The sequence below is a fragment of the Candidatus Brocadiaceae bacterium genome, assembly GCA_012728835.1.
GTDB lineage: Bacteria > Planctomycetota > Brocadiia > SM23-32 > SM23-32 > JAAYEJ01.
Genome location: JAAYEJ010000043.1, coordinates 1 through 115,343, shown reverse-complemented (window position 1 = coordinate 115,343; position 115,343 = coordinate 1). Strand labels below are relative to the sequence as shown.

The following is a 115,343-nucleotide window of genomic DNA, read 5'->3' as shown; positions in this document are numbered from 1 at the left end:
CCCGGCGGGGCTGGGCGCGCGCGATTCGACACGCATCGAGGCCGGCTTCCCCCTGTTCGGGCACGAACTGGAGGGCGACCTGGGCCTTTCGATGACCGAGGCCGGCTACGGCTTCGTGCCGCGCTTCCACGTGCCGTTCTTCATCGGCCGGGCGGCCTACATGCGCCGCACCGACGGCCCGCTGCGCGGCATCCTGCGCCTGAGCGGCCAGGGGCGCAAGACGCTCCGGGCCGGGCACGTGATCCTGGACGAGGGCGGCCGGGCGGTCGGGCAGGTCACGAGCTTTGCCTACGTGCACGAGGACCTGACGTTCATCGCGCTGGCGTGCGTGGAGGAGGAGTTCCGGCCGTCGCCGGGCGACACGGTGCGCGGCGCACGCGTGCCTGCAGACGCCTGCACCGGCGCGCCTGAGCCGCGGGCAATCGTCGATTTGACCGCCCTGCGGCGGTTCCCGTCCATCGAGGAGAAGGAGGGCTGGTCGACGCGCTATGCGGAGGCCGCCGCCGTCACTACACCTTAGGGGTTAGGGGTTTGCAGATGACCGCTCTGCCGGATGTCGTGATCGAAGCCTGGGAGAATCGCGAGGGTCCGGCCATCTTCGCCACGGTGGACGAAGACGGCACACCGAACGTGATCTACGTCGGCAGCCTGGGGCGGCACGGCGAGGACACGCTGGTCGTGGCCGACAACTACTTCGACAAGACCCGCAGGAACCTGAAGGCCGGCAGCCGCGGAGCGTTCCTCTTCATGGGCGCCGACGGCAAGGCGTATCAGGTCAAGGGCCGGGTCGAATACCATACCGAGGGCGAGGTGTTCGACGGGATGAAGCGGTGGAACCCCGAAAAGCACCCCGGCCACGCCGCCGCCGCGCTCAAGGTGGAGGCCGTCTACTCGGGCGCCACGAAGCTCGCCTGAGACCGCCGCGGCACGGCCGGGCGGACCTCCGCTCAGCCGTCCGCCAGCGTGGGGCGGTCGTGCAGGCGGGCCGCCATCAGCAGGGCCAGCGCGGCCGCCGTCAGGGCAGTCGGCAGGACGGCCAGGGCCAGGCGCAGCCCGACCCGGTCGGCCAGGAACCCCACCAGCCACGGTATGCTCCCGTAGCCGGCGATGCCGCCCACCGAGAGCATGGCCAGCAGCGTGGCCGATCCGGCGGCGATCCGCCGCGTGGCCATCGACAGGATGCCGGGCCAGAAGCAGGCGACGAGCAGTCCGCTGAGTGCGAACGCGGCGAAGTTGGCTCCCAGGTGGTGGACGGCCACCAGGCTGCCCGTCACCAGGGCGCCGGCCAGCGCGAGCCCGGCCATCAGCCTGTGGAGCCGCACACGATGGGCCGCCAGGCCGGTGGCCAGCCGGCCGACCGCCATCGCGGCGCTGAAGCCCGTCAGGCCCGAGGCGGCCATGAACGCCGACCCGCCGTACTCGTGCTGGACGAAGCTCGGCGTCCAGAGCACCAGGGTGCCCTCGACGCCGGCGGTCAGCATCATCGAGACGGCCAGCAGCCAGAACGTGGGGTTGTGCAGCACGGTGGAGACGTGCAGGGGCGCCGGGCGGGGGCCCGCATCTTCCCGCTTGCCGTATCGGCCGAACAGGAACATGGCCGCCACCATGGCCATCGGGATGCTCGTGAACCCGAACAGCGAGCGCCACGGCACACCCCGGTCGAGCGCGAGGCCCACCGCCAGCGACGATACGACGATGCCGAACGGGTAGAAGGCGTGCAGCAGCGGCATGTGCAGTTCGACGTCGTCCGGGTGCAGCTCCGCCACGAGCGGGCTGACAAGCGCCTCCAGGCCACCCAGCCCGACCCCGAGCGCCAGCGTCGCGGCCAGCATGCCGGCGTAGGTCTGGACGGTGCCCAGGCACAGAAGGACGAAGGAGGCGAAGAAGACGGCGCCACCCAGAAGCCGGCGCTTGCCGACGCGGTCGGCGATGTAGCCGACCGTGAAGGCCGCCAGGGCGAGCATGATCGACCGTGCCGGTGCCAGCGCGCCCCGGCGTGCCAGGCTCAGGCCCAGATCCGAGCCGATCCGCGTGAGCGACGTGGACACGATCGTGGACGTGGCGGCGTACACGATCAGCGACGTCCATGCCGTCAGGGTGAGCCACCGCACACTCGGTGCGCGTCGGTCTCCGGTCATCCTGGTCCTCAGCCTTTCACCCAGATGGGCGAGGACCAGGCCCGCTGGCCGTTCCTCTGGATCAGGCGCACGTAGTAGAAGTCCGTTCCCCCAGCGGGCGAGTCGTCCGCAGGGTCTTCCAGCGACAGGTCGACGCTTAACCTCTCGATCGGGTGGCCGCGATGCACCTTCAGCTTGAGATACGTCTCCATGCTGCGCCAGTGGGAGCCGTCGTTCGTGGGCGGCACGTCCTCCATGTAAGCGAGGTGTGACCGCGCCAGGACGTCGCGTGCCGACAGGCTCAGCCGGCGGCGGTAGCGGCCGGTGGCCATGGTCAGGTCGAATCGGGCGTCGGGCCGGCAGTCGGCCTCGACGGCCAGCACGTCGGCCGACCGGCGCGAGAATCCCCACGCCTCCGGCTTCTCCGTCCGCGACGTCCACGTGCAGAGGCCGCCTTCCAGATGATCCACACCGGTGCCCAGGCGCGAGGCCATGCTGCCGCGATAGCAGGGGATGGCCTGCCGCAGCCGGCCGCCCTGCAACTCCATCCGACCGGTCCAGTCGTGCGGGCCTTTCTGGTCCCAGCCCCATTCCAGCAGGAAGCGGACCCGTCCCGCCGTCCATGGCGTCGCGGGGCACGGCTCGGAGGAACTGCGCCAGATGCGGTTGTTCTTGAGGACGTCCAGCCGCTCGATCTCGTCCCAGGCGACGGCCGAGACCTGCAGGCTGCGCGCGCCCTCTGCCCGCACGATCGCGCCCATGGGCCGGCCGTTCAGCCGAAAGTCCAGGGCGATCCGGTCGCCGGTGATGCCGTAGATGTGCCGGTTGGCCATGGCCTCCCACAGGGCGGTCCGGGTGAGTTCAGGGGCATGGACGGCGATCAGGCCGTTGTCGTAGGCGCCGGGATGGTCGCCGTGGGAATCGCTGGAGGCCATGATGCCGAGCCGGTAGCCGCGCGCGAGTCCCTCCTGCACGCTTCCGCCCGCCGCGCCGGGTCCCATCCAGCTTCCCCGCGTGAGCAGTGGCCGAATGCCGTCGGGCTCCTCGGACGAGCCGTGGAGCGAGTAGAGTTCCACGAACGGCGAGAGGGCATCGTCATGGTAGTCCCAGTTCTTTCCGCAGCTTCCGACCGCGTAGCCGGTGTGATGCGGAATGACGAAGGCTTCCACCCCGCGAAGGGCATCGTAGAGTTCCGGCAGCGTGGCCGGCATGCGGATCGGCTGGTCGTAGTCGCGGTAGTAGACGTTGTGATGGCCGTACTGGTAGTTGGTCCACTCGTAGGCCAGGAGGGGCACGAAGCTTCCGGGCTGCTCGTTCTGGCGGCAGAGTTCCTGCACGTCGGCCCAGTGATCGTTCAACAGTTGGCCGCCGGCGCGCATCTTCCGGTAGTCGGCACTGAACACGACGGGGTCGTAGGCGTGATCGGCCATCGCCCAGAAGTCCAGGTGCGAGCGCGCGACGGCGAAGTTGTCCTCCGCGCTGCCGTTGCCGTCGCTCAGGGCGGTGTGCGTGTGGACCTCGCCCCAGAAGATGGTATCATCCGCCATTCTCCGTCTCCTTGAACTCCTGTGCGGAGTCCGGGGAGGATACCAGAGCGGGAAGCTCGCGGCAAACGCGCCGGCAGGCAAGAGAGGGAGTATAATGGCTGAGGCTTACGAAGTGCGGCCGGTCGGCACGGTGCGGCGCGAGGGCGATGAGAGCCCCTGCAGGATCGAGATCCGCCCGGAGTTCGAGCCGGCGCTGCTCGGGCTGGAGGCCGGCGACCGCGTCCAGGTGATCTTCTGGATGCACAGGCTCGACGCGGCCCGGCGGCACGTGCTGCAGGGACATCCGCGCGGCGACCGTTCGCGCGCCGTGCGCGGCGTGTTTGCGTTGCGCAGCCCCATGCGGCCCAACCCGATGGGATCCACGGAAGTCACGATTCGGCGGATCGAGGGCCTGGAGCTTGAGGTGGAAGGGCTGGACGCGTTCGACGGATCTCCCGTAATCGACATCAAGATGGTGGCCCGCACATGACACACAGATACACATACGGCCCGGTCCCGTCGCGGCGATTGGGGCGCTCCCTGGGCGTGGACCTGGTGCCGCACAAGACCTGCAACTTCGACTGCGTGTACTGCCAGCTCGGTCCCACCCCCCGGACGACCATGGAACGGGCCGAGTACGTGCCCGTCGACGACGTCGTCGAAGACGTGCGGGCGCGTCTGGCCGAGGGCGTCGACATGGACTACGCGACGCTGGGCGGCTCGGGCGAGCCGACGCTGCACAGACGCTTCGGCGAGATCGCCACGGGCATCAAGGCGGCCGGCCCGGTGCCGATCGCGCTGCTGACGAACGGCGGGCTGTTCCATCTGCCGGACGTGCGGGCGGCCTGCGCGGACATCGACCTGGTGCTGCCGTCCCTGGACGCCGGCGACGAGGAGACCTTCCAGCGGGTCAACCGGCCCCACGATGGACTGACGCTGGAGGGCCTGGTGGACGGCCTGGCGCGCCTGCGACGCGAGCACCCGGGGCGGATGTGGGTGGAGGTGTTCCTCATCGACGGCGTCAACACGTCCGACGGGCAGGTGGAGGCGCTCGGCCGCTGCATCGACCGGATCGACCCGCACCGCGTGCAACTGAACACGGCGGTGCGCCCGCCGGCGGAGGAGGGCGTGCGGCCGCCCGCCTGCGACCGCATGGAGGCGATCTGCGAGCTGCTGGGGCCGCGTGCGGAGATCATTGCGCCCGTGCGCGACTTCACGCCACTGCCCGGGGCCGCCGCTCAGCAGGCCGAGGTCCTCGCCATGCTGCGGCGGCGCCCCTGCACGGTGAAGGACATCGCCGACGGGCTGGGCATGCACCCGAACGAGGCGGTCAAGTGCGTGCGCGTCCTGCTCGACGAGGGGAGTGTGGCGCGCCGCCAGAGGCTGTACGAGACCTACTACGAGGCCGTCTCGCCCCGGGCCTGACCGTCGATGGCGGCCCGCCGTTGCCGCGTCAGTTCCACCTCGCGGGGTTCCTGCACCACCAGCGCCAGCCAGGCGATGCCCAGAACCGTGGGCAGAAGGGTGAGGCCGATCCCGCTTCTCAGGCCGATATGGCTGATCAGCCAGCCCGTCAGCACCGGGACGGTCCACAGGGCGGGCGCCAGCACGATGTTGCTGAGGGTGATGTGCGCCGTGCGGCTGCCGTGCGGGCAGGTCTCGAACAGCATGTTCACGTGCGAGACCCACGAGGCCCCGCTGGCGGCGCCGACCAGGGCGAAGGTCGTCGCGCAGGCGAGCGGCCCCGACCACAGCCAGGCCGTCAGGATCGCCGCCACCTGGCAGACGGCTCCCAGCACGACGCCGATCTTGTGCCCGGCGCGGTCCCCCAGAAGGCCCAGGGGGTAGCTGACCAGGCACTGCGCTATCGGCAGCAGGGCGCTGAGCATGATGACTGCCCCGGCCGTCAGCCCGCCGCCGTCGCCGCTTACGAAGAACAGCGCGTAGAACGCCGTCGCGCCCGACCCGAGCGTCATCAGCAGCCGGCCCACGAGGTAGCTGCGGAAGTTGCGCTCACGCAACGACTCCCGGAAGCGCGTCAGCAGGTGGCTGGCCGGTGTGGGCGGGTGGGGGGCGGACATGGACTCCGGCTCGCGCACCAGCCAGTAGACGCCGAGCGCCACGACGATGAACACGAACGAGACGACCGAGAGCAGGACGTAGTTGCCCGGGAACCGGAATGACTCGACCACCTTGCCCGCGGCCAGAGCGGCCAGGGCCGTGCCCAGCGGCGAGGCGGCGGCCAGCATGCCGATGGCGCGCCCCCGGATCTCGCGCCGGAACACCATCGCCTGCCAGTCCCACCAGAAGGGAATGGTCATGCCGCCGCCGATCACGCGAACGGCCAGGACCCCCAGCACACCCACCACGCAGAGTTCCCTGTGCGAGGGGGCCAGAAGGCAGACGATCAGCCCGATGCTCAGATACGTGGGGCCGGCAAACCCCAGGCTCCAGGGCACCAGCAGGCGTTTGGTCCGCACCCGTCGCCCGAACAGGAACAGGCCCAGCGGCTGCAGCAGCAGCCAGCCCGCCCAGAACAGGCTTCCCAGCAGCCCGATCTGGACTTCGCTCGCCCCCAGCGAAAGCAGGAGCAGCGGCAGGACCGACACCGACGAGAAGAACCCCATGCCGACGCCGAACAACCCTTCCCCGGCGGTGCACTTGTACGCATTGCACCGCTCGACGGCGGTCATCTCGAGGTTGTGGTCGTTCACGGCTGCTCCGGGGGTCCCGCCCGGCTGAAGGGACGTACGTCCCGCGACCGATCCCGGGTCAGTACCCCGCCGGGAGCCGCCTCGATCGGATCTCCTCGGCGATGCGGGCCGCGACGTCCTCGACGGCTACCGCCCCCTCGTTGCCCCCGTCGTGGCTGCGCACGCTCACCGTGCCCTCGGCCGCCTCGCGGTCGCCGACCACGAGCAGGTAGGGCACCTTGTCCACAATCCCCGCGCGCACCTTGTAGCCCATCGTCTCGTTGCGCTCGTCGCAGCCGGCACGCACGCCGGCGGCGCGCAGCCGCGCCTGGACGCCGCGGGCGTACTCCGCATGCGCGTCCGTGATCGGCAGCAGGCGCGCCTGCTCGGGCGCCAGCCATACGGGGAACCACCCGGCAAAGTGTTCGATGAGCCCGCCGACGAACCGTTCCATCGATCCGAGGACGGCGCGATGGACGATGATGCACTCGTGGTCCTTGCCGTCCTCGCCGACGTAGGTGACGTCGAAGCGCTTCGGCAGGTTCAGGTCCACCTGGATCGTCGGCCCCTGCCACTCGCGCCCGAGCGCGTCGAACAGCTTCACGTCGATCTTCGGCGCGTAGAAGGCCCCGCCGCCCTCGTCGATGTCGTAGGGCAGGTGCTTCGCTTCGAGCGCGCTCCGCAGCGATTCGGTGGCGCGTTCCCATTCCTCGTCGCTCGCCGCCTCCAGGTAGACCTCCGGCCGGGTCGCCAGGTACATCTTGTAGGTGTAGCCGAAGGTTCCGAGCATCTCCTCCACGAGGTCCAGCACGTCGATGATCTCGCCCCGCAACTGCTCCGGGGTGCAGAAGATGTGGGCGTCGTCGATGGTGAACCCGCGCACGCGGATCATGCCGTGCAGGGCGCCGCTCAGTTCGTAGCGGTAGACGGTGCCCAGTTCGGCGTACCGGATCGGCAGGTCGCGATAGGAGCGCATGCGGGTCTGGAGGATCTTGATGTGCCCCGGGCAGTTCATGGGCTTGACGCGGTAGAGTTCCCCGTCGATGTCCAGCGGGGCATACATGGTGTCTTCATACTTCGGGATGTGGCCGCTGCGACGGAAGATGCGTTCGCTGGCGATGTGGGGGGTGGACACGTACTCGTAGCCGCGTTCGTCGTGCACCTGGCGCCAGTAGTGTTCGACGGCCGCCCGCAGCGCGTAGCCGCGCGGATGCCACAGGGGCAGCCCCTGGCCGATCTCCTCGTCGAAGCTGAACAGGTCCAGTTCCCTGCCCAGGCGCCGGTGGTCCCGCTTCTCGGCCTCCTCGAGGCGATGGACGTAGTCCTCCAGATCCTTCTCGGTCGGCCAGGCGGTGGCGTAGACGCGCTGGAGCTGCGGGCGGTCGGAGTCGCCGCGCCAGTAGGCCCCCGCCACGCTGAGCAGCTTGAACGCGCCCAGCTTGCCCGTGTGCGGCACGTGCGGCCCGCGGCAGAGGTCCACGAACTCCGCCGCCTGGTAGAGGCTGACGATGCCCTCCTCGATCTCGTCCAGCAGCTCGACCTTGTAGACCTGGCCGCTCTCGTCCATCAGGCGGCGCGCTTCCTCCCTCGGCACTTCGCGGCGCACGAACGGCAGTTCCTTGGAGACGATCAGCGCCATCTCCTGCTCGATGCGCTCGAAGTCGTCCGCCGAGAGCGCCGCCTCCGGGATGTCGAAGTCGTAGTAGAAGCCGTCCTGGATGGACGGCCCGATGCCGAACCGGACGCCTGCGAAGAGCCGCCCCACCGCGCAGGCCAGCACGTGCCCCGCGCTGTGGCGCATGATCTCCAGCCCTTCGGGCGTGTTGATCGTGATGATCCGCAGCTCGCAGTCCTGCTCCAGGGGGACGTTCAGGTCCATCAGCACGCCGTCCACGGACGCCGCGACGGCGTCCTCGGCGAGCCGGCGGCCGATGGACGCGGCCACCTCGGCCGCGGTGGCGCCGGCCGGTCGGCGCACACGGGTGCCGTCAGGGAGTTGAATTCTCACGTTCATGGTTGCCTCACCGGAGGCCGGGGATGTTGGAGGGACTGCGTCCGTCCTGCCCATCGCCGTCCTCGTCCCGGGCCGTACCCGCCGCGCACGGAACGCCACGACGAGGATGGAGACGACGGCAAGGACGGCAGAGATCGACGGAGGCGGGACGCTGCCCGGAACAGACGACCTACAGGCATTATAAGGGGCCCGTCGGGGCTGTCAAGGCGTTCGCGGGCCAGTTGTCCACTCCGGGCATGTCCCGACCGCCTCGGCCCCGGCAGGGCGGGGGCCCCCGCAGGGCGGGGGCGCCGCAGGGCGCGGGCCGAGCACTTGCCGCGCTCGTGTGCGGGGGGCTATAATCCGGCGTTCCCGAGCACGGCCGTGGGGCCGAGTCCGCCCGCCGCCCATCCGCTCCCGAGGTTCTGGCGTATGGTCCTTGAGTACGAAGACTTCCGACTGCGCAAGCTGGAGGAGTTGCGCCGGCTCGGCATCGACGCCTACGGCCGGCGCTTCGACGGCGCCGTGCCCGTGCGCGAACTGCTCGACGGCTTCGAGCAGCGCCAGGGCGAGACCGTCCGCGCCGCCGGGCGCATCGCCACGCTCCGCGCCATGGGCAAGGCGACCTTCGCCCACATCAAGGACCGTACCGGGCAGATCCAGGTCTTCTTCCAGCTCAACCGCCTCGGGCCGGAGGTGTTCCACGTTCACGAACAGCTCGAACCGGGCGACATCGTCGGCGTGGAGGGCGAGCTGACCCGTACCCGCACCGGCGAGGTCACCATCTTCGTCGACGAGTTCGTCGTGCTCGCCAAGGCCCTGCTGAACCCGCCGGAGAAGTGGCACGGGCTGCGCGACGTCGAGAAGCGCTGCCGGCAGCGGTACGCCGACCTGTTCTCGAACGACGACGTCGCTGCCGGCTTTCGCCGCCGCATCGAGATCGTCGCCGCCATCCGCACCTACCTGCAGGAACGCGGGTTCCTGGAGGTCGAGACCCCGATGATGCAGGTCATCCCGGGGGGCGCCGCCGCGCGCCCCTTCCGCACGCACCACAACGCCCTGGACATCGACCTCTACCTGCGCATCGCCCCGGAGCTGTACCTGAAACGCCTCCTGGTCGGCGGCATGGAACGCGTCTTCGAGATGAACCGCAACTTCCGCAACGAGGGCATCTCGACGCGCCACAACCCCGAGTACACCATGCTGGAGGCCTACCAGGCCTACGCCGACTACCGTTCGATGATGGACCTGACCGAGGGCCTCATCAGCCACCTGGCGGGCGACGTCTGCGGCTCGCTGCGGCAGACCTTCGGCGAACGGGAGGTCGACTTCACGCCGCCCTGGCCCCGCCGGCCGTTCTGGAGCCTGCTGGAGGAGCACGTGGGCATCCGGCGCGGCGAGGTCGGCGCCATCCGCGCGCAGGCCGGCCGGCTGGAGCTGGAGGGCGCCGCCACGCAGCACCCCGACTGGCTGGCCATGCAGATCCTCGACAAGTGCGTGGAGGACCGGCTCGCCGGCCCCGTCTTCGTGGTCGACTACCCCAAGACCGTCTGCCCGCTGACCAAGGCCCGCCCGGACGACCCTGAACTGGCCGAACGGTTCGAACTCATGGTGGCCGGCATGGAGGTCGCCAACGCCTACACGGAGCTGAACGACCCCCGGGAGCAGGAACGGCGCTTCCTGGAGCAGGTCGGGCACGAGGAGGAGCGCGAGCGCGTGGACCGCGACTTCCTGCGCGCCCTTGCCTACGGCATGCCGCCGGCCGGCGGCGTGGGCATCGGCATCGACCGTCTCGTCATGCTCCTGACGAACAGTGCCTCGATCCGCGAGGTGATCCTGTTCCCCCTGCTGCGCCCGGAAGAAGACCTCTGACCGACGAGGCACCCCCATGAGCCGGCCGGACGCCGTACTGCGAGCGCAGGAGCTGGTGAAGGACTACCGCATCGGCCGCACGCGGCTGCGCGTCCTGCACGGCGTCAGCATCGAGGTGCGCCGGGGCGAGCAGCTCGGCATCGTGGGCCCCAGCGGCGCGGGGAAGAGCACCCTGCTGCATCTGCTCGGCATGCTGGACACCCCCACCGAGGGGCGCGTCTTCCATGGCGAGACCGACCTGGCCGCACTCTCCGGCGGGCAGCGGGCGGCCTGGCGCAACCGCCTGTTCGGGTTCATCTTCCAGTTCTACCACCTCCTTCCGGACTTCAGCGCCCTGGAGAACGTGGCGCTGCCCGCGCTGGCCACCGCCGGCGTGCGCGGCTGGCGCGATGCCCGCGCCCGGGCCTCCGAGAAGGCCATGCACATGCTGGAGATGGTCAGGCTCGCCGACCGTGCCCGCCATCGGCCGTCTCAGCTCTCCGGCGGCGAACGCCAGCGCGTGGCCATTGCCCGCGCCCTGATCAACTCCCCGGAGGTGCTGCTCTGCGACGAGCCGACCGGGAACCTGGACAGCGAGGCCGGCCGCCGCACCCTGGGGCTGCTGAATGAACTGCGCGAACGCACCGGCTGCACCCTGGTCATCGTCACGCACGACGACCGCATCGCGGACTCGGCCGACCGCGTCGTGTCCCTCGTGGACGGCCGCATCGCGTCGTAGCCGGGCGGATCGGCCCGGCAGTTGCGTCGGGCGGCTCCAGCCGCTACCTTGATTCCATTGGCACCGCGCTGCAGAACCACAGACCCGAAGGGGATTGCCCGTGGGACGCAAGATCTACATTGACGGGGAGTTCTACGAGAAGGACAAGGCGCGCATCTCCGTGTTCGATCACGGCCTGCTGTACGGTGACGGGGTCTTCGAGGGCATCCGCGCCTACAACGGACGCATATTCCGCTGCCGGGCCCACGTCGACCGCCTCTACGAGTCTGCCCGGGCCATCGCCCTCGATATCCCGATGACCAGGGACGAGATGGCGGCCAAGCTGCGGGAGGCCCTGGAGGTCAACGGCCTGACCGACGCCTACATCCGGCTGGTCGTGACCCGCGGCGTGGGCGACCTGGGGCTGGACCCCAACAAGTGCGCCCGCCCCTCGATCATCATCATCGCCGACAGCATCACGCTGTACCCGCCGGAACTCTACAGCCGGGGCCTCGACGTGGTCACCGTCTCCACGCTGCGCAATCACCCGAACGCCCTGAGCCCGCGCATCAAGTCGCTGAACTACCTGAACAACATCCTGGCCAAGATCGAAGGCCTCCAGGCCGGCGTGAGCGAAGCCATCATGCTGAACCAGGAAGGCTACGTGGCCGAATGCACCGGCGACAACATCTTCATCGTCCGCCAGGGCGCCCTTCTGACGCCCGGGCTTCACACGGGCATGCTGGACGGCATCACGCGCGGAGTCGTGATCGAACTGGCCCGGAAGGCGGGCATCGAGGTCCGCGAGACGATCCTGACGCGGTTCGACCTCTTCGTGGCGGACGAGTGTTTCCTGACCGGGACGGCGGCCGAGATCATCCCCGTCGTGCGCATCGACGGCCGGTCGATCGGCGACGGCAAGCCGGGCCCCATCACGGGCAGGCTGCTGGGCATGTTCCGCGAGTTGACCCGGAACGGGGGCGAATGACCGCCGGCCGCCCGCCGGGCCCTTCGCCCGAACGCGTGCTGCAAGGAGACTCGCCATGTTTCGCGTGTTTGCCGCAGGCCCGATCCGGGTCAAGGCCGGCTTCGAGGAATCCGTCGAACTGGCCGCTCGGTTCGGCTTCGACGGGGTGGCGATCGACCCGGGCTACGCACGGTCCGCCGGGCCGGAGACCGTCGTGCGGATGCTCCGGGAGCGCGGCCTGCAGGCCGGGCCTTGGGGCCTGCCGATCAAGCTGCTCGGGCCCGAGGCGGAGTACCGGGCGCAGCTCGAGGACCTGCCGGCCGTTGCCGAGTGCTGCGGCCGCATCGGCGCGCTCCGCGCGTCCACGTGGGTGCCCTGCGCCTCCGACGAGTCGCCCTATGCGGAGTTGTTCGACCTGCTTCTGAGCCGTGTGCGCGAGATTGCGGCGGTGCTGGACGCCCACGGGGGGCGGCTCGGCCTGGAGTTCGTCGGCCCGGCCACCCTGCGCGCGGGCAAGAAGTACGAGTTCATCCACACGATGGACCAGATGCTCACGCTGTGCCGCGCCGTGCCCACCGGGAACGTCGGCCTGCTGCTGGACGCCTTCCACCTGTTTACCAGCGGCGGCCGGATGGACGACGTGCTGGCGCTCTCGGACCCGCAGATCGTCAACGTACACGTCAACGACGGCATCGGCGGCGTGCCGGCCGAGGAGCAGCTCGACGGCGTTCGCGAGCTGCCCAACGCGGGCGGCGCGTTCGACTGCGCACGCTTCCTGGCGAACCTGAAGCGGATCGGCTACACGGGCCCGGTCATCGTCGAGCCGTTCTGCAGTCGCCTGGCCGGGATGCCCGCCGAGGACGCGGTTCGCGCCACCAAGGAGGCACTTGACGGCGTCTGGCCCGACTGACTGGAAACACAACACCCCGTGCAAGACCATCGGCAAGGAGGACTCCCATGCCCGCATCCGTCCGCCAGCGCAGCTTCGTCCTGACCGTCTCCGAATCGAAACGGCTCATCGCGCGCGCGCTCAAGCGCCATCCGGCCGTGATGAGGGCGCTCGCCCAGGGCACCGTCGTCGTTGCGAAGGGCTCGACGAACGGCTACGTCTACGAGGAACTCGCGCAGACCGGGATCGACAAGCCGCACTACTGCATGGGCACGACCAGACCCTCGCACGGCGCGGAATGGGCCCGGACCAGCGCGGACATCCCCGACCTCGTCCTGCGCTGCGGCGAGCCCCAGCACGGCGTCAAGGCCGTCGACGCGGTCGCGGACATGGGCCCCGGCGACGTCTTCATCAAGGGCGCCAACGCGCTCAACTACGACCTGGGCCAGGCTGCCGTCCTGGTGGGCCATCCCACGGGCGGCACCATGGGCGCCACCCTGGGCACGATCGTCGCCCGCCGCATCCACCTGATCATCCCGGTCGGCCTGGAGAAGAGCATCCCGGGCGACCTGACGGCCCTCTACCAGGACATGGCCGACGTCGGCCTCGACGGCGACGGTCCCATGCTCTGGCCGCTGACGGGCGAGATATTCACGGAGATCGAGGCCGTCGACCTTCTCAGTGGCGCCCGCGCCGCCCCGATCGCGGCCGGCGGCATCGCCGGCGCCGAAGGCGGCATCCGGCTGGCCGTCTGGGGCGCTCCCTCGGAGGTGGACCGGGCCGTCGGCGCCATCGAAGACATCCGGGGCGAGCCGCCGTTTCTGACGCCCTGAGCGACGCCGTTGGCCCTCGGAGAAGCCCGCGGGGGGGATGACCATGGACGCCGCCCCGTATCCCATCGTGCTCGCACACGGCATCTGCCGGTTCGACGAGCTGACGGACGTCGTCTTCCAGTTGGACGATGCGGCCGACGACCGCTTGCACTACTTCCGCCGGATACGCAGCACGCTCACCGGGCACGGCTACGACGTGCACCACTCGCACGTGAGTTGGGCGGGCGCGCTTGAGCGGCGCGCGGCCGAGTTGCGCGACGAACTGCTGCGCATCACCCGCGACTTCACACTGGCCCCGCGCGTCTACATCATCGCCCACAGCATGGGCGGGCTGGACGCGCGCCACATGATGTTCCGCTTCGGCATGTACGACCGCGTGGCGGGCCTCGCGACGGTCGGCACGCCGCACTGGGGCACGTGCTTCGCCGACTGGGCTCTGAGGCGGCTCGACGGCGCCGTCGACCTGGCCGTCCGCTGGGGCCTGGACCTGAACGGCTTCCGCGACCTGACGCGCGCGCGGTGCGCGGCCTTCAACGCCGAGTCCGACTCGGCCGAGCGTGCCGGCGGCGTACGGTTCCGCACCTATGCCGGTGCCCAGACCGAGGACCGGGTGGCCCTCTGGCTGCGCATCCCCTGGCGCATCATCGAGCGGGAGGAGGGCCCCAACGACGGGCTGGTCTCCGTCCAGTCCGCCCGATGGCGGGACGAGTACTTTGTCCGCACCATCGAGGCCGACCACCGCAACGAGATCGGCTGGTGGAACTTGCGCGACGCGGGCTCGGAGCACGCGCTGGACGCCTTCCGCCGCCGCATCGAGGCATTCTACCTCGAGGTCGCGGCCGACCTCACCCGCCCTGCCTGACGGCCGCCGTCCGTCACGGCTCGGTCCACGTCGGCGTCAGGCCGGCCGCCGCGGCGCGCGCTCTGTAGAACGCATCATCCAGGCGTTCGCTCGGCGTACCCATCCACCGGGCAACCGTCAGGTCCTCCGCGCGCAGCATGAGACGCCGGAGCCCACCGGGCGCGAGCGACGGCCACTCCCCGAACGGACCCAGCCCCGTCACCACGACCCGCGTCGCCCTGGCCCACGCCGCCACGGCGGGGTCCTCGTCCGCCTCCAGCGCCTCGACGTGCGGCCGCAGTGCACGGGCGCGCGGCCCCATGCGGCAGAGCAGGCGGAGCGCACCGATGCGCACGCGCCACGAGCCGGAGTCCAGGGCCAGGCCGAACTCCTGCGCCCAATCGTCTCCGCCCACCATCACGTCGGCCGTCAGGTCCAGCACCCGGTCGTCCGTGTGGCCCCCGGAGAACGCCAGCAAGCCCAGGGCCGCAGCGAGCGCTTCGGGCTCGTCGGCCAGCATCGTGCGGGCCGCCAGCAAGGCGGCGCCCTGCGAAACAGCCGTTTCGTAGTTCGCGCTCTCCCGGACGGCCTCGCGCAGCCGGGACACGCGGTCCGGATGAACGGGCCGCGGCGCCAGCGCCGCGAACGCGCAGACCGTCAGGGCGTCCGGCCCCCGATCGGGCGCGCGCTCGATCCGCGCCCATAGTGCGTCCGACAGCACGCCGCTGGTCCCGAGCTGCGGCGCGGCATGACACAGCATCTCCAGGATGGCGTCGTCGGTCACCTCGCCGTCCGCCATGGCGTCGGCGGCCTCCGCCCGCCAGTCCCGCGTCGTGTCGCCCCGGGCGGCCAGCGCCAGGGCAAGCACCAGGCGCTCGCGCGTGCCCGGCAGGCGGTAGTCTGCCATCGACGCGAGGGAGGCGGTCACCTGAGGGTCGGGGTGCCGGGCCATGGCCAGCGCCCCCGCCAGCGCCGTGACGCACAGGCGTTCGTCTTGCCGGTGCCGGAGGCTCTCCAGCCGCGCAAGGAGCAGCACGTCGGCGCCCGGTGCGCGCGGGGCGAGCACACGGGCGACCTCCCACGGCCACTCTCCGACGTCCTGCCTCAGCAGGCGCATGTCACCGGTGTCGAGCAGGGGGAGCAGCATTGCGTATTCCAGGGCCTCGCCCTCGGCCGCCATGGCGAGCTGCTGGATGGCCACGCGCCGCCGGACCCACCCGAACGGGCCGGCGTCGTTCGGCGAGACGGCGATGCGCAGCAGCGTGCCCACGCCCGCCTGCTCCTGGGCGGCCGTCCCCACCGCCAGCAGCCCGCCGATCAGGCAGACGACGGTCCATCGAACCGCCATGGTTCTCATCGTTCTGCTCCCATCCCGCCCGTCGGACGGGTCTCGGCACGGTTCCTCGGCTCAGGACGCCGCCTCTCGCGGTCCGAGGCGGCCTGCGGCGCGAGGCAGCGGCGCGGCCGTCACCGGTGGGCACGCGTCCACACACCCTCTGCCGAAGCATCATAGCGCTTTCCCGCTCGGGCCTCAATCCCGGAACGCCGGAGGCGGCCGTGTGCGGACATCCCCCTCAGGCCGCAACGGCGCCTTGGATGCGGGCGGGGCATGGCGTAGTATGGTGTCCTCCGCACCGACCGCGAGCAAGGGCAGGCCGCCACATGGCACCTCTGAGCGTTCTTCTTGGCGTCGGCGACGTTTCGGGCGATCTGCACGCCGCCCGGCTCATGCGTGCGATGCGCCGCCTGGAGCCCGACGTCCGGTTCGTGGGGCTGGGCATGACGCGCATGGCCGAGGAAGGCCTTCACGAACTCTCGGCCGACTGGGAGCGCGGCAGCGCCATGTGGATGCACAACGTGGCCCGACTGAACCGCCACCACCGCCGGCTGATGACCTGCTGCGACTACATCGATCGGGAAGGCGTGGACCTGGTGCTGCCGATGGACTTCGGTGGGTTCAACCTGTATCTGAGCCGCGAGGGGACGCGACGGGGCCTGCCCGTCTTCTACTACATCCCGCCCCAGGTGTGGGCTCACGCGGCCTACCGGCTGAAGAAGCTGCGCAGGTGGGTCACGCTGGCCGGGCTGATCTACCCGTTCGAGCCGCCGTTGTACGAACGCTACGGGGTCCCCGCGAGGTTCATCGGCCATCCGCTGTTCGACGAGATCGCGGAGAACCCGCCCTCGCCGGCGGCCGTCGAGCGCCTGCGTGCACGATTCGGCGCCCAACTGGTGGGCCTGTTCCCCGGCAGCCGGCTCCAGGAGGTGCGCGCGCACATGCCCATGCTCGAGGCCGCCTGCCGCATGATCCGGACGGCCGTGCCGGACGCGGCCTTCGTCCTGCGCTGTCCGCCTGCGCTGCGCGCGATGGCGGCGGCCCTGATCCGCGACGAACGTCTGATCGTGCTCGTGGACGACGTTACACCGCTGGAACTGGCGCGGGCCGCCCGCATCTGCCTGACCAAGTCCGGCACGATCACCCTGGAGATCGCCAGTCAGGGCACACCGATGGTCGTCTTCTACCGATGCACGCCGTTCCTGCTCTTCATCGCCTACGGGATCGCCAGCTCGCCCTGGGTGACGCTGGTGAACACGCTGGCCGGGCGGGAGGTCTGCGCCGAGAAGGTGATGCGGCGCGACGAGCCCGACTGGCTTGCGCGGCAGGGGCTGCGCCTGCTGCAGGATGCCGAGGCATACGAGGCGTGCCGGCGCGGAATGGCGGAGGCGCTGAGCGGCTTTGCCGTGCCCGGCGCGTCGGTCCGGGCGGCCGAGACGGCGCTCTCGCTGCTGTGAGCATACGCCGCGTGCCGGTTGACGCGCCGGCGGCCGTGCACTACGCTCAGAGGAACGCGTGACGCAACGGCAACAGCGCTCAACCAGAGGACGCAACCTGTGGCAACGCAGAGCCCCCGATGGCCGTGCCGGGTCCGGCGCACTGTGCAGGTCCTGGCGTTCCTTGCCTTCCTGGCCCTCCTGGTGGGGGCACCGGCGCTGGCGGCCGCCGACCGGCGGGCGGACTGGCCGATGCGCCTGAGCGCGTACGACGGCATCGGCGCGTCGGTCGCCGCGTGGCGCGTTCTGACGGCGTTCTGGCCCGGACTCCTCCTGCTGGCGGCCGCGCTGCTGGTGGGACGATGGTTCTGCGGCTGGGTGTGCCCGCTGGGTGCGGCGCTGGACGCCGCCGACGCCGTCATCGGCCGGCTGAAGGGCCGTGGCCCGCGCGCGGCCGATCGGCCGGACGACGCCGACTTCGAGCACGTGCGCGGCCGGCGGTTCAAGTACTACCTGCTGGCGGCCGCGCTGACGGCGGCGTTCGCCGGGCTGACCTGGTTCGCTCTGTTCGATCCGCTGAGCATCGCTTCGCGGGGCTTCATCCTCGGCGTGCACGCCGGCGTGCGGAGGGCGGCGGGGGCGGCCCCCGAGCCGGTCGTGCGGCTCCATGCGGCCACGTGTCTCCTGCTGCTGACCGTCCTGGGGCTGGGGCTCATCCGGCGGCGCTTCTGGTGCCGCTACCTCTGTCCGCTGGGCGCGATGCACGCCCTGGCGGCCCGGGCGGCGCCGGCGCGACGCTCCGTCAGCGAGGCGTGCACCGAATGCGGGTGTTGCGCGGCCGCCTGCCCGATGGGCTGCATCTCGCCCGACGGACGGCGCACGCTTCACGACGAATGCGTGCTCTGCCTGCAGTGCCAGCCCGTCTGCCCGACGGACGCGATCCGGTTCCTTCGGGGCGCGCACGAGGCGCGCCCCCCCGAGGTGGACCTGACGCGGCGCGGTGCACTGACGGCGGCCCTGGCGGGTGCGGTGACCTACCCGCTGATGCGCATCCGCCCGGAGTGGGCGCACGCAAAGGGCGACCCGCTGATCCGCCCCCCGCTGGTCGGGCGCGATCCGGAGGCCTTCCTGGGGCTCTGCGTGCGCTGCGGGCAGTGCATGCGCGTCTGCCCGACGCAGGTCATCCAGCCGGCCGGGTTGGAGGCGGGCGTCGAGTCGCTCTGGACGCCCAGGCTCCGGTTCCGGCCCGGGTACTGCGAGTATGACTGCGATCTGTGCGGACGCGCCTGCCCGACCGGCGCCATCCCGGCGTTCACGCCGGCCCGCAAGCATGCGACGGCCGCGGGCCTGGCCGCCGTGGACCGCACGCGCTGCATCCCCTGGCGCGCCTACGGGAGGCGAGAGGAGCCGGGCTTCACGGCCGACGGGCACAACTGTGGAGTCTGCGAGTCGGTCTGCCCGGTGCCCGGGAAGGCCATCGGTTTCCGGCGCGTGCGGGTCGGCGGCGAGGAGTTGCTTCTGCCCTTCGTGCGGGCCGAGCTGTGCACGGGCTGCGGCCGGTGCGAGGCCGCCTGCCCCCTGCCGGGTCCGGCTGCGGTGCGTGTCACGGCCGGGTGGCGCGAACTCGCCGCGCCGGGTGGGGGATGAGAAGGTGGGCGGAGGGCCGCCCGGCTACTTCCGGCGGCGGCGGGAGAGGAAGCGCCCGCCGCTCCACTGGCCGGCGTCGACCAGGATGGCGACGATGAAGAGCGCCATCCACCCGCCGCGCAGGTCGCCGCCCCGGCCCATGGCCGCGATGTACGCGAGCGTCGTGTAGGGCATGAACACGAAGCCCAGGACCGGCCACAGCACGGTGTCGAACGACTTCGCAAACCAGTCCGTCAGCACCAGGATCGCCACCATCGCCACGCGGGGCACCGCCATGGCGATGATGGACATGATGCATCCGCAGCCCATTGGGCGTTACCATCCGTCGGGGGTGGAAGTGCGCCGGCCGTCCGCCCGGAGGCATCGAAGCGTTCGGCCCTGCTCCGGGTTTCGAGCGTGCATTGTCGGGGTTCGGGGCGCCCGGTTTCCAGTCCCCGCCGTCTCGGGCGCTGGATGCCCTTTCTGCTTGACGGGCGGGTTCTGTTGACGCATCATCGTGCGAGCGGGGGCCCGCCGCCGGGCGGACCGGGCCGCCGACCGATGGAGGACCGATGGGCGTCGTGCGCAGCGTCTACCACTGGCTTGTGCGGGCGGCCCTGGTGGCCGCCACGGCCCTGATCTGCTTCAACTCGGCGGCGGCGGACGCTGTGGCCCGGTCGCCCGATCTGGGCATCCGGCCGATTCGCATCGACCGCGGCCGCCTGCGCGGCTGCCTTCTCCTGCACGGCTGGCTGAGCACTCCGCTGGACTTCGGCGACCTGCCCCGCGCCCTCGACGAGGCGGGATGGGACGTCCACGTTCCCCTCCACCCGGGCCACGGACGCCGTCCGGCGGACATGGCCGGCGTGACCGGGGAGCAGTTGCTGGCGTCCGCGCGGGATCACTACAGGGACATGCGGGCCCGCTACGGCGACGTTGCGCTGATCGGCTTCAGCATGGGCGGCACGATCGCCATGATCCTGGCCTCCGAGGAGCCCCCCGAGCGCATGGTGCTGGTGGCGCCGTTCTGCGACGTGTGCCACAAGTGGTACTACGGGCTGAGGGCGCAGACGTGGTGGCGCCTGCTCTCGCCGTTCGTTCAGTACGTTGTGCGGCCTCCCGGGCTGACGCGTCTGAACCGGCCGGACGGCCGCGACCGGATCGTCGCCTACCGCGCCTATCCCGCCACGGCCCTCGGGGCGCTCATGGAGATCCGGCGACGCGCCCGCACGGACGTCGTCCCCGGCACGCTGGCGATGCCGGTGCTGCTGGTGCATTCCTCGGCCGACGAGACGTGCTCGTGGACGGCGGCGCGGCGGGTCGTTGCGCAGATGCCGCGCGCCGTTCTGCCGGAGGCCGGTTTCCACCGCTCGAACCACCACCTCCTGCACGACCACGAGCGGGCCGAAGCCGTTGCGGAGATCGTGCGGTTTCTGTCAGCGCGTGAGACACCATAGCGCCGCGCAAGGGGCGCCCGTTTTGCATGTTGACAGCCGATGGGAGCCTGTCTATAATCGCGAAGGCAATCGACGGTCGGGGCGCGGGGGTGCCTTCCCCTGCCGCAACGGACGCGGGCACGGAACCGGGAGGGCATTCGCCCCGAAGGAGCGGGGCGAGCGCCTTTGTCCATCGGGCCCCTGAGGGGCTGGAGGATGCGTGCGGCGGGTCAGCGGGCGCCACGCGGGGTGGGCTTGTTCCGACGGGCCGCCCGGGTTGTTCGCGGCCGGCGCGTACCTGGACACACGGACACCGGAGGCTGCGCGCGTCCGCCCCCGGCGGTTCGGAAGCGTCCGCACGGGCGACGGAGCCCGACGGATGGCGGACGCGGAAGGCGCCCTGCGGGGGGCCGACGCGCGCATGGGAGATCGACCCTTTTCACACTCTACCGCTGTGAGGCCGTAATGAAAGCCACTGTATCGGACGACTGCATTGCCTGTGGGCTCTGCTGTGACACGTGCCCGGAGGTCTTCGAGATGGGCGAGGAGTTCGCCGAAGTGATCGTTGACGAGGTGCCCGAGGCCGCCGAGGAAGCGTGCCGCCAGGCCGCCGAGGAGTGCCCGACCGAGGCGATCGTCCTGGAAGAGGACTGACGGGCAGGACGCAGCACCGGGCCCGGTGGCGGGTGGGCCACAGGCGGGACCGATAGGGGGGAGCCACCATGGCGACGAAGTGGGCCGAGTATCCCGACGGAGCATCCGTCAGCGAAGGCATCGTGCGGACCCTGGCCCGCTTCGCGCCGGCCGGGACGCTGGACGTGTTCGCCTCCGACCAGCACAGTTCGTACCTGAGGCTTTTCGAGTCGTACCTGACACACGTGGGCAAGGAGCGCAAGGCCACGGACGCCGACGTGGCCGGGATCTGCCGTCGCTTCGCCCGCAAGCTCGAAGGGGAGGCGTCCGCCGCGCTGTTCAACAGCCTCGCCTTCCAGAGCCCCGGGTTCCGGGACCTCCTGGGGCCCCGCACCATGCTGATCGGCAGGTTGGAGGACACCCGCACCGAGTCGATCGACGGCGGGCGCGGGCAGCTTGCCCGCCTGGCCGTCGAGCCCGAGGAGGCGGCCGACACGCTGGATGGGTTCAAGACGCTCGTCAAGCTGGACCCAGACCACCCGGAGAGCTGGAAGCGGAACCTCGACTGGCTGGCGGACGTCTACGAGCGCGCCTGCCGGCTGGACAAGCCGCTGTTCAATGAGACGCTGATCCTGCAGCGGCCCGGCGAGTCCAGGGCCGACATGGCCCGTCGCCTGCCGGACGGCGTTGTGCGGATGGCGGAGGACTTCTCTCCGTACGGGCATTTCTACAAGACCCAGGTACCCATGCTCTGGGTCGAGGGAGAGGACGGGGGCGTCGAACGCATCAGCTCTCCCGACGAAGTCCGGAGCGCGGCCGTGGAGATGGCCCGCCTGGTCAACCGGCCCATGCTGCTCTTGAGCGCGGCGGTCGACTTCGAGCAGTACGCCGCCCAATACGCACTGGTGTGCGACCTGGTCGCGGGGCCGATGTGCGGACGGGCCTACTTCAAGGAGGCATTCACGCTGCCGGAGACTCGCGACCTGGACTCGCTGGCGGAGTCGTTCGCCCGTCTGGCGCGGCCGCGCATGCGCCAGGTCACGGCCCTGGCCCGGCGGGTCAGCCCGCCCTGGTGGCACAGGTACTCGTGGTTGGCCGACGAGGCGAAGGCGATGCTGAAGGACGGGGCCGGGGCGGCCGGCGGCAGCGTGCGGGCGGACTTCGGCTACTGAGGCGACCGACACGTGTCCTCCACGGCTTTGCCGGGCCGGCGCCTCGGGCGGGGCGCTCGGCGCAGCCGCCGGGGCGGGCAGGAGTAGAGGGCGTCTGTCAGTCGGCGTGGACACGCACGTTCCACGCAGTCCTTGTGCAAGTAGACGGAAGGAGGCTGCCATGCTTGAGGAACATACCGGGCTGGTCACGATGAAGGGAGATCCGGTGGTGCTGCTCGGGCCGCGCCTCAAGGTCGGCGATCCGGCTCCGGAGTTCACCGCCGTCGACAAAAACTGGAAGGAGTTCCGCCTGAACCGGTCCTGGGGCAACGTCATCCTGATCAGCGCCGTCCCCAGCGTGGACACCGGCGTCTGCTCGGTCCAGACGAAGCGCTTCAACGAGGCCGCCGCCTCCCTGCCCGGCGACGTCGTCATGCTCTCGATCAGCCAGGACCTGCCCTTCGCGCTGACGCGCTTCTGCAGTGCCGAGGGTGTCGAGCGCCTGCGCGTCCTCTCCGACCACGTGACCGCCGATTTCGGCACCTCCTACGGCGTGCTCATCAAAGGGATGCGGCTGCTGGCACGGTCCATCTTCGTGATCGACCGCGAGGGCCGCCTTGCCTACATGGAACTGGTGCCGGAGATCACGGAGCATCCGGACTACGAGGCGGCGCTGGCGGCCCTGCGCACACTGACGCCCTAACCACACGAACGGCAGGCACGGGCATGGACACATCGGCAGAGGCCGTCCTGTATGAGGAGGGCGACCATCAAGCGGTCGACTGCTTCCTCTGCAGCCACCGGTGCCACATCGCCGCGGGCCGGACGGGATTCTGCCGCGTGCGCCGGAACATCGACGGCAGGCTCATCAGCCTGGTCTACGGCCGGCTGGCCGCGCGTCACCTCGACCCGATCGAGAAGAAGCCCTTCTATCACTTCCTGCCCGGAACGACGGCCTACTCCATCGCGACGCCCGGGTGCAACTTCCGCTGCCCGTTCTGCCAGAACTGGCAGATCTCCCAGATCGACGCCGTCTCCGTCCTCCAGGGCCTGCCCTGCGTGCCCCCGCAGGACGTGGTCGACGAGGCGGCGGCCCGGGGCGCCGCCGGCATCTCCTACACCTACACCGAGCCGACCATCGTCATGGAGTACGCGCTGGACTGCGTACGGCTGGCCCGGCAGCGCGGCCTCAAGAACAGCTTCGTCACGAACGGCTACCAGTCGCCTGAGGCCGTCGAGGCGATGACGGGCCTGATCGACGCCGCCAACGTCGACCTGAAGGCGTTCTCCGACGACTTCTACCGCACCCAGTGCAGCGCGCGGCTCCAGCCGGTGCTGGACGCCATTGCGGCCATGCATCGGGCCGGCATCCACGTCGAGGTGACGACGCTGCTGATACCGGGGGCCAACGACTCCCCGGGGGAACTGCGGGAGCTGGCCGACTTCCTGGCCGGCCTGTCGCCGGATATCCCATGGCATATCTCGCGTTTCCATCCCGATTACCGTGCGACCGACCTGCCGCCGACCCCGCTGGAGACCATGCGGACGGCCGAACAGGCGGGCCGGGAGGCCGGGCTGAACTACGTCTACCTGGGCAATGTGCCGACGCCGGAGGGGCAGACGACCCGCTGCCCCGGCTGCGGGGGCGTGCTGATACGTCGGAAGGGCTTCTCTCGCCCTGAGATACGTCTGACCGAGCCCCGTTGTCCACAGTGCGGCCGAGATGTGCCCATCGTACTGGAGTCGCCGGCGACGAACCGGCATTCGAGTTCCAGCGGGAGCAGGTGAGTGTCCGCAGGTGACCAGTGGAGGGACGCGGCCGGCGGCAATCGCCTGGCCGAAAGCGCCAGTCCGTATCTGCGCCAGCACAGCACGCAGCCCGTGGACTGGTACCCCTGGGGAGCCGAGGCGCTCGAGCGCGCCCGGACCGAGGACAAGCCCATCCTGTTGAGCATCGGCTACTCGGCCTGCCACTGGTGCCACGCGATGGCGCGCGAGTGCTTCGAGAACCCGGCCATCGCCGCCGCGATGAACGCCCACTTCGTCTGCGTCAAGGTCGACCGGGAAGAGCGCCCCGACCTGGATGCCCTCTACATGCGCGCCCTCCAACTGATGACCGGCCTGGGCGGCTGGCCGTTGACGGTGTTCCTGACGCCGGACGGAGTGCCCTTCTTCGGCGGCACCTACTTCCCGCCGGAAGACCGTGCCGGACTCCCCGGGTTCCCGCAGGTGCTCGAAGCCGTCCGCTCGACCTACGCGGACCGCCGGGACGGCGTCCATCAGTCCGCCGCCCGCATCCTGGATGCCCTGCGGAGCGCCTCCATCCCGGAACCCGCCGGGGAGCCTCTCTCCGCCGACCTGTGGGAGCCCGTGCTGCGGGCGTGCGCGGCGCGCTTCGACATGGAATACGGTGGGTTCGGCACCGGCTCCAAGTTCCCCCAGGCCCCCCTGCTCCACTTCCTGCTCCGCTACTGGGGCCACACGGGCGACCAGCGATGCCACCTGATGGCCCTGAGCACCCTGGACCGGATGAGCAGCGGCAGCCTGTTCGACCAGATCGGCGGCGGCTTCCACCGCTACACGGTCGATCGCGAGTGGCGTGTCCCTCATTTCGAGAAGATGCTCTGCGATAGCGCGCAGCTCGTGGGCCTCTATGCCGACGCCCATCGGGCAACCGGCCGCCCCGGCTGCCTGCCGACCGCCGTGGCCACCGCCGAGTACATGCTGCGCGAACTGTGCGGGGCCGACGGCGGGTTCTTCGCGTCCCAGGACGCCGACACGGACGGTCGGGAGGGTGCCTTCTACCTCTGGACCTACGGCCAGATCCTGGACTGCCTGGGCCGAGACGACGGCCGCATCGTTGCGCGCTACTTCGGCGTGGACAGGGGCGGCGCCGGGGAGACGGCCGGCAGCGTGCTCTCCCGTACGCTGACGGTCAACTGCATCGCCGGGCTGTTCAGAATCGGTTCCGCCGAGGCCGACGCCGTCATCCGGAGCGGCGCCCGCAGGCTCTTCGAGGAGCGCAGCCGGCGCACCCCGCTGGCCGTGGACCACAAGGTTCTGACCGACTGGAACGCGCTGGCCGTCTCCGGGTTGACGCGCCTCTACCGCGCCACCGGGCAGCCGCGCTACCTGCAGGCGGCCCGTCAGTGCGTCGAACTGCTCCTCAGTGCCGGCGGCCCCGACGGACGGCTGGTGCACGTGCTCCCGGCGGGCCGCGCCGACGGCCCGGCATTCCTGACGGACTACGCCTTCACCTGCGGCGCCCTGCTGGACCTCTACGGGGCCACGTTCGAGGTCGAGCACATCCGGTCGGCGCGGGCGCTGGCCGACACGATGGTCAGGCAGTACTGGGACAGCGGGCACGGCCTGTTCGCCGAGACGGGCCGGGGCAACGAGCCGCTCATCGCCGCCCTGCACGACCTGGGCGGCGGCCCCGCGCCGTCCGGCCATGCCGCCGCGTGCCATGCGCTGCTCCGGTTGAGCGCCCTCGAGGACTGCCGGCAGTACGCCGACGTGGCCGCGCGGGGCCTGACCACCTGCCGGCCGCTCATCGAGGCGAATCCGGAGGGCGCGCCCGGCCTGCTGTCGGCCACGCTGCGCCTCCTGGCGCCGCCCAGGGAACTCGTGATCGCGGGCACCGACTGTCCGGGCGGACAGGGACTCCTGAGCCGGGCCCGCGAAGCCTACGTGCCCGACCTGACGCTGGCGGGCGCCCGGGCCGACGAGGCCGCCGAACTGGCCGAGACGCTCCCCCTCCTGGCGAGCCGCCGACCCGTCGGCGGGCGCGCCGCCGCCTACCTGTGCTCTGACGGAGTCTGCCGGGCGCCGGTCCAGGACGCCGATGCGCTGGGCCGGCAACTGGCCGGTCTGCGTTCGGGCAAGCTCTGAGGAGGGCCGCAGGTGGATTTCCGACCCGTTGAACTGGCCCACCTCCCGCTGGTGAGTGAGCGCCTCCGGAGCTTCCCCCCGCAGGTCTCGGAGCAGACCTTCCCGAACCTGTACGCGTGGCGCTTCCACCGGCCCGTGCGGCTCGCGGAGGTCGGGGGCTTGCTGGTGTTCCTGGACCTGAGGGGCGAGGAATGGTGCGTGCTGGGGCCGCCGCTGGGCGAGGCGGACCCGCGCGCGCTGGTCGAGCCGCTGCGCCGGGCGGGCATCACCACGTTCCACAGGATCACGGCCGAAGTCGCCGAGGCGCTGGCGGACGCCGGGCTGGCCGTCCACGCCGATCGGGATAACTCCGATTACGTGTACCTGCGCCGGGACCTGGCCGAACTCGCGGGGCGCCGGTACCACCGCAAGAAGAACCTCGTCAACCGCTGTCTGAACGCCTGCGAGTGCGAGTACTGCGAGGTCACGCCCGCGCTGCTCCCGGAGCTGGAGGAGATGAACGAACGCTGGGCCGAGGCCCGCGACATGGAGGCGACCATGGGCCTGGCCGAGGAGTACTGGGCGCTGCGCGAGACGTTCGACCACTTCGAGGACTTCGGCCTGATCGGAGGCGCCGTCCGCGTCGCCGGCCGCATCGAGGCGTTCTCGATCGGCCAGGCACTCAACGAGACGACGGCCGTCGTCCACTTCGAGAAGGCCATGACGGAGTTCCCGGGCCTCTACCAGGTGATGAACCAGTGGTTCTGCGCCTACGGCCTGGCCCCGTTCGAGTTCGTCAACCGCGAGCAGGACCTGGGCATCCCGGGCCTCCGGCACGCCAAGGAGAGCTACCTTCCCCACCACATGGTGGACAAGTTCGTGGCGCGGGCCGGACCGGGGCCGCGCTGAGCCGCAGGGGCGTCGCATGCGTCGATACAGGCTGTCTTCCAGCAAGGGACGCGTCAGGCGGCTGCTGGCCCTCCTGAGCGACCGGCCGGACGTGCTCGTCCTGACGCACGACAACCCGGACCCCGATGCCATGGGCGCCGCCCTCTGCCTGCGGCATCTGCTGAGCGAGACCCTGAAGACCAGGGTCCGCATCGGGTACGGCGGCATCATCGGCCGCTCGGAGAACCGCCACATGGTTCGCTCCCTCGGCATCCCCCTGCAGCAGGTCGACAAGGCCGACTTCGAGGCGGGAAGCCCGATCATCGTCGTCGACACCCAACCGGGCTTCGGCAACAACTCCCTGCCGGCGGACGCCGAGGTGGTCGCCGTCATCGACCACCACCCGGGCACGAAGCTCCATGGCGTGCCGCACGTGGACGTGCGCCCGGCCTACGGGGCCGTCTCCACCATCCTGACGGAATACGTGGTCAGCGCCGGCCTGTCACTGACCTCGCGCCTGGCCACGGCCGTCTGCTACGGCATCGCCAGCGAGACGCAGGACCTGGGGCGCGAGGCCACCCGGGCGGACGTGGCCGCCTTCCTGGCGGCCTTCCCCGTCTCCGACCAGCGCCTGTTGGGGCGCCTGCGCCATCCGCCGCGGCCGGTGTCGTTCTTCCTGCAACTCGACCGCGTGATCCGCACCGCCTGGGTCGCCGACGCCGTGGGCATCTGCCACATGGGCGCCGTCGCCAACCCCGACGTCCCGTCCGAGATGGCCGACGTGCTCGTCAGCGTCGATGGCGTCGACTGGGCGTTGTGCACGGGCGTCTACGAGCACCGCATGCTCGTCTCGCTCCGCACGGTCAAGCCGAACGCCAACGCCGGGTCGCTTCTGCGCGGCGTCATCGGCCGGAGGCAGGCGGGCGGGCACGGCATGATCGCCGGCGGGAGCCTGGAGATCGAGGACGAGGAACACGGCGAACTGACCGAGGGCCGGATCGAGCGCCGCCTTCTCGAGGCGCTGGGATACGACCCCGACGCCGCCCGCCGCCGGCCCCTGACCGACCTGTCGGACCTGCCCGAAGGGCCGCCATGACGGCGGCTCACGGCGTGCGGGGCCTGCCGATCCGGTTCTCCGTCCCGTCCAGAAGGCGGCGGATGTTCCCCCTGTGGCGGTAGATGACGAACGCCCCCGCCACGGCGGCGAACGCCGTCAGCGGGTCCCAGACCCCGCAGACATCCGGGGACCGGAACCACACCGCCACCGGCAGCACCACCGCGGCCACGATGGAGGCGAGCGAGACGTAGCGCGTCAGCGCGAACACGACCCCCCAGGCCAGGCCGGCCGCCAGCACCGCCCAAGGCGACAGGGCCAGGAACACGCCTCCGCCCGTGGCCACGGCCTTGCCGCCCCTGAAGCCCAGGAAGACCGGGAAGACGTGCCCCACGATGGCCGCGATCCCCGTCAGGATGGCCAGCGGTGCCACCGCGCCGTCGCCGGCCGGGACAACGTGCTGCGCCGCCAGCGTGGGCAGGAACCCCTTGGCCAGGTCCAGCAGCACCAGCAGCGGGAAGTAGCGGAACCCGAGCGCGCGTGCGGCGTTCGTGGCGCCGATGTTGCGGCTGCCCGTCTCGCGTATGTCCACGCCCCGGACCAGACGTGCGGCCAGGAAGCCGAACGGCACCGACCCGCAGAGGTAGGCGGCGACCGGCAGCAGGTGCCGGCCCCACCCCCAAGCCGTCGCCAGGATCATGGGCGGCCTCCCGTCAACGCGCGACGGTCCTCGGGTCGAACGGCCGTTCCAGCGCGGCGATGGCCGGCAGCCGGCGCACGTACTGCGCCAGGTCGAACGGCGGGTCTCCGGCCAGATAGTGGTTCCCGAGCAGCGTCCCGTTGCTCTCCCAGGCGATCAGGTAGAGCCTCTGCTGCGACGGGTCCACTGGCACGCGCTCCAGGAGCCAGTTCTGGTTGGCCGGCACCGTGAAGTCGCCCTCCGCCACCGTTGCGGCGGACTCGGCGTCCTGCACGCGGTAGCGCACGTGGGCATCCTCGGAGCTGTCGTTGCCGACGATGAGCGGCAGGCCCTCCTGGGCGCCTTGCTCGGCGAGCATCAGACAGACCGGCTGCTGCACGCGGCGGATGTAGTGATAGGCCAGCTTCTTGCCCAGGTAGTAGTCGACGACGGCATCGGAGAACTGCGGCCAGCCGTCCAGCAGGTTCCACCACAGGATGCCGCCCGTATGCCACTTGCGGCGGCGGGTCAGCTCGATGAAGTACTTCTTCGCCTCGGCCTGGGCGATCTGGCTGGCCAGCGCGAAGGTGTCCAGGTCGTCCGGCACGTGTCCGAACATCTCCTCCACCTCGTGGGCCATCAGGTCGTTTCGGGGGCGCGAGATGGGCAGCTCATACCAGTGGTAGGTCGAGTGATGGTGCCATTCGTCGCTCTCCGACCAGGGCCAGAGCTTCTGGGGGGTGATGAAGCGCTTGATGGACGAGACGTTGGGGCAGCCGTGGTAGCCGGTCTCGCCGACGAAGTGGGCGGTGTGCTGCGAGTAGAACGGCCCCCGGAAGAAGTCCCGCCGGCCCCAGAGGTGCTGCTCGGTCTGGCGGCCGTACGATTCGCCTCGGAGCCCCGCCTGGGGCGACACGTAGGGCGAGCAGGGCACGTAGTGGCGGTAGGGGTCGCAGCGGTGGAGGACCTGCGGGAGCACCTCGCGGGTGATGCGGTTCTGGTCCGGCCGCAGACCGTCGCGGGAGTAGGCCAGGTCCACCTCGTTGCCGCCGCACCAGATGGCCAGGCTCGGGTGGTTCCGGAGCTTTGCGGCGACGGCCTCGGCCTCGAGGCGCACCGCATCCAGGAACTCCGCCGTCTGCGGGTAACGGTTGCAGGCGAAGGCGAAGTCCTGCCAGACCATCACGCCCCGCTCGTCGCAGAGGTCGAAGAACGCGTGGTCTTCATACACGTTCCCGCCCCAGCAGCGGACCATGTTGCACCCGACGTCGTCGAGCAGTTCGAACGCCTGGCCCAGGCGCGAGGCGTCGCGGCTGTGGAACGGATCGAGCGGCACCCAGTTGCTGCCCTTGACGAGCACCGGCTCCCCGTTGACGCGGAACACGAAGTGCCCGTCCGGCGACGGCTCGGCGTCGAGACGCCGCCGGTGGCGTCCCACCGGCACGGGCGGCGCACCGCCGGCCCGTTCGGTGCGGTCCACGTCGATGGTGCGGATGCCGATCCGTTCGGTGCGCTCGTCCAGCACCTGGTCGCCGAGGCGAAGCTGCGCGGTCACCGTGTAGAGGTGCGGCCGGCCGTAGCCCTTGGGCCACCAGAGCCGCGCGCCGGGCACGCGGATGGGCAGATGCCCGGTGATGAACTCCACCGGCCAGTCGCACTCGAACACGTGCCCCTCGCACTCGCCCCGGAACCGCATCGCCAGCCTCTGCAGGACGGGCGCGTCGGTTCGGAAGTGGTACTTCACGCCCAGGACGGCCTCGTCGCCGCGCAGGGCCTGCGTCCAGTAGTAGACCTGCTCGATGGCCGTGGCCGGCCGCTGCCGGAGCCGCACGGACCGCCAGATGCCCGCCGAGACGGCGCGCGGCATGATGTCCCAGCCCCACGTGTGCGCCGGCTTGCGCACGAACTGACACTCGTCCCGGCGCTCCCAGCTCACCTGGCCGACGTCGTAGTGGTGGCGGCGAGCCTGGGCCAGCGCCGACCCGAGGCGCACGGCGATCTGGTTCGGCCCGGGCCGCAGCGCGTCGGTCACGTCGAACCGATGCGGGATGAACATGTTGTCCGAGCGCCCGACCTCCATCCCGTTCACCCAGACGGTGGCGAACGTGTCGAGCCCTTCGAAGACGATCTCCCACGGCGTGCCGGGCGCGTAGTGCGGCACGTCGAACTCGCGGGCGTACCACCACTCGCACAGCTCGAGCGCGCGCAGCGAGCGGCTGTTCCTGCCCACGAACGGGTCCGGCAGCTCCCCGGCGCGCATCAGGTCCAGTTCCACGTTGCCGGGCACCCGGGCCGGGACGCGCATCAGCCCCGCCTGGATGAGGTCGTCCGGGTGGCGCACCTTCGAGGCGGCCTCCGGGAGGTAGGTCAACTGCCAGTCGCCGTCGAGCGGGATCGTCTGCATGGTCATCGGTACCTGGGTTGTCTTGTGTGTTCAGGAAGACGTCAGGCGGCCGCTCGCCTGCGGCCTGAGGGCCGGCGCGCCGTGCTGCACGAACGCGCGGCAGGCCGTGTCCTGGTAACGGGGGTCGAGCCCGAGCGCCTCGTTGGAGCCGTAGCAGCCGGCGATGAAGCCTCCGCCGCGGCCCAGGCGGTCGATCATCTCGCGGGCCTCGGCGGCGATCCGGGCCGTGTCCCGCGTCTGGAGCGTCGTCTGGATGTCCACCGGGCACCAGAAGGTCACGCGCCCGGCGAAGTCCCGCCCGAGCGTCTCGATCCCGTAGAGCGCCGGCTGGTCGAACTGGAAGCAGGCGATGCCGGCCGCGATCAGGTCCACCATGACCTCGCGGATGTAGCCGCACGAGTGCATGAGCACGAAGACCCGACATTCGCGCGCCGTCGCGCACAGGCGCCGGAAGCCGGGCGCGAACACCTCGCGCCACACGCGCGGGCTCACCAGCAGCCGGTCCTGCGTGCCCCAGTCCTCGCAGAACATCACGCCGTCGGCGCCCGCCTCGGCCAGCCGGCGGACGGCGTGGTGCAGTTGCGCCTCCACCATCGCCAGCAGCCGGCGCACGCGCTCCGGCTCCGCCAGCACGTCGGCCAGGAAGTTGTCCATGCGCCGCATCTTGCGGGCGATGCTGAACGGGAATCCGGGCAGCCAGCCGAGCCGGAAGGCGTCCGCGCACGCGCCGAAGGCGTTCCGCGCCGCCTCGTAGCGCGACGCGAGGCTGTAGTCCGGCAGCTCGATCTCGTCGATCCGGTCCCAGTCCTCCAGCACCCCGCGGGCCACCTCACCCTTGGTGATCCCTTCGATGCGCGCCCATGTGTTGCCCCATTCGTCGACGCGCTCCCAGCGGGCCTCGTCCACCTGCGCCCAGCTCCCTTCCGGACGGCGGGGGTCCTCGCCCACGCCCGCGCTGCAGAAGTCGTTCGGGTAGGGCGGCGGCAGCGACATTGCGATGCGTTCCGGCCGCTCGAAGGTCAGCGTCCGGCGCACGATCTCCCGGCCCGTCATCGGTGGCGATCCTCCTGGGATGCCCGGCGGCCTCCGGTGGAAGCACGGGGCCGCACTATAAGCGAACCGCCCGTGCGCGTAAAGCGTCCGCGCGTGCCGCGGGCCACGCGGCGCCGGGGGCGGCGGCCTCAGCGGGCGCGGCGGAGGCGTTCGGCGAGGGCGGGGTCGCCGTAGGGCGATTCCGCCATTCTGGCCACCGCGCGGTCCAGGTCGTAGGCGACGCGGTGGTAGCGCACAAGGCCGTCGTCCTGGACCGTGACGAAGCAGGCCCGCCAGTCGCCGTCGCGCGGCTGGCCGACGCTGCCCACGTTGATGATGGCCTTGCTGTGGTGTTCGGGCCTGTAGATGCCGTCTTCGAGTTCCTCGGGCGCGAGGAACTTCATCTCGGGGAGGATGATGCCCGGTTGGTGGGTGTGGCCGATGAAGCAGAGCCAGTCCATCTGGCGGAAGTTCTCCGCGATCTTCTGGGTCATGTCGAGCATCACGTCGACCTTGCGGAGGTACTCGACGACGGGGTTGCGGGGGGCGGCGTGGACGAACAGCCAGGAGTCGTGCACGTGGCGGTAGGGCAGCGTCTTGAGGAACTCCCAGCGTTCCTGCCGCTCCCGGTCGAGGTCGCCGGCCTGCACGCGCGGCATCAGGCTGCGGCGGTGCCGCTCGATGCTGGCCCGGGCGGGGGGGCTGAAGTCGTTGGCGCCGTAGATGACGGCGTAGTCGTGGTTTCCGCAGACGGTCACCTCGCAGCGTTCGCGCACGGCGTCCACGCAGGCGGCGGGCTCGGGCCCGTATCCGACGATGTCGCCCAGGCAGATGACGCGGTCCGGCCGGAGCCGGTCGATCTCGGTCAGTACGGCTTCCAGTGCGTCGTAGTTGGCATGAATGTCGCTGATGACAGCGATCATCGGCGCCCGTCCGTTCTGCTGCAGTTGGATGAGGTCAGGCCCGCACGGCATCTATCCGGTCGGCCAGTTCGGGCATGTGCTGGGCCACCAGGCCGAACATCTCCTCTTCGCTCATCACGGTGACCCGGCCGCGGGCATACTGCTCGGTGACGTTGTCCAGGATGGCCTGAACGCCGGGGTGGTCCTTGCCGACGGCGCGGTCGCCCTCGAGTGCCAGGTGCAGGTTGACCCAGTAGACGATGCCGGCGCGGCCGCACTTGTCGGTGATGCGGATGTCGGGCGGCACGCCGAGGACCTGTTCGGTGTCGAAGATGGTGTAGATGCGTTTGTCCTTGGACAGGGCGTCGGCGTGGATGCCCGCCAGGGTGGTGTTGAACCGCGCGCCGACCAGGGGCTGCTGCGGGGGTATGCTGTAGCCGATCTCCTGGCGGAAGTAGCGGGCGATCTCGGTGATGACGCGGGTGTCCACGGTGGGGTCGTCGCCGCGCAGGGCCAGGTGCTCGATGACGAGCGCCTCGATGGGCGGGTTGCCGGTGCGCTCGCCGATGCCCAGCAGGGTGCCGTTGGCGGCCGAGCAGCCGTAGAGCCAGGCGGTGGTGCAGTTGATGAGCGCCCGGTGGAAGTCGTTGTGCCCGTGCCACTCCAGCCATTCGCTGGGAATGCCGGCGTGGTAGTTGAGGCCGTAGATGATCCCCGGCACGCTCCGGGGCAGGCTGGCGCCGGGATAGGTGACGCCGTAACCCATCGTGTCGCAGGCGCGGATGCGGATGGGGATGCCGCTTTCTTCGGCGAGCTTGCGCAGTTCGATGGCGAAGGGCACGACGAACCCGTAGAAGTCCGCCCGCGTGATGTCCTCGAAGTGGCAGCGCAGCCGGATGCCTGCGCTGAGGGCCTCCTTGACGACGGCCAGGTAGCGGTCGATGGCCTGCCGGCGGTTCGAGCCCGGCCACTTGTGGAAGATGTGGTAATCGGACACGCTGGTCAGCATGCCCGTCTCCTCCAGGCCCATGTCCTTGACGAGCTGGAAGTCCTTCGGATGCGCGCGGATCCAGGACGTCACCTGCGGGTACTCATACCCGAGCGACAGGCACTCCTCGACCGCGTGCCGGTGGTGTTCTTCGTAGACGAAGAACTCGCTGGTGCGGATCAGGCCGTGCTCCCCGCCCAGCCGGTGCAGCATCTTGTAGAGGTCGACGATCTGCCGCGTCGTCATCGGGGCCATGGCCTGCTGGCCGTCCCGGAACGTGGTGTCGGTGATCCACGTCTCGGCGGCGGGCCGCATGGGCACGTGGCGGTGGTTGAAGATGATCTTCGGCACCGCCCCGTCCGGGAACAGGTCGTCGTAATACTCGGGGTGTATCGGCTCCTGGAGTTCGAACAGGTGCTCTTCGCGGAGCAGGGTCTGTGTGCGTTCGTCGAACTTCAGCATCGGGGTCGCCTCCATCCGTCACACATGGCGCCGACCGGTCACACGCCGGATCGGGCGGTCGGGCCCGGCGGCGTACCTGGTAGGGGCGTCTCTCATCAGGAGGTGGTGTCCCCAGAGGCCGAGTGCCGCCGGCCGGCCTCCGCGGGGGGGCCGGTCCGGCCATGGTCAAGCATACCGGCCTGTGAACAGGAGTGCAAATGCCCGTCGGCGGGCGCTTTGCGGAGGCCGGCCGGTTGCCATAGAATGCCTTTGTCATGCCCCATCGTGTGCTCTACGTGAACGGATCGTGCCGGCTCTACGGGGCCGAGGGGAGCCTGCTGCAGCTCCTCGGGGGGCTCGACCGCGGGCGTTGGGAGCCGCTGGCCGCGGTGCCCGCCGCCGGCCCCCTGGCACGCGCCCTGGAGCGTGCGCGCGTGCCCGTCGTGCGCGTGCCGATGCCCCTGCTGCGGCGCCGCCCGCATCCGGCGGCCCTGGCCTGGACGGCCGGCCGCGTGGCCGCTGCCGCCGTCGCCATCGCCCGTTACGTGCGGCGGCGCGGCGTCTCGCTGGTGCACGTCAACACGATGGGGGCCATGCCGGCGGCCGGTCTGGCCGCGGCCCTGGCCGGGGTGCCGTGCGTCTGGCACCTGCGGGATCTGCGCGGCGTGCGCCGGGCGGTGCACGTGTGCGCGGGCCTGGCCGACGCCGTCATCGCCGTCAGCCGGGCCGTCGCGCGCGAGGCGGCCCTGCCGGCCGGCGCTCGGCCTGCCATGCACGTGATCCACAACGCGATCGACGCGGATGCCTTCGCGCGGCAGGCGCGCCCGGGCCGCACGCGGGCCGAGCTGGGCGTGGCCGAGGGCGATCCGCTGGTGGCGTTCGTGGCCCAGATGGCGCCCTGGAAGGGGTACGAGCGGCTCTTCCGCGCCCTGTGCATCCTGCGCGAGCGCCGGCTGCCGCTGACGGCCGCCGTCGCCGGCGACGCCAGTTTGGCCCGGAATGCGGCCTACGGACTGCGTCTGCACGCCCTGGCGGCCGACCTGGGCCTGGAGGGCACGGTTCGGTTCCTGGGATTCCGGACGGACGTGGCCTCCCTCCTGGCCGACGCAGACGTGCTGGCCGTCGCCAGCGAGGCGGAGCCGTTCGGGCGCGTCGTCCTGGAGGCGATGGCGGTGGGGACGCCGGTGGTGGCCACGGGCTTCGGGGGGGTGGCGGAGGTCGTCGAGGACGGCCGCACGGGCGTGCTCGTGCGGGACCTGTCCGCCGAGTCCCTGGCGGATGCGCTGGAGCGGGTGCTGAGCGACGACCGTGCCCGGGCGGCCATGGGCCGCGCAGGTGCGCGCCGCGTGCGGGCGGACTTCGGCCTGGCCGAGCACGTTCGGCGCGTCTGCGGCGTCTACGACGAGGTCCTGCGCGCCCGTTCGCTTGCCTGCCCGGCGCCGGACCGGTATAAGGGGGAGTGGTAGCGGCGTCGTCCCCCTCTCCGACAGCATGGCAGGCACGATCCCCCGATGAGACGCAGAGAAGTCGACCCGACGCTGGACGCCATCCTGGCCCTCCATGAGGGCGGCAAGACGCGCATGACCAGCCGCTTGCGGCTCCGGACCCTCGAGCAGCTCCGGCAGGTCTACACGCCCGGCGTCGCCCAGGTGAGCAGGCTCATCGAGGCCGAACCGGACAAGTACTACGACTACACGTCCGCCGGCGACACCGTCGCCGTCATCACCAACGGGACGGCTGTGCTGGGCCTCGGCGACGTCGGGGTGAAGGCCGCCATGCCCGTCATGGAGGGCAAGAGCGTCATCCTGATGGAGATGGTGGACGTCGCCTCCGTGCCGCTGCTGGTCGAGAGCCGGGACGCCGCCCGCATCATCGACACGGTGGAGGCCGTGGCGCCGACCTTCGGCGCCATCCTGCTGGAGGACATCGCCGCACCGCTCTGCTTCGAGGTGGAGGACACCTTGAAGGAGAGGCTCGACCTGCCCGTGTTCCACGACGATCAGCACGGAACGGCCGTCGTCGTGCTCGGCGCCCTGATCAGCGCGCTGAAGCAGACGGGCAGGCGGGCCGAGGACCTGCGGGTGGTCATGAACGGGGCCGGGGCCGCCGGGTCGGCCGTGGCGCGCTTCCTGCTGTCCTACGGCGTCGCCGACGTCGTCCTCTGCGACCGGGCCGGCGCCATCTACGCCGGCCGGCCCGACCGCATGAACCCGGCCAAGGAGGCCATCGCGGCCGTCACAAACCGCGAGCGCCAGAGCGGCTCGCTGGCCGACGTGATGCGCGGGAAGGACCTGTTCGTCGGCGTCAGCAGCGCCGGCGCGGTCACGCCGGAGATGGTGCGCTCGATGGCGGCCGACCCCATCGTGTTCGCCATGGCCAACCCCGTGCCGGAGGTCTGGCCGGACGAGGCGGTCGCCGCCGGGGCCGCCGTCGCCGACGACGGCCGGCACATCAACAACGCGCTGGGGTTCCCGGGCATATTCCGCGGAACGCTTGACGCGCGTGCGCGCACAATCAACGAGGAGATGAAGGTCGCCGCCTCCTCGGCGCTGGCCGCGCTGGCGCCCGAGGGCGAACTGCTTCCCGATTTCATGGACAGGGCCGTCCATCGCGCCGTCGCCGACGCCGTCGCCGGGGCCGCCCGTCGCACGGGCGTGGCCCGGCGTTGAGGGGGCCTGCCGTCCGCCGACCCATGCCCGCCACGCCCCGGACCTATCGAATCGAGACGCTCGGCTGCAAGGTCAACGTCTACGACTCCCGGCGCCTGGCCGAGGCGCTGGAGTCGTGCGGGCTGGAGGCGGCCAGGCCCGGCCGGCCGGCCGACGTCTGCATCGTCAATACGTGCACCGTCACCGCCGTGGCCGACCGCAAGAGCCGGAAGCTTGCCGCCCGGCTCGTGCGCGAGAACCCTGGCGCCGCCGTCTTCGTCACCGGCTGCGGCGTGGAGGCCCGGCCGGACGGGCCCCCGGAGGCGGCCGGGATCGCGGGCCGGTTCCGGCGCACCGAATGGCGGGCGCTGCTGCAGGCGGCCGCCGGGCAGCCGGCGGCCGCCGGACAGCCGGCGGCCGGCGACGGCGTGCCGGCCGGCGACTTCGGCATCCGGTCGTTCGACGGGCGCGCGCGGGCGTTCCTGAAGGTGCAGGACGGCTGCGATGCGTTCTGCGCCTACTGCATCCTCCCCCACGTGCGGGGCCGGCCGCGCAGCCGCCCCGTGGCCGACGTGGCCGCCGAGGCGCGGCGGCTGGCCGACGCCGGGTTCCCGGAGATCGTCCTCACCGGCATCCACACCGGCTTCTATGGCCGCGATCTGCCGGACCGCCCGTCGCTGGCCCGCGCGCTGACGGCGGTCGCCGAAACCGATGGCGTCGAACGCGTCCGGCTGAGTTCGATCGAGGCCGGCGAGGTGACCGACGAACTGCTGGCCGCGATGGCGCATCCCGCCGTCTGCGCGCACCTGCACCTGCCGCTGCAGAGCGGTAACGCGGGCGTGCTGAGCCGCATGGGGCGCCGCTACCGGCCCGCGGAGTATCTGGACACGGTTGCACGGGCGCGGGCGGCCCTGGGGGCGCCCGCCATCTCCACGGACGTGATGGTGGGGTTCCCGGGCGAGGACGCCGCCGCCTTTGAGAACACGATGGACCTCTGCCGCGTCGTCCGGTTCAGCCGCATCCACGTCTTCCCATACAGCCCGCGTGCGGGCACGCCGGCCGCCTCGATGGACGGCCGTGCGCCCGCGGACGCCGTGGGCACGCGCGGACGCGCGCTGCGCGGTCTGGCCAACTTGCTGGCGGCGGACTGGGCGGAGTCCTTCGTGGGGCACCGGGTGCGGGTGCTTCTGGAGCGCGAAGGGCCGGTCGGGCGTTTGAGCGGGTATACGGACCATTACGTGCGGCTGACCGTGCCCGCCGACGGCGGCCGGCTCGGGCAGGTCGTCCATGTCCGCTGCACCGCGCGCAAGGGGCTGTCGCTGACGGGCGTGCTGGAGTGACCGTCACCGGCCTGCCAGCAGATCGCAGAGGCGGGCGGCGATCTCGGCCTTCGTCGAGGGGCGGGCCAGCACGGTTCCGTCGGGTGCCAGGATCAGGGCCGGGTGCCGGTCGGCCGTGATGCCGTTCAGGTCGTTGGCGACGACCAGGTCCGCGCGGCTGGCGCGCAGCGATTTCAGCGCCGTCTCTCGAAGCTCCTCTTCCGTGCGTCCGACCTCGAGCTTGAACCCCACCAGGCAGGCCCGCGGGGCCAGGTCGCGGATGCGGAGGATGACCTTCGGCGTCCGCACCAGGCGCACCAGCCACTCCTGGCGGCCCGACGGCGTCTTGCCGGCGGCCGTGTCGGCCGGCACGTAGTCGAGCACAGCCATCGCGTGGATGACCGCGTCCGGCGGCGCCGGCCCGGTCAGTTCGGCCTCCAGAGCGGCGACGAGGTCCGGGACGGTCTCGATGGCGACCACGTGCAGGCGCTCTCTCTGGCCGGGCGTCAGGGCATCCGGGTCGGGCGTGCGGCTTGCGGGGCCGGCCACCAGGACCACCTGGGCGCCGCGGGCGAGCGCCTGCCGGGCGATGCACGTGCCGAGTTGGCCGCTGGAGCGGTTCTCGATGTAGCGCACGGCGTCGATGGGGGCCCGCGTCGGGCCGCTGGTGATCAGCACGCGTCTGCCGGCCAGGTCGTCGGCCACGGAGTGTCCCTCCGTCTGGAGTGCCGCACACACTACCGCCGGAGCCCGGCGGGCGCAAGCGGCGAGTCCGCCGGGCCGTGCGTTGCGCCAAATCCGTCATGTTTTCGCTGATCCTCTTGATGGTCACGGTCGGGGGGCCTAAAATAGGATGTTTGGCGGCGGTCGACGTTCCATCTCTGTAGTCAAAGCCTGATCGAGTCCGCGGGCGAGCGGTTGGCGATCATGTCCGGCGTAGCGCAAGTAATCCCCCCCCCTGCGGGTTCGGCACAGGTCGAGGCCCTGCCTGACGACGTGGTGGAGTGGCTGCGGGGCGTGCTCCATCCCGATGAGCGCGTGGCCGCCTGTCTGTTTGCCGACATCACGTCGGACGGATCGTTCGGCGAGAGCTGGGTCTTCCTGACCGACCGGCGCCTGATCGTCATGTCGCCGAACGGTCGCCAGGGCGAGGCGGCGATCACCTTCGACCTGCCTCTGGAAGCGATCACGGGCGCCGAGATCCGCGAGTACGTCGGGTCCAGCGGGCTGGTGATCTCCACCGAGGAGAAGGGCTACGAAGTCGCCCACTTCTCGCTCGGATCCCACTACGAGGCCGCGGACCTGTGCAACTTCCTCCGCGCCATCGTCGAGGGCAGGGGCAGCGGCAAGTCGATCGAGGAACTGCGCCCGGCGGCCACGCGCCGGCCCGAACACCGGTGCCCGAAGTGCGGCCGGGCCCTGCGGCGGGGCGGCGAGGTCTGCCTGTTCTGCATCGACCGGCGGCAGGTCCTGTCGCGGCTCCTCAGGCACGTGATGCCGTACAAGTGGCTGGCGCTGCTCGGCCTCTCGCTGACGTTCGTCATCACGGGCCTGGGCCTGACGCCGCCGTATCTGACCAAGACGCTCATCGACAAGGTGATCACGCCGGCCAACCTGAGTCTCTTCCCGGTCATCGTGCTGGCCCTGGTCGGCTCGCACGTGGGGTCGGCCGCCGTGTCGATGTTCCGCATGTATCTGATGCAATGGCTGGGCAACCGGGTGCTGCTGGACCTGCGAGTGGAGCTGTACGACCACCTGCAGATGCTGCGCCTCAGCTACTACAACCGCAACCAGACCGGCCAGATCATGGCCCGCGTGACCGGAGACCTCAACCGCCTCCAGCAGTTCATCACCGAGGGCTTCCAGGAGATACTGGTCAACATCGTCACCATGATCCTGATCGCCGTCATCCTGTTGCTGCTGGACTGGCGCCTGTTCCTGCTGGCGCTGGCTCCGACACCGCTCATCTTCCTGGCCACCTACCTGTTCGGGAAGTACATCCACGCCCTGTATCACCGCATCTGGCGGCGGTGGGCGGGTCTCAGCGCCATCCTGGCGGACACGATTCCGGGCATCCGCGTCGTCAAGTCGTTCGCCCAGGAGCGCCGCGAGTCCGATCGGTTCGGCGTCTACAGCACCGAACTGATGCGCCAGGAGATGATGGCCGTCAAGCTTCAGAGCGGCTTCTTCCCGTTCCTGCGCATCATGACGGCCCTGGGCTCGATCCTGATCCTCACGGTCGGCGGCTACATGGTCGTCAAGAGCGGGGGCAAGGACCCCACTCTGGGAACGCTCGTGGCGTTCACGGGTTACCTGATGCAGTTCTATACGCCCGTCCAGCAGTTCGGGCGCATCAACCACACGCTCCAGCGGTGCGTCACCTCTGCGGAGCGTGTGTTCGAGGTCCTTGACACCGATCCGGAGCCGGTCGGCACGAGGGGCGGCGTGGTGCTGGACCCGCTGAAGGGCAGGGTGGAGTTCAACAATGTGCGCTTCAGCTACGAGCCCGGCAAGTATGCGCTGGACGGCGTTTCGTTCTGCGTGGAGCCCGGCGAGATGATCGGCCTGGTGGGCCCCAGCGGCGCCGGCAAGAGCACCACCGTCCACATGATCGCCCGGTTCTACGACGTCGACGAAGGCTCCATTCTGATCGACGGCATCGACATCGAGGATCTGGACCTGACGGCGTTCCGGCAGCAGATCGGCGTCGTGCTGCAGGACCCGTATCTGTTCCACGGCACCGTCTGGTCCAACATCGCTTACTCGCGGCCGGACGCGACGGCCGACGAGATCATCGAGGCGGCCAAGGCGGCGAACTCGCACGACTTCATCATGCGCCTGCCCGACGGGTACGACACCATCATCGGAGAGCGCGGCCAGACGTTGTCGGGTGGTGAGCGCCAGCGCATCTCCATCGCGCGCGCCATCCTGAGGGACCCGTGCATCCTGATCCTGGACGAGGCGACGGCGTCGGTGGACACCGAGACGGAGGCCCTGATCCAGGCGGCGCTGGAACGGCTCGTGCAGAACCGCACGACGTTCGCCATCGCGCACCGGCTTTCGACCCTGCGCAAGGCGACCCGGCTGTTCGTGCTGGAGCGCGGCAAGCTGGTGGAGAGCGGGACGCATGCGGAACTGATCGAGTCCGGCGGCCTCTACAGCCGGCTCTGCAAGCTGCAGTCCGAGTTGTCTCAGATGAAGGCGTGGTAGAATCCGATGGCCCAGGCAGATGCACCGCAGGCGGGACAACTCCACGACACCCTGACGGCGGCCCGGGAGGGGCGTCCGGGGTGGCTGACGCAGCCGGAGGGGGCGCGCATCTGGGAGGATCCGTTCCACAGGCTGCACGTGAGCGTGGACGGCCGGGAGTACGAGAACGTGCGGCCGCGGCGGACCTTCCCCCTGTCGGGAAAGGCCGATTACGTCAGCTTTATGGATGAGAACGACAAGGAGGTGCTGCTGCTGGCGCATCCGCAGAATCTGGACAGGGAGAGCCGCCGGGCTCTGGAGGCCGCGCTCAAGCGGGTCTACTACGTGGCCACGATACTGCGCGTCGACGCCGTCTCCGAGAAGATGGGCGTCAGCCATTGGGAGGTGAAGACCGATCGCGGGTATGCTATGTTCGAAGTGGTCGACCGCAACCGCCATATCCGCAGACTGCCCGGCGACCGCGTGATGATCGTGGACGCCGACGGCAACCGATTCGAGATTCCGAACGTCACCGAACTGGACGAACGCAGCCAGGCGTTGGTCCGCAGCGAGACCTGAGGAACACGCACGTCCCCGCAGAGGGGAACACACGTTGCAGCGCCGATCGGCGCGCGCACTCTGTGCGCCCATCCTTACCCGATCCCTCTCCGTTCGCCGGCGGATGGGGACACTACGAGGACCTGAAATGGCAGAGCAGGAAACGAATCTGAGCGCGGCCTACCAACTGCGCAGACAGGCGCGGGGCGCCGAGCCTCCCCCGAAGCAGCGCAGATGGCTGCTGCGTCTCATCACCGGAGCCGCTGTCGTCCTGTGCGGCTCGCTGCTGGCCGTCGGGCTCTGGATCTGGTGGTCCTACACCCACGTCAGCACTGTGAGCGCCACGCTCGCCGCCTCCGTTGTGAGTATCTCGCCGAAGGCGGACGGCCGCGTCGTGGCCGTCGTGGCAGAAGAGCAGGAACACGTGGAGGCCGGCCGCCAGCTGCTGAGGCTGGACGACGCCGAGGCGCGCGCCGCCGTGGAGGCCGCCGAGGCGATGATGGCCCTGCGCACGAGCGAATACCTGCAGGCGCAGGAGACGCTGGCCATGACACGTTCCCTGAGGGCTTCCGAGGAGGCGCGCGCACAGGCGCAGGTGCACGTGGCCGAGGCGCGGTGTGCCGAGGCGCGCGCCGTGCTCGAGCGGGTCAAGAAGGGGGTTCGCCAGGAGGAGATCGACGCCGCCCGGTCCCGGCTGGATTCCGCACGCGCCCTGCAGGCGCTGCGCGAACTGGAGGTGCAGCAGTCCGAGGAACTCCTGACGGAGGGCATCGAGTCCCGGCATGCCCTGGAGATCGCCCGGACGCAACTGGCTCTGCAGAAGAACGCCGTGCGCCAGGCCGAACTGGAGGTGCAGAGGCTCTGCGCCGGCGCGTTCGAGGAGGACGTCCGGGCTGTCGAGAGCGCCCTGACCGCCCGTGAGGCGGAACTGGAGGAAGCCCGCGCGCAACTGGCGCTCGTCCTGGCCCAGCAGATGCAGGTGACCGTGGCCGAGGAGCGGGTCACAGGCGCGAAGGCACAGTTGGACGGCGCACAGGCCGGGCTGGACCGGGCGCGGAGCACGCTCCGGGCGGCCAGCGTCGACACCGACGTGCCCGGCATCGTCACGCGCATCTACCCGAACGTCGGCGAGTTCTGCCGGCGCGGCGAGACGGTCGTCCTGGTCGCCGATCCCGGCAAGGGGTTCTGGATCGACGCCTACGTGAGTGAGAGGGACGCACCGTTGGTCGGCGTCGGCCAGCCCGCCCATGTGCGCATCCTGGCCGGCCCGCGCTCCGACCTCGAGGGCGAGGTCACGCAGATCAGCGAGCACACGCAGTCGCGCGACAGCGGCGGAGACGTCGGCCCGGCCGCCCAGGGCGAGCGGGTGTGGGTGAAGATCCGCCTGCGCGAGGAACTGCCTCCCGGACTCAAGCACGGCATGACGGCCCGCGCCGTCATCAAGGTCCGGTGAAGGGCGGCCGCCGCGCCCCCCCGATCCGGCGAGCAGACCCAAGGAGCAGAGACCGTGAGCGCCTTCAGAATCCGACGATCGTACGTCATCCTGGCCGCCCTGTGCGTTGCGTGCGGCCTTGCGTGCGCCCGGGCCGTCGCGGCATCGGACGACGCCCCCGGTGAGGCGGCGGCCGCGCCGACGGACCCGGCCGTTCCTCCCGTGCTGACCCTGCGCGAGTGCATCCTGCGCGCCCTGGCCGCCAACAAGGACATCCGCATCGCCGACGTCCAGGTCGACATATCCGAAGCGGCCATCACGGGTGCCGAGGGCGCCTTCGACCTGACCGTGTTCGCCGAGGCCTCGGCAGGGCGCACGGAGGTCCCGGTGGCCGGCGTCCCGCTGGACAGGGTGCGCACGAGGGACAGCGACGTCGTCGTGGGCCTGCGCAAGCGGCTGGTGACCGGGACGGACGTCTCGATGGCCGCCTCCAATGCGTACTCCCGCGACCTGACGGGCCGAAGCGCCCTGAACCCCCTGTACGGGCCCGAAGTGACCCTCGGCATCAGTCAGGACCTCCTGAAGGACTTCGGCGTCGACATCAACCGGACGCACATCGTCCTGGCCGCCAACAACCATCTGGCCTCGCTGGAGGATCGGCGGCAGTCCATCATGGCCAACCTGCTGGAGGTGGAGCAGGTCTACTGGGAGCTGTACTACGCCACCGCCGATCTGGCCGTGCGCGAACAGCAGCGCGCCCGGGCCGAGAGCCTCGTGCGCGTCGCCACCCGGCGCGAACAGGTCGGGCCCGGAACCAAGAAGGACATCTCGCGTGCCGAGGCCAGCGCCGCCGCGCAGTCCGTGGCGATCCTCAACGCGGAGAACCGCGTCCAGCAGCTCCGCCATCGGCTGCTGCGCTTGATGGGGGTGCTGGACGAGCTGTCGGCCGACGTGGAGTTCTCGCTCGGCGAGTTGCCGCCCTACGAGCCGCAGCAGACCTCGCTGGCCGAGGCGATGGCCGTCGCGCGGCGCTTCCGCCCCGACTACCGCCAGGCCGAACTGGCCATCGACAACGCCGAACTGCGCAGCCGGTTCGCCCGGAACCAGACGCTGCCCCGGCTCCAGGCGTTCGTCAGCTACAGCCTGCTGGGCCTGGACGACAGCCTGTCCGGCGGCATCGATCACGTCCGGGACGCCGACTACGACAGCTGGCGGGCCGGCCTGCGGTTCGAAGTGCCGTTCCCCAACCGCACCGCGCGTTCCGAGCAGCGCGTCGCCGCCCTGGAGCGCCGCATCGCCGCCCTGCGCCGCGATGCCGCCCTGGAAACCATCACCCGGGATGTGGCCGACGCCCTGCAGAATCTGCAGACGGCCGAGGGGCGCATCGAGAGCGCCCGGCGCGCGCGTGAACTTGCCCGGGACCTGCTGAACAAGGAGACCCGTGCGTACGAGGTGGGCGACTCCGACAGCACCGACGTGCTGGACGCCCAGGCCGCCCTGGCCAATGCCGAGCGCGACGAGGTCGGTGCCCGCACGGACTACGTGACGGCGCTGGCCGCGCTGTGGGCCGCGCAGGGCGACCTGCTGGAGCGCAAGGGCATCTCGCTGGTCGAGCAGGGCACGTCGTCGGGCGCCGACGGGCGTTGACCCGATCGGCCGACGGGCGTTGACCCCATCGGCCGGCGGACGGCATCCGTGCAATGGCGGCGGGGGTTTGTGCTTGCTTCGGCACCGGATCATTCTGTATGATTCTGCCGTATGTCGTCCCCAACCCCCTTGCCGAGAGGAGCCGCAATGGCAAAGGCCATGACGAAGGCGCAGATCGTGACTGCGCTGGCGGAGAAGACGGAGCTGACCAAGAAGCAGGTGACGGACCTGCTGGAGGCGCAGGCGGACCTGGCCTACAAGCAGGCGAAGAACGGCTTCACGCTGCCCGGGCTCGGCAAGCTGGTCGTCGTGAAGCGCAAGGCCAGGATGGGCCGCAACCCCGCCACGGGGGAGAAGATCCGGATCCCCGCCAAGAAGGCGCTGAAGTTCCGTGTCGCCAAGGCGGCCAAAGACGCGATCATGGGCAAGTAGCCGCCGTACGCGCGAACGCCCGCATCCGATCGAGAAAGAAGCTCCCGCACGGCCGCGACCGCGCGGGAGCTTCTCCTTTGTGCGCTCGGTCTCAGATGACCTTCAGGGCCGCGAGCCATGCCTGCGCCATCAGCGCGTGGCCGGCTGCGCCCGGATGCACGCCATCGTGCGACCACCACCGCGCCTCGCGCAGCGTGCAGGCATTCCGGAACATCTGGTCCATCGGCACCAGCAGCGCCTCGAAGTCCGTCGCCAGCCGGTGGACGGACTCGATCTTCCGGTCCAGGTCCTCCCGCCACGCCGCTCGCTCCGGCATCGAGGGCAGCAGGAACGGCTCGATCAGGACGATGCGCGCGCCGCACTCGTTGCGGACGCGATCCAGAAGGCCGCGATAGTCGGACTCGAACTGCTCCGGCGAGGTCGGCGTGTCGCGCGTGAAGGCGCGGGCCGTGTCGTTGATGCCGATCAGTACGGAGACCCACGTCGGCTTCAGATCGATGCAGTCGCTCTGCCAGCGGGCCTTCAGGTCCACCACGGTGTCGCCGCTGATGCCGCGGTTGATGAACTCCACTTCCTTCTCCGGATTCAGCGCCGAGAACCATGCGGACGCCATCAATGCGTAGCCGCGCCCCATGTCGGCGCCGTTCTTGCGGTCGCGTCCGCAGTCCGTGATGCTGTCGCCCTGGAACAGCACGACGGCCCGCTGCTCGATCAGTCCTGCCATATGCGTCATCCTCTGGTCTGTTGGGGAGTGTGAGTGCGCTTACCGGCCCCGGTGTTCGCGCAGGAACTCCTGCGATCGGCGGCTCCAGTTGGGCTTCTGCCCGCTGTGGCCGCTGAGGGGGTCCACGGCCACCTCTTTGGGCCCCTGCAGCGCGTTGTAGGCAGCGAACACGCCCGACGACGGGCACGTGAGATCCTGGAAGGCCGTCCCGATGAGGGCGGGCACCGTGATCTGTGCTGCGAAGTTGACGGAGTCCACGTAGCGCGCGGCCGTGAGCGTGGCCGGGTCGGGCTCGTTGCCCCTGACGATGACCAGGTGCGGCCAGCCGGGCGCGCGGCCCACCAGGGCCGCCGTCTGGTCGCAGACGCCGGGCGCGTCGGCCGCCACGGCCGTCACCCGGGGGTTGAGCGCCGCCGCCGCCAGCGCCTGGAAGCCGCCCATGCTGTGGCCCGTGGAGACCATGTGGAGGCCGTCCCATTCGGGCTGGGCGGCGACGAACTCGACGGCACGGTGGCACCGCAGGGCCATTTGGCCCATGTAGCTCGTCTCCCGGCTCTCGCGCCCCTGGTGCGTGTAGGCGGCCAGGCGGCCCCGGACGAGGTCCTTGTAGTGCTGCTCGGGCAGGCCGTTCTCAATGTCGTGCGGGTTCATGTTGAAGGCCAGGTAGCCCAGGCGGGCGTAGTTGAGCGCCCAGTTCGGATCCAGGGAGTAGACGCCGGACCACTGGAACCGCACGAGCCCGGGGAACGGCCCGTCGCCGGCCGGCTTGGCCAGGTAGCCGGTCACGATCGTGCCGTCCAGGCCGTCCATGGTGACGCTGAAGACCTCGTAGCCCTCGACGGGCGAGGGCACGGGCGTCAGGACGGGGTTCATCGGCAGGGCGTCCATGCGCGCCTTCCGGGCGTCCCAGAACGCACGGAAGTCGTCGGGGCACGGCAGGGACGGCTCGATACCCTCCGGATGGAAGGCGGCCCCAGTCAGCGCCCGGACAGGATCGCCGTCGTCCGGTTGGTAGGTCACCCGCACCCACAGCACGCAGGACTCCTCCTGCGTGACGGGAACCCGGGCCTGTCCGTCCTCCAGCACGACGCGGCGGCGTTCGCTCTGCCGGAACGCGTTCGTGGACAGCTCCACGTCCACGGGCACTCCGGTGGCCGGCTCGCCCGCCGTCTTCATCTCGATGATGAACGTCGCCGTTTCGCCCCGTTGGTACAGGGCGTCGGCCCGCTCATTCCGGACCGTCAGTTCCACCGTCTGAGCGGCGGCGATTACGACCGGGCAGAGCAGTGCCGCGGCGACCAGCAGCAGAGGCATCGTGGTTCTCCTCATGGGACGGTTCCCTCCTGGGCAGATGACGGGCTACGGCCTGCCGGCCCGTTGACGGCGGCCGATCGACACGGCGGAGTCCGCGCGCCGCCGCAGCCGCCGATGTATACCACGGGCGCGTGGTGGGTTCAATGCGCAGGCCGGCGGCCGGGGGCGATTGTCGCGGCACACGGTTTGCGCATATGACAGTGCACTATTGTGAGTCAACGGCCTGTTCGGGGCCCCGGGTGGCGGGACCCAGCAGGCCGTATGGGCGCGAAAGGGCGTTGCGCATGTATCATTCTGTGTCTGGTGGCCGCGGTCTGGGCGCGCGCCGGCGGGGCCTGTTGTCCGCCGCGATGGTGGCGCTTCTGGCCTGTCTGGTGCCCGTGCGGGCCGGCGAGGCCCCCGAGCCGGACATCCTGTGGAGTTCCTATGCCCGCGGCACCGCGCCGCGGCGCGCGCTTCTGGAGGAGTCCGTGCGGCGCGTGGGCCGCATCCGCACGGACGCGGAGTCCGGAGCCGCCTGGCAGACCGGCGAGGACGTGCGCTGGCTTCTGGGGCATCGCCTGGTCGCCGTGCTCGTCGTCGAGCAGGAGTTGGAGAAGGGGCCGTCCGGGACCTACGCGGGCGCCCTGGCCACGCTGGCCCTCCGGCTGGGGCACAGGCGGCTGCTGCAGCGCCTGCCGGGGTTGCTGAAGGCGGCCAGGACGGATGCGGACCGCCTGCAGGCGCTGCGCGTGCTGAGCGACCTGCGCACGCCCGAGGCGATCCGTGCGCTGCAGGGCTACCTTCAGGCCGAGCACGCGGCGCCCGTGGAGGCGCTGATCTGCGAGGCGGCGCGGGGCCTGGGCCTCGGGCGCGACCCCGCGCACCTGCCCGTGCTGGAGGCTGCCGGGCGCCTGGTGACGTCCCCGGCCGGCCGGACGCAACTGGCGATGGCCCGTTACCGATGCGGTGACCCGGCAGCCTGCGCCGAGCTGGTGGCGGCCACGGGGGACGAGTCGTTGGACATGGACCTCCGGGCGGCCGTCCCGGGCGTTCTGGCCGAGCGGCCGTCGCCGCAGGTCCTGACCGATCTGGCCGCCATGGCGGTGTCGGACCGGCCGCAGATCGCGGACGCGGCCTTCCAGGCGCTCCTGGAGGCGCTGGTGCCGTCGGACGCACAGGCGCCGGCCTCTCAGGACCCTCCCGAGCCCGCTGAGGCGGGGGAGGACGTTCCCGGCGGCGACGGACCGTGGCATGAGGTGACGGCAGAGGAGAAGGCGCGCATCGTCGGCGAACTCCTCCGAGGGGAGGAAGAGCTGCGGTCGCGGCGCTCCCGGGAGGCTGCCGAGGCACAAGAGGGTGGTGTGGGTGAGGCGATGCCCCGTTGAAGGGGGAGGTTCCGTATGCACCGTCTGTTGGGCCAGGAGCGGAGGGGCGGACAGGTTCTCGTGCTGTTTGCCGTCGTCATCATGCTGCTGGCGGCGATCTGTGTGCTGACGATCGACGTCGGCCGGCTTTTCACGTGCAAGGCGCAGCTGCAGAGCGCGGTGGACGCGGCGGCCCTGGCCGGGGCCTCTCAGCTCCTCGGCATTGTGACCGAGGACGAGAAGGCGCTCGCCCTGGCCGAGGCGACCGCGCTGGCCCACGCCAATACCGTCGACGGCGAGCACCTGTCGCTGGGAACCGAGGACATCGAGTTCGGCCACTACGATCCGGCCACTCATGCGTTCATCCCCGAGGCCCAGAGCGGCATCGTCGACAGCGTTCGCGTGACGGGGCGGCGCACGGACGCGTCGCCGGACGGGCCGGTGCCGCTTTCGTTCGGGCCGGTCTTCGGCTGGGAGGATGCGCAGATCGCCGACGTGGTGTCCGTCGGGACGAAGCCTCGCCGCTACGTCGTGTTCACGCTCGATCGGTCCGGCTCCATGTGCTTCGATACCCCCGGGGTGCAGCTCAAGCCCACGGCCCAGGATCCGGACGAACCGCAGATGGACGCGAGTCCGTCGGGCTGGTACTGGGTCCCGCACCAGGCGCGAAGGCGCTCCGGCTATTACTGGTATACGCAGACGGCCTGGTTCGAGGCCCGGGACGATGCCACGGGCGACGTCGTCACCGATTTCCTTCCGGACCATATCAGGAGCCGTCTCAATTCGAATCGCTACTTCAACTTCCGTTCTTCCGATTCTCCGAACACGGTGCAGAGCGGCTGGATCAAGGTGCCGCCCGGCATCACCATCTATGGGCGCTACGCCAGTCCGTGGAACAACTGGCTGGCCAGCACCTACTACGATGTCATCAGCAGCAGCTGCGGTTACGCCACCTCCACGGGGCCTGTCCAGCCCCTGCAGGACACCATGGATGCCGCCTGCGCGTTCGTGGACCTGTTGAGGCCCGTCGACGATGCGGCGGGGCTTGTCACCTACGCATCGCAGTCGGTGACCGATCAGGTCCTGACCAACGACTTCGCCGCGCTGCAGACGAAGCTCCAGGCCCTCACGCCCTGCGGCGGCACGGCCGAGCCGAACGGCATGAGGGGTGCTCTGGACGAACTGATCGACTCCGGGCGGGCGTCGGGCTTCGGGCACAAGGTGATGATCCTGCTCACCGACGGCTGCGCCAACGTGCTCAACGGGAGGACCTATGACAGCACCACGGTGACCTACCAGTTCCTGGGCGAGTCGGTCACCACCGAGATCCATCCGACCGTCGGGGCGGCCATGGCCACGCAGACCCAGCGGGCCAGGAACGGCGGCGTGCGCGTCTACTGCGTGACCTTCGGCAACGACGTGGACACGGACGTCCACCGGGTCATCGCCGAGAAGACCAACGCCGCCCACTACTACTCGGCCGATCACAGCAACCTGACGGACATGTTCCTCGACATCTTCCGCAGGCTGCCGCCGATCATCACCCGCTGAGGGGCCCGGCCGATCGCCGTGCCCGGTGCGTTGAGAGGGGCATCCGAGGGACCTGCGCATTGACGCGCGGCCGCGCAGGGGGTAGCCTCTCCCTTCCGGACCTGTCTGGAAGGAGAAGACGCTTGGACTTCGCTCCCTCCGTCTACGAGCACGCCGCGCGGGTCATCAACCGACGGCCCTGGGACGTCTCCCGCGATCCCGAACTCATGTTCGAGGGGCATGCCGAAGCCTATCGGCTCTACGCGCATCGCCCCATCGTCGTCGGCATCGACATCTACAACCTGGAAGCGGAGGCCCTTGGCGCGACGGTCCGCGATCCGGGCGGCAACGGCCTGCCGGCCGTCACCGAGCATCCGTGCGCCGACCTGGACGCCGTGCGGGCCCTGCGGCTTCCGAACCCGTCTTGCGACGGCCGCCTGCCCATGGTGCTGGAGGTCGGCGCCCGGCTGGCGGCCGAGTTCCCCGAGGCCGACGTGCGGATACCCGTCAGCGGGCCGTTCTCGATCGCCGCCAGCCTGCTGGGGCTCGACCGGCTGCTGATCGGCGTGGCCCTGCAGCCGAAGGAGACACGCGCGGCCCTGCGCCACCTGGTCGACGGCCAGGTGACCTTCTGCGCGAACGTGCGGAGTCGGGGGCTGGACATCGCGTTCTTCGAGTCGGCGGCCGCGCCCCCGCTGCTCTCGCCCAGGTTGTTCCATCAGGTCGTCCTTCCGCCGCTGGCGGACATGATCGAGCGCGCCGCGCACGTGGTCGGCCACCCCGTCCCCTGCATCATCGGGGGGGACACCACGCCGATCCTCGACGACATTCTGTCGACGGGCACGGGCTACGTGATCTGCCCGGCCGAGACCGACCAGGCCGCCTTCATGCGGTGCATGGGAGACCGGACGGACGTGACCGTGCGCGTGAACACTGCGCCCGACGTCGTGGCGTCCGGATCGGTCGAGGAGATCAGGCGCGAGGTCGATCGCATCCTCGCTCTGGCGGCCGGGCGGCCCAACGTGTGTCTGGGCACCGGCGCCCTGCCGTACGAGACGCCGCCGGAGAGCGTCTTGTGGATTCGCAACTACGTGGCGGAGCTGGCAGCGGCAGGCATGTGAGTGCCGCTGCGGCCCGCCCCATGGAGGTTGGGAGGCAGGACGATGGCGAAGCAGGAGGCGGTGCTGCCCGTGCGCGCGTTCATGCTGCACATGTCCCACTACGACCCCAACTGGGTCAAGCGCAAGCCCCGGGAGAAGCCCATCGACGTCGACCTGGCCCTGGAGGTGATCGACGCGATGGCTCAGGTCGACATGAACCTGCTCGTCATCGACATCGCCGACGGGGTCCGGTTCAAGTCGCATCCCGAGCTGGCGCGGCCCTACTCGGTGCCCATGGCGACTCTGAGCAGGATCGCGGGGTGCGCCCGGAAGAGGGGCATCGAGGTGGTGCCGAAGCTCAACTTCGCCGGCAGCGGCCTCAACCAGCACACGCACTGGATGCGGCCGTACCATCGGCCCTTCGACGGCGAGGGCTTCTGGCGGCGTGCCTTCCTGCTGATCGACGAGGCCATCGACGCCTGCAAGCCGGCGCGCTACTTCCACATCGGGATGGACGAGGACCACTGGCATTCGCTGCGGCAGTACGCCGAGACCATCAACGTGCTGGACGCGGGCCTCAAGGAGCGCGGCCTGCGCACCATCATGTGGAAGGACTGCCAGGACTACTCCAGCGCCGAGGCCCACGTGGAGAAGTCGCGGGCATCGGAGGGCAAGATCGCCAGGGACGTCATCCAGGTTCCGTGGGGCTACGCCCGGGTCAAGGCCGAGGAGGTCCGGCGGCTGCGGCGCAAGCGCTTCGAGGTCTGGGGGGCGCCGGGACGCGAGCCCGACAACCTGCGCGGGTGGCGCGACGCCCTGCTGCGTTACGGGGGCACCGGCATCCTGGTCACCCAGTGGATCCCGTGTCGCCCGACGAACCGCAAGCGGCTCCTGACGGCCATTCGGGAACTCGGCCCCCTCTGCCGCGGCGGCTGACGGGCGTCTTCTGCCGGCGCTTGGCTTGGGGGCGCGGCCCGGGGTAACATGGTCGCTCTCCCACCTTGGGGCCGCACCATCCGTCGTGCCTTCGGGAAGAGAACCCACCGCAATGGCCGGAACGCATGCAACGCTGATCGGTTCGGAACTGGCCGTCAACGCCGGGGCCGTGGCGGCGACCGCCGCTCTGCTGGACGAGGGCGCCACGGTCCCGTTTATCGCCCGCTACCGCAAGGAGGCCACGGGCTCCCTCGACGAGGTCGCCATCGCCGCCATCCGCGATCGCCTGCAGCAGTTGCGTGACCTCGACAAGCGCCGGGACGCGGTGCTGAAGTCCGTCCAGGAGCAGGGCAAGCTCACGGACCGGTTGAGGGAGAGCTTCGCCGCAGCCGCCACGCTGGCCGACCTGGAGGACCTGTATCTGCCCTACAGGCCCAAGCGGCGCACACGCGCACAGATGGCCCGCCAGAGAGGGCTGGAGCCTCTGGCCGACCTCCTTCTCCTGCAGCAGGACGGGGCCGACCCCGTCCGCGAAGCCGGCGCCTTTGTGGATGCGGAGAAGGGCGTCGAGTCGGCCGAGGAGGCGCTGGCCGGCGCGCGTGACATCATCGCCGAGCGCGTGAGCGAGGACGGGGACGCCCGCGCGCAGATGCGCGAGCTGTTCAAGGCGAAGGCCACCATCCGTTCCCGCGTGGTCAGCGGCAAGGAGAAGGAAGGCGCGAAGTTCAGGGACTACTACGAGTGGGAAGAACCCGCCGCCCGGGCGGCCGGCCACCGTGTGCTGGCTATGCGCAGGGGAGAGGAGGAAGGCTTCCTCTACCTGCGGATCGCCCCGCCCGAGGAGGAGGCCCTGGACCTGCTCTGCCGGCTGTTCGTCAGGGGGCGCAGTCCGTGCGCCGAGCAGGTGCGGGCCGCCGTGGAGGACGGCTACAAACGCCTCCTGTCGCTCTCGATGGAAACGGAGATGCGCCTGGCTACGAAGAAGGCGGCCGATGCCGAGGCGATCCGGGTCTTTGCTGACAACCTGCGGCAGCTCCTGCTGGCCCCGCCACTCGGGCCGAAGCGCATCCTGGCCATCGATCCGGGCTTCCGCACCGGGTGCAAGGTCGCCTGCCTGGACGCCCAGGGCCGCCTGATTCACCATGAGACGATCTTCCCGCATTCGGGCGACCGGCAGCGCGCGGAGGCGGCCCTCACCCTGAATGCCCTCTGCGAGCGGTTCGGCACGGAGGCCATCGCCGTGGGCAACGGCACGGCCGGACGCGAGACGGAGGCGTTCGTGCGCTCTGCGGGACTGCGCGGCGACATCCTCGTCGCCATGGTCGACGAGAGCGGGGCGTCGGTCTACTCCGCCTCCGAAGTCGCTCGGGAGGAGTTCCCCGACCTGGACCTGACTGTGCGCGGCACGGTCTCGATCGGGCGACGCATGCTGGACCCTCTGTCGGAACTCGTCAAGATCGACCCCAAATCCGTGGGCGTCGGCCAGTATCAGCACGACGTGGACCAGGCGGCCCTGCGCCAGAGCCTGCAGGACGTGGTCGTCCACTGCGTCAACAGCGTCGGGGTGGACGTGAATACCGCGAGCAGGCAGCTCCTGACCTACGTGTCCGGCCTGGGGCCGAAACTGGCGCAGACCATCGTCGACGTGCGCAATCAGCGCGGCCCGTTCCGCTCCCGTCGCGAACTCCAGGACGTGCCCGGCGTCGGCCCGAAGACCTATCAGCAGGCCGCCGGCTTCCTGCGCATCCGCGACGCGGACGACCCGCTGGACGGCAGCGCCGTGCATCCCGACAGCTACCACGTCGTGGAGGCCATGGCTCGGGACCTCGACTGCTCGGTCCGCGACCTGATGGCCGACCCCGGACTGCGCGCCCGCATCGTGCCGGAGCATTACGTCGGCGACGGCATCGGGATGCCGACGCTGCGCGACATCCTCGAGGAGCTGGCCAGGCCGGGGCGGGACCCGCGCAAGGCCTTCGAGCCGTTCCAGTTCGCCGACGTGCGGACGCTCGAGGACCTGCGCCCGGGCATGCGGCTGCCCGGCATCGTGACGAACATCACGAACTTCGGGGCCTTTGTCGACGTCGGCGTGCATCAGGACGGGCTGGTCCACGTCAGCGAGCTGGCCGATCGGTTCGTCCGTCTGCCCGCCGAGGTCGTGAAGCTGCGACAGGCCGTGACCGTCACGGTGCTGGACGTGGACCAGGAACGCCGGCGCATCGCGCTCTCGATGCGGAGCAACCCGGAGCCGGGGCGGCAGAAGCGCCCCGGTGGACCGAAGCAGAAGGGCGGAAGCGGCACCGACGGCCGCCGGGCCGACGGCGCTTCCGACGGTGCCAGCAGCCGGCCGTTCAGGGACCTGCTCGGAGGATTGCGCGGCTGACGCGCCGCGACCCGCCCCAATCCGCCGCAACTCCCGTCCTGTCGGCCCCCTCTCGCCTTCGCATCCCCGCGGGCGCGTGTGACGACCGGCCTGCGTGCGGCTGCCCGGCCACGCGAAGCGGGTGCCACGCACGGGTCCGGATATTCCGTATTGCCAAGAGGGGGGCGGAACGCCTATCATAACGCCGCCCGGCCGGTTCTCCGGCGGCCGGTGTGTGCGACGGGGCGTGGAGGGTCATCTCAGGAGGCTGCATGCGGCGCATCCTGCTCTCGATGTTCTTCCTCTCGGGCTTCTGCGCGCTCGTCTACCAGGTGGTCTGGGTTCGCCAGATGAGCCTGGTGTTCGGTGTGACCAGTCTGGCGGTGGCCACCGTGCTCAGCTCCTTCATGGGCGGGCTGGCGCTCGGGAGCTGGGGCGGCGGGCGCGTGGTCGACCGGGTGGACTCGCCGTTGCGGCTGTTCGGCCTGCTGGAGATCGGCATCGGGGCCTATGCGCTCCTGTTCCCGGTGCTCCTCATGGGGATGCGCGGGCTGTTCATCCTCATGTACCGCCAGTGGGAGATGAGCTTCTACGTCTTCAGTATCCTCCGTTTCGCGCTCGCCTTCATGACGCTCATCGTCCCGACGGTCCTGATGGGCGCCACCCTGCCGGTTCTGGCCAGGGCGCTCGTCCGGCGGGTGGACCATGTCGCGTCGGATCTGGGGCGGCTGTACGCGGCCAACAACTGCGGTGCCGTGGCGGGCGCGCTGGCGGCCGGGTTCGTGCTGATCCAGGCGCTCGGGGTGCGGGGGAGTTCGCTGCTGGCCGCCGCCGTCAGCATCGGGGTCGGGGTGGCGGCGTTCGCGGTCGGAGCGCTCGGTCGGGAAGGCCGTGAGGAGCCTTCGGGCCGGCCGACGCCCTCTGCCGAGGCGGCCTCCGCCCCCTCGGGGGTCCGGTATCCGCACTACGCGGTGGTGCTGGCCCTGGCCGTGTTCGGGATCGAGGGCTTCACGTCGCTTGCGTATGAGGTCGTCTGGACGCGCATCCTGGCGGGCATGGGAAGCGTGGTCTCGGTCTACGCGTTCAGCCTGGTGGCCGCCACGTCGGTGGCCGGCCTGGCGCTGGGCAGTCTTTTGATGGTTCGTGTGATCGACCGCTGCCGGGACCCCTTCCTGTGGCTCGCGGGCATCGAGTTCGCCATCGGGCTGTCGGCCCTCGCCCTTCTGCCGCTGTTCAAGGTCTCGCCCTATCGCGTGATGATGCTGCTCGGCCTTCCAGGTGCATGGGTTGCAGATGTGGCCGCCACGGCGCTGTGGCTGATGGTGCTGATGCTGGCGCCGACGACGCTGATGGGGATGACGTTTCCCGTTGTCGGCCGCATCTACGCGAACGACCTGTCGCAACTCGGGCGTCGGGTCGGCCGCATCGGCTTCCTGGACACGATTGGCTCGCTCTTCGGGGCCTTTGCCGGCGGCTTCATCCTCGTGCCGCTTCTGGGCATGCGGGCGAGCGTCCTGGCCGTGGTCGCCGTCAACCTGGTTCTCGGCCTTGCCGTGCTTCTGGCGCACCCGCACCTCGCGCGGTCCCGCCGGCTGGCCTGGGCGACGGCCGCCCTGTTGCCGGCGCTCGTCCTCTACGCGGTGATCCCGCGGCAGCACCTCTATGTGCCGAGTCGCTACATGCGCGACCGCGTCACCGAGGTGATCCACTACGACGAGGGGACCGAGGCGACCGTGTGGGTCTGCCAGTGGTTCGAAGGCTATCGGTCGCTCGTGGTCGATGCGCGCGACGTGGCCGGGTCGGAGCGGACCGTGAAGACGAACCAGATCGCGCAGGCGGCGCTTCCGCTGCTGCTCTACGAGTCGATGCACGGGCGGATGCCGAAGCGTGCCCTGCAGATCGGCCTCGGCAGCGGGCACTCCAGCAGAGTCCTGAGTTCGCTGGACGACCTGGAGCAGATCCACTGCGTGGAACTGAACCCGAGCATCCGCGATGCGGCCCGCGACTGCTTCGCCGATCTGAACGAAGGCGTGTTCGAGGACCCCCGGTTCCGGCTTGTCTTCCAGGATGCCCGCACCTTCGTGCTGGCCGAGGATGCCCGCTACGACCTGATCACGAACGACGCGTTCCATCCGATCGTCGCCGGCTGTGCCGGGCTCTACAGCCGGGACTTCTTCGCGTTGTGCCGGCAGCGGCTGGCCGAGGACGGCATCATGTCCGTCTGGATGCCCCTGTGGCACCTCTCGGTCGATGACCTCCGGATGATGGCCCGCAGCTTCCGCGAGGTGTTCCCGCACGCCACGCTCTGGTATGTGCCCAACAGCCCCACCCGCCACGCCGTGCTCATCGGCACGCCGGGGCGGCTGCGGATCGACCTGGAGCGGTTCTGTGCGCGCGTCTCGGACCCCGCTCTCCAGCAGCATCTGGCGACCGTCGACATCGGCGACCCGTACGTGCTCCTGAGCAGCCTGTTGATGGACGAGTTTGCGCTGGAGCGTTTCTGCCGCGAGGCGCGCGTCAACAGCGACAACCACCCCCTGCTGGAGTACTCCGCCCCGCGCATGGCCCGCCGGGGCCATCAGACCACGGTCAGGGAAGTGGTCTTCGCCATGGCGCAGGGGCGCCGTTCCATCCTGCCGTACCTCACAGGATTGGGCGCGACGCCTGACCGTGTGGCGGCGGTCGAGGAGCGGGCCTCGCTGCACTACGAGGTCGCCGGCCATCTCCTGCACGGGTTCCTCCTGTTCGAGGACGGGCATCGGAGCGAGGCGCGCCGCCTGGCCGAGCGGGCCTACGCCCTGGATCCCGACGGCCCGAGCACCCGGCTGCTGCTGGCTCGGTGCCGGTGCTGGGACGCCCATGAGCTGGCGAGCCTGGGACGCTTCGACGACGGCATCCGCATGTGTCGCGAAGCGATCGCCCTCCGGCCGGACCATCTGGCGGCCTACATGCAGTCGGCGAAGATCCACGCCAGCCGCCGGCAGTACGGAGAGGCCATCAGCGCCCTTCAGGCGGCGTTGGAGAAGGCCCCGCGCTATCTTGCCGGCCGCCTCTTCCTGTCCCAGATCCTCTACGCCGACGGCCGCACGGACGAGGCGCGCACCGAACTGCAGCGCCTGCTGGAGGACGTGCCCGACAGTGCATTCGTGCGGCGCAGCCTGCAGATGCTTCGCTGACGCCGCGCCGAACGCGCCCGGGGGCCGTGCGCCCGCCCTTGAATCGTGCTCCTCAGCGGTTAGGCTGATGAGGGGTCCGTTGTGCCGGCCGGACAGGCCGGGACGTGGTCCGTGGGGGATGAGACGATGCTGCAAATCAGTCGGACGCGTTCCCGTCAGACGCCCGTCCTGCTTCTGCTGGCTCTGGCGGTCCTGTGCCCCCTGGCGGCGGGGGCTGCCGACGTGTCCGGCGAGGCAACTCGCCCGGCGCTCGAGAGGGACCAGGTCGAGGCCGAGCGGGCTGCCCTCGAGGCGCGGATCAAGGACGTCGAAGGGGCTGAGATCGAGGAGGAGGTCCGGCAGAGACAACTGGCGCCGCTCCTGCAGCTTCGGCAGGTCCTCGCCGACACGTTGACCCACCTGGACGCGATCGAACGCCATCGGGCCAGGGCATCCCAGTCCCGGCAGGAGAGGGAGGGCGCCGCCGCTCGGCTGGAGGCCCTGAAGGCCGGATCCGCCGTCCCTGCAGTGCCGGCCGAGCCGCAGGTGCCGCCCGACGCCTCGCTGGCGCAACTGGAGCAGGCGGCGGCGCAGGTCGATGCCGATCTGGCCGCGGCCGGCCGGGCGCTGGCCGACGTCGACGCCCAACTGCAGCGGCGTACCGACCGTCGCAAGCTGGTGCCGGATCGGATCGCCGAGGTCAGTGGGCAGTTGGAGGACGTGAACGGGCAGTTGGCGGCGCCGGCGCCCGCCGAGGAACCGGCCGATCTCACGGCGGCCAGGATACGGAGCCTCGGGGCCAGGGGACAGGCCCTGGAGAGCGAACTGGAGGCCCTGGCCGAAGAGATCCCCAGCTACGACGCGACGCGTGAGATCGTTCTGACCCAGCGCGACCGGGCCGCGCAGAGGGTGGCGGCGCTGGAGAGGCTGAGCAATGCCTGGAACGAAATCGTCAACGAGCGGCGCATCCGCGACGCGGCGACAGAGGCCGCACGGGCGCGTCGGGAGGCCGCCCGCGCCCTGCCGCCCCTGAGAGCCCTGGCCGAGGAGAATGAACGCCTGGCCCGGGAGCGCACCGATCCGGAAGGGGCCGCTGCCGGCATCAGCCGTGTCCTCGGCCTGTCGGAGCGTATCGATCGGCAGGCTCAGGACCTGCGGGAGGAACTGGACGGCATCAAGGAGCGGGTCCAGCTTGCCGGAGGGTTCACGAGGGGCATCGGCCTGCTCCTGCTCAGGAAGCGCGACGAACTGGCGGACCTGGGCCGGCTGCGGCGCGATATCCGCAGGCACCAGGAGGAGATGTCCCGCATCGCGCTGGCGAGGGTGGACATCGCCGAGCAGCGGCGTGCGGACCCCGAGTCCGTTTTTGCGGGCGTCATGGCGGGTCTCGATCCGGGGCTGTCCGAGGCCGACCGCGAGGTGATCGAGACCCAGGCCCGACAGCTTCTTCAGACCCGGCGCGAGTACCTGGACGCTCTGACGGGGGACCACGACGCGTACTTCGCGAGGCTCGGGGAACTGCTGAAGAGTGAGCGGGCGCTGTTGGGGGTGTCGGAGCTGTACCAGCGGTACATCGACGAGCACATCCTCTGGGTGCAGAGCGCGCCTTCCCTGGGAGGGACGACGCTTCCGCACGCGGTGCAGGCCGTGCGCGGCTTCCTGGCGCCGGCCGGCTGGGCAGCCGTGGGCGGGGCGCTGCTCGCCGACGTTCGCCGCCACCCGGTCACCGTTGGGTTCGCCGTCCTGATCCTGATCGCCTTCCTGCTCTCCCGGCGTCCGTTGCGCAGGCGCCTGGTGGCCCTGGGCGAGGCCGTGCAGGGGGCACAGCGGACCCGGTTCGCCCCGACGTTGCGGGCGCTTCTGGTGAGCCTTCTGCTCGCTGCGCGCTGGCCGGCGCTCCTGCTGTTCCTGAGCTGGCGCCTGGCGGCGGACGCGGGGCTCCCCGAGTTCGTGTACGCCGTGTCGTACGGGCTCCGCTCGGCCGCGCTGATGCTCCTTGTGGCCGCGTCGGCGCGTGCCCTGTGCCAGAAGGGCGGGCTGGCCGACCGCCACTTCCGGATGCGCACGGAGGCCCGGCAGGTTTTGTTCCGGCATCTGTCCTGGTTCGCTGCCGCCGCGCCGTCGCTCGCCTTCGTCTTCTTCGCTCTTCAGAGACAAGGCAACGAGGTCTGGGCGCAGTCCCTGGGGCGACTGGCCTTCATGCTGGGGCTGCTGGCGCTCTCGGCCCTCTCCATACTGCTGCTGCGGCCCGGTGGGCAGGTAATGCAGGCCGCGCTGGCCCGCCGGCGAGGTGGCTGGCTGGACCGGCTGCGCACCATCTGGCTCATCGTCGGCGCCGGGGTGCCCCTGGCCATCGCCGCCCTGGCCGGGTTCGGCTACTACTACTCCGCTCAGCAGCTTCAGCGGCGTCTGCACGGCAGCATCCTGCTGCTGCTGGGCACGCTGCTTGTGGGCGGGCTGCTCTCCCGCTGGCTGCTGGTCGTGCGGATGCGGCTGGTCCTCAAGCGCGTGCAGCAGGAGCGCCAGAAGGAGGCCGACTCGACCGGCCCTGCGGCCGAGTCAGCCCGGGACGGCTCCGTGCCGGTCGCCCGGGAGGAAGAGGAGGAGAGCGTCTACTCGCTGGGTCTTCAGACGATGCAGCTCCTTCGGTTCCTCGTGACGTTTGCCCTGGTCGTCGGCCTCTGGCTCGTCTGGGCCGACGTCCTTCCCGCACTCAACGTGCTGAAAGGGGCCGTCCTGTGGAACACGGAGGTGGCGGGCGAGACGGTCCCGATCACCTTGGGCAGCGTGGCGTTCGCCGCCCTGGCGGTTCTGCTGACCGTCATCGCGAGCAAGAACCTCCCGGCCCTGCTCGAGATCGCCATCCTCCAGAACCTGCGCATGGACCGCGGCGTGCGGTTCGCCGTCACGTCGCTCACCAGGTACACGATCTCGATCATCGGCGTCGTCGTCGCGTTCGGCGCCATCGGCATCGGATGGGCGAAGGTCCAGTGGCTGATCGCCGCCATGACCTTCGGGCTGGGCTTCGGCCTGCAGGAGATCTTCGCCAACTTCGTCTCCGGCCTGGTGATCATCTTCGAGCGGCCCATGCGGGTCGGCGACACGGTGACCGTGGGCGACACGACCGGGACGGTCACGCGCATCCGCATCCGGGCTACCACAATCCTGGACTGGGACCGCCGGGAGATGATCGTTCCGAACAAGGAGTTCATCACCGGCCGGCTGGTGAACTGGACCCTCTCCGATACCACTCACCGGCTGCATTTCCCGGTCGGGATCGCCCATGGATCCGACACGCGACTGGCGGAGCAGACGCTCCTGCGTCTCGCCCGCGAGGATCCGGACGTGATGGAGGACCCGGCGCCCGCAGTCGTCTTCCGGGGCTTCGTCGACAGCGCACTGGACTTCGAACTCCGCCTGTTCATCCCGAGCATGGAGGTCTACGGCGCCGTCTGGCATCGCATGAACATGGCGATCGACGACGCGTTCCGCAAGGAGGGCATTGAGATCGCCTTCCCGCAGCATGACGTTCACATCCGGTCCGTGGACGTTCCGTTCCCCGTCGACATGGCCCACCCGCCCGAGCGGGAGGATCAGTAGCTGCTGCGGGCGAGCACGACCGGGCCGGCGACGGCCTCGCGGTGTGCGGGACCGTCCTGTTGGGCCCACGGTATTCGGCACAGAGGGGAGGAGCGGCATGACGGCACAGCAGACCGACCACGTGATCGTTGCCGTACACGTCACCGACCGCGCGAGACACGCGGGGGAGGTCCAGGGCATCCTGACCGAGTACGGGGCGATCGTCAGAACCCGCCTCGGGCTGCACGACACGACGGGTGCGCCCTCGCCCAACGGCCTCATCCTGCTGGAACTGGCCGAGTCAGGGCCGGGGGCCGAGGCGATGATCGCGAAGCTGGCGGCCATCCCGGGCGTTGAGGTTCAGACGATCACCTTCGGGCACTGAACCCGCCGCCTACTTCAGGCCCATGTCGACGAGGTTCCGGTAGCTGATCCCGAGGGACTCGAACGGATCGCGGTCGTAGCAGTTGTCCTGTTCGATCATGGCGTATTCCACGCCGCCCTGGCGGCAGGCCTCGATGATGGCCGGCCAGTTCAGGTTGCCCTCGCCGATCTCTGCGAAGCGCTGCTCGCGCTCGGGCGTGACGCACATGTCCTTGAAGTGCACCACCGGCTCGCGCCCGGCACAGCGGCGGATCCACTCCGCCGGGTCGCCGCCGCCGGCCTGGATCCAGTAGGTGTCCAGCTCCATCTTCAGCACGTCCGGCGAGCTTTCCCGGCAGACCATGCCCAGCCACGTCTCGCCGTTTACGCGCGCGAGTTCATGGTTGTGGTTGTGGTAGGAGAAGTCCATGCCGACCTCGCTCAGCCGCGCAGCGATCGGCCCCAGCTCGTCCAGGAAGCGCCGCACGCCGTCGGCGCTGCGATAGTCGCCCGGCAGCCCGCCGATCGCCGGATGCCGGCAGCCCAGCACCTGATGCTCCTCGATCAGCTCGTCGAGCGAATCCGTGAAACGATTCCATCCCGTGTGCGTGGACCCGACGTCCAGCCCGTTGTCCCGACAGATCCGCGCGACCTCGGCCATGTCCACCGGGCCGAAGCCGGACACCTGCACGCAGCGATAGCCGATGCGGGCCACCTTCTCCAGCGTCTCCCGCACGCCCTCGATGGTCTTCGTGAACTGCCTGACCGAGTAGAGCTGCGCTCCTATGGTGAAGTCTGCCATCTCAACCGTCTCCTCAGCAAATGACACGGGCATTCCCGGGCGGCATCCGGTCCGCGGCCCCCGGCTGTCCCACCATGGCGGTGCAGGTTCCGGGAGTTCCGTCGGCCGTGCTCGCCCGCCGACCGGGACGATGGTATGCGAACGCCGGCTTCATGGCAAGGCACAGCTGCCCGAGCCCGCCGCTTCTGGCATGCGGGCTTGCCCGGAACCTGTGCCATGTCTCCGCAGCAACGCCCCAGGACTGCTCCGCCGCTCTGGTAACCCCCGCTTTCTGAGCGGGTGGCTACGTGCAAACCCTTGCTTTCTGAGCGATTCAGTGCGATAATGCCCCCGTATCCTGAGCGCCGTTGGCCTGTTGGCCGCTCAGCCGTCCATGTGGGGAAACGTCGATGAGGCGCATGGTTGAGCAGGAACTGCTCCGTTGGAAGGAGTCAGAGCGCCGCAAGCCCCTCATCGTGCGCGGGGCGCGCCAGGTCGGCAAGACCTACTCCATCGAGAGACTCGGCAGAGACAGCTTCGATGGGGTTGTACGCGTGGACCTTGAACGGAACCGCGACTGGCACCGTGTGTTCGAGGGGAACCTGGCGGCCCAGTCCATCGTTTCCGAGCTTGAGGTCCTGACCAACAGCAAGATAGCGCCAGGCGAGACGCTCCTGTTCTTTGACGAGATCCAAAGCTGCCCTCGTGCCATCACGGCCCTCCGGTACTTCTTCGAGGAACTGCCTGAGCTCCATGTCGTCGCCGCAGGCTCCCTCCTTGAGTTCGGTCTGGCAGAGATATCGTTCCCCGTGGGGCGGGTCCAGTTCCTTGAGATGCACCCGATGACCTTCGCCGAGTACCTTTGGGCTATCGGGAAGGACAAGGCTGCTGAGGTCGTCCTTGGCGAGCCGAGCAAGACGCCTGATGCGGTTCACACGATGCTGCTCGATGAACTCAGACGGTACTGCTTCGTCGGCGGCATGCCGGAGGCCGTTGGCACGTACGCAGAGAGCCAATCCATGCAAGACGCCTTCGAGGTCCACCGGGAGTTGTGCGACACATTCCGTGAGGACTTCTCGAAGTATGCCGCACGCTCTGACCCCGACTGTCTGAACGCAACTTTGAGTGGGGTTGCCCGCAACGTTGGCCAACAAGTGAGGTATTCCCGCCTTGCGGAGGGGCACGCCCACACGACGGCCAAGAGGGCCTTCAATCTGCTCTGCCGAGCACGTGTCGTCAACAAGGTCCCCTCCGCGACGCCGTCAGGATTGCCGCTCGGCGCAAAGGAGTCGGCTGCCAGGTTCAAAGCCATCATGGTGGATATCGGTCTCTGGCAGCATCGCTGCGGCATGAAGGTCGAGGAGGAGTACGCGAAGAAAGACCTGCTCGACGTATACCGTGGCGCGATGGCCGAGCAGTTCGTCGGTCAGGAGATGATGGTCTCCCAGACCTCGGACCTGCACTACTGGGCGCGGGAGGCAAAGGGGAGTACGGCGGAGGTAGATTACCTGGCAGTTGTTGACGGCTCTATCTATGGAGTCGAGGTCAAGAGCGGGCCGGCCGGCAGGCTTCGAAGCTTGCACGTGATGCTCGAGAACTACCCGACATGCAGGGGTGGACTGGTGTTCTCAACCGGGCCCTACGGCGAACTGCCCGGACAGAAGCTGACGTTCATCCCTCTCTACTTCGCCCACTCAGCGACGCGGCAAAGAGCGAGTGTCTGATGGGAAGCGGCGGTTGCCGACGGCATCCGGCTCTGGCCCGGGCCGTGACGGCGGGTTGCCAGGCCGGGCTTTCGCCTGTTCGAGCCTGCTCGTCCGCGCCGGATCCCGTCTCACGTCGGCGCCTGCGAGCGAGCGGCAACGCGTGACTTCCGCGCGTGGTTCGGGTAACATGGCCTTGCCTGTCGGGGGCGTGTTTCCCGTCCGTCAGGCGCCACCGGTCCGCCCGTAGCTCAGTCGGATAGAGCGGCGGTTTCCTAAGCCAGCCCGTCCGAATCTGCAAGCCACTTCTTGCAGAAGACTTGCGCGAAAATCGGCTTATTCTCCACATTTCCCCGCCGCAGAATCGCCGCAGTTCTTCACTGAGCCATCTCTGCGCCGCAGGCGTCCTTGATAGAGTTGAGTTTCGCCCCCGGACGGCTTAGAATGCCTTCTGTGCCGATACTGAGGTGCTATGCTCATGAAGACTGCCAGGTTCACCTATCCTGAGTCGCTGCCGGCCCTGGCGAACCTTAGCCCGGATGAGTTCGAGGCCGAGGCGCGCATGGCCATGGCAGCGAAGCTGTACGAGCTCGGCCGGCTCACGTCCGGACAGGCGGCACTGATGGCCGGGGTCAGCCGGGTCGACTTCCTGTTGTCCTGCCGCCAATACGGCGTTGCCTCGGTGAGATGGGATGAGGCGGAGATGCGCCGGGAGTTTGGCGACCAGTGAGGCCGACCGTCGTCTCCAACACCGGACCGCTGATAGCCCTGGCGGCAGCCGAACTCCTGACTGTCCTTGGTCGCCTCTTCGAGAAGGTACTGGTGCCGGTAGCCGTCCGCGACGAGATCAACTCGGGCACGGGGGGCGCCGCCCGATACGATGAGATGGCGAACCGCACACAGTGCCTGGAGGTCTGCGCTTCGGGCGACCCGCCGGCCCTGCTGGCCGACGTGCTTGACGCGGGCGAGAGCGCGGTCATCCAGCTCGCGCTCGAACAGGACGTGCCCCTGGTGTTGATGGACGAGCGCAAGGGCCGGAAGGTTGCGGCCGAGGTGTTCCACCTGGAGGCCGTCGGCACGGTCGGCCTGCTGCTGCGCGCCAAACGTGAAGGCGTCATCCCCCGTCTTGCGGGTCCTCTCTCTCGCATGCTCGCCGCGGGGTACTACATCCACGAAGGCATCGTTACCGAAGCCCTCCGCCGCGCCGACGAGGAGGACTCTCCGCTTACGCCTTGCCCGTGAACCGCACCATGCCCCGGCAGGACAGGCTTGACGCGAGCCAGCGCTCCCCATATGCTGTTGGAGAGTCGATGGGCCGTGTCTCCCGCGGCGGCATGCGACGAAGTCCCTGGGTGGTTATGTGGCTGGCGAGTGGAGGGAGCAAGGGCCTTGGCGGCCCGGATGCTGGGGACAGTCGGGCTCCGGCCTGCCCCTATCGCGCCGCAGAATCGCCGCAGAATGGGGCCCGAAGAACGAGATCAGGCGAGATCGGATGAGATTGGCGAAAATGGGCAGGAGCCGGCGGAATGCTATAACCCTTTTCCATCGCGTTGGTTATGACATGATCATACCGGTGCGCCCGTAGCTCAGTCGGATAGAGCGGCGGTTTCCTAAACCGCAGGTCCCGCGTTCGAGTCGCGGCGGGCGTACCACCTGCCCTTGCGTCGTCGGGCCGCGCCTGACGGGCGCGCCTACGGCTTGTCGATGACGGCCGCCGCGTTGCCGCCGGTGCCTCCCCGCACGCGCAGCTCACACAGGGTCTGCACTCCCGACGGCGCGCGGACGAACCATTCCAGCTCGCGCCCGTCGGTCAGGCCGGCGAGGTGGCCCAGGGACTGGTGGCCGGTGCGCGAGAGCAGCCGGACGCCGTCGGCGGGGCGGAAGTCGATACGCACGCCCTTCAGGCGGCGCAGTCCGCGGCCTTTGTTCGAGACGTGCGTGGGGAATTCGCCGCGGTTGGCAATCCGGGCTCTCACGCGGTAGACGTCCCCGCCGACGGCCTCCGCCCGCGGCTCCTCGATCACGACGCGCGGATGCCGGGCGACGTGGTCGAGCGTGAACCGGTACGTGCCCTCGGCGATGCGCTTCAGGTCGGTGAGCGTGGGGCCGGCCATGTACTTCCTCACCAGGCCGCCGATCTCCACGCGGCCGAGCTGAGGATGCCGATGGGGCGTCCATTCACCGCAGACGGGCAGGCGGTCCTTCTGCCCGTCCCACCACTTCATCATGCGGCGGATCAGGGCCTCCTGGTCCTGGTCGGAGCGCACGGCGAAGATGTCCTCCCGGGTCCCCATGCCGGCGCTGTTCAGCAGGGTGCCCAGCTCGAACTCGAAGACGAACAGCCCCAGGTGGTGGTAGCCGAAGTTGTGGAAGTGGCCGCGCAGGTTCACGTCCCGCTGGTAGTCCCGCCGATACTTGACGACGGGGATGACGGGGAACCCCGTGTGCCGGGCGCCGATCTCGGCCAGGTCTTTCAGGACCTTGAGGTCGTCGGCGTCCAGGTCCGCGTCCGAGCCGGTCGAGGGCGGGCGCAGGACGCCGTTCGGGCCGTTGTGGTAGCCCAGGACGCCGAAGATGTTGTCGTGGGCGAACAGGAACTCCGCCATGGCGCGCATCTCGGGCTCGCTGAAGGGGAAGTCGCCGGCGCCGGACTGCGCCGGCTCGGGCTGCCAGTCGTAGGACCAGTTGCGGTTCCAGTCGAAGCTGCGGCCCTCGACGCGGATGTTGTCGGTGCCGTCCCACTCGTGGATCATGCCCTCGGGCAAAGTGCGGTAGAAGGGCGGCCGGCTGCCGGTCGTGCGGCGGATGAGCAGGCGGCTGTCGTCGGGGTCGACCACGAAGTTGCCGTTCGGGTGCTCCTGCCGCATCGTCAGGATCAGGCCGTCGCCGTCCACGTCCTCCTGGTAGAGCGTGTTCGGCTCCCGCTGGGACCGGTCGGTGCGGCTGCGGATGGAGCCCGAGGTGGTGACTGCGAACTCGGCGCCGTCGGGATTGAGCCGGGGCACGACGTAGAAGGCGACTCTCTTGAGGAGGTCCGAATGGATGTGGTCCTGACAGAGCCGGCGGCAGGTCAGGAGCGCGGCATGGGTGCCGGACAGCTCGATCGCGTGGATGTTGCCGTGGATGAGGTACGCGGGCTTGTCCTCGGCGGGGCCGGTGGCTCGATCGGTGATCGTCAGCAGGTGAATGGCACGGCCCTCGCGGGACGTCCCGAGGGCCGAGAGGCCGACCAGTTCGGGCCGGACCTCCGCCAGTCTCTGCACGTATGCCGTGACTTCGGCGTCGGTGAAGAAGTGGTCGAACGACAGGGTCGGCAGGCGCTGGAATCTCTGAGCGGGCATCGGGCGTCCCTTCATGCTCACGCATTGGAGGTCAATACCGGTCGTTCCCGACCGATAGATTACGGCATGGGTCGGCAGAGTCAATGCGCCGGGCCGCAGTCCGGGTCCTCAGAGGGGCCGGGTCAGTATTCGAAGAGTTCGTGGCGGATCTGCCGGCGCGGAACGCCTTCGGACCGGAGATCCGACTCCAGCCCGGCCACCATCTCCGGAGGGCCGCAGATGAGGAACTCGTAGCGGGACGGCGGCTCCTCCAGTCGACTGCGCAGCAGGTCGGGCGTGATGAAGCCCACCTCGAACGTCGCGTGTTCCTCGACGCCACTCAGGACGTGGATGAGGTCCACGTGACCGGCCGCTTCCAGCTCCTGCCGGTGCGCGATGTCCGCCTCCTGCTGATTTCCGTAGAACAGGAAGGCCTCGCGTCCCGGCCGGCGCTTCAGCTCGTCGATGATGCGCAGGAAGGGCGTGATCCCGATGCCGCCGGCCAGCATGACGACGTGGCGATCGGTTTCCAGGGCTGCTCGTCCGAATGTGCCGTAGGGACCGTCGACCAGTATTCGTTCGCCGGGGGTCGCCGTCTGCAGAGCGCGCGTGGAGCGGCCCAGCGCCTTGACGGTGATGCTCAGGCGGCCGGTCTCCGCGTCGAAGCGGGAGACCGTGAAGGGGCGTACCGAGCCCCGGGGCCCACGACGGAAGAAGGCGAACTGCCCGGCGGCCGGCTGCAGCCGCCGGCCCAGGGGGCGCAGCGTCAGTTCCACGACGTCCCGGGCGACCGGGCGGACGTCCGCCAGCTCGTAGGGTGCGCTGAACACTCCGAACCGAGCCAGTATGCGCAGGACGTAGAAGGCCCCCGTGAGCACGAACAGCCCCTGCCACCCGTACCGCAGGCCGGTTCCCTGCAGGGTCGACCCGATGGGGTAGCCGTGCACGAACGCGAGCGGCAGCATCAGGTAGGCGCCCAGATGGGTCACATACCACGCGCGGCGGCCCATGACGCTGCGCAGCAGTGTGCTGGTGAGGACGATGACGCCCAGGAGGCCCAGGGCGACCAGTCCCAGCGGCACCAGGACGTCCAGGGGCGGCGGCAGGCCGCCGGCAAAGAGCCGCAGGCCGTGCTTCGTCAGGTAGTAGGGGGTGATGAAGGTCGGATGCAGGAGGAGCAGCACGAACCCGCCCACGCCCAGCAGCCTGTGCACCCGCAGGGCCCAGAGGTAGTCCGGCGTCAGCCACCGCGCGACGGCCTGGCGGTAGCCCAGAAGGAACTGCCAGACGAACAGCACGGTGGCGCCCAGGGAGCCGATCTTCGCCAGCAGCTTCCACGTGTTGAGCGCGCGCGTTGCCTCGTTGAGCTGGATGAAGAACGGCGGCGTGGCGGCCGTGATGAGGATCAGCCCGATGATGAACGCCTTGCGTTCGACTGGTCGCATCCTTCCCTCGGCATCCGCCCGCGCGGCGGGCCGCCCCTTCTCGGTTCGCCCGGGGCGTCTGCACGATAGCCGTGGTCCGGGCTCCATGTCAAGCGGGGCGGCATTCCGGAGCCCCCGGCGTACGGGTTGCCGGCCGTCTCCTTGGATGCCCGGGCCTTCTGTGCTACCTTGGGTTGTTCGCTGTTCTGCACGGTCTGGCGGTTCTCACCCGAGGAAGGGAGTCCGGGGATGGCGCGGTTGTCCGTGGCGTTCAAAGTGCTTGTGCTGGTGGTTCTTGTTGTCTCCGTGTCCGACTGCGCCTCCGCGCGGCCCGCACCGATGGCGGGGCGTTCGGCCGTCCGCAGCGTGAAGAATGTGATCGTGCTGATCAGCGACGGCTGCGGGTTCCGGCACGTTGAAGCGGCGAGCCTGTACAGCGCCGGAGCGCCGGGACGCAGCGTCTACGAGTCGTTTCCCTGCCGCATCGCCATGAAGACCGACCCGCTGGTCCGCACGGACGACGGCCGTGCGCCGAGCGGGTATGACCCGGAAGCCGTCTGGGCGGACTTCGATCACGTCCGACGGGGATGCACGGATTCGGCCGCCGCCGCGACGGCACTATCCACCGGCCGCAAGACCACGAACGGTGCGATCGGCGTCGACGCCGAGGGCCAGCCGCTCCGCAATGTGCTCACCCTCTGCGAGGAACTGGGCATGGCCACCGGCGTGGTTACCTCGGTGCCGATCTCGCACGCGACGCCGGCCGGTTTCGCGGCCCACAGCAGCAGCCGCAACCACGTCGAGGAGATCGCCCGGGAGATGATCCTGGAGACCGCCATCGACTGCATCATGGGCTGCGGGCATCCCTGGTATGACAGCGACGGGCAGCGGCGGCCGGAGGCGGGCTCCTACGGCTACGTCGGGGGCGCCGATCTGTGGGGCGCCCTGGTGGCCGGCCTGGCCGGCGCCTGGGACCCCGTGCGGCACGACGCCGACGGAGACGGCCGGCCGACGGCGGGGGAGTGGGTTGACGCCGATCACAACGGCATCGCCGACGACGAATGGACGCTCGTGCAGTCCCGCGAGGAGTTCCGGCGTCTTATGGACGGGCCGGCACCGCGGCGCGTGATCGGCATCCCGCAGGTGGGCGGCACCCTGCAGTGTTCGCGCGGCGGAGATCCGGAGGCGGCGCCCTACGTCGTGCCACTCAACCAGGGCGTGCCCACGCTGGCCGAGATGACGCGGGCCGCGCTGAACGTGCTGGGGCGCGGACCGGACGGCCTGTTCCTCATGGTGGAAGGCGGGGCCGTGGACTCGGCCTCGCATTCGAACCTCTCGGGGCGCATGATCGAGGAACAGTGCGACTTCAACGACGCCGCCGCCGCGGTCGTCGAGTGGGTCGAGGCGAACAGCAACTGGGAAGAGACGCTGCTGATCGTCACGGCGGACCACGAATGCGGCTACCTGACGGCCGGCGAGGGGGTCTGGGCCTACGAACCACTGGGGGGACGGGGCATCGGTCGGATGCCCGAGATGGCGTGGAACAGCGGCAGCCACACCCGGCTGCTCGTTCCCCTCTACGCTCGGGGCACGGCGGCGGCCGGCTTCGCCGCCCGGGTCGTCGGACGCGACCCGCATTTCGGTCCGTATGTCGACAACACGGACGTGGCGAATCTGATCTTCGATGCGCTCGGCGATCCGCAGGACTGAAGGTGCCGGCCTCGCCGACACGGAGAGGGCCCGTGGGGGCCGTCCGCCGCCGTTTCGCGCGTTGACAGGCAGGGGGCCGGATGGGAGAATGGAACTGACTGGTCAGTTCTGTCTTCCCCGGAGGGGATCGGGTGCGCCACTATCATATGCGCCACATGGGCCGCCCGGGAGACGCGCCGAAGAAGAGCGTTGGGGACATCCTCCGTTCGTACGGCCGTCTGCTCGGGTACGTCCGGCCGTGGTGGTACCTCATGGTCTGCGTGCTCGGCCTGGCCGTGCTGACCGAGGTGCTGCGGCTGGTCCAGCCGTGGCTGTTCAAGGCGTTTGTGGACGACGCCCTGCCGAGCACCGGCTACCGGCTGCATGCGGTGTTGGCGGCGGTGTTCGTGGGCACCTTGCTGGGCGCGGCGCTCGCCGGCGCTCTGCACAACTATCTCTCCGCGATGCTCGGCCAGCGGATCGTGCGGGCCGTGCGCAACCAGCTCTACAGGCACCTGCAGGACCTGTCCATCCGGTTCTTCGAGGACCACCCGACCGGCGAGACGATGTCGCGCGTCGTGAATGACTCCGAGGCCGTGGAGTCGATGCTGGTCCACTCGGTGGAGGTGGTCGTCACGTCGATGCTGAGGCTGCTCGGGGTGGCCGGCCTGCTGTTCGCGATGAACGCGCGCCTGGCCGCCCTGACCCTGATCCCCATGCCGTTGATCCTCGCCGCGGTCCTGTTCTTCACCCGCGAGTTCCACTCGCGGTTCGGGGCGTTCCGGCAGAAGATCGCCGATCTGAACACGTTCGTGCAGGAGCGGATATCGGGAGTGCGCGTGGTCAAGTCCTTCTCCCGCGAGCGCCAGGAGACGGCCGGCTTCCAGGACCGCACCCAGGACTACTACGACGCCTCGATGGACGTGGCCCTGCGGTTCGCCGTCTTCCACCCGCTCATGCAGGTCCTCACGGGCCTCGGGCTCCTGTTCGTCTTCATCGCCGGCGGGCGCATGGTCCTCAACGGCACGCTTCTGCTGGGGGAGTTCGTCGCCTTCCAGATGTACGTGGGCAGCTTCTACCGGCCGATCCAGGAGTTGTCCCGGCTGCTTGCCCACGGGCTGCCCCGTTCCACGGCGGCTGCCGACCGCATCTTCGAGTTCCTGGACGAGACCCCCGAACTCGCCGTCGCGCCCGACGCGATCCGTCCCGAGCGGCTCGAGGGCCGCATCGAACTGCAGGGGGTCGGGTTCGCCTATCGGTCCGAACCCGTCCTGACCGACATCGACCTGACCATCCGGCCCGGCGAGACCGTGGCGCTGGTCGGCCCCAGCGGCGTCGGCAAGACGACGCTGGTGGACCTGATCTGCCGCTTCTACGACGTGCAGCGCGGGTGCGTGCTCATCGACGGTGTCGACGTGCGCCGGTACGACCCGCCCGCCCTCCGCGAGCACATCGGCATGGTGCTGCAGGAGCCCTTTCTGTTCAACACCACGCTCCACGAGAACATCGCCTACGGCCGCCCCGAGTGCAGCGAGGCGGACGTGTACCGGGCCGCCGAGCAGGCCGGTGCCGACGCGTTCATCCGTGAGATCCCCGACGGCTACCAGGCCGTCGTCGGCGAGCGCGGCGTGAAGCTCTCCGTCGGCCAGAAGCAGCGCATCTCCATCGCACGCGCCCTCTTGCGGGACCCCGCGGTCCTGATTCTCGACGAGGCCACCTCGGCCGTGGACACCATCACGGAGAAGGCGATTCAGGATGCCCTGGCCGCTGCCGCACGGGGGCGCACCACGATCCTGATCGCCCACCGGCTGTCGACCACCGACATCGCCGACCGCATCGTCGTGCTGGACGGCGGCCGGCTGGTCGAGGAGGGCACCCAGGAGGAGCTGCTCGCGCGGGGCGGCAAGTTCGCCGAACTCTGGGAGATGCAGAGCCTGGGAGTCTCGACCGAGGACAACAACCGCCGCCCGCCGGGCTGACATGCCGCGGCGTCGCCGTCACGTCTCCCGCCTGCGACGGCACGGGCCAAGGCAGTCTTCGTCCGCGTAGCGGCCGTAGAGGTGCGGGCGCCGCAGCAGGAAGGTGACCCCCCGGAAGTCGCCGCCCAGCCAGTCCAGGTAGCCGTCGTCCCGCGCGACCGTGGCCATGGTGAACTCGTCGTAGCCCTCGTTCCAGGCCAGGAGGTCGCCCTTGCGGTCGATGATGCAGCTCCCCCGTACGTCGTTGCGCGCGACCACCATGCAGACCTGGTTGTCGATGGCGCGCGTGCGCATGATGGCCTTCCAGCGGCTCTCGTTGAACACGGGGTCGCCGGGGGAGAAGCGGTCCGCCCGCAGGTCGCCCATGATGGGGAAGCAGATGAACTCGGCCCCGTTCAGTGCCGTCATGCGTGCCGACTCGCACACGGTCGTGTCCATGCAGATCAGGCAGCCGACGCGGCCGTGCGGCGTCTCAAAGACGGGGAAGGAGTCGCCGGGCAGCGAGCCGTTCAGGCCCTCGCTGATGGCCAGGTGCACCTTGTCGTAGATGCCCTGAATTCCCTCCGGGCCGATCAGCACCGCGCTGTTGCGCGTCGCGTCGCCGTCGCGTCGGCGCAGCCCGAGCACGACGTGGGCGCCGTGGTCGCGCGCGATCTGCTGGAACGGCTCCGTCGCCGGCCCCGGCACCTCCACGGCGCCGGCCGGGCCGCGCCCGGCGACGACGACTTCCGGCGTGACGATGAGCTGCGCCTTCCTGCGACAGGCGGCCCGCACGAGCGTCGCGTAGACGTCCACCCCCTCGGCGACGTCCGTCGGCAGGCCGAGTCCACGCGAAAACCCCTGGATGCGCATGCGGTCCCGCGTCTGGCGCGTCTCGTTGACGATGCAGACCTTGACCGGCCTGCGGCCGGGCACGTCGGACTGGGCGATGGAGGGCGGATCCCACGTCGCCTGCCCGCGGTCGGCCCACCGGAACACCAGGCGCACGGTCAGCGTCGTGGCGCCCTTCGGCGCCTTCGCAATGCATTCGAACTCCATCGTGCCGGGCGCCGCCGCGCGGGGCAGCAGGTAGTTCCAGGGCCGGCGGGGGCGGACGTCGCCGGGCTCCCAGTCGCCCCAATGGGCGATGGCCACCAGGCAGTCACGCGCGTTCGGCAGGCCCCTGTGCCGCGCCGTGGTGAGGATGCGGTACCCGCGGCCCGGCCGGATGCCGTCGAAACGGAACTGCCATCCGCCTGCGCAGGTGCGCGTGCCGTTCGCCCGGGTCGTGAACCGGCCGGTGCGCGTCCGGCCCGTGACCGGCGCGATGTCGGCCCGGGGCGCCCACGTCTGCCCGTCCGCTGGTCTGTCGTTCGTCATGTGCGGGGCTCCTGGAAGGACCGGACTCGTCGTCTCAGTCTACCCTGGCTGCGACGTGGCCACACCTGCCGTCCCGGCCGAGGTCCGAGCGTCCTCAGCCCGTTGCGTCGAAGGCGCGCCGGCCGTCCACGTAAGTCTGCAGAACGCGGATGTCGCGTATTCGGTCGACGGGCACGCGGGCGGGGTCGGACGAGAGCACCACGAAGTCCGCCGCGTAGCCCGGCTGCAGGCGGCCCTTCTCGGCCTCCTCGAAGCCCGCCCAGGCGCTGCCCGCCGTGTAGCAGGCGACGGCCTGTTCGACCGTCAGGCGTTCGGCGGGGTCCGGATGCTGCGTTGCCGACCAGATGCCGTACAGCGGGCCGATCGGCATGCCGTCCGACCCGAACGCCAGCCGCACCCCCGCGCGCACGAGCGTGCCCAGCGGGTTCATGCGCATCCAGCGGTCGGGTCCGAGGCGCTCTTCGTACATGCCGCCGGCCCGGCCCCATTCGCCGATGAAGTTCGGCTGGACCGAGGCGATGACGCCCAGCGCCGCCAGGGCGTCCACGGCGGCCCTGTCGGGCAGTTCGCAGTGCTCGATCCGGTGCCGGTGGTCCCGGTCCGGCGCGGACTCGATGGCGCGGCGCAGGGCGTCCACCACCACGTCCACCGCGCGGTCGCCGATGGCGTGCACGGCCAGTTGCAGCCCGTGTTGGTGGGCGGCGCGCACGCGTTCGCCCAGCGCCTCGGGCGTGCACACCAGGCCGCCGGCCGTCGAGGGGTCGTCTGCGTACGGCTCGCGCAGGGCGGCAGTTCGCGCGCCCACCGAGCCGTCGGCGAACACCTTGATGCCGCCCATGCAAACGAATCGGCTGCCGAGGCCCGTGGGCAGCCCCAGCTCGCAGGCGGCGGCCAGCCGGGTGTCCGGCAGGCCCACGCGCACCTTCACGCGCAGAGCGCCGGCGGGCGCTTCCCAGAGCGGGCGCAGCTCGGACCACTGGTCGTGCACCGACGTGATGCCCAGCCTCAGCACGGAATCGGAGGCGTAGCCGATGGCCTGGGCAAGCCGCTCGGGGGTCGGCTCGCGGTAGCGCTTCAGACCGTCGGTGGCGCCCTCGCGCAGCCAGCCGTTCGCGGCGTCGAGTCCGGGTGTGTCGGCGGGCACCTGCGCCCGTTCGAGCGCACACGTGTTGGCCACCCAGAGGTGCCCGCAGACGCGCCGCAGCACGACCGGCACGTTCGGCAGCGCGCGGTCCAGGTCGTCGCGGGTCAGGTAGCGCCTCTCGGGCCACTTGCTCTCGTCCCAGCGTCGGCCGAACAGCCACTCGCCGGGCGTCAGCGTCGCGGCGTGCTTCTGCAGCCGCGCCAGGACGTCCTCGGCCGAGCGCGCCTCGCTCAGGTCCAGTTCGTACTTCGCCCGTGCCAGATCGCCGAAGTGCACGTGCGCGTCGATGAAGCCCGGCAGGACGGCGGCGCCGCCCAGGTCCACTGCCTCCGGGCAGCCCAGCGCCCGGGCCTCATCGCCGACGGCCAGTATCCGGCCGTTCTCGACGGCCATGTGGCGCACGTAGGGCCGGTGTGCGTCCATCGTCCAGATGCGTTCGGCGGTGTACAGCCGTGCGGTCATCCCGTTCTCCATCGCCGCACTCCCTTTCCCGACTGAGCGGCCGTCATCGCACCGACCGGCGGGCCAGGATAGCAGGGCCGTTCCGCGAATGCGAGTCCCCGGAGCGCGGGCCGCCTGACACCGGGGCGCTGCCGGCAAGGCAACGGCAATGTCTCACGCAAAGGCGCGAAGCCGCGAAGGACGGCATGCTGAGGCAGATCCAGGCGTTACGTCGCCGAAGCGCCGACTCCGAAGGGCCGCTGTTGCCCGCCCGGAACTCACGCGCGTGGGGCCGCCGGTGCGGAGCAGACCGAAATCCGGGGGGTTGAGCATGGCCTTCCGACTTGCGGCGCGGGCGGGTTCCCGGCATAATGCCGCTGACCGCCTTCTACGGAGAGGTGCACCATGAAGTATGCATTCATGACGTTCTCGACGCCCGAGATGGAGCTGGCGCCCGTGCTGGCCCTGGCGCGCGAGCTGGGCTACGACGGCATCGAGGTGCGCGTGAGCGCCGGCCACAAGCACGGCCTGGAACCCGACGCCACGCCCGAGCAGCGCACGGCCGCCTGCGACGCCGTGCGCGCCACGGGCGTGCCCATCTGCTGCGTGGCCACGTCCTGCCGCTTCGCCGACCCCGCCATCCGCGAGGGACTCGTGCAGCAGGCCCTGCAGTGCATCGACCTGGCCGCCGACGTGGGTGCCGGCTGCATCCGTGTGTTCGGAGGTCAGCTCCCCGAGGGTACCGCGCGCGAGGCGGCCGTCGAACAGGTGGCCGAGGCCCTCGGCCGGCTGGCCGGGCGCGCGCGCGAACGGGGGGTCGCCGTCTGCATGGAGACGCACGACGACTGGTGCGACCCCCACCACGTGGCTGCCGTTATGCAGAAGGTCGACGACCCGGCCATCGCCGTCAACTGGGACATCATGCACCCGGTGCGCCGCGGCGGGGCGACGATGGACGAGGCGTTCGAGATCCTGAAGCCCTGGATCCGCCACGTGCACTTCCACGACGGCAAGCCCGGAGAGGGGCTGTGCCTGATCGGCCAGGGTGACATCGACCACCGGCGCGCGGTCGAGCTGCTGCAGGGCCTGGGCTACGACGGCTACCTGAGCGGGGAGTGGATCAACCGCGGCCCGCACGAGGACTACCTGGCCGCCGAACTGGCCACGATGCGGGGTTACGAGGCGTAGGCGTCCGTTCAACTCGCCGGCGTGTCCTCCAGGGAAGGGGCGGGCGATGGCGTGGAGGCTGGGACTGGTGGCGGCGATTCTGCTCTGTGGCTCGGCTGCGTTCGCCGGCGAGGAGTCCGCGACGCAGCTCCGCATCGTGACCGACCGGCCCGACGGCGTCTACGTGGCGGGCGAGGCGGCGACGTTCGCCTTCGAGTTGACCGACGGCGGGCGGCCGGTGCCGGCGGCTCCTCTGCGGTGCGAGTTGTCGACGGACGGCTTCCGCACCTCGGAGGCCCGGACGGTCGAAGTCGTCGACGGCCGGGCGGAGGTGACGGCCGGGCGCGACGTGCCGTGCGTCCTCTGCGTGCGTGCGACGTGGGAACGCGACGGGGAGCCGGCTGTGCGCGCCACAGGCGGTGCCGCCTTCAGTCCCGAGCGCATCGAACCCTCCATGCCGCCGCCGGACGACTTCGACGCGTTCTGGCGGGCGCAGGTGGCGCGGCTGGCCGACGTGCCGATGAACGCCGTCGTGGAGCCGCTGGAAAGCCCCACGGACCGGGCGGACGTCTGGAACGTGCGCCTCGACTCGGTCGGCGGGCAGCACGTCTACGGCTACCTGGCGCGTCCGAAGGGCGAGGGTCCCTTCCCCGCGCTCGTCTGCTTCCGGTCGGCCGGCGTTGCGCCCATCAGCAAGGAATGGGCGGCCGGGCGCGCGCACTGGCAGGGGCCGATGCTCGTCTTCAGCATCAACGCGCATTCGATCCTCAACGAGCAGCCGCCCGAGTACTACCGCCAGATGGGCGAAGGCCCGTTGCGCGGCTATCCGCACCAGGGCCGCGACAGCCGCGAGACCAGCTACTTCCTGGGCATGTACCTGCGCTGTGTGCGCGCGGTCGAGTTCGTTGCGTCGCACCCGGACTGGGACGGCAAGCATCTGATCGTGTACGGCAGCAGCCAGGGCGGAGGGCAGGCCCTCGTGGCCGGCGGCCTCTGTCCGCAGGTGAGCGCCGTCTGCGCATGCGTCCCCGCCATGTGCGACCACACCGCCCCCGTCTCGCCGCATCATGCGGCGGGCTGGCCGCGGCTCGTGAGCGTGGACCGGGCAAGCGGCGTGGCCGACCCGGCCCAGCTCGAAGCGGCACGCTACTTCGATGCCGTCAACTTCGCCCGCAGGATCACCGCTCCGACTCTCGTCGGTGCTGGACTGCTGGACCTGACCTGCCCGGCTTCGTCGGTCTGCGCCGCCTGCAACGTGATGACGTGCCCGAAGCAGGTCACGCTCGACCCGCTCACGGGGCACGCGGCCGGGCCGGGTTGGCAGAAGGCCTCGCAGGAGTTCATCCCGCGCGAGATGACCCGCTGACAGGGGAGGTCCCCGTGCAGGTCCGTCGCCTGGCGCCTGCGCTCGTCGTCCTGGCGCTGCTGGCCGGCTGCGCGCACTACCCGGTCAACCCGCCGCTCGGAAGCTTCGAACCTGAGGCGGGCTATCGCTTCTGCAACTGCGCCTCGCCCGGCAACTCCGACGGTCTGTTCGTGATCCTGACGTTCTCCGGGGGCGGCACGCGAGCCGCCGCTCTGGCCTACGGCGTTATGAAGCAGCTTCGGGGCACGCAGGTGCGTGTCGACGGCGAGCCCCGGCGGCTGTTGGACGAAGTCGACGTGATCTCATCTGTGTCCGGCGGCAGCTTCGTGGCGGCATACTACGCCTTGAACGGGGAGGGGCTGTTCGAAACGTTCGAGGAGAAGTTCCTCCGGCACGACTTCCAGGCGGCGCTCATGCTGCGCATGCTGGCGCCCTGGACGTGGTGGCGCCGCGGTTCGCTCTGGTTCAGCCGCACGGACATGGCGGCCGAGTGCTACGACCGGCACGTGTTCGACGGCGCGGTGTTCGGCGATCTGGTGGCGGCGGGCCGGCGCCCGTTCGTGATCCTCAACGCTACGGACATGACGTTCGGGCTGCCGTTCGAGTTCACACAGGACCGGTTCGACCTGCTCTACTCGGACCTCTCGCAGGTGCCCATCGCGCGCGCGGTCGCCGCGTCGTCGGCCGTTCCGCTGCTGTTCAGCCCCATCACGCTGCGGAATCACAAGCGGGGCGCCGACTTCGTGGAGCCTGCGTGGGTGGCGGCGAGCCTGAGGGACCGGGATGCCGCCTCCCGGCGTTACCGGATGGCCGCCCAGGCTCGCTCGTTTGCGGACCTGGCGCGGCGCCCGAACGTCCACCTGCTCGACGGCGGCGTGTCGGACAATCTGGGAGTGCGGGCCGTGCTGCATGCCCTGACCACCACCGACGGCGACCGGGGCGTCCGCCGGATGTTGGACGCCGGCGAGATCAAACGCGTCGTGGTCATCATCGTGAACGCGCGATACGAGCCCGGCATCGAGTGGGACAAGCGGGCGGACACGCCGGACGAGGTCCAGGTGGGGCGGGCGGCGATCCTGGGCATGATGAACAACTACACGTTCGAATCGGCGGCGCTGCTGCGCGAACGGTGCGAGGACCTGGCCCGGGAGATCGAGGGGCGGCCCGACGCCGTCCGGTTCCACGTCATCGAAGTCGGTTTCGACCGGATGCAGGACGAGGAGGAGCGCCGTTGCCTGCAGCAACTGCCGGCTTCGCTCGCGCTCCCGGACGAGATGGTGGACCGCCTGATCCGGGCTGGGGCGCAGATCCTGGCCGATTCGGAAGCGTTTCGCGAACTGCTCGCCGAGCTGGACGCCGAGTCGTGACGCGGCCGCCGGCTCAGCCGAGCGTCAGCAGGATGATGCCGCCGACGGTGAGCAGCATGCCCAGGCCGGTGCGGGCCGAGAGCGGCTCGCCGCCGAATGCGACGGCCATCATCGCGCCGAACAGGGGCGAGGTGAAGGCGATGGGCATGACCTTGCCGAGCGGCGCGCCCTTAACGGCGGCGTAGAAGCAGAGCATGCCGATCGAGCCGGCCAGCAGGCCGCCTCCCACGATCATGTACAGCAGCGGCCGCGTGCCGGCCTCCGGGATGCTCTTCCACTGCGGGAAGCTCACGATCGCCAGGATGACCAGGGCGGAGACCGTGCGGATCGTGATGCCGACCTGGGGGGACAGGTTGCCCTCGTGCAGGCCCTTCTTCTCGAAGTAGCTGCCGATGCCCCAGGCCATGGCCGTCATCAATGCGAACAACTGAGGCTTCATAAAGTCTCCCTCCGGTGTCTGTGGGGGTTGTGCAACGGGTCAGGAGGCCCAGCGCACGCGCTTGCCGGCGCGTTCCCGGCGGCCCGTCATGCCCGCCACGGTGATTTCGATCACTGCGCAAGCGCGCACCCGGTCCGGCGCCAGATCGTCGGCGCCGGGCTTGAACGCGCGGTTGAACGCGTTGAGCGCGTCGGCGCGTTCGTGCAGGTCCTCAACGATGCGCGCCGTGCCGGTGCACAGGACGCTGTCGCAGTCCAGATGGCACCGGGAGCCTCCGTGATCGCGGACCGTGCTCTCCTGCCGCGCGACAACGAAGCAGACGCGGGGGTCGGCCCGGATGCAGTCGAGCTTGCGGCCCTCCAGGGCGCAGTGGATCAGTATCCGGCCGTCCACGTAGGCGTAGTTGAGGGGGACGACGTACGGGCCTGCGTCCGAGCTGAGGCCCAGACAGCCCCAGCTCTCCCGTCGGAGGATGCCCTCCATCTCGGTGCGGCCATCGGTGCATTCGTTTGTGCCCATGGGGATTCCCGACCTGAGAGTAGGATCACGATCGTAGCCTCGACCCGGCGCGGAGTCAAACGCGGGCAGGATCCGGCGCCGGAGCTTGCGCGTCCCCGTGCCCGGCGGTATGGTGCCGGCGTCTGAACGGAGGAGCGAACGATGGCTTCGGACACCGAGCAGGTCTACGCGCAGCGGCTGCAGCGCTACGTCACCGCCATGCGGAACGGGCGGCCGGACTGCGTGCCGATCCGCCCCTTTGCGGCCGAGTTCACGGCGGCCTACGCGGGCTACACCTGCCAGGAGGTGACGCACGACTACGAGAAAGCGTTTGCCGCCGTGCGCCGGTGCGCGGCCGACTTCGACTGGGACGCCGTCGTCGGCAACATGGTCTACGTATGGACGGGGCTGACCCAGGCGATCGGGCTCAAGTACTACGGCGTGCCCGGCGTGGATATCCCGCCCGACACCGGCTTTCAGTACCGGGAGCCGTCCGAGGACGACGCCTTCATGCGGCCGGAGGATTACGATCACCTGATCGAGGACCCGACCGGCTTCCTGCTCAACGTCTGGCTGCCGCGCGTTGCCGGCGACGTGGTCGCACCGGGCCGGCCGGCCACAGCGCGCAGCCACCTGTCGTTTCTCAAAGGCGGCATGGCCATGCTGTCCTACTTCGGCGCCTTCCCCGGCCAGGCCGAGCGGCTGCGGCGGGAGAGCGGCACCGTCTCGGCGATCTCGGGGCTTCTGAAGGCGCCGTTCGACATCCTGGCCGACAAGCTGCGCGGCTACGTGGGCCTGTGCATGGACGTTCTGGAGCGGCCCGAGACGGTGCTGGAGGCCTGCCGGGCGCTCATGCCGCACCTGCTGCACATGGCGCTTTCGGGCGCCGATCCGGACCGCACAGTGCCCATCGCCATCTGGATGCACCGCGGCGGCGTGCCGTTCTTCTCGCCGGAGACGTTCCGCACGATCTACTGGGCAACCCTGAAGCCCATCGTCGAGGCCATCTGGGCGCAGGGCCGGCAGGTGCTGTTCTACGCCGAGGGCGACTGGAACGCGCACCTGGACTCGTTCGCCGAACTGCCCGACCGCAGCATCATCTACCACGTCGACCGGGGCGACATCTTCGAGGTCCATCGCGTGCTGGGCCGCAAGTTCTGCCTCAGCGGCGGCATCCCGAACTACCTGCTCGCCGTGGGCACCCCGGAGCAGGTCCGAGAGCGCTGCCGTGAGGTCATCGAGGGCGTGGCGGCCGACGGCGGCTACATCATGGACGCCAGCGCCATCATTCAGAATGCCGCGCGCGTGGAGAACGTGCGCGCCATGACGGAGTTCACCCGGCAGCACGGCATCTACGGGACTCCCGGCCCCCTGCCGCCGGCGCCGGGGCCGAGCGACGGTCCCGGGCCGTTGCCGGGCGCCCGCCCGACCCGGACGCCGCCCGGCGTCTGCATCCCGTGGGAGGAGAAGCGGTCCGAACTGCCGCCCGAGGTCTCGAACCCCGATCTGGTCCGGCGCGTCTGGGAGGACGTGGACGCACTGGCGTATTCGTACATCTGGCACCTGTTGCTTTCGTTCTGAGGGCACGGACGGAGGGAGAATCGATGACGTCGCGAACGGTGACTGTTGGCGCGCACCCGTGGGTCTATGCCGCCCGGAGGCAGCCGCGGACCATATCGCCCATACTGGACGAGATCTTCGCGGACATGAGTGCGGCCGGTTTCGAGGGCATCGAGCTGATGCCGGATGCCCTGGCGGACGATGCCGCCGCGGAACGCGTGCGCGCGTTGTCCGAGCGGCATTCGCTCGCCGTCATCGGGACGTCCTGGGGCGGCGCCCTGTGGGACCGCGCGCAGCACGAGGAGATACTGGCCGCAGCCCGGGCGCTGCTGCCGCGCTTGCAGGCCGTCGGCGGGCGCACCCTGGGCACGTCGGTCGGCCGCACGCGGGAGCCGAAGAGCGAGGAACAACTCGACGCGCAGGCCGAGCTGCTCAGGCAACTCATCCCGCTCTGCGAGGCGCACGGGGTGGTGCTGAACCTGCACAACCACACCTACGAGGTCGAGAACGGCGAGCACGACCTGGGCGGAACCATCGCGCGCGTGCCCGAGGTGAAGCTGGGCCCCGACCTCAACTGGCTGCTGCGCGCGGGTGTCGACCCCGTCGAGTTCATCCGGCGGCATGCGGGCCGCATCGTGTTCGTGCACGTGCGCGACCAGCAGGCCGACGGCCGCTGGCCCGAGGCGATGGGGGAGGGCGCCACCGATCACACGCGCATCGCCGAGGCGCTGCGCGCGGCCGGCTTCGAGGGCGACGTCGTCGTCGAACTGGCCCACGAGGCGGATTTCGAGCCGACGCGCCCGCTGCGGGAGTCGCTGCGGATGAGCCGCGACTACGTGCGGCAGGCGATGGGCTACTGAGGCGGCCGGCGCGTGGACAACCGCCGGGGGCGCCGCTATGATGGCCGGCAGCGCGATTGAGAAGGGTCAGCCATGTTCGAGACATCGCCCGCGAAGCCCGAGCCGGGCGTCTTCGTGATCCTCGGGGGCAGCGGCGACCTGACGCGCCGCAAGCTCGTGCCCGCCCTCTACAACCTCGCGCGCGAGGGGCTGCTTCCGGAGCGCTCGGCGGTTGTCGGGTACGGCCGCTCGGCGATGACCGACCAGCAGTTCCGCAGCCGGCTGCGGGAGGGGGTCGAGCGATTCTCCCGCACCCGGCCCGTGGACGCCGGCGTCTGGGAGGCGCTGGGCGCACGGACGTTCTACGTGCAGGGCGACTACGGCGACGCCGCCGACCACGCGCGGCTGCGCGCGACGCTGGCGGGCGTCGACGAGCGGTGCGGCACGCGCGGGAACCGCATCTTCTACCTCTCGGTGCCCCCGCACGTCGTCGTGCCGGCGCTGGAGGCGCTCTCGGCCTCCGGCAACCTGGAGCGCCGCCGTCCGTGCGAGCAGGACGACGCCTGCTACCTGCGCGTTGTCTTCGAGAAGCCGTTCGGGCGCGACCTGGAGTCGGCCCGGGCGCTCAACGCCCACATCGACCGTCTCCTGGACGAGTCCCAGACCTTCCGGATGGACCACTACCTGGGCAAGGAGACCGTCCAGAGCATCAGCGTCCTGCGCTTCGCCAACAGCGTCTTCGAGCACGTGTGGAACGCGCAGACCGTGCGCGCCATCCGGGTGACGGTCGCCGAGGCCCTGGGCATGGAGGGGCGGGGGGGATCGTTCGATTCGGTCGGCCTCCTGCGCGACATCCTCCAGAACCACGTGCTGCAGCTCCTGACGCTGGTGACCATGGAGCCGCCGGCCGCGCTGACGGCCGAGGCTGTGCGGGACGAGAAGGCGAAGGTCCTGCGCTGCCTGCGGCGCCTGGAAGGCCCCGAGGTCAGAAGGTCGGCGGTCCGCGGCCAGTACGGCGGCGGGACCGTGGACGGCCGCCCCGTTCCCGCCTATCGCGAGGAGGAGGGGGTTGCCGAGGATTCAACGACCGAGACGTTCGTGGGCATCCGCACTCACGTGGACAACTGGCGCTGGGCGGGCGTGCCGATCTACCTCTGCGCGGGCAAGCGTCTGGCCGAGAGCCTGGCCGAGGTGGCCGTCGAGTTCAAGGAAGTCCCTCCCATCCTCTTCCGGGCCGTCGAGGGCGTCGAGCTGCAGCCGAATCGCCTCACCTTGCGCGTGCAGCCCGACGAGGGCGTCTCCCTGCGTTTTGCCACGAAAGTGCCCGGGCTCACACCCGCCCTGCGGAACGTCAAAATGGATTTTCCGTACGGAAGCGCGTCTCCCGCCGGCTCTCCGGAGGCTTACGAGCGCCTGCTTCTGGACGTGATGGCGGGCAATTCGGCCCTGTTCGCCCGGCGCGACGAGGTGGAGCTGGCATGGCAGTTCGCCGGCGGCATCCTGGACGCCTGGGAGGCGGAGGCCCCGGCGTTCCCCAACTACGCCCCCGGCACGTGGGGGCCGGTTACGCCGGGGGTGTTCTTTCGCGAGGATACGGACTACTCCAGAGCCCCCGGGGCTCGCGGCGTTTGAGAGAGGAGCGGCATGAGTTACCGTTGCGTTCGGTGTGCGGCACTGGCGGTGCTGGCGGCGTGTGCGATGGGAGCGGCCCAGCCGCAGGCGGAGCCGACGACGATCCTGGGCACGAGCAGCATGTGGCGCTTCCACTACGCGCTTATGCCGGCCGTCGTGCGGACCGAGGCGGGGCTCCAAACGGTGGACCGGGGCACGCAGGAGGGCACGTGGCTGGAGTTCCCGACGCCCCTGCCGCCTGAGGGCTGGCAGCGGCCCGAGTTCGACGATTCCGACTGGCATCGCAAGATGATGATGGACCCCGATTCGCCGTTCGTGGGGCACCTGGCCATGCGGACGCGGTTCGCCGTGGCCGATCCCGCGCAGGCCGAGGGGCTGACACTCCACGTCGCCTACCGCGGCGGCATCGCCGTCTACGTGAACGGCACCGAGATCGCGCGCGGCCATCTGGCCGAGCATGCGGCTCCCGACCATCCGGCGGAGGATTACCCGGCGGACGAGCCGGATCAGGCCCGCGAGCTTGAGCTGGCGATACCGGCCGCCCTTCTGCGCGCCGGGGTGAACGTGCTGGCCATCGAGGCCCACCGCAGCCCCCAGCCGACGGCCCAGGTGAGGCCGGCCGAGAAGTTCGTGGAGATCACGGCGGGCACGTGCGGTGTGACGGGAGTGCGCCTGACCGCGCCCCCGGGCGCAGCCGCCGTGCCGAACGCCACCCGGCCGGCGGGCCTGCAGATCTGGAACAGCGCGCCGATGCAGGACGACTACGAGTGCGACTACGGCGATCCGAACGAGCCGCTGGGGCCGATCCGCATCGTGGCGCCGCGCGGCGGAGTGGGGTCGGGCAAGGTGGTCGTCGGCTCGAAGGACCCTATCAGCGGCCTCCGGGCGGCCGCCACGGGCCTCGTGAGGAACGAAGGCGGGGAGATCCCGGCCTCGGCCGTGCAGGTGCGCTACGCGTTGCCGACCGTCGCGGGGCCGCACGACGTCTATCCGGGACCCGGCGCCGCCCTGCGCTTCGACGCGCTGGACGACCTGCCGCCGGTGGAGGCGGAAGTGCGCCGGCCGAACATACTCCCCACCTGGGGCGAGCGGGTGGCGATCGGCGGGGCCGTCGTGCCGGTCTGGGTCACCGTGACGGTGCCCGCACAGGTCGCCGCCGGCCGCTACACGGGCACGCTGCAGGTCATGCTCCCGTCGGCTGAGCCCTTCACGGTGCCCGTCCACGTCGACGTGTGCCCGTGGCGTGTGCCCGATCCGGCCGACTACCGCATGTTCGTCGACGTGATCCAGTCTCCGGAGTCGCTCGCGTTGCACTACGACGTGCCGCTCTGGTCCGAGGAGCATTTCGCCCTGATCGCGCGGTCGCTTGCCCTGCTCGGCCAGGTCGGCGCCCGGGCGACCTACCTGCCCCTCATCTGCAACACCAACCTGGGCAACGACGAATCCATGGTGCGGTGGGTGCGGCAGGCCGACGGCACCTGGACGCACGACTACAGCATCCTGGACAGGTACCTGGACCTCGTGCTGGAGCATCAGGGGCGGCCGTCGGTCGTGTGCCTCTACGTGTGGGACACCTATCTGGAAGGCGGGCTGTCCGGCCGCCATCCCGGCGGCGAGGAGGTCGTCCAGGCGCGCCAGGAGCAGATGCAGGAGGGGCCCCTGGTGAGCGTGGTCGACGCGCAGGGGAACGTGACCAAGCAGGCGCTGCCGCGCTACAGCCTGCCGGAGAGCCGGGCGCTCTGGGCGCCGGTGCTCCGGGAGGTCCACCGGCGCCTGGAGGCCCGGGGCCTGGCCGACGCCATGATGTGGGGCTACGCCACCGACCACCTGCCGACCCCCGAGGTGGTGGAGCACTTCCAGTCCGTCTTCCCGCACGTGCGGTGGGTCTGCTGCGCCCACGATGCCTTCAAGACCATGCAGATCAAGCACGTCCCGCTCGGGCTCGCCATCGGGCCGTATGCGTGGGGGCAGACGATGTTCGGCCTGGACCCCTCGCTGGGGCGCATGCACGGGTGGCGGTCGGAGGGGCTGGTCTGCCATTTCGGGCGCCGTCCGTGGGACAGCTCCTGCACGACCACCTATCGCTTCCTTGCCGAGATGAACGCCACCGGCATGCGGCGGGGTTTCGCGCGGCTGGGCGGCGACTTCCTGACGATCGGCACCGATCGGCGCGGCCGGGCGCAGGGCCGGCTGTATGGCCGCTTCCCCGAGACGGCCTGGCGGATGCTCAACATCTCCGCCGGCGTCCTGGGCCCCGGCCGGGAAGGGGCCGTGTCGACGGCGCGGTTCGAGGTCATCCGCGAGGGGCTTCAGGAGTGCGAGGCCCGCATCGTGATCCAGGAGGCCCTGCTGGACGCGCGCGCACGGGCCGTGCTGGGCGAGGACCGGGCCGTGCGTCTGCAGGAGTTCCTGGACGGGCGCACGCGCAACGTCTACCGCGCCGTGAGCACGCTGCGGGCCGGCACCGGCTCGGGCGCACGCTGCTGCTACTCCGGCGAGTCCTGGTGGAACTGGGCGCCCGTCATCGGCAGCCACTGGTTCGCCTCGTCCGGTTGGCAGGACGAGACGCTCCGGCTCTACGAGGCGGCCGCGGAGGTGGAGGCCCGGCTGAGCGCAGCGAACGTCGCCGCGCCGTGATGCCGGACGCAGACGGCCCTGTTCCGCGTCCGCGAGCGGCCCGGGAGGAGGTGAAGCATGACGGCGACGCTGCCCGTGCACGGGCTGCACGTGGGGCTGTATCGGCCGGGCGATGCGGCCGACTGCTTCCGCACGCTGTTCGCCGCCGTCCGCTGCGACAGGACGGCCTGACGGTCCGAGAGGTCGGGCGGCAGCCGGGCTGGGGCTGAGAGGGTGCCGCCGCGTCCTTCAGACGTGGATGGCGTCGAAGATGTCGGTGTTGCTCAGCATGCCGACGATCTCCTTGCCGTCGAACACCGGAGCCCTGCGTATGCCTGCGGCGTTCATGAGCCGGGCGCAGTACTTCAGCGCGAGCCCCGGGGAGACCGTGACCAGCGGCTTGGTCATGATCTCGAAGACCTTCACGTCGGCCGGCGCTCTGCCCGGGTCTACGACCTTGTTCACCACGTCCTTGCGGGTCACGATGCCGAATGCGTCGTCCTGATTCCGGCTCTTGACGATCAGACTCGACACGTGCTTCTCGCGCATGAGCGCGATGGCTTCCGCAACCGTGACGCTGCCGTCGACGTACACGACGTCTCTGGTCATGGCGTCCTGCGCCTTCGCAAACCGTACGTCTTTCAGTGCCTTTCCTGGATTCTCCACGGCTCCTCCCTTCCTTCTTGCCTGTCGACGCGACGACCATCGGCCCCAGCCCGTCTGCAGACTGTCCCCCCATCAGAGGTGCGAATCGGCCCCGAGCAGACCACGGGTCTCGGCGCAGTGACGGCCTCAGGGCCGTATGTCGGCGCCGCTTCAACCCGGTCGGCCCCCGGGGACCGGGCACATTGGGATTATAGCCCATCGCGGCGCGGGTGCAATACCCATTCGGCCCGCGCTACTCTGTGAGAAACAGCTCGATCACCGGCACGGCCACGTCCGGCGGCCGCACCGGCAGCTCGATCCGGAGCGTCTCCTGCGGCCCTTCGCCCCACGACTGCCAGGCCGCGCGCCGGCCGAGCTTCAGTTCCGAGGCGTCGCTGAGCAATTGGGCATAGGCGACCTTGCCGAACAGCCCGGGCAGGAAGACCTCGCCCGGCGGCCAGTTGAGCACGTGGACGTAGAGGCGGCGTGTCTCCGGGTTCCACGTCAGCCGGCAGTCGTCCGGCGCGGCGTGCTCCGCCGGCGCCTGGGTGCAGCCGTAGATCGCGCGGCCGTGCCGGCGCAGCCACCGGCCGATGCCGGCCAGGCGGTCGAGCGCCCGCGCGTCGAACTCGCCCCGCGCCGTCGGGCCGACGTTCAGCAGCAGGTTGCCGCCCTTGCTCACGGTGTCGATCAGCATGCAGACGATCTGGCGGACGCTCTTCCACGTCGCCTCGTCGCGGTGGTAGCCCCAGGAGCCGGAGAACGTCTGGCAGGTCTCCCACGGCACGCGCCGGCCGTCGACGCGCACCCAGTCGCGCACCATGCACTGCTCGGGGGTGCGGTAGTCCCAGCCGCCGGGCACGTCCATCAGGTCCAGGCGGTCGTTGACGATGATCTCCGGCTGCAGCTCGCGCGTGAGTCTGAGCAGTTCCTCCGCCCGCCAGTCACGCCGTCCCTTGCCGTCCGGGCCGGGGTAGGAGAAGTCGTAGAAGAGCTGATCGACGCGGCCGAACTGCGTGAGTAGTTCGCGCACCTGGCTGTGCAGGTAGTCGGCATACTTGCGCACGTCGCGGCCGGCCGTCCGGCGGCGGGCCTCCTGGTCGTCGCGCAGCGGGTGGTGGCGGTCGATGGGGAACTCGGGGTGGTGCCAGTCGATGAGGCTGTGGTAGAAGCCGACGCGCAGGCCTTCGTCGCGGAAGGCCTCCAGCATCGGCGCCAGCAGGTCGCGCCCGGCGGGCGTGCTCGGGGCCTTGTAGTCCGTCTGTGCGGAGTCCCAGAGGCAGAAGCCCTCGTGGTGCTTGGTGGTGATGACGACGTACTTCATGCCCGCCTCGCGCGCGGCGCGCGCCCAGGCCCGGGGGTCGTAGAGGTCCGGGTCGAAGCGGTCGAAGTAGCGCTGGTATTCCTCGTCGGGGATCCGCTCGATGCTCTTCACCCACTCATGCCGTGCCGGGAGCGAGTAGAGCCCCCAGTGGATGAACAGTCCGAAGCGGTCGTGCGTCCACCATTTCATGTGTTCCGGCACAGTGAATCCGTCATCGGCCATGGCGATGTCTCCCGCGGGGTCAGGGATCGAGGCTACCAGCGGAAGTAGCGGTACGGATCATCTTCCGCCACAGGTTCGTCCAGGTAGAGGCCCTCGAGCCACCGCCCGGCCGTCGGCTCGGCCTCGACCGGGTCGGCGAATCGCCCGGGCAGGGGCGTCCGGAGGGGCACGCCCGTGTTGGCCAGCAGGCGGTTGACGGCGAAGCTCGAGCCCTGGAAGCCGCGCTTGGCGTTGTAGAGCCTCCGGTAGTCGATCTGCCAGGGGACCAGTTGCAGGAAGCTCGCGGGCGGATCCTCCCGGTGGGCCAGCACGCCGTTGCCCAGGACGGCGGCCCCGGAAGCGACCAGCCACAGTGTGCGGGGGTCACGGATCATCAGGTCGCCGCAGCCGATTCCCGCCGCAGCCGACCCGGCCCCGGGCGGCTCGAAGACGCACGCGATGTGCTCGTCCTCGTGGAAGGTGATCCCGCCGGCGATCAGCGCAGCGGCGTCCTCCGGCACGATGCCCACGGCGACCACGCGGCCGCCCGCTCGGATCCAGGATGCGAGCCCGGCCGCGTGCGCGCCGACGCGCTCTGCGGCGCCCGGGCCCAGGACCACGACGCGGTCTTCGCCGAGGGTCTGCCCGGTGTAGAGTTCCGCGTCCGCACCGGCGGCTCTCAGGTGCTCGAATCCGGCCTCCTCGCCCGCGTAGACCGCGATGCGGGCGGGCGACGGGCTGTAGCCGGCCACGAATTCGAGCAGGTTGGCCGCCAGTTGCCGGGCGGCCGGGTCTTCCCGGGTGCGCCCGGTCACGTCGGCCTGGCAGAAGGCCATCAACCCTCGCCCCTCCGTGTGCAGCAGCAGGGGGCTGAACTTGAGCGCGAATCCTCCGTCGACCAGCGGCAGGAAGTCGCCGCACGTGGGCTTCTCGATGGCGACCGAGCAGACGTTGCCGTAGCAGCCGGCGCGTCCCGGGCGTTCGGACTCGAACCCGCACCAGGTGGCCTTCGGCTTGGTGTTGGGGTCCGGGTTCGTCATGGCCGGCGGCACCAGCGTCGCCTCGCCGTGCCAATCGCGCAGGTTCCGCTCCGACAGGCCCCTCAACACGGGATGGTCGGGCACGCGGGCGAAGGTCTTGCGCAGTCCGTACTCCGCCACGCGGAAGCCCAGGCGCCGCTCGAGCACCTCGGCCGTCTGCTCGAAGACGACGACCTTCAGGCCGTCCCGGACGCCGGAGAGGTCCGGTCCGGGGCCGTCGACGGTGAGTGCCCGCTTGCCGATCACTACAAGGTTGTAGCCGCTCAGGTCGGTCCCGGCCTCGACGGCCTCGAACGGCACGTCGAGGGCCCGCAGCAGGGCGGCCGTCTCGCCCGCCGGGTCGAAGAGGGCCACCGTGCCCCGGAGCGCCGACCGCCGGGGCGCCGGCGCCAGCACGTGCAGGGCCAGCGAGTGCTCCTGCACCTCTCCGGTGTCGAAGGCGGCCTTGAGGTCGATGGCGTACTCCCCCGGCTCCAGGGCGTCCGGCAGGGGGAATCGGAGGGGGCTCCGGCCGTTCTCGCCGGGTTCGACGCGGATGGTCGCCTTCCCGCGCACTTCGTCCGGCAGGGAGACGGTCCACGTGCAGTCGCAGACGACGGGGCGGCGGGAGTCGTTCACGACGATCACCTGTTTGTCCACCTGCTCGCCCGGCAGGTAGTTGTGTCCCTTCTCGGTGAAGCGGAACGATCCGCCGGCGATGTAGGCCAGCAGGGGGCGGTTGTAGCGGAGCAGGGCCTCGCCGCGCACGTTCAGCGGCCAGTCGCTCACGCTGTTCGTGAGCGTGTACTGCATCCGGCCCTCGACGGGGATCCTGTCCACGCTCAGGCCGGGGCGCTGCAGGTTCTCCCAGTCCGTCGGCAGGTCGACCGGTTTCGGTTCGACGCCTTCGCGGACAGAGCAGAGGTTCCAGTAGTGCCAGATGTTGAAGCCGGACAGGCCGAGGGTGCGGAAGTACGGCCAGGTGTGCGTGATGTACTCCGCCTGCACGCCGCGCAGGTTGGGTATGTCGGTGGCGATCAGGTGGCCCAGGGGGTAGCGGCCCCGGTCGAAGGGCTCGCCGATGCGCCACTGCTCGGCCTCCCAGCGCAGCCGGCCGGTCTCGAACTCGCTCAGATCGTAGGCGGCGTCGCCCCGCAGCAGTGCGCCCCATTCGGTGTAGTGATACTGCTGGAGCTGCGGCGCCCGCCATGCGTTCCACGGCCCGCGGCCGGAGTTGTAGCTGAAGATGAGCGGTTCGCCGTACTCGACCAGGAACAGCGCATGCCGGCCCTCGCGTGCCCAGTGCTGGAACCACTCGGCCCGTTCCTGCATCGGCACCCAGTTCAGGTAGCAGTTGACGGTGTAGATGTCGGGCGCCGGGCCGGAGTGATTGTAGACCGGGTGGGCCGTGTCGAACTCGCGCAGGATGGCGATGCGGTCCCACATCTGCGCGTTGCGTCGCCGATACCAGTCGGGGAGGGCCTCCGGGAGAGGCAGGGGCGCCCGCTGGGGGTTCTGGTCGTCGCTGAACGCCAGCACATTGTGGTTCTGGCTGAACATGATGACGCTCGGATGGTTCTGCGCCTGGCGGACGTACCACTCCAGGTGCCGTCGGTAGGCGGCGACCGCCTCTTCCGTGGACCAGTCGTAGGCGCGCATGCTCGGCAGCGAGAAGCAGAGCAGCATGCCGGTGTCGTCGCCGGCCTTCAGCATGCCGTCGAAGCCGATGTGCGATCCGGGCGTGCAGCCGTAGTTGTGCGTGTAGACGGCATTGAAGCCCAGCATCTGATGCCGGCGGATCGTTCCGCAGGCGGCCTCGTAGGTGGCCGTGCCGGGCCGGATCTGGGCCGAGTCGATGGGGACGGCGCGCAGGTGGACGCGGCTGCCGTTCAGGTAGAAGTCGCGCCCGTCGATCCAGAACTCGCGGAACCCGAAGCGCACCGGGTGTGCGGCGTCCAGCGTCCGGCCGTCCTCGACCAGTTCCACGAGCAGGTCGTACTGATTCCCGGGCGTGTCGGCGTCCCAGAGCTTCGGGTCGGCCCATGCGCTGCGGAGCGTCATTCGGCCTCCTCCGGCCCCGGTCTCCACGAGTTCGCCGCCGCCGGCCGCCAGCACCTCGCGGCCGTCCTCCATGACGCGCACCCGCAGTGCATAGGGGCGTCCCTCGCGGAGGCCCTCCACGCCGGCCTCGATGGTCAGGAGCCGGCGACGGACGGACGTGTCGACCCGCACGTGCGTGATGCGCTCGCCGGACGGGACGCCGGTCAGGTAGACGTCGCCTACCAGGCCGCCGCGCGCGATGCCGGCCGCGCGCCTGCCGGCGCCATCGCCGGCAGGCAGCATGGCGTTCTGCTCACGGGTCAGGCGCCGGGCGAACGCCTGAATGGCCAGGGAATGCGTGCGGCCGGGCGTGACGGCGGCCGTGATGTCCGCCTCGCCGCCGGGGAAGATCAGCGTGCCGGCCTCCCGGCCGTCGATGAAGATGCGTGCGAAGGAGTTCAGCCACTGCACGGAGAGGCCGACGCGCCGGCCCTCCCAGTGCTCCGGGACGGCGATTTCGCGCTCGTACCAGGCCGCCTGCAGCCCGCGCAGTCGGTCCTGCCATCCCTCGGCGGCGTAGATCGTCTGGTCGCCGTTGGTGTCGGCGGGCCAGGGGCCGGGCACCTTGAAGTACCCCCACCCGCTCCCGGGGGGCGGCACCGGCTCCTCGTCGGCACCTGCGGGCTGGAACCGCCAGAGGCCGTTGATGCAGATGCGCTCGCGCGTGGCCGTCGTGTCGCGGTGCGCCTGCCGCACGTCCCAGACGGCGCTCACGCCGGGCGGGAGCACAACGTCCGCCGACTGCCCGGCGCGGGCGCCCGACGGGAGAGAGGTCCACAGAGCGAGGAGACAGACGACGGCGATGCGGCTGGAGCACGTCATGGCGTCCCTCCGATCCGGGCCCGGCTGCTGCAGGGCTCTTCCCAACTCCGGATGTGCACGGACGGCCTCCCGGGCCCCGAGGGCGGGATTCTATGCACGTGCCGGCGGGTTGTCAAACGGTTCGTGCGCCGCCCCTACAGCAGGTGCTCTCCCCGGTAGTAGTCGGCGCGGGTGCGGATCTCGAACTCGCGCACGATGTCGCGCGCCGTGGTCTGCGTGCCGTGGTAGTAGAGGATCACGTCGCCTTCGGCGCGGTGGATGTCCAGCTCCAGCTCGGGGCCGTACTTCTCCTTGGCGGCCTGCACGGCGTTCCGGTTGCCGTAGTAGGGGGCCAGGACGCAGTCGAGCTGGAATTCGTGCGTGAGCGCCTGGGCGAACATGTTGGCGCGCGCCACTACGTAGCCCAGGGGGTTGACGAACATGCTCTCGTGTCCCTGCGCGTGGCTCGACACCGCGTGGAAGGAGTAGAGGTACGCCCAGGAGCGAAGCAGCATGCCGCCGGGGAAGTAGGTGGTGAACAGCAGGACCTCGACGCCCTGGTCGTAGTAGTGCCGCAGGAGCGGCTGGAAGTTCAGGTCGTAGCAGATGGCGATGCCCAGTCGGCCGAAGTCGGCGTCGAATGCCTCCTGCCGACGCTCCCCGGGGACGAGGCCGGCGGCGGCCTCTCCGCCGGTCAGGTAGGTCTTGTGGTAGGCGTAGACGGGGGAACCTCCGCGGTCGAAGATCACGGTCGAGTTGCGCGGCACCCCGTCCAGACGGGTCAGAAGGGGGGCGGCCACGTAGGCGCCGTAGGCCCGGGCGGCCGCGCCGAGGCGCTCGTAGGCCTCGTTGCCTTCCTCCTCGATGTTGGCCGGGTCGGCGAAGGCGCCCGGCACGTCGTTGCACAGGAACGTCTCGGGCAGCAGGAACAGGTCGGGGGCATCCAGCGCGCCCTGCTTCATCTTCGCCTCCGCCTCGCGGAAGCGGTCCTCCTTCGACGAACGGTTGCCGTGCACCAGCGAGTTCATGGAGATCGTGCAGATGCGCGCCTTGCGGGACATCGAAGTCTCTCCTTCCGAGGGGCTGCCGCACTCCGTGGGGGCATTGAGCGGATTCTACCACACCCGTCCGGCGGGGTCGCGGTCGCGCGGGCGCCGACCTCCGGGGCGGATTGGCGCGCAGGTTCCGCCGCCGCCGTCCGTTTAACACCCAGGAGAGGCCGGACACACGGGTGTCCGGGGCACAGTGAGCGGGGTTCTGGCGGAGGAGACGGAGATGTCGTGGAGAACGGTGGCGATGGTTGCGGCGGTGGCGTTGGTGGGGAGCCTTCTGGCCGGGACGGTCTACTGCCAGCAGGCCGGCCCCGGGCGGGGTGCCGGCGGCGGCCGGGGCGGATGGGATCCCGAGCAGATGCGTCAGCGGATGGCTGAGCGGATGAGGGAGGCGCTGGGGGCGACCGAGGAGGAGTGGGCACTGCTGGGCCCGCGCGTCCAGAAGGTGCAGGACCTCTCGGGTCAACTGAACATGGGCGGCATGCGCATGGGCACGCGCGGCGGCCCGGGCGGCCGGCCGGTCCGGCGCGGCGCTGAGCCGCAGTCGGAGCTCCAGAAGGCCGTCGATGCGCTGCGGGAGACGCTGGCGGACGCGAACTCGACCGCAGATCAGATCCGGACCGGGCTGACGGCCATGCGGGAGGCCCGGGAGAAGGTGAAGGAGCAACTGGACGTGGCGCAGAAGGAACTGCGCGAGGTCATCACGATGCGGCAGGAGGCTCAACTGGTACTGATGGGTCTTCTGGACTGACATCCCTGGGCGCGGTCCGGCGGCCGTCCGCACGGCGGGGCCGCCGGACTGCGCAGTGTGGGGTTCATGAACGACATCCTGACGAAGATGTGCGGTGCGGGCCTCGTCGCCGCCGACTCGGCGGCCGAGGTCCGGCGCCTTCAGCAGGCGGGCACGCCGCTGGACGAGGCGCTGCGCGAGGCGGGGCTGCCCGAGGACGAGGTCCTGCGGTTCCTCGCCCGGGAGTTCGACATCCCGTACGCGGACCTGGAGGCCGACCCGCCCAGCCGGGAGGTCGTGTCCCGGTTCCCCGCACGCCTGCTTCTAAAGCACGGCCTGCTGCCCGTGCGCGAGGACGATGGCTGCGTGACGGTGGCCACCAGCCGGCTCTCGGACACGACGGGTCTGGACGAATTGCGGCTGGTCACCGGCCGCAACCTGCGCCCGGCGGCGGCGACGTCCGAGGAGATCAACCGCTGCCTGCGCAGTTTCCTCGGCGTCGGGGCCGACACCGTCCAGTCGCTCGTCTCGGAGGCCGACGGGGACAACGTCCAGGTCATCGACGTCGACACGGACGGCACGGTCGACCTGGCCGCTGCGGCCGAGGACGCCTCGATCATCCGGCTGGTGAACCAGGTGCTGACCGAGGCGATCGATCTGCGGGCGACGGACGTGCACTTCGAGCCGTTTGAGGACCAGCTCCGCGTGCGCTACCGCGTCGACGGCATCCTGCAGGAGGCCGTGATCCCGCCGGAGGTGCGGCGCTTCCAGGCCGCCATCGTCTCGCGCCTGAAGATCATGAGCCGCCTGGACATCGCCGAGAAACGGCTGCCCCAGGACGGCCGCATCCGCCTCAAGGCCGGCGGCCACGACGTGGACGTGCGGGCCTCGGTCATCCCCATGCTTCACGGCGAGGCCGTGGTGCTGCGCCTGCTGGACCGCAGCGGGGCCCTCCTCGGGTTGGAGAGTCTCGGGATGTCCGACGAGGACTGCCGGCAGTTCGAGCGCATCCTCCAGGTCCCGCACGGGATCATGCTCGTGACCGGCCCGACCGGGAGCGGCAAGACGACGACCCTCTACGCGGGCCTCTCGCGCATCAACGACATCGACCGCAAGATCATCACCATCGAGGACCCGGTCGAATACCACCTGCGCGGCATCAACCAGATTCAGGTGTCCACGAAGGCGGGGCTGACGTTCGCCCTCGGGCTGCGGTCCATCCTGCGGCACGACCCGGACGTCGTGCTCGTGGGCGAGATCCGCGACCTGGAGACGGCCGAGATCGCCGTGCAGGCCTCTCTGACGGGCCATCTTGTCTTCAGCACGCTGCACACCAACGACGCCCCCGGTGCGCTGACGCGTCTTGTGGACATGGGGGTGGAGCCCTACCTGGTGGCCTCGTCGCTGGAGGCCGTGCTGGCGCAGCGCCTTGTGCGCTGCATCTGCCCCGAGTGCAAAGACGAGTGCTCGCGCGCCGAGTGGGAGAAGCTGCGCCAGATGGTCGGCGACGAGATTCCGCAGAGGGTGTTCATCGGGCGCGGATGCCGCGAATGCCTCCGGACGGGCTATCGCGGCCGGCAGGGGGTCTTCGAACTGATGCCCGTGACCGACGAGATGCGCGAGATGATCCTGCGCAACGTGTCCTCCCGCCAGATTCGCCGCCTGGCGATCGAGCAGGGGATGAAGAGCCTCCGGCAGGACGGCTGGCGGCACGTGGCGGCGGGGCGCACGAGCGTGCAGGAGGTCGTGCGGGTGACGCGCGACGAACGCGGCAACGGCTCCCTTCCGGTGTGATACGCATTCAGGGCAGGACGACCCGATGGCGACGTTTGCCTACAGAGCGGTGGACCAGGCCGGCCGTGAGGTGGCCGGAAGCCTCACGGCCGACGGCCGTGCCGCCGCGCTGGACGAACTGGAGGCGCGCGGCCTGACGCCCGTGGCCGTGGAGGACTCGGCGCCGGCTGGTGCGCGGGGGCGCACGGGCGGGCGGCCGGGGAAGGTCTCGCGTGCGACGGTGGACGCGTTCACGCGCGAGCTGGCCAACCTGCTGGCCGCCGGCGTCTCGCTGAGCCGCGCGCTCTCGATCCTCAGCGGCCAGGCGGCGCATGCGGCGGCGCGGCGGCAGTGGCAGGCGATCCACGACTCGGTGGCCGACGGCGACTCGCTGGCGGACGCGCTGGCGCGCTGGCCGGCCTCGTTTCCGCCCGTCCACGTGGCCATGGTGCGTGCGGGCGAGGCCGGCGGATTCCTGGACCTGGTGCTGGAGCAGATCGCCGAGTTCCGCTCGCGCGAGCAGGATCTGGTCGGTCGGGTGAAGGCGGCGTTGGTATACCCCGTGGTGCTGGCGGTTCTGGCTGCCGGCGTGCTGGCGTTCCTGATGGCCTACTTCATCCCGCGGTTCTCGGGCGTGTTCGAGGAGTTCGGCGGGGCGCTCCCCTGGCTGACCAAGGCCATCGTGGGGGCCAGCCGCTTCATCGTGAGGAACGGCCTGGCGATCGCCGCCGTCGTGGCCGTGCTCGTGGTCGTGTCCAGGCGGGCGCTCTCGTCCGAATCGGGCCGGCGCACCTTCGAGCGCATGGTGCTGCACACCCCCGGCGTCGGGACCGTGTCCGCACGGTTCGCGCTGGTGCGCTTCTGCCGGATGCTGGGGACGCTTCTGGGGGCCGGCGTGCCGCTGATCGCCGCCCTTCGCGTGGCCAAGGAGGCCATCGGAAACCAGACGCTCAGCGACGCCGTCGACCGCGCCACGAGTGAGGTGCAGCAGGGCAGTTCGCTGTCCGCCAGCCTCGCGGCCAGTCCCGAGCTGTTCCCTCCGTCCGTGGCGGAGATGACCGCCGTGGCCGAGCAGACGGGGCGGCTGGACAAGGAGATGGTGCGCCTGGCCGCCTCCTATGAGGGCGACCTGGACCGACGCCTGCGCATGCTCGTGGCGCTGGCCGAGCCGGCGCTCCTGTTCCTGATGGCCGCCCTGATCGGGCTGGTGGTCATCGGCATGTTGCTGCCCGTGTTCACGCTTCAGGAGTTGATCCGATGAGAAGACCGAGGGAGAACGACGCAATGAACCGACGGACGACGCGACAGAACCGACGCCGGGCTGCCGGCCGCGGCGGCTTCACGCTGATCGAGCTTCTGCTGGTGTTGGTGATCCTGAGCGTGCTGGCTGCGGTCGTGGTGCCGAAGTTCGCCCGGCGGTCCGAGCAGGCGCGCATCACCGCGGCCCGAACGGGAATCGCGAGCCTGCAGACCGCACTGGACATGTTCGAGATCGACAACGGCCGCTACCCGACGACCGAGGAAGGACTGGCCGCGCTGGTCGAAGAGCCCGTCGACGCCGTCAGCTGGGGCGGGCCGTACATCAGCCGTACCGTCCCGCTGGACCCCTGGGGCAGGGAGTACATGTACAAGTACCCCGGCGACTACAACACGGACGGCTACGACCTCCACTCCCGCGGTCCGGACGGCCAGGACGGCGGGGGCGACGACGTCGACAACTGGTCGGAGCGGTGACATGGCGCGCGGCGCGGACATCGGCGGCGGGCGCGGCGGGTTCACGCTGCTGGAACTCGTCCTCGTCATGGTGGTCATCTGCACGGTGCTCGCCATGGCCGCCCCGTCCCTGCGCGGCTTCTTCGCCTCGCGGCAGACGCAGGACACGGCCGCCTATCTCGTTGCCCTGACGGAACTTGCACGTTCGCAGGCGATCAGCGAGGGCCGCGTCTACCGCCTGAACCTCGATCCCGTCGAGGGCACCTACTGGCTCACGGTTCAGGGCGGAGGGGACTTCGAGCGGCTGGAGACGGAGTTCGGGCGCACGTTCCGGCTGCCCGACGGCGTCCGGATGGAACTGAGCACCGACTCCGGCCACATCACCTTCCAGCCGACCGGGCGCGTCGATGCGGCCACGATCCGGCTCACCGGCCGGCAGGGCGACAGGGCCGTCGTGGCCAGTCCGTCGGCCACCGAGAGGTTCCAGGTCACCGACCTGCACGGAAGCGAGGTGCCCCGATGACGCATCGGACGACGCGCTCCCGGCGGGCGGGTTTCACGCTGGTCGAGGTCCTGGCCAGCCTTGCGCTCGTGGCGGTCATCATGCCTGTGGCGATGGAGGGCGTGTCCCTGGCGGTGGGCGCAGCCGGCCTGGCCCGCGATCGTGTGCAGGCCGCCGGCCTCGCCGAGGCCAGGCTGAACGAACTCCTGGCCGACGGGACCTGGGAGAGCGGAGACCAGGCCGATGAGTTCGGCCCGGACAGGCCCGGCTGGCGTTGGGAGGTGACCGTGGAGAACTGGACCGATACGCTGTTGCGCCAGGTGACCGTGACGGTGACCTGGCCGACCCGCGGGCGCCAGTACTCGCTGTCGATCACGACCCTCGCCTATTCGGGGGACATGTGATGCAGCGCCGCCGCACAGACCGGGCCGGTTTCACCCTCCTGGAGATGCTCTTCGCGCTCGGGATGATGAGCATGCTGGCGGGCGCGCTCTACTCCGCCCTGCACGTGGCGTTCCGGGCGCGCAGCATCACGCTGAGGGCGCTGAACCCCCCCCGACGGGCCGAGCTGGCCATGGAGATGCTGCGCCCGATGCTCGCAGCCGCCCTGCCGCCGACCGGCATCCTGGCCGGCGAGTGCATCGGCACCGATGAGGTGAGCGAAACGGGCGAGGACCTCGACAGCCTGGTCCTGTACGTGCGGGCGGCCCGCGGCGGCCTGCTGGGCACCCCCGCCGGCACGGTCCGCGTGGAGCTTGCGCTCAGCGACCCGGAGGGCCAGGAGGGACACCGCAAGCTGGTGCGGCGCATGACCGCCAACCTGCTGGCCCCCGAAGAGCCCGAGCCGGTTGAGGAGGTCCTGTGCCGGGGCGTCGTCGCCCTGGACCTGTGGTATTCGGACGGGACGAGCTGGCTGGAGACCTGGGATTCGCCGTCCATGGACAACAGCCTGCCGGTGGCCGTCGAGGTGACGCTCACGCTGGCCCCGGAGGCGGGCGCCCCGGAGGGCGCCGAAGGCTACGCCGCCACGCGTGTGTTCGCCATCCCGTGCGGCGGCATGGCCCCCGAGCAGCCGGCCGCCGGGGCTGGAAGCGGCGGCGCGTCGGGCCGAGGAGGCTGAGGTCCCGGTCATGAGGCAAGGCATCCACAGCGCGCATACAGGCCGGCGGGGCACCGTGCTGATCGTCACGATGTGGATCGTGCTGGTCATTGCCGGCCTCGTGCTCGTCTTCGGCCGCACGGTGCGCGTGGAAGCCGTCGCGGCGGCCAACCAGGTGGCCGCGCTTCAGGCCGAGGCGGTGGCGCGCGGTGCGCTCGCGTTCGCCATGGCCAAGGCCGCCGAGGCGGCCGCCTCGGCGGGCGCCGAGGGATCCGAGGACGCGGCCTCAGAATCGGAGGTCGAGGCCGTGCAGGTGGGCGACGGGTATTTCTGGCTTCTGCACGCCCATCCGAACGACAACAACGTGCGGCGCTATGGAATGACGGACGAGGCGGCCAAGGTCAACCTGAACACCGCCACGGCCGAGATGCTTCTGAAGCTGCCCGAGATGACGGCCGAGCTGGCCGCCGCGATCATCGACTGGCGAGACGCCGACGACGAGATCTCGCCCGGCGGCGCCGAGAGCGAGTACTACCTCCTGCTCGACGACGCCTACTACTGCAAGAACGGTCCGTTCGAGACGGTCGACGAACTCCTGCTCGTGGCCGAGGCGACGCCCGAACTCCTCTACGGGGCGGACCTGAACCTGAACGGCATCATCGACCCGCATGAGGAGGTCGCTGGGGAGCGCGGCTTCTACGACTTCCTCACCGTCTTCAGCGCGGAGCCCAACACGTCCGAGTCCGGCGAGGACCGGGTCAACGTGAACACCGTCGGCTCGGAGGCGGTCTCGGGCCTCCTGCGCGATGCGCTCTCGGAGGACCGCTATTTCGCCGTGATGGACCTCGTGCGCTCGGGGCGTCCGTTCGACAACGTGCTGGAGTTCTACACGCACACGGGCCTGACGCCCGATGAGTTCGCCACCATCGCCGACCGGATTGTTACCAGCGATGAGCAGGTGCGGCGGGGCCTGGTGAACGTCAACACCGCCCCGCGAGAGGTGCTCGCCTGCCTGCCGCAACTGGACGAGGGAGACGTGGACGCGCTGCTGGCCGGCCGCACGGGCACCCAGGTCGACCGGACGAACCTGGCCTGGGTGGCCGAGGCGCTGCCGCCGGAGAAGGCGGCGGCCATCGGCGGCCACATCACGACGCGGGGCTACCAGCGGACGGTCGACGTCGTGGCCGTCAGCGGCGACGGGCGAGCCTACCGGCGTTTCCGGGCGATCATCGACGTGCGGGGCGACGAGCCGCGCGTCCTCACCTGGTTCGACCTGACGCACCTGGGCTGGCCGCTGGAGCCGGAGATCCTCGAGGGACTCCGGCGCGGTTCGGGGCTGGAGAAGACGGCAACGATGATCGGAGACCGGTGAGCATGTTCGGCGCGCGCAAGATACTGGGGCTGGCCTTCGAGGACGGAGCGGTGCAGGTCGCCGAGCTTCGCGACGGCCGGCCGCTGCCGGAGGTGACGCGTGCGGCCCGGTTCGTGCCGCCCGCCGACGCGGGGATCGGGGAGCCGGCCAGGATGGCGGCGGCCCTGCGGGAGTTCCTCGATCGGGAGGCATTCACCGCCCGCCGGGCCGTCATCGGCCTGCCGGCCTCGTGGCTGATGAGCCGCGAGTACAGCATCCCGCCGGCCGCCGGCGAGGCCCTCGTGGGCATCCTGCGGCTGCGGGCGGAGCGGGCCTTCAGCTCGCCGCCTTCGGAACTCTCGGTGGACTTCGCCGACCGTGTGGACGCCGAAGGAGCGCGCCCCGTCCTGATCGTCGCCTCTCTGCGCAGCCGGCTCAGCCAGGTCCTGGCCGCGGCCGAAGGGGCCGGGCTGAAGGTCCTGTCCGTGACGGCCTCGGCGCTCGCGCCGGCCGCCGACGGCGTTCTGCCGGACAGCCCGCTCGTCCTGCTGCGCGGCACGCCGGAGGGCTGGGAGTGTGCGCTGTTCTCGCGCCGGCAGCCGCGCCTGCTCAAGTCCCTGGCCGCCGGCACTGTGGCCGAGCAGGTGCGCCGCCTCCTGGCCCTTCAACCGAACGACGCCTGGTGGAGCGGCCCGGAGGCCGTCTGGACCATCGACTGGGACGGCGCCGGCACGGGCCCAGCCGACCTGGCGCGCCGGCTGGACCTGCCGGAGGCCTCGGCGGTCGACGCCGCGGCCGCCCTCGGCGTGCAGGGAATCGACCGGGCGGCGGGCTTCGGCACGGCGGTGGCGCTGGCCCGGGCCGGCCTTTCACAGGCCGACCCGCCCGTGGACTTTCTTCACACGCACCTGACGCCGCGTGTGAAGACGGGCAGCACCCGCACGATCGCCTGGGCCGCCATCCTCTGCGCGACGGCCCTGCTGGCCGTCCTGGCCTTCGTGCTGGACTGGCGCGCCGAGGCCCGCCAGGTGGCGGAGAGCCGCCGGTGGCTGGAAGAGATGAAGGACGACATCGCCGCTGCGGAGAGACTGATCGACAGGACGGCGTCCGCCCGGGGCTGGTATGATCGGCGGCCGCCCTTCCTCGAAGCCTTGCGCGAGGTGACGCTGACGTTTCCCGAACGGGGAACCGTCTGGGCCACCAGCGTCGGGATCAAGGAGAACATGGAGGGCAGCGTGATCGGCATGGCGGCCGATGAGCGGTCGGTGCTGGACGTGCTGGATCGCCTGAAGGGCTCCGAGGCCATGACGGACCTGCAGTTCCGCTACCTGCGCGAGGCCCAGGCCGGAGGGCGGGACGTCGCCTTCAGCCTGAACTACACCTACACCGGCACGGAGTGAAGCGTGAACCTGTCCCGTCGTGAACGCACGATCGCGATCATCGCCCTCGGGGCGCTGGTGCTGCTGGTGCTGGACCACTATGTCCTGACGCCGGTGCTGGACGGCCGCGAACGCGTTCGCATGGAGGCGCAGACGCTTATGCAGGACACGGAGCAGGCCCTGAACCTGTTCGAACGCAGCAAGACGGCCGCCCGCCGGTGGCGCGAGATGACGCAGGCAGGCATGAAGGAGGACGCCGCCGAGGCCGAGAGCCAGATGCTGCACGCCGTGCGCGACTGGGCGGAGCGGACGGGGCTGTCGCTGGCGTCGGTCCGGCCGGAGCGGGTGGCCGGCGGGGAGGACCTGAAGCAGATCACGTTCCGTGCCGCCGGCACGGGGCCGATGCGTTCGGTTGCGAGGTTCCTTTGGGAGATGCACTCCTCGCAGGTGCCGCTGCGCATCCATGACCTTCAACTGGGATCGCGCACGGAGGGCCGGGACGACCTGTCGCTTCAACTGCGCTTCTCGACGCTGTATGCGCCCCCGGCCGGAGAGGCGGCGAGGCCGTCCCGCGTGGCCGCTGCGGGTGCAGGAGGACCGGGGACATGAGGATGCGGCTGATCGCGTGCACTCTGGTTGCGGCCCTCAGCGCCGGGGTCGTCCATGCGGGCGAAGCCCCCGCGCCGGACGGCGACGGCTGGCGGCGTTTTGAGGTGCTGGTCGAGCGCAACATCTTCTCGCGCGAGCGCGGGCGCCGCGAGACCGTCACGCGGTCGGTCCCGCGGCCGGAGGCCGCGCCGCCGCCCGAACGCTCGGTGGTGCTGATGGGCATCATGAGGCAGGGCGACGGGTGGATCGCGTTCCTGGAGGACGCCCGCACGGGGCAGGTTCACAAGGTCGGGGTGGGAGACGCCATCCTGGAGGGCCGGGTGGCTGCGATCGGCATGGACTCGATCCAGTATGCGAAGGGCGACCGCGCCCTGACCGTGCCGATGGGCGGATCCCTGGAGGACCGCAGCGCACAAGGGACAGTGACGGACGTGGGGGCGCCCTCGGCAGGCGGCGAGGGCGCGCCGGCGCTGTCGGGCGAGCCGGCGGACCTTCTGGAACGGTTGCGACAACGAAGGCAGAGGGAGCTGGGACAATGAACCTCAAGTCGGGAAGACGGCGAGTGTCGGGTCGAGGCCTCATCTGGGCCGGCGTCGTCTGGTTCCTCGTGTTCCTGCTCGGTGCCCCGGGCACGGTGGCATGGGCCCAGGACGACACGCAGGGCGAGGCGCCCAACGGCGCCGGGGCGGCGAGCGAGGTGCAGCGGGAGGAGGAGCCGGAGGAGGAGGAGGAGGACGAGCCGGAGGAGGAGGAGGAGGACGAGCCGGAGGAGGGCGAGGCACCGTTCGGGCCCGAGCCGCCGCCAGTCGAGGCCCTGCGGCAGGGCCTCGAGGAGCCCGACGCGCCGCTGCGGCCGTTCGGAGGTGAGGTGCGCACGTGGGAAGGCCCGTTCGGCGTGCCGACGCCCTTCGGAGACCCGGCCGCCGTCCTGGTCGAGCCGCCGCCGTCGACGGGAGCGGCAGGGGGCGGCATCCTGATGAACTTCCAGGACGCGCCGCTCTCGGCCGTGCTGGAGCACCTGTCCGAAACGGCCGGGTTCGTCATCGTGCAGGAAGCCCCCGTGCAGGGCCGCGTGAGCATCCTGGCCCGGCAGCCCCTGGATGCCCGGGAGGCCGTGCTCCTGCTCAACACGGTGCTCAAGGAGCGCGGCTATGCGGCTATCCGCACCGGGCGCATCCTGCGCATCGTCACCCTGGACGCGGCCAAGGTGCACAACATCCCGGTGATGTCCGGCAGCGATCCCCAGGCCGTTGAGGCCACCGACGAGATGATCACGCAGGTGATTCCCATCCGATACGCCGACGCCGTCCGGCTGCGGGAAGACATCGCGTCCCTTCTGCCGTCCTATGCCGAGATGTCGGCCAACGTGAGCAGCAACTCCCTGATCCTGACCGACACGGCGGCGAACGTGCGGCGCATCATGCAGATCGTGCGTGTGCTCGACACCCACATGTCGTCCGTGGCGGAGGTCAGGGTATTCATCCTCGAGTATGCCAATGCGACGGCGGCCGCCCGTCTGATCAACGAGATCTTCCAGACGGAGGACCAGACCGCCCGCGGGCGGGCGCAGGCCCGGGTGGCCGTTCAGCGGTTCCGCGGGCCCCAGGCGGCACAGCCGCAGGGCGAGGGAGAGGGGGCCCGGAATCAGAGGGTCTACGCCGCCGCCGACGAGCGTACGAACACCGTCGTCGTCAGCGGGCCGGGCGACGTGCTGGCCGTGGTGGAACAGGTCATCCGGGAGCTGGACGCCAACCCCGCCGAAGAGGAGGGCGTGATGGTCTACCCGCTGAAGAACGCTACGGCGGACGATCTGGCCGGCGTCCTGAACAACCTGTTCAGCGAGCAGACCACGCGCGGCCGCACGACGACGGGCACGACGCGGAGAACCGGCACGACGACACGACAGACCGGCGGGACAACAGGCCGGACAACGGGAGGGAGACGGTGATGAGCGCACGGGTGATTCTCTGCGGTCTGCTCATCGTGGCGCTGGCCGGCGGCGAGGTGGCGGCGGCGGCCGCACAGAGGAGTGTCTCGGAGGCCGCGTCGCAGGCGGCCGCCAGCCTGGCCGGTGAGGTCCGGGTCGTGGCCGACTCCGATACGAATTCGCTGCTCATCATGACCGCCCCGGGGAACTTCGAGCGCGTCCGCGCCATCCTGGACGACCTGGACCGGGCCACGCCGCAGGTCCTCATCAAGGTGCTCATCGCCGAAGTCACCCACGACCGCACGGTGGACCTGGGCGTCGAGTTCTCGGTCCTGAACCTGCCGAACGTGACCGACGACTCCGTGGCGTTCACCGACTTCGGCGTCGCCAGCGCCACCCAGGGGCTGATCTTCCGCGGGGTCGGCGACGACGCACTGGCGACGATCCGCGCCCTGGAGATCGAGGGCAAGCTGGAGATCCTCTCGCGCCCCTACATCCTCGCCAGCGACAACCAGCAGGCCACCATCACCGTCGGCGACGAGGTGCCGTTCGTCACCAATACGCGTACCACCGAGACCGGCCAGACCATCAACACCATCCAGTACCAGGACATCGGGATCATCCTCAACGTCACCCCCCACATCAACCCCGACGGCCTGGTCATCATGGACGTCAACCCCGAGATCTCGGCCGTCACCGACAGCACGGTGCCGATCTCCGAGTCGCTGTCCGCAACCGTCATCAACAAGCGTTCGGCCTCCACGCGCGTCGCCGTCCGCGACGGCCAGACCATCGTCATCGGCGGCCTGATGGAGGACCGCAAGACCCAGGGCGTCCGTAAGGTGCCGATCCTGGGCGACATCCCCCTCCTCGGCGCGCTCTTCCGCCGCACCGTTACCGACAAGGTGAAGACGGAATTGCTCATCTTCCTGACGCCCCACGTCGCGCCCGAACCGGACATGCTCCGGGCGATGTCGGACGACGAGATGACGGGCGTGCATATCGTCCCGGGCGCCGTCGAGCCCGGGGCGTTCGACGGCCACATGCGGGGCATGGGCCTGGGACGCGGCCAACCGACCGGGCTCGAGGGTGCCGAATCGATCGAACTCCTTGAACTCCCGCTGCCCGGCTCGGAACTCCAGCCGCCGGCCGGCGCGGCAGTGGACGCCCTCCCCGTGCGCCCCGGTCAGGCGGGCCGCGGCGGGCGGGGTCGCCCCGATCGGTGAGGCGGTACGTGCGTCCCTTTGCCGGCGCCGGGCGGCGCGTGCTATGATTGCCGGCGGACCCGCCGTGTCTCACCCCGCCCTGCGGAGGCCGCACCGATGGAGTTCCTTCGTGAACTGGCCGTGGTCGTCCTCTACCTGCTGGCACTGATCAACCCGGTCAGCAAGATCTCCGTCATCGCCGCCTCGTCCTGGGCCGGGCAACCGGCGGAGTTCCGCGCCATCATCAACAAGTCCAGCGCCGTCGCCCTGGCCATCCTGTTCGGCACCATGCTGTTCGGGCAGTTCGTGTTCACGCAGGTCTTCCGCGTGGAACTGCACTCGCTGAACGTGGCCGGCGGCATCGTTGTGGCGTGGTTCGGCTTCAACGCGCTCAGGCAGGGGGTGTTCTTCGAGAAGGCGATCGAGCAGAGGCTCTCGGACATGGCCATCGTGCCTCTGGCGTGCCCGCTGATCGCCGGGCCCGCGACCATTGCCGCGTCGCTGACGATGACGGCGGCCGGCGACCTGCGGATGCCGGCCCTGGCCGTGCTCGTGGCCCTGGCGGTGAACCACGTGATCATGCTCTTCTCACTGCCGATCGCGGCCCTGCTGCGGGGGCTGAACGTGCTGGGGGCACTTGTGCGCCTGACCGGGCTCGTGGTGATGACCATCGGCGTGCAGATGGTCCTGAACGGCCTGCGCGCGGCCCGCGCGGGCCTGTAACGGCACGGCCGGCCCCCCGGGGCGGAGTGGGGGGACCGTCGTCCCCCCACTCCCGGTCGCCCGGATCAGCGCTTCTCGTCCAGCGGGCCGACGCCCGAGTAGACGTTGAACCCGCCGTCGACGCAGAGGGTGATGCCGTGGAGGAAGCTCCCCGCCTTGGAGAGCAGCAGGATGGTGGGGCCGACCAGCTCGTCCGGGTCGCCGAAGCGATCCAGCGGCGTGTGGGCGATGATCGAGCGGCCGCGCGGCGTCAACTCGCCGTCCGCATCGAACATCAGGTCGTGGTTCTGCGTTGTGTCCAGGAAGCCCGGTGCGATCTCGTTGACTCGGATGTCGGCCTCCGGGTAATCGACCTTCACCTGCACGGCCAGCCACTGGGTGAGGTTGGTGACGGCGGCCTTGGCGTTCGAGTAGCCGGGCACGTTCGTCAGCGGGGCGAGGGCGCTCATCGAGGACGTGTTGACGATGATGCCTTTGCCGGCGCGGGCGAAGTGGCGGCAGAAGACCTGGCTGGGCAGGAACGTGCCCTTGTAGTTCAGGGCGAACACCTTGTCCAGTTCGTCGGTGGACAGGTCGGTGAACTTGCCGTCGGGCGGCACGCAGGCCCCCTTGCGGTTGCCGCCGGCGCCGTTGATCAGGGCGTCGCACCGGCCGAACTCGGCCACGATCTTGTCCAGGGCCTCGCGAAGGCTCTCCTCGTCGAGCACGCTGCACTGGACGCCGATCGCGCGCCCGCCCTCGGCCCGGATCTCGTCGGCCAGGGCGTCCACCTTGTCGCCCAGGATGTCCAGCAGGGCCACCTGCGCCCCGTTGGCGGCCAGCGCCCGGGACAGGGCGCCGTAGATGACGCCGGCCGCGCCGGTGACGGCGACGACCATGCCGGAGACGTCGAACAGCTCCTCTGACTTCACGGTCATGACACGTTCTCCTGTGCCCGCACGGGGCGGGTTCCCGCACTCAGCCGGAATGGCCCCGGCGGAATCTCTCTTCGAAGGTCTTCAGCGACTCGGCGATCACGGCGGTGTCGCCGGGCGCCTTGCGGTCCACGACGAGCGCCAGCGGCGCCGACATGCCGAGCACGGGCGTGAAGCCGCGCTTGCCGATCACGTCGACGTACTGCGGGCCGGTTTCGTAGTCAACGGCGCCCGTGGGCATGATGATTCGGCCCTTGTGGCGCGGGCGGGCGAACGGCGCCAGCAGGTCCGAGACGCCCTTCGGCCCGTGCGAGCGGGCGGGGAAGATCTTGAACGCGTCCGGCTCCAGGCCGTCTTCGCGCTCCAGGAAGTAGTTGAACTCGGTGGGGGTGAACACGGCCGGGGAGACGAAGCAGTCGGCCTCGTGCGCGATCCGGACGAACTCGCAGCCCTCGCCGCAGCCGCCCATGACGTTGGCGGGCGCCACGATCATGTCGAACCCCATCTCGATGGCGGCGGCCAGCTCGCGGGGGTTGATCACGCTGCCGACGCCCAGCACGAAGGGGTTCTCGGCCGGCGACTCGGCGCGGAGCTTCACCAGGTCCTGCATCGCCTCGCGCAGGAGCCCCTCGTCGATGCGGAACGTCACCTCGGCGACGTAGCCGGCCTCGTAGACGGCCCGCATGGTGGTGACCATGTGCTCGGGCGTCTCGATGTGGCTCTTGTTCATGACGACGACGATGCCGCTCTTTCGCAGGGCGGCATCGACTCGCTTACGGTCCCGTCTGTAGTCGGCCATCGTGGTGTGTCCTCTCCCGTTATCTCAGGGCGCTGACGCCGCCGCCCGTGAGAGCCCGCTTGACTTCCTTCTCGACGTCGGCCTGCTTGACCATCGTGGTGTCGCCCGGCGTCTCCTGCACGCAGATGCCGTGGGCGGCGCCCCACTGGACGGCGTCTTCCAGCGACTTGCCCTTCAGCAGGGCGGCGGCCACTCCGGAGGCGAAGGAGTCCCCTCCGCCGGTGCGGTCGGCGATCTCCACGTTCTCGCGCACGGCCGCCAAATGGATCCTGTCCTCGGCGGTGTCGTAGAGCACGGCGCCCCAGTTGATGCGGTCGGCGCTGAGGGCGGCGCGCAACTGCGTGCCGATCAGCTTCAGGTTCGGGTACTTCGCGGCAACGTTGCGGAGCAGCTCCGAGTAGGCATCCAGCCAGACCTCGAACGGCTCGTCCTTGCCGACTTTCCGGCAGGTCTCGCCGAGGGCGTCGTCGAAGTCGCTCTGGTTTCCGACCAGGAAGTCGGTCAGGGCGACGATCCGGCGGTTCTGCTCGCGGGCGCGTTCCTTGTCCGGTTCCACCTTCGAGCGGTAGTTCAGGTCGAACGAGCGGAAGGTGCCGGCGCGGCCGGCGGACTCCATGGCCTCGATCGCAGCGGCGCCGGAGGTGGGGGAGATGAGCGTGTAGATGCCGCCCGTGTGGAACCAGCGCACGCCCTGCGCGAACAGGCCGTCCCAGTCGAAGTCCCCCGGCTTCAGCTCGCGGATGGCCGTGTGCGCGCGGTAGTACTCCGTCACCGACGGCAGCACGCCCTTGCCGCTCCAGGTGAAGTTGATCCCGTTGCAGAGCGTGCCCTTGGCGTCGGTCGAGAACCGTCCCTTGCCGGCGGTGTTGAACCAGACGATGTGGGCGGTGTCGACGCCGGCCTCGCGCAACTGGTTCTCGATGTTGCGGCCGATTCCGTCGTCGACCAGGGCGGTGACGACGGCCGTGCGGAGCCCGAAGCAGTAGGCGAGCCCTTCGGCCACGTTCGTCTCCCCGCCGCCGTGCCAGATGCGGCCCGTGCGCGCGCGGGCGGTGGGCACGTCGCCGGGGTCGATGCGCATCATGACCTCGCCCAGCGATACCTCGTCATAGCGGCACTGCGCGGCGTCCTTGAACTTCAGGTCAGCCATCTTCCGTTCCTCCAGGCTTGATCTCGGAGTTGCACGAATCCCCCGGGCGGCGCCTTTCACAGCACTTCCGGGTTGACGCAGTAGAGCGGCTTCCCGCCGGCCAGCACCAGCGCGACGTTGCGCGCCGTGGTCCGCTGGAGCGCCTCCTGCGCCTCCTCGCTGTACCAGCCGGCGTGGTCCGTCAGCACCACGTTGTCCAGATCGAAGAGCTTGTAGTCGGGCGGCGGCGGCTCCTGCTCGTGCACGTCCAGCCCGGCGGCGGCGATGCGGCCGGCCTTGAGCGCCTCGTACAGGGCGTCCGTATCGACCACGCCGCCGCGCGACGTGTTGACCAGGATGGCCGTGGGCTTCATGGTGCCGAGCGCGTCGCGGTCGATCAGGTGGCGGGTCGCCTCGGTCAGCGGCACGTGCAGGCTGACGAAATCGCTCCGGGCCAGCAGTTCCTGGAGCGGCACGGCCCGCGCGCCGGCCTTCTCGATCCGGTCGGCCGGGATGAACGCGTCGTGCACGAGCACCTCCGCCGGCTCGAAGCCCGCCATCTTGCGGTGCAGCGTGCGGGCGATGGCGCCGTAGCCGACCAGGCCCAGCACCTTGCCGGCGATGCGGTAGACGGGCTCGCGGGCGCCGATGTCCCACCGGCCCGCCCGTACCTGCCGGTCGCGGCTGCTGATCCGGCGCACGCAGGCGAGCAGGAGGGCCAGCGCCTGGTCCGATACCTCCTCGTTGCAGTAGTCGCGCACGTGGGCGACCGGGATGCCGCGCGCCGTCGCGGCGGCCACGTCCACGTTGTCGACGCCCACCCCGTAGCGGGAGATGACGCGGCACTTCCGCATCGCCGCGATCGCCCGCGCACCGACCGGCGCCATGCGCGTGATGACGGCGTCGGCGTCGGCGCACTCGGCGGCCACCTGCGCCTCATCGGCGCACTGCGCCAGCACGAGTTCGGCGCCGGTGGGCGCCAGTTCCTCACGCTCGGGCTCGTAACTGGCGTATCCGAGGTCCGTGATGACAACCTTCAGTCTGCCGTCGGCCATGGGAGGCTCCCGGGGCAGGCGCGGCGCGGTCAGATGCCTTCCGTGCCCGTCTGCACCATCTCGATGTTCTGGTTGGGACAGCGATGCGCGCACATGCCGCAGGCCACGCACTTCTCCTCGTCGAACACGACGCGGCCCTGCGGGTCCATCCGGTAGGCGAAGACCTTGCAGATGTCCACGCAGACCTCGCAGCCGGCTCCGCAGCCGCAGGCCAGGCAGCGAGATGCCTCGGCGACGGCCTGTTCCTGCGTGAGCGGCTGCGCGAACTCCTCGAACGTCAGCCGGCGTTGGGCCGGGGGCAGCACGATGGGATCCGGCCGCCAGGCCCGCGGGCGGTCGGCGGTCCGGGCCAGCACCATCTCCTTGTCCGACATCACCTTCTCGGGATCGTAGGCCAGCACGGCCTCGTCCCCGGCCAGCAGCCGGTCGATCGAGGCCGCGGCGCGCTTGCCGTCGGCCACGGCCTGAATGACGTTCTGCGGCCCGCGCGTGCAGTCGCCGCCGGCGTAGACACCCGCCACGTTCGTGGCCAGCGTCTCGGGGTCGACCTGCAGCGCGCCGGACGGCGTCGCCTCCAGGTCCTGCGACGGCGGCCGCACGCGCTGGCTCACGGCCGCGATCACCGTGTCCAGCTTCAGCGTGAACTCCGTGCCCGGCACCTCCGCCGGCCGGCGCCGCCCCGATTCGTCCTGCTCGCCCAGCACGTAGTTGAGCATCTGCAGCCCCTCGACCCGGTCCCGGCCGACCACGCGCTGGGGGGAGACGAGGTACATGATCTTCACGCCCTCCTCTTCCGCCTCGCGCACCTCCTCGGCGGTGGCGGGCATTTCGTCGCGCGTGCGGCGGTAGAGCACGAACACCTCCTGCGCGCCCAGCCGCACGGCCGTGCGCGCCGCGTCGATGGCCGTGAAGCCGCCGCCGATGATGCCCACCCGCCGGCCGATCTGCGGCCGCCGGTCGCTCCAGACGTCGCGCAGGAACTCCACCGCCCCGATGCAGCCCGGCAGGTCCTCGCCCGGTATGCCCGGCTTCATGCTCTCCTGCGCCCCGATGCCCAGGAACACCGCCGCGCAGCCGTCCTTCCTCAAGTCTGCCAGCGTGAAGTCCCGGCCCAAGGCCGCCTCCGTCCGGAACTCCACCCCCAGGCCGCGCAGGACGTCGATCTCCTTCTCGACGTCCTCCCGGGCCAGCCGGAAGGTGGGGATGCCGGCCGTCAGCATCCCGCCCAGCCGTGCGGAGGCCTCGAAGACCGTCACGCGGTAGCCCGCCCGCGCCAGGTCGTAGGCGCAGCTCAGGCCTGCCGGGCCCGACCCGACGATCGCCACGCGCGTCGCCTTCGGCTTCCCGCGCCGGTCCAGCAGGTTCGGCGTCCACCCCTCGCGTTCGGCCATGGCCAGGACGAACCGCTTGATCTCGCGGATCATGATCGGCTGGTCCTTCAGCCCGCGCGTGCACTCGGTCTCGCACGGGTGGTCGCACACCTTGCCGCAGATCGACTGCAGCGGCGAGCGCGACATGATCAGCTGGTAGGCCTCCTCGAACTCCTCCTGGGCGACCTTGCGCACGTAGCCCTGGGCGGGCACGGAGTTCGGGCAGGCGAACGTGCACGGCGCCACCAGCCCGTCGCGGATCTTCTGCGCGTGGCCGGGGTAGATCGTCAGGTCCGGCGCCGCCGTGATGGCCGGCACAACGATGTCGCGCATGGCGCGCGGGGTCGCGTAGCCCTTCTCGGCCATGTACTGCCTGAACCCGTGGATGAACTCCGGCATGAAGCCGAACCCCTTGACCAGCGTGGCCGTGCAGAGGCCCACCAGGTCCGCCCCGCACATCATCATCTCCACGGCGTCCTGCCAGGTGCTCACGCCGCCCGTGGCCGTCAGCACGGCGTCGGGCCCCACCCGGCGCCGCATCGTGTAGACGTCGCGCAGGGCCAGGGGTTTCAGCCACTCGCCGTTCATGCAGGCCATGCTGATCTCTTCCTGCAGCGCGAACGAAGACCTGGTGGGCCGGTCCAGGTCCAGCGGGGGGATGCCCAGTCGGTTGCCGTTGCCGCCCACGGCGTCGGCCCCGGCCTCGAGGGCCGCTGCGGCGATCGCCGCCTGATCGCCGCCCTCCGGCGTGATCTTGACGAACAGGGGGATGGACGTGGCCTCCTTGCACGCGCGCACGATCTGCGCCACGGCGCGCTCATTCTGCCCCAGGCTGGCGCCCGTGCGCGGCCCGCCGGTGTCGCGGCCGCTCACCTCCAGGTTGAACGACATGTTCGGGCAGCACATGTTCAGTTCGTTCACGTGCGCGCCGGCGGCCTCGCAGCGGCGCGCCATCTCCGCCCAGCCCTCCAGGCCCGCATCGCCGGCGTAGGTGATGTTGGACCACAGCACCAGTTCGGGCGTGCGGCGGCGGCCCTCCTCGATCAGGCGCAGCAGTTCGTCCAGGACCAGCCGGCGCTCCGCGGTGAACGTCAGGAAGCCCTTCTGCGGGTAGTAGCCGTAGCGCGGGTGCCGGTTGATGTAGGGGAGGGGGTCCACCGTGAGCTTCAGCGAGGCGCCGCCCCAGCCCGTCGCCTGGATGCGCTCCAACTGTTCGATCGTCATCGTCGTCGGGCCGCTGGAGACGTAGAACGGATTGCGCATCCGCACGCCCGCCACCTCCACCGGCACGTCGAAGTCCGTGTATCTGGGCATGGTGCTCCTGTCCCGGTCTTCCTCCGGGTGCGTTGCGTTTCAGAACGGCCCGCGCACCGCGCGGCCCTCGGCGGCCGAGCGGTACAGCGCCTGGACGACCTTGAGGCACTCCAGCCCCGCCTGCCCGTTGACGCCGTACCTGGGCTCCTGGTCCTTCAGGATGCAGTCGACGAAGTACTCGATCTCGCGCACGTAGCCCAGGTTGTAGAACTCGTCGACCGCCGGCTTGGTCCAGCCGTGGGTGAAGTCGGCCTTCTCGATCGCGTAGCCGTAGCCCTTGCGCGAGTAGACGTCCACGTTCGAGCCGAACGTCAGTGCCACTTTGACGACGCCTTCGGTGCCGTAGATCTCCACCACGTCGTCCATACCGCCCACGGTGATGTAGTTGCCCTCGATGAAGGCGCGACGGCCGTCGCGGAATTTCAGCACGCCCACGGCCCAGTCCTCGCCCTCGAAGTCCTTGTGCACAAAGTTGTCGGCCAGCCCGCCGGTCGTCTGCCCCACCACCTCCACGACCGGATTGTCGGCCCCGCCCAGCAGGTAGAGGGCGTAGCCGATCGGGTGGATGCCCAGGTGGATCAGCGAGCCGCCGCCGCAGGTGCTCTTCTTCTTGGCGAAGGGCGAATGCGACCCGTTGTGGACCTCCTTGGCCTTCAGGTACAGTACCTCGCCGACGGCCCCCTCGGCCAGGATCTCGCCCACGCGCATCAGGCTCGGCGCAAACACCCAGTCCTCGGCGTAGAACAGCTTCACGCCGGCCTTTGCGCAGGCGTCGATCACGCGCTCGCCGTCGGCCACGGTCGTGGCCAGCGGCTTCTCGCAGATCACGTGCTTGCCGGCCTCGGCGGCCGCCACGGCCACCTCGTGGTGCAGGAAGTTGGGCAGGCAGACGCTCACCAGGTCGACGTCGGCGTGCGCCAGCATCTGCCGGTAGTCCTCGTACGTGTCGGGGATGCCCCATTCGGCCGCGAACGGCTCGAGGTTGTCGATGGCGGCCACGGCCACGACCTCCGCCGTGTCCAGGCGGCGGTAGCAGTCGGCATGGAAGCCTGCGGCGAACCTGGAGCCCACGATGCCGACGCGAAGTGGAGTCATCTCTCTCGGTCTCCGGAAGAACGAATCTGCGGTGGTGACGGACAGGCGGGCACACGCCCGACCGCGTCGGCTCATTCTATCGCCCCCCTGTGGGCCCGTCAAAGAGGCGCGCGGTCCCGCGCGGCCACCGCCCCTGGCGCCCTGGCGTCCCGGCGTGAGCGCCCGCCGTCGTCTACGGCATCCCAGCCGGGGGCGGCGGGGCTACACCGCCCTCGACAGGTTCAGGGCCAGGAGCTTTTCGAGGATCTCTTC

The 115,343-nt window shown here is 70.3% G+C and carries 93 protein-coding genes and 1 tRNA gene (1 of these 94 running past the window's edge); 63 read left to right on the top strand and 31 right to left on the bottom strand.

What is annotated here, in order from left to right; translation table 11 throughout:
• Window positions 1-520 carry the 3' portion of a glycine cleavage system aminomethyltransferase GcvT gene (gene gcvT, locus GXY85_06730; protein NLW50525.1) on the top strand. 2,681 nt of this gene lie to the left of the window's left edge, so 520 of the gene's 3,201 nt are visible here — the last part of the coding sequence; its start codon lies beyond the left edge, outside the window; it ends in the stop codon at window positions 518-520.
• Window positions 521-537: 17 nt separating this feature from the next.
• Complete coding sequence (locus GXY85_06725; protein ID NLW50524.1) at window positions 538-915, top strand: pyridoxamine 5'-phosphate oxidase family protein; 378 nt, start codon at window positions 538-540, stop codon at window positions 913-915.
• 32 nt (window positions 916-947) lie between these two features.
• Here the strand turns inward: GXY85_06725 and GXY85_06720 are convergent, their stop codons facing one another.
• Both GXY85_06720 and GXY85_06715 read right to left on the bottom strand, forming a co-directional pair.
• Window positions 948-2,138 carry an MFS transporter gene (locus GXY85_06720; protein NLW50523.1) on the bottom strand — a complete coding sequence of 397 codons (1,191 nt, stop codon included), beginning with the start codon at window positions 2,136-2,138 and terminating at the stop codon, window positions 948-950.
• Window positions 2,139-2,146: 8 nt separating this feature from the next.
• On the bottom strand, window positions 2,147-3,664 hold the full coding sequence (locus GXY85_06715) for a DUF3604 domain-containing protein (protein NLW50522.1): 1,518 nt from the start codon (window positions 3,662-3,664) through the stop codon (window positions 2,147-2,149).
• 94 nt (window positions 3,665-3,758) lie between these two features.
• On the opposite strand from GXY85_06715, the gene tsaA reads away from it, so the two are divergent.
• On the top strand, window positions 3,759-4,133 hold the full coding sequence (gene tsaA / locus GXY85_06710; protein ID NLW50521.1) for a tRNA (N6-threonylcarbamoyladenosine(37)-N6)-methyltransferase TrmO: 375 nt from the start codon (window positions 3,759-3,761) through the stop codon (window positions 4,131-4,133).
• Window positions 4,130-5,068: a radical SAM protein gene (locus GXY85_06705; protein NLW50520.1), complete on the top strand. Its 939-nt coding sequence runs from the start codon at window positions 4,130-4,132 to the stop codon at window positions 5,066-5,068. The genes tsaA and GXY85_06705 overlap by 4 nt, the downstream gene beginning before the upstream one ends.
• Here GXY85_06705 and GXY85_06700 read toward each other — a convergent pair.
• Window positions 5,041-6,357: an MFS transporter gene (locus GXY85_06700; GenBank protein NLW50519.1), complete on the bottom strand. Its 1,317-nt coding sequence runs from the start codon at window positions 6,355-6,357 to the stop codon at window positions 5,041-5,043. The two genes, GXY85_06705 and GXY85_06700, sit on opposite strands and share 28 nt — an antisense overlap.
• Window positions 6,358-6,415: 58 nt before the next feature.
• Window positions 6,416-8,350 carry a threonine--tRNA ligase gene (gene thrS, locus GXY85_06695; protein ID NLW50518.1) on the bottom strand — a complete coding sequence of 645 codons (1,935 nt, stop codon included), beginning with the start codon at window positions 8,348-8,350 and terminating at the stop codon, window positions 6,416-6,418.
• A gap of 411 nt (window positions 8,351-8,761) precedes the next feature.
• Between thrS and lysS the strand changes: the two genes are divergently transcribed.
• From lysS to GXY85_06665, 6 genes are all read left to right on the top strand, one after another.
• A complete protein-coding gene (gene lysS / locus GXY85_06690; protein ID NLW50517.1) occupies window positions 8,762-10,201 on the top strand; it encodes a lysine--tRNA ligase in 1,440 nt (479 codons plus the stop codon).
• A gap of 16 nt (window positions 10,202-10,217) precedes the next feature.
• Entirely contained in the window at window positions 10,218-10,919 is a 702-nt protein-coding gene (locus GXY85_06685; protein ID NLW50516.1) for an ABC transporter ATP-binding protein, read from the top strand.
• Between the two features lie 100 nt (window positions 10,920-11,019).
• Entirely contained in the window at window positions 11,020-11,886 is an 867-nt protein-coding gene (ilvE, locus tag GXY85_06680) for a branched-chain-amino-acid transaminase (GenBank protein ID NLW50515.1), read from the top strand.
• A gap of 55 nt (window positions 11,887-11,941) precedes the next feature.
• Window positions 11,942-12,775 carry a TIM barrel protein gene (locus GXY85_06675; protein ID NLW50514.1) on the top strand — a complete coding sequence of 278 codons (834 nt, stop codon included), beginning with the start codon at window positions 11,942-11,944 and terminating at the stop codon, window positions 12,773-12,775.
• A 47-nt stretch (window positions 12,776-12,822) separates the two neighbouring features.
• Window positions 12,823-13,587, top strand: coding sequence for a hypothetical protein (locus tag GXY85_06670; protein ID NLW50513.1), 765 nt, complete (start codon window positions 12,823-12,825; stop codon window positions 13,585-13,587).
• A gap of 43 nt (window positions 13,588-13,630) precedes the next feature.
• Window positions 13,631-14,449, top strand: coding sequence for a hypothetical protein (locus GXY85_06665; GenBank protein ID NLW50512.1), 819 nt, complete (start codon window positions 13,631-13,633; stop codon window positions 14,447-14,449).
• A 13-nt stretch (window positions 14,450-14,462) separates the two neighbouring features.
• Here the strand turns inward: GXY85_06665 and GXY85_06660 are convergent, their stop codons facing one another.
• The gene (locus tag GXY85_06660; protein ID NLW50511.1) at window positions 14,463-15,785 is read right to left on the bottom strand and encodes a hypothetical protein; all 1,323 of its coding nucleotides are present in this window, start codon (window positions 15,783-15,785) and stop codon (window positions 14,463-14,465) included.
• A gap of 305 nt (window positions 15,786-16,090) precedes the next feature.
• Between GXY85_06660 and lpxB the strand changes: the two genes are divergently transcribed.
• Complete coding sequence (gene lpxB / locus GXY85_06655) at window positions 16,091-17,221, top strand: lipid-A-disaccharide synthase (protein ID NLW50510.1); 1,131 nt, start codon at window positions 16,091-16,093, stop codon at window positions 17,219-17,221.
• Between the two features lie 99 nt (window positions 17,222-17,320).
• Complete coding sequence (locus tag GXY85_06650) at window positions 17,321-18,847, top strand: 4Fe-4S binding protein (GenBank protein NLW50509.1); 1,527 nt, start codon at window positions 17,321-17,323, stop codon at window positions 18,845-18,847.
• A 24-nt stretch (window positions 18,848-18,871) separates the two neighbouring features.
• Here the strand turns inward: GXY85_06650 and GXY85_06645 are convergent, their stop codons facing one another.
• Window positions 18,872-19,156, bottom strand: coding sequence for a hypothetical protein (locus tag GXY85_06645; GenBank protein ID NLW50508.1), 285 nt, complete (start codon window positions 19,154-19,156; stop codon window positions 18,872-18,874).
• A 242-nt stretch (window positions 19,157-19,398) separates the two neighbouring features.
• Here GXY85_06645 and GXY85_06640 point away from each other — a divergent pair, with 242 nt between their 5' ends.
• The 8 genes from GXY85_06640 (at window position 19,399) to GXY85_06605 (ending at window position 27,900) form a co-directional block, all read left to right on the top strand.
• On the top strand, window positions 19,399-20,283 hold the full coding sequence (locus GXY85_06640; protein ID NLW50507.1) for an alpha/beta fold hydrolase: 885 nt from the start codon (window positions 19,399-19,401) through the stop codon (window positions 20,281-20,283).
• A 444-nt stretch (window positions 20,284-20,727) separates the two neighbouring features.
• Window positions 20,728-20,916, top strand: coding sequence for a ferredoxin (locus tag GXY85_06635; GenBank protein ID NLW50506.1), 189 nt, complete (start codon window positions 20,728-20,730; stop codon window positions 20,914-20,916).
• A gap of 68 nt (window positions 20,917-20,984) precedes the next feature.
• Window positions 20,985-22,067: a hypothetical protein gene (locus tag GXY85_06630; protein ID NLW50505.1), complete on the top strand. Its 1,083-nt coding sequence runs from the start codon at window positions 20,985-20,987 to the stop codon at window positions 22,065-22,067.
• A 160-nt stretch (window positions 22,068-22,227) separates the two neighbouring features.
• Complete coding sequence (gene tpx / locus GXY85_06625) at window positions 22,228-22,749, top strand: thiol peroxidase (GenBank protein ID NLW50504.1); 522 nt, start codon at window positions 22,228-22,230, stop codon at window positions 22,747-22,749.
• A gap of 23 nt (window positions 22,750-22,772) precedes the next feature.
• Window positions 22,773-23,834 carry an AmmeMemoRadiSam system radical SAM enzyme gene (amrS, locus tag GXY85_06620; GenBank protein ID NLW50503.1) on the top strand — a complete coding sequence of 354 codons (1,062 nt, stop codon included), beginning with the start codon at window positions 22,773-22,775 and terminating at the stop codon, window positions 23,832-23,834.
• Window positions 23,835-25,937, top strand: coding sequence for a thioredoxin domain-containing protein (locus GXY85_06615; GenBank protein NLW50502.1), 2,103 nt, complete (start codon window positions 23,835-23,837; stop codon window positions 25,935-25,937).
• Window positions 25,938-25,949: 12 nt separating this feature from the next.
• Window positions 25,950-26,825 (top strand): DUF2156 domain-containing protein, encoded by an 876-nt coding sequence (locus GXY85_06610; GenBank protein NLW50501.1) that lies wholly within the window; start codon window positions 25,950-25,952, stop codon window positions 26,823-26,825.
• 16 nt (window positions 26,826-26,841) lie between these two features.
• Window positions 26,842-27,900 carry a phosphoesterase gene (locus tag GXY85_06605; protein NLW50500.1) on the top strand — a complete coding sequence of 353 codons (1,059 nt, stop codon included), beginning with the start codon at window positions 26,842-26,844 and terminating at the stop codon, window positions 27,898-27,900.
• Window positions 27,901-27,907: 7 nt separating this feature from the next.
• Here GXY85_06605 and plsY read toward each other — a convergent pair whose 3' ends face one another.
• From plsY to GXY85_06580, 5 genes are all read right to left on the bottom strand, one after another.
• Entirely contained in the window at window positions 27,908-28,558 is a 651-nt protein-coding gene (plsY, locus tag GXY85_06600; GenBank protein NLW50499.1) for a glycerol-3-phosphate 1-O-acyltransferase PlsY, read from the bottom strand.
• 13 nt (window positions 28,559-28,571) lie between these two features.
• On the bottom strand, window positions 28,572-30,947 hold the full coding sequence (locus GXY85_06595; GenBank protein NLW50498.1) for a glycoside hydrolase family 2: 2,376 nt from the start codon (window positions 30,945-30,947) through the stop codon (window positions 28,572-28,574).
• A 24-nt stretch (window positions 30,948-30,971) separates the two neighbouring features.
• Window positions 30,972-31,994: a hypothetical protein gene (locus GXY85_06590; protein ID NLW50497.1), complete on the bottom strand. Its 1,023-nt coding sequence runs from the start codon at window positions 31,992-31,994 to the stop codon at window positions 30,972-30,974.
• 128 nt (window positions 31,995-32,122) lie between these two features.
• On the bottom strand, window positions 32,123-32,896 hold the full coding sequence (locus GXY85_06585) for a metallophosphoesterase (protein NLW50496.1): 774 nt from the start codon (window positions 32,894-32,896) through the stop codon (window positions 32,123-32,125).
• Between the two features lie 34 nt (window positions 32,897-32,930).
• A complete protein-coding gene (locus tag GXY85_06580) occupies window positions 32,931-34,325 on the bottom strand; it encodes a 2-isopropylmalate synthase (GenBank protein ID NLW50495.1) in 1,395 nt (464 codons plus the stop codon).
• Between the two features lie 254 nt (window positions 34,326-34,579).
• On the opposite strand from GXY85_06580, the gene GXY85_06575 reads away from it, so the two are divergent.
• Genes GXY85_06575 through mtaB form a run of 3 tightly spaced genes read left to right on the top strand, consistent with a single transcriptional unit; the run spans window position 34,580 to window position 38,292 of the window.
• The gene (locus tag GXY85_06575; protein NLW50494.1) at window positions 34,580-35,770 is read left to right on the top strand and encodes a glycosyltransferase; all 1,191 of its coding nucleotides are present in this window, start codon (window positions 34,580-34,582) and stop codon (window positions 35,768-35,770) included.
• Window positions 35,771-35,815: 45 nt separating this feature from the next.
• A complete protein-coding gene (locus GXY85_06570; protein NLW50493.1) occupies window positions 35,816-36,973 on the top strand; it encodes an NADP-dependent malic enzyme in 1,158 nt (385 codons plus the stop codon).
• A 23-nt stretch (window positions 36,974-36,996) separates the two neighbouring features.
• On the top strand, window positions 36,997-38,292 hold the full coding sequence (gene mtaB, locus GXY85_06565; GenBank protein NLW50492.1) for a tRNA (N(6)-L-threonylcarbamoyladenosine(37)-C(2))-methylthiotransferase MtaB: 1,296 nt from the start codon (window positions 36,997-36,999) through the stop codon (window positions 38,290-38,292).
• 3 nt (window positions 38,293-38,295) lie between these two features.
• On the opposite strand, the gene GXY85_06560 is transcribed toward mtaB, so the two are convergent.
• Window positions 38,296-38,976, bottom strand: coding sequence for a hypothetical protein (locus tag GXY85_06560; GenBank protein NLW50491.1), 681 nt, complete (start codon window positions 38,974-38,976; stop codon window positions 38,296-38,298).
• Between the two features lie 222 nt (window positions 38,977-39,198).
• On the opposite strand from GXY85_06560, the gene GXY85_06555 reads away from it, so the two are divergent.
• From GXY85_06555 to GXY85_06535, 5 genes are all read left to right on the top strand, one after another.
• On the top strand, window positions 39,199-41,481 hold the full coding sequence (locus GXY85_06555; GenBank protein NLW50490.1) for an ABC transporter ATP-binding protein: 2,283 nt from the start codon (window positions 39,199-39,201) through the stop codon (window positions 41,479-41,481).
• 6 nt (window positions 41,482-41,487) lie between these two features.
• The gene (locus GXY85_06550) at window positions 41,488-42,039 is read left to right on the top strand and encodes a DUF1854 domain-containing protein (protein NLW50489.1); all 552 of its coding nucleotides are present in this window, start codon (window positions 41,488-41,490) and stop codon (window positions 42,037-42,039) included.
• A gap of 127 nt (window positions 42,040-42,166) precedes the next feature.
• Window positions 42,167-43,471 (top strand): HlyD family efflux transporter periplasmic adaptor subunit, encoded by a 1,305-nt coding sequence (locus GXY85_06545; protein ID NLW50488.1) that lies wholly within the window; start codon window positions 42,167-42,169, stop codon window positions 43,469-43,471.
• Between the two features lie 54 nt (window positions 43,472-43,525).
• Entirely contained in the window at window positions 43,526-45,097 is a 1,572-nt protein-coding gene (locus GXY85_06540) for a TolC family protein (GenBank protein NLW50487.1), read from the top strand.
• Window positions 45,098-45,244: 147 nt separating this feature from the next.
• A complete protein-coding gene (locus GXY85_06535; protein NLW50486.1) occupies window positions 45,245-45,529 on the top strand; it encodes an HU family DNA-binding protein in 285 nt (94 codons plus the stop codon).
• A 91-nt stretch (window positions 45,530-45,620) separates the two neighbouring features.
• On the opposite strand, the gene GXY85_06530 is transcribed toward GXY85_06535, so the two are convergent.
• Both GXY85_06530 and GXY85_06525 read right to left on the bottom strand, forming a co-directional pair.
• Window positions 45,621-46,253 (bottom strand): SGNH/GDSL hydrolase family protein, encoded by a 633-nt coding sequence (locus GXY85_06530; protein ID NLW50485.1) that lies wholly within the window; start codon window positions 46,251-46,253, stop codon window positions 45,621-45,623.
• Window positions 46,254-46,292: 39 nt separating this feature from the next.
• Window positions 46,293-47,582, bottom strand: coding sequence for an acetylxylan esterase (locus GXY85_06525; GenBank protein ID NLW50484.1), 1,290 nt, complete (start codon window positions 47,580-47,582; stop codon window positions 46,293-46,295).
• A 323-nt stretch (window positions 47,583-47,905) separates the two neighbouring features.
• Between GXY85_06525 and GXY85_06520 the strand changes: the two genes are divergently transcribed.
• The 8 genes from GXY85_06520 to GXY85_06485 all read left to right on the top strand — a co-directional run bounded on the left by GXY85_06520 (window position 47,906) and on the right by GXY85_06485 (window position 61,960).
• Window positions 47,906-48,934, top strand: a complete 1,029-nt coding sequence (locus GXY85_06520) for a hypothetical protein (GenBank protein NLW50483.1) — start codon at window positions 47,906-47,908, stop codon at window positions 48,932-48,934.
• A 15-nt stretch (window positions 48,935-48,949) separates the two neighbouring features.
• On the top strand, window positions 48,950-50,464 hold the full coding sequence (locus GXY85_06515) for a VWA domain-containing protein (protein ID NLW50482.1): 1,515 nt from the start codon (window positions 48,950-48,952) through the stop codon (window positions 50,462-50,464).
• 122 nt (window positions 50,465-50,586) lie between these two features.
• Window positions 50,587-51,564 carry a hypothetical protein gene (locus GXY85_06510; protein NLW50481.1) on the top strand — a complete coding sequence of 326 codons (978 nt, stop codon included), beginning with the start codon at window positions 50,587-50,589 and terminating at the stop codon, window positions 51,562-51,564.
• A 42-nt stretch (window positions 51,565-51,606) separates the two neighbouring features.
• Window positions 51,607-52,479 (top strand): hypothetical protein, encoded by an 873-nt coding sequence (locus tag GXY85_06505; protein ID NLW50480.1) that lies wholly within the window; start codon window positions 51,607-51,609, stop codon window positions 52,477-52,479.
• Window positions 52,480-52,591: 112 nt separating this feature from the next.
• A complete protein-coding gene (locus tag GXY85_06500; GenBank protein ID NLW50479.1) occupies window positions 52,592-54,862 on the top strand; it encodes an RNA-binding transcriptional accessory protein in 2,271 nt (756 codons plus the stop codon).
• Window positions 54,863-55,113: 251 nt separating this feature from the next.
• Window positions 55,114-58,017: a fused MFS/spermidine synthase gene (locus GXY85_06495; protein ID NLW50478.1), complete on the top strand. Its 2,904-nt coding sequence runs from the start codon at window positions 55,114-55,116 to the stop codon at window positions 58,015-58,017.
• Window positions 58,018-58,143: 126 nt separating this feature from the next.
• A complete protein-coding gene (locus tag GXY85_06490; protein ID NLW50477.1) occupies window positions 58,144-61,596 on the top strand; it encodes a mechanosensitive ion channel in 3,453 nt (1,150 codons plus the stop codon).
• Window positions 61,597-61,693: 97 nt separating this feature from the next.
• The gene (locus GXY85_06485; GenBank protein ID NLW50476.1) at window positions 61,694-61,960 is read left to right on the top strand and encodes a hypothetical protein; all 267 of its coding nucleotides are present in this window, start codon (window positions 61,694-61,696) and stop codon (window positions 61,958-61,960) included.
• A gap of 9 nt (window positions 61,961-61,969) precedes the next feature.
• Here the strand turns inward: GXY85_06485 and GXY85_06480 are convergent, their stop codons facing one another.
• Window positions 61,970-62,740 carry a sugar phosphate isomerase/epimerase gene (locus tag GXY85_06480; GenBank protein NLW50475.1) on the bottom strand — a complete coding sequence of 257 codons (771 nt, stop codon included), beginning with the start codon at window positions 62,738-62,740 and terminating at the stop codon, window positions 61,970-61,972.
• Window positions 62,741-63,129: 389 nt separating this feature from the next.
• Here GXY85_06480 and GXY85_06475 point away from each other — a divergent pair, with 389 nt between their 5' ends.
• The 4 genes from GXY85_06475 to GXY85_06460 all read left to right on the top strand — a co-directional run bounded on the left by GXY85_06475 (window position 63,130) and on the right by GXY85_06460 (window position 66,074).
• The gene (locus GXY85_06475) at window positions 63,130-64,443 is read left to right on the top strand and encodes an ATP-binding protein (GenBank protein NLW50474.1); all 1,314 of its coding nucleotides are present in this window, start codon (window positions 63,130-63,132) and stop codon (window positions 64,441-64,443) included.
• Window positions 64,444-64,900: 457 nt separating this feature from the next.
• Entirely contained in the window at window positions 64,901-65,152 is a 252-nt protein-coding gene (locus GXY85_06470) for a UPF0175 family protein (GenBank protein NLW50473.1), read from the top strand.
• Window positions 65,149-65,664, top strand: coding sequence for a DUF3368 domain-containing protein (locus tag GXY85_06465; protein ID NLW50472.1), 516 nt, complete (start codon window positions 65,149-65,151; stop codon window positions 65,662-65,664). The genes GXY85_06470 and GXY85_06465 overlap by 4 nt, the downstream gene beginning before the upstream one ends.
• A 333-nt stretch (window positions 65,665-65,997) precedes the next feature.
• A tRNA-Arg gene (locus GXY85_06460) sits at window positions 65,998-66,074 on the top strand.
• 39 nt (window positions 66,075-66,113) lie between these two features.
• Here GXY85_06460 and GXY85_06455 read toward each other — a convergent pair.
• On the bottom strand, window positions 66,114-67,763 hold the full coding sequence (locus GXY85_06455; protein ID NLW50471.1) for a hypothetical protein: 1,650 nt from the start codon (window positions 67,761-67,763) through the stop codon (window positions 66,114-66,116).
• A 122-nt stretch (window positions 67,764-67,885) separates the two neighbouring features.
• On the bottom strand, window positions 67,886-69,187 hold the full coding sequence (locus GXY85_06450) for a hypothetical protein (protein NLW50470.1): 1,302 nt from the start codon (window positions 69,185-69,187) through the stop codon (window positions 67,886-67,888).
• 228 nt (window positions 69,188-69,415) lie between these two features.
• Between GXY85_06450 and GXY85_06445 the strand changes: the two genes are divergently transcribed.
• Together GXY85_06445 and GXY85_06440 are read left to right on the top strand one after the other, a co-directional pair.
• Window positions 69,416-70,876 carry an alkaline phosphatase gene (locus GXY85_06445; GenBank protein NLW50469.1) on the top strand — a complete coding sequence of 487 codons (1,461 nt, stop codon included), beginning with the start codon at window positions 69,416-69,418 and terminating at the stop codon, window positions 70,874-70,876.
• A gap of 131 nt (window positions 70,877-71,007) precedes the next feature.
• Complete coding sequence (locus GXY85_06440; protein ID NLW50468.1) at window positions 71,008-72,834, top strand: ABC transporter ATP-binding protein; 1,827 nt, start codon at window positions 71,008-71,010, stop codon at window positions 72,832-72,834.
• An 18-nt stretch (window positions 72,835-72,852) separates the two neighbouring features.
• Here the strand turns inward: GXY85_06440 and GXY85_06435 are convergent, their stop codons facing one another.
• Together GXY85_06435 and GXY85_06430 are read right to left on the bottom strand one after the other, a co-directional pair.
• Window positions 72,853-73,686: a carbon-nitrogen hydrolase family protein gene (locus GXY85_06435; GenBank protein ID NLW50467.1), complete on the bottom strand. Its 834-nt coding sequence runs from the start codon at window positions 73,684-73,686 to the stop codon at window positions 72,853-72,855.
• Window positions 73,687-74,287: 601 nt separating this feature from the next.
• Window positions 74,288-75,799: an amidohydrolase gene (locus tag GXY85_06430; GenBank protein NLW50466.1), complete on the bottom strand. Its 1,512-nt coding sequence runs from the start codon at window positions 75,797-75,799 to the stop codon at window positions 74,288-74,290.
• Between the two features lie 384 nt (window positions 75,800-76,183).
• Here GXY85_06430 and GXY85_06425 point away from each other — a divergent pair, with 384 nt between their 5' ends.
• Genes GXY85_06425 through GXY85_06415 form a run of 3 tightly spaced genes read left to right on the top strand, consistent with a single transcriptional unit; the run spans window position 76,184 to window position 79,678 of the window.
• The gene (locus tag GXY85_06425) at window positions 76,184-76,966 is read left to right on the top strand and encodes a sugar phosphate isomerase/epimerase (GenBank protein ID NLW50465.1); all 783 of its coding nucleotides are present in this window, start codon (window positions 76,184-76,186) and stop codon (window positions 76,964-76,966) included.
• Between the two features lie 46 nt (window positions 76,967-77,012).
• Window positions 77,013-78,311 carry an acetylxylan esterase gene (locus tag GXY85_06420; GenBank protein NLW50464.1) on the top strand — a complete coding sequence of 433 codons (1,299 nt, stop codon included), beginning with the start codon at window positions 77,013-77,015 and terminating at the stop codon, window positions 78,309-78,311.
• A gap of 14 nt (window positions 78,312-78,325) precedes the next feature.
• A complete protein-coding gene (locus GXY85_06415; protein ID NLW50463.1) occupies window positions 78,326-79,678 on the top strand; it encodes a patatin-like phospholipase family protein in 1,353 nt (450 codons plus the stop codon).
• Between the two features lie 13 nt (window positions 79,679-79,691).
• Here GXY85_06415 and GXY85_06410 read toward each other — a convergent pair whose 3' ends face one another.
• Window positions 79,692-80,117, bottom strand: coding sequence for an EamA family transporter (locus tag GXY85_06410; protein NLW50462.1), 426 nt, complete (start codon window positions 80,115-80,117; stop codon window positions 79,692-79,694).
• A 39-nt stretch (window positions 80,118-80,156) separates the two neighbouring features.
• Window positions 80,157-80,636 carry a pyridoxamine 5'-phosphate oxidase family protein gene (locus tag GXY85_06405; protein ID NLW50461.1) on the bottom strand — a complete coding sequence of 160 codons (480 nt, stop codon included), beginning with the start codon at window positions 80,634-80,636 and terminating at the stop codon, window positions 80,157-80,159.
• 141 nt (window positions 80,637-80,777) lie between these two features.
• On the opposite strand from GXY85_06405, the gene GXY85_06400 reads away from it, so the two are divergent.
• The 4 genes from GXY85_06400 to GXY85_06385 all read left to right on the top strand — a co-directional run bounded on the left by GXY85_06400 (window position 80,778) and on the right by GXY85_06385 (window position 87,283).
• The gene (locus GXY85_06400) at window positions 80,778-82,196 is read left to right on the top strand and encodes a hypothetical protein (GenBank protein NLW50460.1); all 1,419 of its coding nucleotides are present in this window, start codon (window positions 80,778-80,780) and stop codon (window positions 82,194-82,196) included.
• 23 nt (window positions 82,197-82,219) lie between these two features.
• The gene (locus GXY85_06395; protein ID NLW50459.1) at window positions 82,220-83,035 is read left to right on the top strand and encodes a sugar phosphate isomerase/epimerase; all 816 of its coding nucleotides are present in this window, start codon (window positions 82,220-82,222) and stop codon (window positions 83,033-83,035) included.
• A gap of 72 nt (window positions 83,036-83,107) precedes the next feature.
• Window positions 83,108-84,646, top strand: coding sequence for a glucose-6-phosphate dehydrogenase (gene zwf, locus GXY85_06390; protein NLW50458.1), 1,539 nt, complete (start codon window positions 83,108-83,110; stop codon window positions 84,644-84,646).
• Between the two features lie 12 nt (window positions 84,647-84,658).
• Complete coding sequence (locus GXY85_06385) at window positions 84,659-87,283, top strand: hypothetical protein (GenBank protein ID NLW50457.1); 2,625 nt, start codon at window positions 84,659-84,661, stop codon at window positions 87,281-87,283.
• A 228-nt stretch (window positions 87,284-87,511) separates the two neighbouring features.
• Here GXY85_06385 and GXY85_06380 read toward each other — a convergent pair whose 3' ends face one another.
• The 4 genes from GXY85_06380 to GXY85_06365 form a co-directional block, all read right to left on the bottom strand.
• A complete protein-coding gene (locus GXY85_06380) occupies window positions 87,512-87,871 on the bottom strand; it encodes a CBS domain-containing protein (protein ID NLW50456.1) in 360 nt (119 codons plus the stop codon).
• Between the two features lie 289 nt (window positions 87,872-88,160).
• Complete coding sequence (locus tag GXY85_06375; GenBank protein NLW50455.1) at window positions 88,161-89,453, bottom strand: alpha-L-fucosidase; 1,293 nt, start codon at window positions 89,451-89,453, stop codon at window positions 88,161-88,163.
• A gap of 32 nt (window positions 89,454-89,485) precedes the next feature.
• On the bottom strand, window positions 89,486-93,373 hold the full coding sequence (locus GXY85_06370; protein NLW50454.1) for a hypothetical protein: 3,888 nt from the start codon (window positions 93,371-93,373) through the stop codon (window positions 89,486-89,488).
• A gap of 134 nt (window positions 93,374-93,507) precedes the next feature.
• Entirely contained in the window at window positions 93,508-94,413 is a 906-nt protein-coding gene (locus tag GXY85_06365) for a carbon-nitrogen hydrolase family protein (protein ID NLW50453.1), read from the bottom strand.
• Between the two features lie 214 nt (window positions 94,414-94,627).
• On the opposite strand from GXY85_06365, the gene GXY85_06360 reads away from it, so the two are divergent.
• The 14 genes from GXY85_06360 to GXY85_06295 all read left to right on the top strand — a co-directional run bounded on the left by GXY85_06360 (window position 94,628) and on the right by GXY85_06295 (window position 107,415).
• Window positions 94,628-95,155, top strand: coding sequence for a hypothetical protein (locus GXY85_06360; GenBank protein NLW50452.1), 528 nt, complete (start codon window positions 94,628-94,630; stop codon window positions 95,153-95,155).
• 66 nt (window positions 95,156-95,221) lie between these two features.
• The gene (gspE, locus tag GXY85_06355) at window positions 95,222-96,928 is read left to right on the top strand and encodes a type II secretion system ATPase GspE (protein NLW50451.1); all 1,707 of its coding nucleotides are present in this window, start codon (window positions 95,222-95,224) and stop codon (window positions 96,926-96,928) included.
• Window positions 96,929-96,953: 25 nt separating this feature from the next.
• Window positions 96,954-98,168: a type II secretion system F family protein gene (locus GXY85_06350; protein NLW50450.1), complete on the top strand. Its 1,215-nt coding sequence runs from the start codon at window positions 96,954-96,956 to the stop codon at window positions 98,166-98,168.
• A 23-nt stretch (window positions 98,169-98,191) separates the two neighbouring features.
• Window positions 98,192-98,641 (top strand): type II secretion system major pseudopilin GspG, encoded by a 450-nt coding sequence (gene gspG, locus GXY85_06345; protein NLW50449.1) that lies wholly within the window; start codon window positions 98,192-98,194, stop codon window positions 98,639-98,641.
• A 1-nt stretch (window position 98,642) separates the two neighbouring features.
• Entirely contained in the window at window positions 98,643-99,143 is a 501-nt protein-coding gene (locus GXY85_06340) for a prepilin-type N-terminal cleavage/methylation domain-containing protein (protein ID NLW50448.1), read from the top strand.
• On the top strand, window positions 99,140-99,526 hold the full coding sequence (gene gspI, locus GXY85_06335; GenBank protein NLW50447.1) for a type II secretion system minor pseudopilin GspI: 387 nt from the start codon (window positions 99,140-99,142) through the stop codon (window positions 99,524-99,526). Before GXY85_06340 ends, gspI begins: the two co-directional genes overlap by 4 nt.
• Window positions 99,526-100,242 carry a prepilin-type N-terminal cleavage/methylation domain-containing protein gene (locus GXY85_06330; protein ID NLW50446.1) on the top strand — a complete coding sequence of 239 codons (717 nt, stop codon included), beginning with the start codon at window positions 99,526-99,528 and terminating at the stop codon, window positions 100,240-100,242. The genes gspI and GXY85_06330 overlap by 1 nt, the downstream gene beginning before the upstream one ends.
• Before the next feature lie 10 nt (window positions 100,243-100,252).
• Entirely contained in the window at window positions 100,253-101,593 is a 1,341-nt protein-coding gene (locus GXY85_06325) for a hypothetical protein (protein NLW50445.1), read from the top strand.
• A complete protein-coding gene (locus GXY85_06320; GenBank protein NLW50444.1) occupies window positions 101,590-102,972 on the top strand; it encodes a hypothetical protein in 1,383 nt (460 codons plus the stop codon). Before GXY85_06325 ends, GXY85_06320 begins: the two co-directional genes overlap by 4 nt.
• A 3-nt stretch (window positions 102,973-102,975) precedes the next feature.
• Complete coding sequence (locus tag GXY85_06315; GenBank protein ID NLW50443.1) at window positions 102,976-103,560, top strand: hypothetical protein; 585 nt, start codon at window positions 102,976-102,978, stop codon at window positions 103,558-103,560.
• Window positions 103,557-104,099, top strand: a complete 543-nt coding sequence (locus GXY85_06310) for a hypothetical protein (protein ID NLW50442.1) — start codon at window positions 103,557-103,559, stop codon at window positions 104,097-104,099. Before GXY85_06315 ends, GXY85_06310 begins: the two co-directional genes overlap by 4 nt.
• A gap of 23 nt (window positions 104,100-104,122) precedes the next feature.
• Window positions 104,123-105,508, top strand: a complete 1,386-nt coding sequence (locus GXY85_06305; protein ID NLW50441.1) for a hypothetical protein — start codon at window positions 104,123-104,125, stop codon at window positions 105,506-105,508.
• On the top strand, window positions 105,508-106,713 hold the full coding sequence (locus GXY85_06300; protein ID NLW50440.1) for a type II secretion system protein GspD: 1,206 nt from the start codon (window positions 105,508-105,510) through the stop codon (window positions 106,711-106,713). Before GXY85_06305 ends, GXY85_06300 begins: the two co-directional genes overlap by 1 nt.
• 96 nt (window positions 106,714-106,809) lie before the next feature.
• Window positions 106,810-107,415: a MarC family protein gene (locus GXY85_06295; GenBank protein ID NLW50439.1), complete on the top strand. Its 606-nt coding sequence runs from the start codon at window positions 106,810-106,812 to the stop codon at window positions 107,413-107,415.
• A 65-nt stretch (window positions 107,416-107,480) separates the two neighbouring features.
• Here GXY85_06295 and GXY85_06290 read toward each other — a convergent pair whose 3' ends face one another.
• The 6 genes from GXY85_06290 to GXY85_06265 are packed head-to-tail and all read right to left on the bottom strand — an operon-like array spanning window position 107,481 to window position 115,091.
• Entirely contained in the window at window positions 107,481-108,332 is an 852-nt protein-coding gene (locus tag GXY85_06290) for an SDR family NAD(P)-dependent oxidoreductase (GenBank protein ID NLW50438.1), read from the bottom strand.
• A 40-nt stretch (window positions 108,333-108,372) separates the two neighbouring features.
• Window positions 108,373-109,128, bottom strand: coding sequence for a bifunctional 4-hydroxy-2-oxoglutarate aldolase/2-dehydro-3-deoxy-phosphogluconate aldolase (locus GXY85_06285; GenBank protein NLW50437.1), 756 nt, complete (start codon window positions 109,126-109,128; stop codon window positions 108,373-108,375).
• Between the two features lie 19 nt (window positions 109,129-109,147).
• The gene (locus GXY85_06280; protein ID NLW50436.1) at window positions 109,148-110,278 is read right to left on the bottom strand and encodes a sugar kinase; all 1,131 of its coding nucleotides are present in this window, start codon (window positions 110,276-110,278) and stop codon (window positions 109,148-109,150) included.
• A gap of 56 nt (window positions 110,279-110,334) precedes the next feature.
• Window positions 110,335-111,312 carry a C-terminal binding protein gene (locus tag GXY85_06275; protein ID NLW50435.1) on the bottom strand — a complete coding sequence of 326 codons (978 nt, stop codon included), beginning with the start codon at window positions 111,310-111,312 and terminating at the stop codon, window positions 110,335-110,337.
• A 29-nt stretch (window positions 111,313-111,341) separates the two neighbouring features.
• A complete protein-coding gene (locus tag GXY85_06270; GenBank protein ID NLW50434.1) occupies window positions 111,342-113,996 on the bottom strand; it encodes an FAD-dependent oxidoreductase in 2,655 nt (884 codons plus the stop codon).
• 39 nt (window positions 113,997-114,035) lie between these two features.
• Complete coding sequence (locus GXY85_06265) at window positions 114,036-115,091, bottom strand: Gfo/Idh/MocA family oxidoreductase (protein NLW50433.1); 1,056 nt, start codon at window positions 115,089-115,091, stop codon at window positions 114,036-114,038.
• Between the last annotated feature and the right edge of the window lie 252 nt (window positions 115,092-115,343).

Bases quoted from the DNA above. Each gene is read 5' to 3' on its own strand.
- GXY85_06725 (NLW50524.1), top strand. From the start codon at position 538: ATGACCGCTCTGCCGGATGTCGTGATCGAAGCCTGGGAGAATCGCGAG.
- GXY85_06720 (NLW50523.1), bottom strand. From the start codon at position 2,138: ATGACCGGAGACCGACGCGCACCGAGTGTGCGGTGGCTCACCCTGACG.
- GXY85_06715 (NLW50522.1), bottom strand. From the start codon at position 3,664: ATGGCGGATGATACCATCTTCTGGGGCGAGGTCCACACGCACACCGCC.
- tsaA (NLW50521.1), top strand. From the start codon at position 3,759: ATGGCTGAGGCTTACGAAGTGCGGCCGGTCGGCACGGTGCGGCGCGAG.
- GXY85_06705 (NLW50520.1), top strand. From the start codon at position 4,130: ATGACACACAGATACACATACGGCCCGGTCCCGTCGCGGCGATTGGGG.
- thrS (NLW50518.1), bottom strand. From the start codon at position 8,350: ATGAACGTGAGAATTCAACTCCCTGACGGCACCCGTGTGCGCCGACCG.
- lysS (NLW50517.1), top strand. From the start codon at position 8,762: ATGGTCCTTGAGTACGAAGACTTCCGACTGCGCAAGCTGGAGGAGTTG.
- GXY85_06685 (NLW50516.1), top strand. From the start codon at position 10,218: ATGAGCCGGCCGGACGCCGTACTGCGAGCGCAGGAGCTGGTGAAGGAC.
- GXY85_06675 (NLW50514.1), top strand. From the start codon at position 11,942: ATGTTTCGCGTGTTTGCCGCAGGCCCGATCCGGGTCAAGGCCGGCTTC.
- GXY85_06670 (NLW50513.1), top strand. From the start codon at position 12,823: ATGCCCGCATCCGTCCGCCAGCGCAGCTTCGTCCTGACCGTCTCCGAA.
- GXY85_06665 (NLW50512.1), top strand. From the start codon at position 13,631: ATGGACGCCGCCCCGTATCCCATCGTGCTCGCACACGGCATCTGCCGG.
- GXY85_06660 (NLW50511.1), bottom strand. From the start codon at position 15,785: ATGAGAACCATGGCGGTTCGATGGACCGTCGTCTGCCTGATCGGCGGG.
- lpxB (NLW50510.1), top strand. From the start codon at position 16,091: ATGGCACCTCTGAGCGTTCTTCTTGGCGTCGGCGACGTTTCGGGCGAT.
- GXY85_06645 (NLW50508.1), bottom strand. From the start codon at position 19,156: ATGGGCTGCGGATGCATCATGTCCATCATCGCCATGGCGGTGCCCCGC.
- GXY85_06640 (NLW50507.1), top strand. From the start codon at position 19,399: ATGGGCGTCGTGCGCAGCGTCTACCACTGGCTTGTGCGGGCGGCCCTG.
- GXY85_06635 (NLW50506.1), top strand. From the start codon at position 20,728: ATGAAAGCCACTGTATCGGACGACTGCATTGCCTGTGGGCTCTGCTGT.
- GXY85_06630 (NLW50505.1), top strand. From the start codon at position 20,985: ATGGCGACGAAGTGGGCCGAGTATCCCGACGGAGCATCCGTCAGCGAA.
- tpx (NLW50504.1), top strand. From the start codon at position 22,228: ATGCTTGAGGAACATACCGGGCTGGTCACGATGAAGGGAGATCCGGTG.
- amrS (NLW50503.1), top strand. From the start codon at position 22,773: ATGGACACATCGGCAGAGGCCGTCCTGTATGAGGAGGGCGACCATCAA.
- GXY85_06605 (NLW50500.1), top strand. From the start codon at position 26,842: ATGCGTCGATACAGGCTGTCTTCCAGCAAGGGACGCGTCAGGCGGCTG.
- plsY (NLW50499.1), bottom strand. From the start codon at position 28,558: ATGATCCTGGCGACGGCTTGGGGGTGGGGCCGGCACCTGCTGCCGGTC.
- GXY85_06595 (NLW50498.1), bottom strand. From the start codon at position 30,947: ATGACCATGCAGACGATCCCGCTCGACGGCGACTGGCAGTTGACCTAC.
- GXY85_06590 (NLW50497.1), bottom strand. From the start codon at position 31,994: ATGACGGGCCGGGAGATCGTGCGCCGGACGCTGACCTTCGAGCGGCCG.
- GXY85_06585 (NLW50496.1), bottom strand. From the start codon at position 32,896: ATGATCGCTGTCATCAGCGACATTCATGCCAACTACGACGCACTGGAA.
- GXY85_06580 (NLW50495.1), bottom strand. From the start codon at position 34,325: ATGCTGAAGTTCGACGAACGCACACAGACCCTGCTCCGCGAAGAGCAC.
- GXY85_06575 (NLW50494.1), top strand. From the start codon at position 34,580: ATGCCCCATCGTGTGCTCTACGTGAACGGATCGTGCCGGCTCTACGGG.
- GXY85_06570 (NLW50493.1), top strand. From the start codon at position 35,816: ATGAGACGCAGAGAAGTCGACCCGACGCTGGACGCCATCCTGGCCCTC.
- mtaB (NLW50492.1), top strand. From the start codon at position 36,997: ATGCCCGCCACGCCCCGGACCTATCGAATCGAGACGCTCGGCTGCAAG.
- GXY85_06555 (NLW50490.1), top strand. From the start codon at position 39,199: ATGTCCGGCGTAGCGCAAGTAATCCCCCCCCCTGCGGGTTCGGCACAG.
- GXY85_06550 (NLW50489.1), top strand. From the start codon at position 41,488: ATGGCCCAGGCAGATGCACCGCAGGCGGGACAACTCCACGACACCCTG.
- GXY85_06545 (NLW50488.1), top strand. From the start codon at position 42,167: ATGGCAGAGCAGGAAACGAATCTGAGCGCGGCCTACCAACTGCGCAGA.
- GXY85_06535 (NLW50486.1), top strand. From the start codon at position 45,245: ATGGCAAAGGCCATGACGAAGGCGCAGATCGTGACTGCGCTGGCGGAG.
- GXY85_06530 (NLW50485.1), bottom strand. From the start codon at position 46,253: ATGGCAGGACTGATCGAGCAGCGGGCCGTCGTGCTGTTCCAGGGCGAC.
- GXY85_06525 (NLW50484.1), bottom strand. From the start codon at position 47,582: ATGAGGAGAACCACGATGCCTCTGCTGCTGGTCGCCGCGGCACTGCTC.
- GXY85_06515 (NLW50482.1), top strand. From the start codon at position 48,950: ATGCACCGTCTGTTGGGCCAGGAGCGGAGGGGCGGACAGGTTCTCGTG.
- GXY85_06505 (NLW50480.1), top strand. From the start codon at position 51,607: ATGGCGAAGCAGGAGGCGGTGCTGCCCGTGCGCGCGTTCATGCTGCAC.
- GXY85_06500 (NLW50479.1), top strand. From the start codon at position 52,592: ATGGCCGGAACGCATGCAACGCTGATCGGTTCGGAACTGGCCGTCAAC.
- GXY85_06495 (NLW50478.1), top strand. From the start codon at position 55,114: ATGCGGCGCATCCTGCTCTCGATGTTCTTCCTCTCGGGCTTCTGCGCG.
- GXY85_06490 (NLW50477.1), top strand. From the start codon at position 58,144: ATGCTGCAAATCAGTCGGACGCGTTCCCGTCAGACGCCCGTCCTGCTT.
- GXY85_06485 (NLW50476.1), top strand. From the start codon at position 61,694: ATGACGGCACAGCAGACCGACCACGTGATCGTTGCCGTACACGTCACC.
- GXY85_06480 (NLW50475.1), bottom strand. From the start codon at position 62,740: ATGGCAGACTTCACCATAGGAGCGCAGCTCTACTCGGTCAGGCAGTTC.
- GXY85_06475 (NLW50474.1), top strand. From the start codon at position 63,130: ATGAGGCGCATGGTTGAGCAGGAACTGCTCCGTTGGAAGGAGTCAGAG.
- GXY85_06470 (NLW50473.1), top strand. From the start codon at position 64,901: ATGAAGACTGCCAGGTTCACCTATCCTGAGTCGCTGCCGGCCCTGGCG.
- GXY85_06455 (NLW50471.1), bottom strand. From the start codon at position 67,763: ATGCCCGCTCAGAGATTCCAGCGCCTGCCGACCCTGTCGTTCGACCAC.
- GXY85_06450 (NLW50470.1), bottom strand. From the start codon at position 69,187: ATGCGACCAGTCGAACGCAAGGCGTTCATCATCGGGCTGATCCTCATC.
- GXY85_06445 (NLW50469.1), top strand. From the start codon at position 69,416: ATGGCGCGGTTGTCCGTGGCGTTCAAAGTGCTTGTGCTGGTGGTTCTT.
- GXY85_06435 (NLW50467.1), bottom strand. From the start codon at position 73,686: ATGCGCATCCAGGGGTTTTCGCGTGGACTCGGCCTGCCGACGGACGTC.
- GXY85_06430 (NLW50466.1), bottom strand. From the start codon at position 75,799: ATGACCGCACGGCTGTACACCGCCGAACGCATCTGGACGATGGACGCA.
- GXY85_06425 (NLW50465.1), top strand. From the start codon at position 76,184: ATGAAGTATGCATTCATGACGTTCTCGACGCCCGAGATGGAGCTGGCG.
- GXY85_06420 (NLW50464.1), top strand. From the start codon at position 77,013: ATGGCGTGGAGGCTGGGACTGGTGGCGGCGATTCTGCTCTGTGGCTCG.
- GXY85_06410 (NLW50462.1), bottom strand. From the start codon at position 80,117: ATGAAGCCTCAGTTGTTCGCATTGATGACGGCCATGGCCTGGGGCATC.
- GXY85_06405 (NLW50461.1), bottom strand. From the start codon at position 80,636: ATGGGCACAAACGAATGCACCGATGGCCGCACCGAGATGGAGGGCATC.
- GXY85_06400 (NLW50460.1), top strand. From the start codon at position 80,778: ATGGCTTCGGACACCGAGCAGGTCTACGCGCAGCGGCTGCAGCGCTAC.
- GXY85_06395 (NLW50459.1), top strand. From the start codon at position 82,220: ATGACGTCGCGAACGGTGACTGTTGGCGCGCACCCGTGGGTCTATGCC.
- zwf (NLW50458.1), top strand. From the start codon at position 83,108: ATGTTCGAGACATCGCCCGCGAAGCCCGAGCCGGGCGTCTTCGTGATC.
- GXY85_06385 (NLW50457.1), top strand. From the start codon at position 84,659: ATGAGTTACCGTTGCGTTCGGTGTGCGGCACTGGCGGTGCTGGCGGCG.
- GXY85_06380 (NLW50456.1), bottom strand. From the start codon at position 87,871: ATGACCAGAGACGTCGTGTACGTCGACGGCAGCGTCACGGTTGCGGAA.
- GXY85_06375 (NLW50455.1), bottom strand. From the start codon at position 89,453: ATGGCCGATGACGGATTCACTGTGCCGGAACACATGAAATGGTGGACG.
- GXY85_06370 (NLW50454.1), bottom strand. From the start codon at position 93,373: ATGACGTGCTCCAGCCGCATCGCCGTCGTCTGTCTCCTCGCTCTGTGG.
- GXY85_06365 (NLW50453.1), bottom strand. From the start codon at position 94,413: ATGTCCCGCAAGGCGCGCATCTGCACGATCTCCATGAACTCGCTGGTG.
- GXY85_06360 (NLW50452.1), top strand. From the start codon at position 94,628: ATGTCGTGGAGAACGGTGGCGATGGTTGCGGCGGTGGCGTTGGTGGGG.
- gspE (NLW50451.1), top strand. From the start codon at position 95,222: ATGAACGACATCCTGACGAAGATGTGCGGTGCGGGCCTCGTCGCCGCC.
- GXY85_06350 (NLW50450.1), top strand. From the start codon at position 96,954: ATGGCGACGTTTGCCTACAGAGCGGTGGACCAGGCCGGCCGTGAGGTG.
- gspG (NLW50449.1), top strand. From the start codon at position 98,192: ATGAACCGACGGACGACGCGACAGAACCGACGCCGGGCTGCCGGCCGC.
- GXY85_06340 (NLW50448.1), top strand. From the start codon at position 98,643: ATGGCGCGCGGCGCGGACATCGGCGGCGGGCGCGGCGGGTTCACGCTG.
- gspI (NLW50447.1), top strand. From the start codon at position 99,140: ATGACGCATCGGACGACGCGCTCCCGGCGGGCGGGTTTCACGCTGGTC.
- GXY85_06330 (NLW50446.1), top strand. From the start codon at position 99,526: ATGCAGCGCCGCCGCACAGACCGGGCCGGTTTCACCCTCCTGGAGATG.
- GXY85_06325 (NLW50445.1), top strand. From the start codon at position 100,253: ATGAGGCAAGGCATCCACAGCGCGCATACAGGCCGGCGGGGCACCGTG.
- GXY85_06310 (NLW50442.1), top strand. From the start codon at position 103,557: ATGAGGATGCGGCTGATCGCGTGCACTCTGGTTGCGGCCCTCAGCGCC.
- GXY85_06300 (NLW50440.1), top strand. From the start codon at position 105,508: ATGAGCGCACGGGTGATTCTCTGCGGTCTGCTCATCGTGGCGCTGGCC.
- GXY85_06295 (NLW50439.1), top strand. From the start codon at position 106,810: ATGGAGTTCCTTCGTGAACTGGCCGTGGTCGTCCTCTACCTGCTGGCA.
- GXY85_06290 (NLW50438.1), bottom strand. From the start codon at position 108,332: ATGACCGTGAAGTCAGAGGAGCTGTTCGACGTCTCCGGCATGGTCGTC.
- GXY85_06285 (NLW50437.1), bottom strand. From the start codon at position 109,128: ATGGCCGACTACAGACGGGACCGTAAGCGAGTCGATGCCGCCCTGCGA.
- GXY85_06280 (NLW50436.1), bottom strand. From the start codon at position 110,278: ATGGCTGACCTGAAGTTCAAGGACGCCGCGCAGTGCCGCTATGACGAG.
- GXY85_06275 (NLW50435.1), bottom strand. From the start codon at position 111,312: ATGGCCGACGGCAGACTGAAGGTTGTCATCACGGACCTCGGATACGCC.
- GXY85_06270 (NLW50434.1), bottom strand. From the start codon at position 113,996: ATGCCCAGATACACGGACTTCGACGTGCCGGTGGAGGTGGCGGGCGTG.
- GXY85_06265 (NLW50433.1), bottom strand. From the start codon at position 115,091: ATGACTCCACTTCGCGTCGGCATCGTGGGCTCCAGGTTCGCCGCAGGC.